Source organism: Lactobacillus sp. UMNPBX1, assembly GCF_002554085.1.
In the GTDB taxonomy this organism is placed as follows: domain Bacteria; phylum Bacillota; class Bacilli; order Lactobacillales; family Lactobacillaceae; genus Lactobacillus; species Lactobacillus crispatus.
Window position 1 is genome coordinate 1 of record NZ_PCZI01000002.1, and the last position, 115,343, is coordinate 115,343.

The 115,343-nt window shown below is 37.1% G+C and carries 101 protein-coding genes, 1 tRNA gene, 7 pseudogenes and 2 other annotated features (1 of these 111 running past the window's edge); of the genes and pseudogenes, 13 read left to right on the forward strand and 96 right to left on the reverse strand.

The genetic code is table 11. From position 1 onward, the window contains the following. Nucleotides 1-415: 415 nt before the first annotated feature. Nucleotides 416-1,414, reverse strand: coding sequence for a LacI family DNA-binding transcriptional regulator (locus CP352_RS02045; RefSeq protein ID WP_089142871.1), 999 nt, complete (start codon nt 1,412-1,414; stop codon nt 416-418). A gap of 221 nt (nt 1,415-1,635) precedes the next feature. Further along, nucleotides 1,636-1,881: a binding site (T-box leader), on the forward strand. Nucleotides 1,882-1,949: 68 nt separating this feature from the next. Between CP352_RS02045 and CP352_RS02050 the strand changes: the two are divergent. Next, nucleotides 1,950-3,700, forward strand: a pseudogene (locus tag CP352_RS02050) (oligopeptide ABC transporter substrate-binding protein). Between the two features lie 93 nt (nt 3,701-3,793). Here the strand turns inward: CP352_RS02050 and CP352_RS02055 are convergent. The 4 genes from CP352_RS02055 to lepA form a co-directional block, all read right to left on the reverse strand. Beyond that, complete coding sequence (locus tag CP352_RS02055; protein WP_023488773.1) at nt 3,794-4,321, reverse strand: adenine phosphoribosyltransferase; 528 nt, start codon at nt 4,319-4,321, stop codon at nt 3,794-3,796. A gap of 104 nt (nt 4,322-4,425) precedes the next feature. After that, complete coding sequence (gene recJ, locus CP352_RS02060) at nt 4,426-6,699, reverse strand: single-stranded-DNA-specific exonuclease RecJ (RefSeq protein WP_089142872.1); 2,274 nt, start codon at nt 6,697-6,699, stop codon at nt 4,426-4,428. Between the two features lie 123 nt (nt 6,700-6,822). After that, on the reverse strand, nt 6,823-7,509 hold the full coding sequence (locus CP352_RS02065; protein ID WP_005722136.1) for a class A sortase: 687 nt from the start codon (nt 7,507-7,509) through the stop codon (nt 6,823-6,825). A gap of 2 nt (nt 7,510-7,511) precedes the next feature. Continuing rightward, nucleotides 7,512-9,350: a translation elongation factor 4 gene (gene lepA, locus CP352_RS02070; protein WP_013086486.1), complete on the reverse strand. Its 1,839-nt coding sequence runs from the start codon at nt 9,348-9,350 to the stop codon at nt 7,512-7,514. Nucleotides 9,351-9,457: 107 nt separating this feature from the next. Here lepA and CP352_RS02075 point away from each other — a divergent pair, with 107 nt between their 5' ends. Beyond that, nucleotides 9,458-9,913, forward strand: a complete 456-nt coding sequence (locus tag CP352_RS02075; RefSeq protein ID WP_013086487.1) for a bis(5'-nucleosyl)-tetraphosphatase — start codon at nt 9,458-9,460, stop codon at nt 9,911-9,913. Nucleotides 9,914-9,972: 59 nt separating this feature from the next. Here the strand turns inward: CP352_RS02075 and dnaJ are convergent, their stop codons facing one another. The 22 genes from dnaJ to CP352_RS02185 form a co-directional block, all read right to left on the reverse strand. Further along, nucleotides 9,973-11,124 carry a molecular chaperone DnaJ gene (gene dnaJ / locus CP352_RS02080; RefSeq protein ID WP_089142873.1) on the reverse strand — a complete coding sequence of 384 codons (1,152 nt, stop codon included), beginning with the start codon at nt 11,122-11,124 and terminating at the stop codon, nt 9,973-9,975. Between the two features lie 82 nt (nt 11,125-11,206). After that, nucleotides 11,207-13,060, reverse strand: a complete 1,854-nt coding sequence (gene dnaK, locus CP352_RS02085; RefSeq protein ID WP_013086488.1) for a molecular chaperone DnaK — start codon at nt 13,058-13,060, stop codon at nt 11,207-11,209. 16 nt (nt 13,061-13,076) lie between these two features. Further along, on the reverse strand, nt 13,077-13,661 hold the full coding sequence (gene grpE, locus CP352_RS02090; protein WP_057726509.1) for a nucleotide exchange factor GrpE: 585 nt from the start codon (nt 13,659-13,661) through the stop codon (nt 13,077-13,079). A 12-nt stretch (nt 13,662-13,673) separates the two neighbouring features. Further along, on the reverse strand, nt 13,674-14,723 hold the full coding sequence (hrcA, locus tag CP352_RS02095; RefSeq protein WP_005719259.1) for a heat-inducible transcriptional repressor HrcA: 1,050 nt from the start codon (nt 14,721-14,723) through the stop codon (nt 13,674-13,676). Nucleotides 14,724-14,860: 137 nt separating this feature from the next. After that, complete coding sequence (gene ribF, locus CP352_RS02100; RefSeq protein ID WP_023488778.1) at nt 14,861-15,811, reverse strand: riboflavin biosynthesis protein RibF; 951 nt, start codon at nt 15,809-15,811, stop codon at nt 14,861-14,863. A gap of 5 nt (nt 15,812-15,816) precedes the next feature. Next, nucleotides 15,817-16,710 carry a tRNA pseudouridine(55) synthase TruB gene (gene truB, locus CP352_RS02105; protein WP_023488779.1) on the reverse strand — a complete coding sequence of 298 codons (894 nt, stop codon included), beginning with the start codon at nt 16,708-16,710 and terminating at the stop codon, nt 15,817-15,819. Nucleotides 16,711-16,765: 55 nt separating this feature from the next. Next, nucleotides 16,766-17,131: a ribosome-binding factor A gene (locus tag CP352_RS02110; RefSeq protein ID WP_013086491.1), complete on the reverse strand. Its 366-nt coding sequence runs from the start codon at nt 17,129-17,131 to the stop codon at nt 16,766-16,768. A 19-nt stretch (nt 17,132-17,150) separates the two neighbouring features. Beyond that, on the reverse strand, nt 17,151-19,754 hold the full coding sequence (gene infB, locus CP352_RS02115; RefSeq protein WP_061204775.1) for a translation initiation factor IF-2: 2,604 nt from the start codon (nt 19,752-19,754) through the stop codon (nt 17,151-17,153). Between the two features lie 4 nt (nt 19,755-19,758). Continuing rightward, the gene (locus CP352_RS02120; protein WP_005719268.1) at nt 19,759-20,070 is read right to left on the reverse strand and encodes a ribosomal L7Ae/L30e/S12e/Gadd45 family protein; all 312 of its coding nucleotides are present in this window, start codon (nt 20,068-20,070) and stop codon (nt 19,759-19,761) included. A 2-nt stretch (nt 20,071-20,072) separates the two neighbouring features. Beyond that, on the reverse strand, nt 20,073-20,369 hold the full coding sequence (gene rnpM, locus CP352_RS02125) for an RNase P modulator RnpM (protein ID WP_005719270.1): 297 nt from the start codon (nt 20,367-20,369) through the stop codon (nt 20,073-20,075). Nucleotides 20,370-20,378: 9 nt separating this feature from the next. Beyond that, a complete protein-coding gene (gene nusA / locus CP352_RS02130) occupies nt 20,379-21,572 on the reverse strand; it encodes a transcription termination factor NusA (RefSeq protein WP_013086493.1) in 1,194 nt (397 codons plus the stop codon). Nucleotides 21,573-21,591: 19 nt separating this feature from the next. Next, nucleotides 21,592-22,068, reverse strand: coding sequence for a ribosome maturation factor RimP (gene rimP / locus CP352_RS02135; RefSeq protein ID WP_005722018.1), 477 nt, complete (start codon nt 22,066-22,068; stop codon nt 21,592-21,594). 110 nt (nt 22,069-22,178) lie between these two features. After that, nucleotides 22,179-26,489 carry a PolC-type DNA polymerase III gene (locus CP352_RS02140; RefSeq protein ID WP_089142875.1) on the reverse strand — a complete coding sequence of 1,437 codons (4,311 nt, stop codon included), beginning with the start codon at nt 26,487-26,489 and terminating at the stop codon, nt 22,179-22,181. Nucleotides 26,490-26,494: 5 nt separating this feature from the next. Next, nucleotides 26,495-28,192, reverse strand: a complete 1,698-nt coding sequence (locus tag CP352_RS02145) for a proline--tRNA ligase (protein ID WP_089142876.1) — start codon at nt 28,190-28,192, stop codon at nt 26,495-26,497. A gap of 27 nt (nt 28,193-28,219) precedes the next feature. Beyond that, complete coding sequence (rseP, locus tag CP352_RS02150) at nt 28,220-29,476, reverse strand: RIP metalloprotease RseP (RefSeq protein ID WP_089142877.1); 1,257 nt, start codon at nt 29,474-29,476, stop codon at nt 28,220-28,222. Between the two features lie 12 nt (nt 29,477-29,488). Beyond that, nucleotides 29,489-30,304, reverse strand: coding sequence for a phosphatidate cytidylyltransferase (locus tag CP352_RS02155; RefSeq protein WP_023488787.1), 816 nt, complete (start codon nt 30,302-30,304; stop codon nt 29,489-29,491). A 2-nt stretch (nt 30,305-30,306) separates the two neighbouring features. Beyond that, entirely contained in the window at nt 30,307-31,041 is a 735-nt protein-coding gene (locus tag CP352_RS02160) for an isoprenyl transferase (RefSeq protein ID WP_005719282.1), read from the reverse strand. 2 nt (nt 31,042-31,043) lie between these two features. Next, the gene (gene frr / locus CP352_RS02165; RefSeq protein WP_005719284.1) at nt 31,044-31,601 is read right to left on the reverse strand and encodes a ribosome recycling factor; all 558 of its coding nucleotides are present in this window, start codon (nt 31,599-31,601) and stop codon (nt 31,044-31,046) included. After that, nucleotides 31,601-32,326, reverse strand: a complete 726-nt coding sequence (gene pyrH / locus CP352_RS02170) for a UMP kinase (RefSeq protein WP_005719286.1) — start codon at nt 32,324-32,326, stop codon at nt 31,601-31,603. The genes frr and pyrH overlap by 1 nt, the downstream gene beginning before the upstream one ends. A 144-nt stretch (nt 32,327-32,470) precedes the next feature. Beyond that, complete coding sequence (gene tsf, locus CP352_RS02175) at nt 32,471-33,496, reverse strand: translation elongation factor Ts (protein WP_013086499.1); 1,026 nt, start codon at nt 33,494-33,496, stop codon at nt 32,471-32,473. A 33-nt stretch (nt 33,497-33,529) separates the two neighbouring features. After that, nucleotides 33,530-34,303: a 30S ribosomal protein S2 gene (gene rpsB / locus CP352_RS02180; protein WP_005719291.1), complete on the reverse strand. Its 774-nt coding sequence runs from the start codon at nt 34,301-34,303 to the stop codon at nt 33,530-33,532. Nucleotides 34,304-34,465: 162 nt separating this feature from the next. Next, complete coding sequence (locus CP352_RS02185; protein ID WP_089147405.1) at nt 34,466-35,497, reverse strand: GIY-YIG nuclease family protein; 1,032 nt, start codon at nt 35,495-35,497, stop codon at nt 34,466-34,468. Between the two features lie 64 nt (nt 35,498-35,561). Here CP352_RS02185 and CP352_RS02190 point away from each other — a divergent pair, with 64 nt between their 5' ends. Continuing rightward, nucleotides 35,562-36,176, forward strand: coding sequence for a 1-acyl-sn-glycerol-3-phosphate acyltransferase (locus CP352_RS02190; RefSeq protein WP_057726517.1), 615 nt, complete (start codon nt 35,562-35,564; stop codon nt 36,174-36,176). 123 nt (nt 36,177-36,299) lie between these two features. Further along, nucleotides 36,300-37,475, forward strand: a complete 1,176-nt coding sequence (locus tag CP352_RS02195; RefSeq protein ID WP_089142879.1) for a cyclopropane-fatty-acyl-phospholipid synthase family protein — start codon at nt 36,300-36,302, stop codon at nt 37,473-37,475. Between the two features lie 101 nt (nt 37,476-37,576). Here the strand turns inward: CP352_RS02195 and CP352_RS02200 are convergent. Beyond that, nucleotides 37,577-38,435 (reverse strand): annotated as a pseudogene (locus CP352_RS02200) (IS982 family transposase). A 245-nt stretch (nt 38,436-38,680) separates the two neighbouring features. On the opposite strand from CP352_RS02200, the gene CP352_RS02205 reads away from it, so the two are divergent. The 3 genes from CP352_RS02205 (at nt 38,681) to CP352_RS02215 (ending at nt 41,461) form a co-directional block, all read left to right on the forward strand. Beyond that, the gene (locus tag CP352_RS02205; protein WP_089142911.1) at nt 38,681-39,301 is read left to right on the forward strand and encodes an IS607 family transposase; all 621 of its coding nucleotides are present in this window, start codon (nt 38,681-38,683) and stop codon (nt 39,299-39,301) included. Further along, the gene (locus CP352_RS02210) at nt 39,276-40,436 is read left to right on the forward strand and encodes an RNA-guided endonuclease TnpB family protein (RefSeq protein ID WP_089142880.1); all 1,161 of its coding nucleotides are present in this window, start codon (nt 39,276-39,278) and stop codon (nt 40,434-40,436) included. The genes CP352_RS02205 and CP352_RS02210 overlap by 26 nt, the downstream gene beginning before the upstream one ends. Nucleotides 40,437-40,618: 182 nt before the next feature. Next, the gene (locus CP352_RS02215) at nt 40,619-41,461 is read left to right on the forward strand and encodes an SLAP domain-containing protein (protein WP_089142881.1); all 843 of its coding nucleotides are present in this window, start codon (nt 40,619-40,621) and stop codon (nt 41,459-41,461) included. Between the two features lie 223 nt (nt 41,462-41,684). On the opposite strand, the pseudogene CP352_RS11240 reads toward CP352_RS02215, so the two are convergent. Next, a pseudogene (locus CP352_RS11240) lies at nt 41,685-41,826 on the reverse strand (IS982 family transposase); the annotation flags it as partial. A gap of 262 nt (nt 41,827-42,088) precedes the next feature. Here CP352_RS11240 and CP352_RS02220 point away from each other — a divergent pair. Beyond that, a pseudogene (locus CP352_RS02220) lies at nt 42,089-43,848 on the forward strand (oligopeptide ABC transporter substrate-binding protein). Between the two features lie 447 nt (nt 43,849-44,295). Here the strand turns inward: CP352_RS02220 and CP352_RS02225 are convergent. The 7 genes and pseudogenes from CP352_RS02225 to CP352_RS02255 all read right to left on the reverse strand — a co-directional run bounded on the left by CP352_RS02225 (nt 44,296) and on the right by CP352_RS02255 (nt 51,295). Then, entirely contained in the window at nt 44,296-44,763 is a 468-nt protein-coding gene (locus CP352_RS02225; protein ID WP_025006478.1) for a DNA starvation/stationary phase protection protein, read from the reverse strand. A gap of 22 nt (nt 44,764-44,785) precedes the next feature. After that, nucleotides 44,786-45,034 (reverse strand): annotated as a pseudogene (locus CP352_RS02230) (FAD-dependent oxidoreductase); the annotation flags it as partial. Between the two features lie 35 nt (nt 45,035-45,069). Next, entirely contained in the window at nt 45,070-47,013 is a 1,944-nt protein-coding gene (locus tag CP352_RS02235) for a M13 family metallopeptidase (protein WP_089142882.1), read from the reverse strand. A gap of 89 nt (nt 47,014-47,102) precedes the next feature. Further along, a complete protein-coding gene (locus CP352_RS02240; protein ID WP_165518598.1) occupies nt 47,103-48,902 on the reverse strand; it encodes an ABC transporter ATP-binding protein in 1,800 nt (599 codons plus the stop codon). Continuing rightward, complete coding sequence (locus tag CP352_RS02245; RefSeq protein WP_089142883.1) at nt 48,895-50,661, reverse strand: ABC transporter ATP-binding protein; 1,767 nt, start codon at nt 50,659-50,661, stop codon at nt 48,895-48,897. Before CP352_RS02245 ends, CP352_RS02240 begins: the two co-directional genes overlap by 8 nt. Before the next feature lie 79 nt (nt 50,662-50,740). After that, nucleotides 50,741-50,959 (reverse strand): YneF family protein, encoded by a 219-nt coding sequence (locus CP352_RS02250; protein ID WP_057726609.1) that lies wholly within the window; start codon nt 50,957-50,959, stop codon nt 50,741-50,743. Between the two features lie 69 nt (nt 50,960-51,028). After that, nucleotides 51,029-51,295 (reverse strand): DUF896 domain-containing protein, encoded by a 267-nt coding sequence (locus CP352_RS02255; protein WP_005719306.1) that lies wholly within the window; start codon nt 51,293-51,295, stop codon nt 51,029-51,031. Between the two features lie 155 nt (nt 51,296-51,450). Here CP352_RS02255 and lexA point away from each other — a divergent pair, with 155 nt between their 5' ends. Beyond that, nucleotides 51,451-52,077 carry a transcriptional repressor LexA gene (gene lexA, locus CP352_RS02260; protein WP_005719307.1) on the forward strand — a complete coding sequence of 209 codons (627 nt, stop codon included), beginning with the start codon at nt 51,451-51,453 and terminating at the stop codon, nt 52,075-52,077. 38 nt (nt 52,078-52,115) lie between these two features. Here the strand turns inward: lexA and CP352_RS02265 are convergent, their stop codons facing one another. The 9 genes from CP352_RS02265 to ylxM all read right to left on the reverse strand — a co-directional run bounded on the left by CP352_RS02265 (nt 52,116) and on the right by ylxM (nt 59,021). Further along, entirely contained in the window at nt 52,116-52,895 is a 780-nt protein-coding gene (locus tag CP352_RS02265; RefSeq protein WP_013086507.1) for an SGNH/GDSL hydrolase family protein, read from the reverse strand. Next, on the reverse strand, nt 52,888-53,547 hold the full coding sequence (locus CP352_RS02270) for a uracil-DNA glycosylase (RefSeq protein ID WP_023488729.1): 660 nt from the start codon (nt 53,545-53,547) through the stop codon (nt 52,888-52,890). The genes CP352_RS02265 and CP352_RS02270 overlap by 8 nt, the downstream gene beginning before the upstream one ends. 350 nt (nt 53,548-53,897) lie before the next feature. Beyond that, nucleotides 53,898-55,022 (reverse strand): SLAP domain-containing protein, encoded by a 1,125-nt coding sequence (locus tag CP352_RS02275; protein WP_013086509.1) that lies wholly within the window; start codon nt 55,020-55,022, stop codon nt 53,898-53,900. Nucleotides 55,023-55,133: 111 nt separating this feature from the next. Then, on the reverse strand, nt 55,134-55,481 hold the full coding sequence (gene rplS / locus CP352_RS02280) for a 50S ribosomal protein L19 (RefSeq protein WP_005722007.1): 348 nt from the start codon (nt 55,479-55,481) through the stop codon (nt 55,134-55,136). A gap of 113 nt (nt 55,482-55,594) precedes the next feature. Continuing rightward, nucleotides 55,595-56,314, reverse strand: a complete 720-nt coding sequence (gene trmD / locus CP352_RS02285; protein WP_005719317.1) for a tRNA (guanosine(37)-N1)-methyltransferase TrmD — start codon at nt 56,312-56,314, stop codon at nt 55,595-55,597. After that, on the reverse strand, nt 56,304-56,819 hold the full coding sequence (rimM, locus tag CP352_RS02290; RefSeq protein ID WP_013086510.1) for a ribosome maturation factor RimM: 516 nt from the start codon (nt 56,817-56,819) through the stop codon (nt 56,304-56,306). The genes trmD and rimM overlap by 11 nt, the downstream gene beginning before the upstream one ends. A gap of 66 nt (nt 56,820-56,885) precedes the next feature. Then, nucleotides 56,886-57,158, reverse strand: coding sequence for a 30S ribosomal protein S16 (rpsP, locus tag CP352_RS02295; RefSeq protein WP_003547870.1), 273 nt, complete (start codon nt 57,156-57,158; stop codon nt 56,886-56,888). A gap of 87 nt (nt 57,159-57,245) precedes the next feature. Continuing rightward, nucleotides 57,246-58,676, reverse strand: a complete 1,431-nt coding sequence (ffh, locus tag CP352_RS02300; protein WP_089142884.1) for a signal recognition particle protein — start codon at nt 58,674-58,676, stop codon at nt 57,246-57,248. A 3-nt stretch (nt 58,677-58,679) separates the two neighbouring features. Beyond that, nucleotides 58,680-59,021, reverse strand: a complete 342-nt coding sequence (ylxM, locus tag CP352_RS02305) for a YlxM family DNA-binding protein (RefSeq protein ID WP_013086512.1) — start codon at nt 59,019-59,021, stop codon at nt 58,680-58,682. Between the two features lie 172 nt (nt 59,022-59,193). On the opposite strand from ylxM, the gene CP352_RS02310 reads away from it, so the two are divergent. Continuing rightward, nucleotides 59,194-60,624, forward strand: coding sequence for an APC family permease (locus CP352_RS02310; RefSeq protein WP_089142885.1), 1,431 nt, complete (start codon nt 59,194-59,196; stop codon nt 60,622-60,624). A gap of 56 nt (nt 60,625-60,680) precedes the next feature. Here CP352_RS02310 and CP352_RS02315 read toward each other — a convergent pair whose 3' ends face one another. The 18 genes and pseudogenes from CP352_RS02315 to CP352_RS02400 form a co-directional block, all read right to left on the reverse strand. Further along, nucleotides 60,681-62,507: an FtsX-like permease family protein gene (locus tag CP352_RS02315; RefSeq protein ID WP_089145369.1), complete on the reverse strand. Its 1,827-nt coding sequence runs from the start codon at nt 62,505-62,507 to the stop codon at nt 60,681-60,683. 14 nt (nt 62,508-62,521) lie between these two features. Beyond that, the gene (locus CP352_RS02320) at nt 62,522-63,268 is read right to left on the reverse strand and encodes an ABC transporter ATP-binding protein (RefSeq protein WP_013086514.1); all 747 of its coding nucleotides are present in this window, start codon (nt 63,266-63,268) and stop codon (nt 62,522-62,524) included. Nucleotides 63,269-63,399: 131 nt separating this feature from the next. Further along, nucleotides 63,400-63,749: pseudogene (locus tag CP352_RS11525) on the reverse strand (MarR family transcriptional regulator). Between the two features lie 65 nt (nt 63,750-63,814). After that, nucleotides 63,815-65,236, reverse strand: coding sequence for a C69 family dipeptidase (locus CP352_RS02330; RefSeq protein ID WP_089142887.1), 1,422 nt, complete (start codon nt 65,234-65,236; stop codon nt 63,815-63,817). Between the two features lie 44 nt (nt 65,237-65,280). Further along, nucleotides 65,281-66,579, reverse strand: coding sequence for a signal recognition particle-docking protein FtsY (gene ftsY / locus CP352_RS02335; RefSeq protein WP_089142888.1), 1,299 nt, complete (start codon nt 66,577-66,579; stop codon nt 65,281-65,283). Further along, nucleotides 66,580-70,149, reverse strand: a complete 3,570-nt coding sequence (smc, locus tag CP352_RS02340) for a chromosome segregation protein SMC (RefSeq protein WP_089142889.1) — start codon at nt 70,147-70,149, stop codon at nt 66,580-66,582. It lies immediately after the preceding gene. Between the two features lie 12 nt (nt 70,150-70,161). Next, the gene (gene rnc / locus CP352_RS02345) at nt 70,162-70,851 is read right to left on the reverse strand and encodes a ribonuclease III (protein ID WP_005728467.1); all 690 of its coding nucleotides are present in this window, start codon (nt 70,849-70,851) and stop codon (nt 70,162-70,164) included. A 106-nt stretch (nt 70,852-70,957) separates the two neighbouring features. Continuing rightward, nucleotides 70,958-72,727: an oligopeptide ABC transporter substrate-binding protein gene (locus CP352_RS02350; protein WP_065989478.1), complete on the reverse strand. Its 1,770-nt coding sequence runs from the start codon at nt 72,725-72,727 to the stop codon at nt 70,958-70,960. A gap of 198 nt (nt 72,728-72,925) precedes the next feature. Next, on the reverse strand, nt 72,926-74,710 hold the full coding sequence (locus tag CP352_RS02355; protein ID WP_098034848.1) for an oligopeptide ABC transporter substrate-binding protein: 1,785 nt from the start codon (nt 74,708-74,710) through the stop codon (nt 72,926-72,928). Nucleotides 74,711-74,906: 196 nt separating this feature from the next. After that, on the reverse strand, nt 74,907-75,836 hold the full coding sequence (locus CP352_RS02360) for an ABC transporter permease (protein WP_023488743.1): 930 nt from the start codon (nt 75,834-75,836) through the stop codon (nt 74,907-74,909). A 14-nt stretch (nt 75,837-75,850) separates the two neighbouring features. After that, nucleotides 75,851-76,810, reverse strand: coding sequence for an oligopeptide ABC transporter permease (gene opp4B / locus CP352_RS02365; RefSeq protein ID WP_065989480.1), 960 nt, complete (start codon nt 76,808-76,810; stop codon nt 75,851-75,853). Between the two features lie 2 nt (nt 76,811-76,812). Further along, nucleotides 76,813-77,799, reverse strand: a complete 987-nt coding sequence (locus tag CP352_RS02370; protein ID WP_023488745.1) for an ATP-binding cassette domain-containing protein — start codon at nt 77,797-77,799, stop codon at nt 76,813-76,815. 3 nt (nt 77,800-77,802) lie between these two features. After that, the gene (locus CP352_RS02375; protein WP_005723130.1) at nt 77,803-78,819 is read right to left on the reverse strand and encodes an ABC transporter ATP-binding protein; all 1,017 of its coding nucleotides are present in this window, start codon (nt 78,817-78,819) and stop codon (nt 77,803-77,805) included. A gap of 118 nt (nt 78,820-78,937) precedes the next feature. Next, a complete protein-coding gene (acpP, locus tag CP352_RS02380; protein ID WP_005719363.1) occupies nt 78,938-79,180 on the reverse strand; it encodes an acyl carrier protein in 243 nt (80 codons plus the stop codon). A 30-nt stretch (nt 79,181-79,210) separates the two neighbouring features. Next, a complete protein-coding gene (gene plsX, locus CP352_RS02385) occupies nt 79,211-80,212 on the reverse strand; it encodes a phosphate acyltransferase PlsX (protein WP_005719364.1) in 1,002 nt (333 codons plus the stop codon). A gap of 19 nt (nt 80,213-80,231) precedes the next feature. Then, entirely contained in the window at nt 80,232-82,268 is a 2,037-nt protein-coding gene (gene recG, locus CP352_RS02390; protein ID WP_089142891.1) for an ATP-dependent DNA helicase RecG, read from the reverse strand. A 2-nt stretch (nt 82,269-82,270) separates the two neighbouring features. Then, nucleotides 82,271-83,932: a DAK2 domain-containing protein gene (locus tag CP352_RS02395; RefSeq protein ID WP_005719368.1), complete on the reverse strand. Its 1,662-nt coding sequence runs from the start codon at nt 83,930-83,932 to the stop codon at nt 82,271-82,273. A gap of 21 nt (nt 83,933-83,953) precedes the next feature. Beyond that, entirely contained in the window at nt 83,954-84,316 is a 363-nt protein-coding gene (locus CP352_RS02400) for an Asp23/Gls24 family envelope stress response protein (protein WP_005719370.1), read from the reverse strand. Between the two features lie 167 nt (nt 84,317-84,483). On the opposite strand from CP352_RS02400, the gene rpmB reads away from it, so the two are divergent. Next, entirely contained in the window at nt 84,484-84,669 is a 186-nt protein-coding gene (gene rpmB / locus CP352_RS02405; RefSeq protein WP_005719372.1) for a 50S ribosomal protein L28, read from the forward strand. Between the two features lie 116 nt (nt 84,670-84,785). Here the strand turns inward: rpmB and CP352_RS11530 are convergent. The 32 genes and pseudogenes from CP352_RS11530 to CP352_RS02570 all read right to left on the reverse strand — a co-directional run bounded on the left by CP352_RS11530 (nt 84,786) and on the right by CP352_RS02570 (nt 113,211). Continuing rightward, nucleotides 84,786-85,089: pseudogene (locus tag CP352_RS11530) on the reverse strand (hypothetical protein). Between the two features lie 39 nt (nt 85,090-85,128). Next, complete coding sequence (locus CP352_RS02415) at nt 85,129-85,803, reverse strand: thiamine diphosphokinase (RefSeq protein WP_065989486.1); 675 nt, start codon at nt 85,801-85,803, stop codon at nt 85,129-85,131. Beyond that, nucleotides 85,803-86,453 carry a ribulose-phosphate 3-epimerase gene (rpe, locus tag CP352_RS02420; protein ID WP_005719376.1) on the reverse strand — a complete coding sequence of 217 codons (651 nt, stop codon included), beginning with the start codon at nt 86,451-86,453 and terminating at the stop codon, nt 85,803-85,805. Before rpe ends, CP352_RS02415 begins: the two co-directional genes overlap by 1 nt. Nucleotides 86,454-86,465: 12 nt before the next feature. Beyond that, nucleotides 86,466-87,356 carry a ribosome small subunit-dependent GTPase A gene (rsgA, locus tag CP352_RS02425; protein ID WP_089142892.1) on the reverse strand — a complete coding sequence of 297 codons (891 nt, stop codon included), beginning with the start codon at nt 87,354-87,356 and terminating at the stop codon, nt 86,466-86,468. Then, nucleotides 87,357-89,387, reverse strand: a complete 2,031-nt coding sequence (pknB, locus tag CP352_RS02430; RefSeq protein ID WP_089142893.1) for a Stk1 family PASTA domain-containing Ser/Thr kinase — start codon at nt 89,385-89,387, stop codon at nt 87,357-87,359. After that, nucleotides 89,377-90,132, reverse strand: coding sequence for a Stp1/IreP family PP2C-type Ser/Thr phosphatase (locus tag CP352_RS02435; protein WP_005719381.1), 756 nt, complete (start codon nt 90,130-90,132; stop codon nt 89,377-89,379). Before CP352_RS02435 ends, pknB begins: the two co-directional genes overlap by 11 nt. Nucleotides 90,133-90,136: 4 nt before the next feature. Then, entirely contained in the window at nt 90,137-91,498 is a 1,362-nt protein-coding gene (gene rsmB, locus CP352_RS02440) for a 16S rRNA (cytosine(967)-C(5))-methyltransferase RsmB (RefSeq protein ID WP_005721985.1), read from the reverse strand. Continuing rightward, nucleotides 91,449-92,393 carry a methionyl-tRNA formyltransferase gene (gene fmt / locus CP352_RS02445; protein WP_060461964.1) on the reverse strand — a complete coding sequence of 315 codons (945 nt, stop codon included), beginning with the start codon at nt 92,391-92,393 and terminating at the stop codon, nt 91,449-91,451. The genes rsmB and fmt overlap by 50 nt, the downstream gene beginning before the upstream one ends. A gap of 12 nt (nt 92,394-92,405) precedes the next feature. Further along, nucleotides 92,406-94,805 carry a primosomal protein N' gene (gene priA / locus CP352_RS02450; RefSeq protein ID WP_089142894.1) on the reverse strand — a complete coding sequence of 800 codons (2,400 nt, stop codon included), beginning with the start codon at nt 94,803-94,805 and terminating at the stop codon, nt 92,406-92,408. 50 nt (nt 94,806-94,855) lie between these two features. Then, nucleotides 94,856-95,080 carry a DNA-directed RNA polymerase subunit omega gene (gene rpoZ, locus CP352_RS02455; protein WP_003547927.1) on the reverse strand — a complete coding sequence of 75 codons (225 nt, stop codon included), beginning with the start codon at nt 95,078-95,080 and terminating at the stop codon, nt 94,856-94,858. A 5-nt stretch (nt 95,081-95,085) separates the two neighbouring features. Then, entirely contained in the window at nt 95,086-95,700 is a 615-nt protein-coding gene (gmk, locus tag CP352_RS02460) for a guanylate kinase (RefSeq protein WP_005719389.1), read from the reverse strand. Between the two features lie 107 nt (nt 95,701-95,807). Continuing rightward, nucleotides 95,808-96,245, reverse strand: a complete 438-nt coding sequence (locus tag CP352_RS02465; RefSeq protein ID WP_005719391.1) for an ASCH domain-containing protein — start codon at nt 96,243-96,245, stop codon at nt 95,808-95,810. Beyond that, a complete protein-coding gene (gene recN, locus CP352_RS02470) occupies nt 96,238-97,920 on the reverse strand; it encodes a DNA repair protein RecN (RefSeq protein WP_089146951.1) in 1,683 nt (560 codons plus the stop codon). The genes CP352_RS02465 and recN overlap by 8 nt, the downstream gene beginning before the upstream one ends. Nucleotides 97,921-97,930: 10 nt before the next feature. Beyond that, on the reverse strand, nt 97,931-98,743 hold the full coding sequence (locus tag CP352_RS02475; RefSeq protein ID WP_005723149.1) for a TlyA family RNA methyltransferase: 813 nt from the start codon (nt 98,741-98,743) through the stop codon (nt 97,931-97,933). After that, nucleotides 98,744-99,613, reverse strand: a complete 870-nt coding sequence (locus tag CP352_RS02480; RefSeq protein ID WP_089147468.1) for a polyprenyl synthetase family protein — start codon at nt 99,611-99,613, stop codon at nt 98,744-98,746. Between the two features lie 2 nt (nt 99,614-99,615). Beyond that, entirely contained in the window at nt 99,616-99,858 is a 243-nt protein-coding gene (locus CP352_RS02485) for an exodeoxyribonuclease VII small subunit (RefSeq protein WP_005723152.1), read from the reverse strand. Beyond that, nucleotides 99,839-101,206, reverse strand: a complete 1,368-nt coding sequence (xseA, locus tag CP352_RS02490; RefSeq protein ID WP_060461967.1) for an exodeoxyribonuclease VII large subunit — start codon at nt 101,204-101,206, stop codon at nt 99,839-99,841. The genes CP352_RS02485 and xseA overlap by 20 nt, the downstream gene beginning before the upstream one ends. Continuing rightward, nucleotides 101,193-102,044, reverse strand: a complete 852-nt coding sequence (locus CP352_RS02495) for a bifunctional methylenetetrahydrofolate dehydrogenase/methenyltetrahydrofolate cyclohydrolase (protein WP_005723155.1) — start codon at nt 102,042-102,044, stop codon at nt 101,193-101,195. Before CP352_RS02495 ends, xseA begins: the two co-directional genes overlap by 14 nt. Before the next feature lie 55 nt (nt 102,045-102,099). Beyond that, the gene (gene nusB / locus CP352_RS02500; protein ID WP_005719403.1) at nt 102,100-102,495 is read right to left on the reverse strand and encodes a transcription antitermination factor NusB; all 396 of its coding nucleotides are present in this window, start codon (nt 102,493-102,495) and stop codon (nt 102,100-102,102) included. Next, a complete protein-coding gene (locus tag CP352_RS02505) occupies nt 102,495-102,926 on the reverse strand; it encodes an Asp23/Gls24 family envelope stress response protein (protein WP_005719405.1) in 432 nt (143 codons plus the stop codon). Before CP352_RS02505 ends, nusB begins: the two co-directional genes overlap by 1 nt. Nucleotides 102,927-102,944: 18 nt before the next feature. Continuing rightward, nucleotides 102,945-103,514, reverse strand: a complete 570-nt coding sequence (gene efp / locus CP352_RS02510; RefSeq protein WP_098034849.1) for an elongation factor P — start codon at nt 103,512-103,514, stop codon at nt 102,945-102,947. Between the two features lie 80 nt (nt 103,515-103,594). Continuing rightward, nucleotides 103,595-104,704, reverse strand: a complete 1,110-nt coding sequence (locus CP352_RS02515) for a Xaa-Pro peptidase family protein (protein WP_005719409.1) — start codon at nt 104,702-104,704, stop codon at nt 103,595-103,597. Nucleotides 104,705-104,820: 116 nt separating this feature from the next. Next, nucleotides 104,821-105,111: a 50S ribosomal protein L27 gene (gene rpmA / locus CP352_RS02520; RefSeq protein WP_005721978.1), complete on the reverse strand. Its 291-nt coding sequence runs from the start codon at nt 105,109-105,111 to the stop codon at nt 104,821-104,823. 18 nt (nt 105,112-105,129) lie between these two features. Next, nucleotides 105,130-105,441, reverse strand: a complete 312-nt coding sequence (gene rplU, locus CP352_RS02525) for a 50S ribosomal protein L21 (RefSeq protein ID WP_003627604.1) — start codon at nt 105,439-105,441, stop codon at nt 105,130-105,132. A gap of 15 nt (nt 105,442-105,456) precedes the next feature. Next, nucleotides 105,457-105,537, reverse strand: a sequence feature (ribosomal protein L21 leader region). A gap of 62 nt (nt 105,538-105,599) precedes the next feature. Then, nucleotides 105,600-106,436, reverse strand: coding sequence for a YitT family protein (locus CP352_RS02530; RefSeq protein WP_023488793.1), 837 nt, complete (start codon nt 106,434-106,436; stop codon nt 105,600-105,602). A gap of 83 nt (nt 106,437-106,519) precedes the next feature. Continuing rightward, nucleotides 106,520-107,896: a DUF2325 domain-containing protein gene (locus CP352_RS02535; RefSeq protein ID WP_089145372.1), complete on the reverse strand. Its 1,377-nt coding sequence runs from the start codon at nt 107,894-107,896 to the stop codon at nt 106,520-106,522. 157 nt (nt 107,897-108,053) lie between these two features. Beyond that, the gene (locus tag CP352_RS11245; RefSeq protein WP_233186897.1) at nt 108,054-108,446 is read right to left on the reverse strand and encodes a hypothetical protein; all 393 of its coding nucleotides are present in this window, start codon (nt 108,444-108,446) and stop codon (nt 108,054-108,056) included. 143 nt (nt 108,447-108,589) lie between these two features. Beyond that, nucleotides 108,590-108,769, reverse strand: a complete 180-nt coding sequence (locus CP352_RS02550) for a 2-hydroxymuconate tautomerase (protein WP_005719430.1) — start codon at nt 108,767-108,769, stop codon at nt 108,590-108,592. 47 nt (nt 108,770-108,816) lie between these two features. Further along, nucleotides 108,817-110,610, reverse strand: a complete 1,794-nt coding sequence (locus tag CP352_RS02555; protein ID WP_089142899.1) for a DUF2207 domain-containing protein — start codon at nt 110,608-110,610, stop codon at nt 108,817-108,819. Nucleotides 110,611-110,613: 3 nt separating this feature from the next. Further along, complete coding sequence (locus tag CP352_RS02560) at nt 110,614-111,489, reverse strand: alpha/beta hydrolase (protein ID WP_089145373.1); 876 nt, start codon at nt 111,487-111,489, stop codon at nt 110,614-110,616. Between the two features lie 159 nt (nt 111,490-111,648). Beyond that, nucleotides 111,649-112,875 carry a GH25 family lysozyme gene (locus tag CP352_RS02565; protein ID WP_098034850.1) on the reverse strand — a complete coding sequence of 409 codons (1,227 nt, stop codon included), beginning with the start codon at nt 112,873-112,875 and terminating at the stop codon, nt 111,649-111,651. Nucleotides 112,876-113,137: 262 nt separating this feature from the next. Continuing rightward, nucleotides 113,138-113,211 (reverse strand) — tRNA-Arg (locus CP352_RS02570). Between the two features lie 156 nt (nt 113,212-113,367). Here CP352_RS02570 and CP352_RS02575 point away from each other — a divergent pair. Together CP352_RS02575 and CP352_RS02580 are read left to right on the forward strand one after the other, a co-directional pair. Further along, nucleotides 113,368-114,264, forward strand: coding sequence for an alpha/beta hydrolase (locus tag CP352_RS02575; RefSeq protein ID WP_089142902.1), 897 nt, complete (start codon nt 113,368-113,370; stop codon nt 114,262-114,264). Nucleotides 114,265-114,276: 12 nt separating this feature from the next. Then, a complete protein-coding gene (locus CP352_RS02580; RefSeq protein WP_005721969.1) occupies nt 114,277-114,633 on the forward strand; it encodes an arsenate reductase family protein in 357 nt (118 codons plus the stop codon). A 45-nt stretch (nt 114,634-114,678) separates the two neighbouring features. Here CP352_RS02580 and CP352_RS02585 read toward each other — a convergent pair whose 3' ends face one another. Further along, nucleotides 114,679-115,343 carry the final stretch of an ABC transporter ATP-binding protein gene (locus CP352_RS02585; RefSeq protein ID WP_089145374.1) on the reverse strand. It continues 916 nt past the right edge of the window, so 665 of the gene's 1,581 nt are visible here — the last part of the coding sequence; its start codon lies beyond the right edge, outside the window; the stop codon is at nt 114,679-114,681.

Consider the following 115,343-nt stretch of genomic DNA (forward strand, 5'->3'; position numbering starts at 1 on the left):
GGCAGAAAATCTGTCAGCCGTATGGTTTGAGTTGTAAAATCCTGGGAAATTAGCAATTACTCTCCTAGATTCATTGGCATCGATAGCAAAGAAAGAAGTGATAATTCTTGCCTGCTGAATATTATCAAGATAAGTCTCATCAATATATACATTCCAAACGCTCATTTCACTTCTTTCCCAACCTGTTAATCAATAACTTTCAATAATTGCTAAAACTGTTCCATGATTAAAAAACATGAATATGTCATTATATTATTAGCGCACATCTGTTTGATGCTTTTAATTATATAAACATACGTTCTAAGTGTCAATAAAAAACTGAACAAAAGTTTTTATTCGAAAAAATGAAAATCTATGCAACAAATAAAAAAGATCGATTTATCTTAATTTCAAAATCTGATAAATCAATCTTCTTTTAATTCAAACTGCTTTCACGCAAAATTAAAGTCGTCTTAAAAACGACCTTATATGGCGTCATTTGATCACTATTCAATATTTGTTGCAAAACCTGCATCCCCATCGCGCCCATCGCATGAGTATCAACATGTACACTACTTAAAGCTGGATTAGCAAACTTTGCTGCAGTCGTGTCATTGAAGGAAATAACACTCACATCGTTTGGTACTGAAAGATTTGCTTCACGCAGTGCCTTTAAAGCACCTATAGCCATGGCATCATTAGCCACAATCAAACCAGCAGGCATCTTTTTACCTAAATCAATAGCTTTCTTGACAACATCATACCCTGATTCAGGAGTAAATTTGCCTACGAAAATTTTGCTCAAGTCAAATAAACCCAGTTTTCTAGCATAAAACTCAAAATCTTGGAACCGAAAATCAATCAAATTCTCCTTGTCGTAATCATCATTAAGGTCACCAACCAGCATCCCAATGTCTTTCTGACCCATTTTAATAAAGTGATCCACAATGTCTTTGATTGATAAATGAAAGTCTGAATAAACACAGCAATATCCTTCTGCTAAAGTATTGCGTCCTACAAAAACTAGTGGTCGTCTAAACGACTTAATTTCTTTCAGCTGTATAGCTGTAAGTTGATTGGAACCAATAACTATTATGCCCTCTGCCTTGACTAGATCTGTCCAAGCATCCCCTTGATAAAAAACTCTTGTCGTATAGCCATAAATTCTAGCTTGCTCATTAATTCCCAGACGAATCGAATAGTAATATGTATCCTTTATTTCTTGTTCAGGTCGATACCATAGCACAACCGCAATAAATTTATTTTTACTACGCTTTTTTCGTGTACCTTTTTGATAATTCAACTTTTCTGCTACTGCAAAAATTTTTCGCTTAGTTGTATTATTAACTGCTAAAGTCTGATCATAGTTTAATACGCGTGAAACAGTTGCAGCTGACACACCGGCTTGTTCAGCAATATCTTTAATTGTAGCCAAGAGTACAACCTCCTTTTTATTAATAATTAATATTTTAGCATTTTTGCTTTAAAAATATCCAGACTTGTTTTTACTAAAATTTATTTTATTTACTAAATAATATTTTAAATAAGGCAACCTAAAGTCTACCAAGGTTTTAACTCATTTTAACTACTCCTTTTTAATATTTTTAAGTTGACTATTTAAATTAGCCGCGTATTATTAGGCATACAAAACAATAATTTGCAGCTTTGATAAGGACATTTAGCAAAGTGAAAATAATTTCAGAGAGTCTTTGGTTGGTGAAAAAAGACAATTATTTTTTACTAAATATCACCTTTGAGCTAAAATTGTGAACATTTAGCAATTTTAGGGACCGCCCTCTATCGCGGTAGCATATCGTCGTTTTAAAATGACTGTATGTGAATTAAGATTCAATACTTTTATTGAAAATTTAGGTGGTACCGTGTTAAATCAACGCCCTATTAGATCAACTTGGTCTATAGGGCGTTTTAATTTTATCTAGCTGCTTTGGTTTTTCAGAGGAGGTAAAAATATGCATTCAAAAACCAAAGTTTTGTCATTTATGTTATTGTCGTCATCCTTCGTATTATCTGCTTGTGGCAATTCAGCCCACAGAAAACCAGTTTAGCGGACGAGCATTTTAAAGAGTCTGTGCCCAAGAGGCATATCAAAAAAGGTGGAACTTTAACCTACGCACTAGAAGTAGATTCTCCATTTACTGGAATCTTTTTAGCTGAATTATCTGATACTGGTCCCGATCAGACCGTCAGCGATCCAGGTGAAGAAAGTTTATTTGCCCATGATAAAAATCGACAATATAACAATCTAGGTGCCGCTACACTAAAGTTAAATCAACAATCTAAAACTGCAACAATTGTAGTCAAGAAAAATGTTCGTTGGTCTGACGGTAAACCCGTTACTGCTAAAGATGTTGAATATGCTTATGAAATTCTGGCAAATTCTAAAGTTAATACTACTATGTACAATTCTAACTTAGAAGATTTAAAAGGAGTGTCTGAATATCATCATGGAAAAACTAATAAAATTTCAGGGATTGAATTACCAGACGGACCTAACGGAAAGAAAGTGGTCCTACACTTTAAGGAAATGGTTCCGGCTATGTTAGAAGTCGGCAATAGCTATATCTGGAATTACGCTGCACCTTATCACTATTTAAAAAATGTTCCGTTTGATAAACTAATTTCTAGTGACAAAGTACGTAAAAAACCGTTATTTTTTGCCCATTTAAACTAGATAAATTGGTACTCGGCCAATCGACTACATGGTCGCGCAATCCTTATTATTGGCGCGGTAAGCCTAATTTTGAACACGTCAACATTTCCGTTATCAGTAAAAATAATGTTTCTCAAGCAATCAAGAGTCATAAATTTGACGTAGCTGATGTCATCAATTCTGAATACGATCAAGTCAAAAATACTAAAGGGGTCAATTTTATTGGTAAAAAAGATCTAGGTTATGGTTATCTTGCTTTTCGCGTAGGCCGTTGGGATAGTAAACTTGGTAAAAATGTTGAGGACAAGCATAGCAAGATGAATAATATAGCCTTAAGAAAAGCAATGTTATATGCCATGAACATTGATACGATTAATCGCCGCTTTTATCATGATCTTAGTTTTCGTGTTAATACTACGATTCCCGAGCAATATGGGCAATTTCATGACAGTAGCATTCCTGGTTATCCTTATAATCTCAGTAAAGCTAAACACTTACTTGATAAGGCGGGTTATAAATATCAAAAAGGTGTTAAATTCAGACGGCAACCTAATGGTAAACCACTAACAATTAATTTGGCAGTTCGTGCCTCCTCTAGTAATGCAGGATCTGTATGGACTAATTATATTCAACAATGGAAAAAGATCGGCTTGAATGTACGATTACTTGACGGTAGACCAATGGAGTTTAATTCATGGGTTCAAGCCATCAAGGCTGCAGATCCAAGGATCGATGTCTTTGAAGGTGGCTAGGGCTTAGAGGATGCTTCACCAAGCAGTCTCTATGGTCAAAACTCACAATTAAATTTTGCGCGTTTTGTTTCTAAAACTAACAACAAATTACTAGACGAAATTGACAGCAAAAAATCCTTTTTATACTGCCTATAGGATTACTGCATTTAGAAAATGGCAAAGATGGATGTATGATAAAGCTTACCTTGTTCCAACTTCTAATAGCTATACTTTAACCGCTGTTAATGCAAATGTAACTGGTTGGTCAGTTAAATATAACAGCAACGTCTGGTTTGATGCTGGTTTTGTCAAAAAATAATGCATAATTAAAAATCAACTTGCTCTAATAATAAAAAAATAGGGAACTAAATCTATCTGATCTAGTTCCCTATTTTGATAAGTTTATTCTATTTTAAGCACCATGATATTGAACAAGTGAATAAATATCAACATCAGGTAATTTATCTCTACCGTGTAAATCTGGCAATTCGATGTAGAATGCGGCACCGACTAACTTACCACCAAGGTTTTCAATTAGCTCTTTAGAAGCTCTTAAAGTACCTGCGGTAGCCATCAAGTCATCACAGACAACCACTCTTTGTCCAGGTTTAATCGCATCCTTGTGCATTTCCAAACTGTTTGAACCATATTCCAAATCATAGGAAGCACGTTCAACTTCTCTTGGTAACTTATGTGGCTTTCTTGCAGGTACAAAACCTAAACCTAACTCAGTAGCTACTGGACAACCTACAATAAAACCACGTGCTTCAGGCCCAACAATTACATCTGCTTTTTTACTCTTTGCATATTCTGCTAATTCGTGAGTAGCGGCACGATACAATTCACCATCTTGCAAAATTGGTGTAATATCGCGAAAAATGATGCCTTTGTTAGGAAAATCCTTAACACTTGCAATATATTTACTAAAATCAACTGCCATAAGAAGCATAACCTCCAAAATTCTCTGTGTTTGTGTTCAAACGCTTTTGACCAGTATATTTTAACAAATTTTAACGATAAAAGCACTGAAAACAGAATAGTTATCTATTTATTTGTCAAATTATTAACATATGTAATCAAACGTTGACTAGGCATAGTTCTTAGTTGATTAACAAATTTAATCTGAGAAGAAGTTCCCATTAAATATTTAGAAGCTGTCAGCGGCTGTTTTTTAGGAGAAGGCTCTCCTACCAATTTACCTTCATCCAATTTTACAAAGCCTAATTCAAAGAAAACTCGTAAAATGAAAAGCACACTATCATAATCTAGTCCCAAATAAGGTGCAACTGTACGGTAATCTGCTGGCTTTAACGTAGGGTGGCTATAAATATATTTTAAAACAGCTCCAAAATAATTTTTAGCGGGAATTTGTTCAACAGGCAATTGATCAAGCAAAAAGCGTAAATAGATTTGTTGATAATCTTTCTCCAATGCAGCATTTAATTCAATCTGATTGCGTGGCACATCTAATAATGCAACTGTTTCACCAGTTTGATCATAATCTTTAACTAAAGAGATCTTGTCTTCATCGATCTGTAGTCGGTTGCGAACAATCGGAATATTTTTTTGATCAAATAACAGGTAGCGGTCCGCGAAGCCCATAACATATTTCTCTTGGCGTAAGTCAACAACTGGCGTTGGCACTGCCAATTTTGGTGAAGCAAAAGCTAGTCCGGTCATGATTCCTTGTAAAGAAACTTGATTTCGATAAGTATTTAATGATAATTGAACAAAAATTTGAGAAATAAACGGCAAAAGATTATTATTCAAAAAGCCTTTATTAAATCCAACAACTGATAAGTTACCGCCTTTTTTAGCAACCGTAAATTTGACATGATTCTTATCTTTACCCATTTTAAAGAAATGAGTGATTGTTGGATTAGAGATACTAAAGATTGGCTGCGTGTCACCTGTCCCAAATGGACCTACTTGATTGATTTGTGCTAGTGTCTGCGGAGTTAAGCCCTGCATAGGCAATTCCATGTCATATTTTTTAGTCTCAAGACCACCTTCAACATGAAAGTCATCTTCAAATTTTTCCCGTAATGGCGCAATCTGATTTTCTTCTAATGATAAACCACAGGCAAAATCATGGCCACCAAATTTGGTTAAATATTGATCCTTGATCGGATTTAAAGCATCAAACAAGTTGAAACCAGCAAATGACCTACCTGAGCCTTTAACCTCACCTGCATCATTTTTAGTCAAAACAATCGTGGGTTTATGTGTCTTTTCAACGATCTTATTAGCTACTAAACCTAACACACCTTCGTGAAATTCAGGGTCATATAAAACCAAAGTATTTTGTTTTTGCCAGCTATTTTTATGAATTAACGTCATACATTTGTCATAGACTTCGGTGGTTAATTCTTTCCGTTTATTGTTTAATTCTTCGATCTTATCTGCAATTTTTTGGGCCTCAAGGTCATCATCACTTAGCAAAAGCTCAACTGCCAAGTTGGCATTATCTAATCGTCCTACAGCATTTAATCGAGGAGCAATATTAAAGCCGACATCAGTTTCATTAATACTGCCTAAAGTCAAACCAGCATTTTTGACTAAAGCGCGCAAGCCAGGACGATCTGTCTGATTAAGCATCTCTAAACCACGCTTAACGATAATATGCCCCTCTCCGGTCACCTTAACCATATCGCCAATAGTTCCGATCATAGCCAAATCTAGCAGCTCAGGCATAGTATCCTGCATTAGACCACGACAAATCGTGTAAGCTACTCCGGCACCACAATAATCATCAAAAGGATATTTTTGGCCAGGATAATTACAATGAACAGTAGCATAAGCTGCCGGTTTCTTTTCTTGAAAAGTATGATGATCTGTAATGATTACATCAACATTATGTTCTTGAGCATATTTGACTTCCTCGACCCCAGTAACACCATTATCAACAGTGATAATCAATCTGGTTCCATCAGCTACAATATCTTGATAGCGGTCCATATTAGGACCATACCCATCATTGAAGCGATTAGGAATAAAATAATGAACATCAGCGCCCAAAATGCTTAGGGTTTCAGTCATAATAGTCGTTGCAGTAATTCCATCAGCATCATAATCGCCATAAATTGTAATCTTTTCGCCGCTATCAATTGCTTGATTAATTCGGTTAATTGCCTTATCCATGTCATGCATTAACGCTGGATCAGCCAGATTTTCTTCTGTTGCATTAAACCAAAAATCAAGTTTTTCGTCTGTATTAATACCCCGCAATGCAAAAAGTTTGGCTGCAATGGGACCTAGTTGATATTTCTCAATCAAGTCTGGTGCTAATTCATCAGCTATTCTTTCTTGCCATTTCATTAATTATCAAACACCTTATGTTCTCTCATCAAAACGAAAAGGCACTCATTGTTGAGTGTCTTTATTACAAAATCTATTTATAATTTTATCGCAAATCTAAATCTGATTAAAGATTGTAAATTTTTATTTTAATTTAAAAACCTTAAGATTATTGTTGTTAGCCTTTTCAGTTTTAATCAGATTACCCCGAATTGCCCAACGATTCTTACCGCCATCAGCACAAGTAATCAAAGTTACAATATTCTTCTTAGTATTATCGACTAGCCAAACCGCAGTTGGATCAACAATCTTTTTCATATAAATTCGATAGACATATACTTTGTTAAGATTAGTTAAATAAACTAACTCACCTTTTTTAACATCTTCAAGTGGTGAGAAAAGAATACCTTTTGCTGTCATGTAGTGACCTGCAAGAGGATAATTTCCCTTACCCATTACTTGGTCGGCTCGCATCGTGCCGCCACCAGTCGACATTGCATCATCACTCATCCCCAACATAATCGGTAAATACATATTAACATCGGGAATAGCTAACGCACCAATCGCACCAGAAGTCTTTTTCACTTGTGATCTTGCTGCTTGTGCAATGCCTAAAGACTTAACTTTACTAAAATCATACATTCCTTTTTTCTTTTTGTTTTCCTCAATCGTCTTTCTATTTATTCCACTTAAAGTAGATTGTTGATTATGATGAATTAATTGATCACTGATCTGTTTGTTAAATATCAAAGCAATACCAACAAGCAATAAAATAATAGCAGCAACTCTAAGTAAAATTGTACTTACACTATTTTTTTTATTTTTAGCCATTTTTATTTACCTTTGATATCATCATCGTTCATCTTCAACACTGCCATAAAGGCATCTTGAGGCACTTCTACCCGCCCAACAGCCTTCATGCGTTTCTTACCACGTTTCTGCTTTTCTAGCAATTTAGCACGACGATCTGGGTCACCAGTATGAATCTTCCAAGTAACATCCTTACGATATGGCTTAATGGTTGCACGAGAAATAATCTTAGCACCAATTGCACCTTGAATATCTACTTCAAAGTTTTGCCGTGGAATTAGTTTCTTCAGCATTGAAGTCATTTGTCGAGCCCGGTCTTGAGCTTCCGATCTGTGAGCAATAAAGCTCAAGGCATCAATTGGCTCCTTGTTAAGCAAAATATCAATCTTAACTAAATCAGTTGCGCGGTAACCTGTAATTTCATAGTCTAATGAAGCATAACCCTTAGTCGATGACTTTAAATCATCAAAGAAGTCAAAAATAATTTCAGCTAATGGCATGTTGTAAATAACATTCACACGATACTTATCAAGATAATCCATAGTGACAAATTCGCCACGCTTACGTTGACAAAGTTCCATTACCGGACCAACAAAGTCATTTGGCACCATAATCTCTGCCTTAACATAAGGCTCTTGCACTTCTTTGTATTCCCCTGCATCAGGTAAATCAGACGGGTTATCGATAACCTTAGTTGAACCATCGTTCATAATTGCATGATAATCAACCGATGGCGCTGTCATGATCAAGTCAAGATCAAATTCTTGCTCTAATCTTTCTTGAACTACATCCATGTGAAGCAAGCCTAAGAAGCCACAACGGAAACCAAAGCCCAAGGCCGTTGAAGTTTCTGGTTCGAATTCCAAGGCAGCATCATTCAGTTGTAGTTTTTGCAAGGCTTCCTTTAAATCTTCATAGTCTCGATTATCAACAGGATACATACCTGAATATACCATTGGTGGAATTTGACGATAGCCTGGCAGAGCTTCTGCAGTAGGATTATCTGCTTGAGTAATCGTATCACCAACCCGAGTTTCACGAACTGACTTGATATTAGCAGTAATGTAGCCTACATCCCCGGCGATCAGGACATCCTTCTTAATTGGATGAGGACTTGAAACACCAACCTCGGTAACTTCATATTCCTTACCGGTATTCATAATTTGAATCCGATCGCCTGCCTTAACCATGCCATCTTCAATTTTAACGGACATTACCACACCACGATAATCATCATACTTTGAATCAAAAATTAAGGCTTTCAGTGGTGCTTCAATATCACCAGCTGGCGCCGGGATGTCCTTAACCACTTTTTCCAACATATCCTTGATGCCTTGACCAGTTTTACCTGAAACTTCAGCAGCTTCAGAAGCATCTAAGCCGAGCATCTCTTCAATTTCTTCCTTTGTTTTAGGAACATCAGCTGATGGCAAGTCAATCTTATTGATAACTGGCAAAATTGCCAAATCATCATCAATTGCTAGATAGGTGTTAGCTAAAGTTTGAGCTTGTACACCTTGAGAAGCATCAACTACCATCAAAGCCCCTTCACAAGCAGCCAAAGAGCGTGATACTTCATAAGAGAAGTCTACGTGCCCTGGTGTGTCGATTAAGTGGAAAATATAGTCTTCACCATCTTCAGCATGGTATTTAACTTCAACAGAGTTCATCTTGATAGTAATTCCCCGTTGGCGTTCGAGCGGCATATCATCTAACATTTGATTCTTAAGTTGACGCTGACTAACAGTATCAGTTAATTCCAAAATTCTGTCAGCAATAGTTGATTTACCGTGATCAATGTGTGCCACGATCGCAAAATTTCGAATATGTTTTTGATAGTCTTTTAATTTTTCTAAATCCATAAAATCGTTCACCCTTTACTATGTAATAATTATTATAGCAAAGCTAGATAAAATCACGAAATTGTAGCATAATAATTTCCAAATTTAATAATACAAGGAGTTTAATGATGATAACTGAAAAATCAGCCGGTGCTATCATCTGGCGCAAACAGAAATCACAACTAGAATATCTAATGATTCAAAGTCAACCTTATAAACAATTTCCAAGTGCTTGGGGATTTACTAAAGGACATTTAGAAGGAACAGAATCTAATGAGGACGCTGCACAAAGAGAAGTTTATGAGGAAGTGGGTCTTAACCCTAAATTTGACTTTACGTTTCATCAAGTTGATACATACCATTTAACAAAAAATCGCCAAAAAGAGGTTACTTTCTTTTTAGCAGAATTTATTGAAGGACAACAAATTAAACTACAAGAAAGCGAAATTCGTCAAAGTGCCTGGTTAAGTTATGATGAAGCTCAAAAATGTCTGGCTGCACAAAATTACAAAGAATTCAGCTACAAAGAACTTCAATTAATCTTAAAAAAAGCAAACAGTTATCTTCTAAACAAAACAAAATAAAATAATATTTTTTCATAGAAAAAGATTTCTACCGACAAAGTAGAAACCTTTTTTAGCATTTACATATTAAACTTATCTTTTAAGCGTTCAAAAAATCCTTTTTCTTGTGGTGTAATATTGCCACCACCATCATGAACAAAGTTGGTCAAATCTTTCTTTTGCTTATCATTAATGTGCTTTGGAATAACAATATTAACTATAGTAATTTGATCACCATTGCCATTACCACGAAGATATGGCACACCCTGTCCACGCAAAGTAAACTTCTTATTAGGTTGCGTACCAGCTGGAATAGTTAGCTTTACATCACCATGCACAGTCTTAACGTTAATTTCATCTCCTAAAGTAGCCTGAGCAAATGAGATTGGTACTTCTGTATAAATAGTCTGGCCACGACGCTCAAAATCTTTAGATGGTTTAATTCGATAGTTAATATATAAATCACCATATGGTCCGCCATTTATACCTGCTTCGCCTTGGCCTTGATATCTAAGTTGTTGACCATTGTCGATTCCCGCTGGAATATCCACTTCAATAGTATTCTTACGGTCAACTGTTCCTTTACCGCCACAGGTTTTACATGGATGCTCAATAATCACGCCACGACCATGACATTTGTCACAAGTGGTTTGACGACGGATCATGCCCAACATTGATTGTTGAGTAATTGTCATATAACCAGTTCCATGACATTTATCACAGGTAATTGGATGTGTACCTTTTTCACAACCATTACCGCCACAAGTCTCACAAGTTTCGCTTCGAGTATAGCTGACCTGGGTCTTTTTGCCCTTAATGGCATCCATAAAATCAATTGTCAATTGATAATCCAAATCTTGGCCACGTTGTGGTGCAGTTGGATCAACCCTCTGTTGACGGCCTTGACCAAAAATATCGCCAAAGATATCGCCAAAATCACCAAAGCCAGAAGTATCAAATCCGGCACCGCCAAAGCCTTGACCAGCTCCACCACCAAAGCCACCTTGACCATTTACACCAGCAGAACCAAATTGATCATATTGCGCACGTTTTTGCTTATCGTGCAAAACCTCATAGGCTTCGTTAACCTGCTTATACTTTTCTTCAGCTCCAGGTTCATGGTTTAAATCTGGGTGATATTTTTTGGCTAATTTACGATATGCCCTACTTATTTCCTGATCACTGGCGTCACGATCTACGCCAAGTACTTTATAGTAATCTTCTTGTGCCATCTATTTGAACTCCTTGTATTCTCAAAAGAAAAGAACTACTCAATGGGTAGTTCTTTTCTCCTTTTGTTTAATTATAAACCCATTACTTATTTGGATCTACTTTGTGGAATTCACCATCTTGGGCATCACCGTTGTTGCCATTATTTGAATTACCACCTTGTGGGCCTTGAGGACCTGCTTGTGGACCAGCTTGACCAGCAGCACCACCATTTTGTTGATACAACTTAACAGCTAAGTCTTGAGCAGCCTTGGATAAAGCATCTTTCTTTTCTTTCATTTCATCCAAGTTGTTATCCTTTTGAGCTTTCTTCAAAGCTTCAAGAGCATCTTCAACTGGCTTACGATCGCTATCAGAGAGCTTATCCTTAGTATCTTTCAAAGTCTTATCTGTAGTAAAGATTAATTGATCTACTTCGTTTCTAAGGTCTGCTTCTTCCTTACGCTTCTTATCTTCATCAGCGTGTTCTTCAGCATCCTTTTGCATACGTTTAATTTCTTCATCTGATAAACCGGATGAACTCTTAATAGTAATCTTTTGTTCCTTGCCAGTACCCATATCCTTAGCAGATACATTTACAATACCGTTCTTATCGATATCGAAGGTAACTTGAATTTGAGGAACACCACGTGGTGCTGGTGGAATATCAGTTAATTCAAAGCGGCCAAGAGTCTTGTCGTCTGCAGCCATTGGACGTTCACCTTGCAATACGTGAACATCTACAGCTGGTTGATTATCTGCTGCAGTTGAGAAGATTTGACTCTTTGAAGTTGGAATAGTAGTGTTTCTGTCGATTAACTTAGTGAAGACACCACCCATGGTCTCAATACCAAGTGACAATGGGGTAACATCAAGTAAAACAATATCCTTAACATCGCCTGAGATAACACCACCTTGAATTGCTGCACCCATAGCTACAGCTTCATCAGGGTTAATTGAATGGTCAGGTTCCTTACCAGCCCATTCCTTAACTGCCTTTTGAACAGCTGGAATACGAGTAGAACCACCATTTAAAATAACCTTGTCAATGTCATTAACAGTAAGACCTGCATCCTTCAATGCATTGTCAAATGGTACCTTAGTCTTTTCTACCAAGTCAGCAGTTAATTCATCAAACTTAGCACGAGTTAAATCTGCTTCAAGGTGTAATGGACCAGCTTCGCCAGCAGAAATGAATGGAAGTGAGATATGAGTACTTGATACACCTGACAAGTCCTTCTTTGCTTTTTCTGCAGCATCCTTTAAGCGTTGCATTGCCATCTTGTCCTTCGACAAATCAACACCATTTTCATCCTTAAAGTTCTTAATTAACCAATCCATGATACGGTGATCAAAGTCATCACCACCAAGATGAGTATCACCATTAGTTGACAATACTTGAAAGACACCATCACCTAATTGCAATACAGAAACATCAAAAGTACCACCACCAAGGTCGTATACTAAGACTTTTTCATCTTGGTCTTTATTTAAACCGAAGGCTAATGCTGAAGCAGTTGGTTCGTTAATAATTCTTTGCACATTCAAACCAGCAATCTTACCAGCGTCCTTAGTAGCTTGGCGTTGAGCATCATTGAAGTAAGCAGGAACAGTAATAACAGCATCCTTAACTTCTTCACCCAAGTAATCTTCTGAGAATTTCTTAATATATTGTAAAATAAATGCTGAAATTTCTTGTGGTGTATATTCCTTATCACCAACTTTAACCTTATAATCAGCTTCACCCATGTGACGCTTAATTGAAACAATGGTATTAGGGTTGGTAATAGCTTGACGCTTTGCTACCTCACCGACTTGAATTTCACCATCTTTAAATGCAACTACTGAAGGAGTAGTCCGGTTACCTTCTGGATTAGTGATAATCTTTGGTTCTTTACCTTCAAGAACTGCAACTGCTGAGTTAGTAGTCCCAAGGTCAATCCCAATAACTTTTGACATATATTAGCTTCCTCTCTTATTGAGCAACTACAACCATTGCTGGTCTTAGTGTTCTATCCTTATATTGATATCCTTTTTGTAAAACCTGAACAACGTGATCTTTTTGATCATCATTCTCAGCTGCTACTGTTTGAACAGCTTGATGTAATGTCGGATCAAATTTAACGCCATCAGCCTCAATCTCAACTACACCGTGATCTTTCATTGCCTTCACAAGTGCATCCAGGGTCATTTTCACGCCCTTCTTTAACTGCTTAGACACATCATCATCGGCCTCAACGCTTAGGGCTCTTTCCAAATTGTCCATTGCTGGCAAAATGTCCTTCGCTAAGCTTTGAGATTCGTACTTAATTAATTGAGCACGTTCTTTAGTGTAGCGATTTTGCATATTTTGAATTTCTGCTTCACTACGCAAATACTTATCTTCAAGATCCTTGTTCTTATCTTTTAAATCAGCTAATTCTTTAGCTAATTTTTGATCTTGTTTATTTTTTTCTTGCTTCTTTTCTTCACCTTTATCGGCTTCTTTTTTAGCCTTAGGCTCAGAAGTCTTTTCTTTTTGCTCTAGATTTTTTTCACTTGGAAATTCTTCTTTACTCACGGCTAACCTCCTTTATTGAAACTTGCCGTAATAATCAAGCAACTTTTTAGCTAGTTCATTTCTAAAATATTCAAGCAACCCAATCATTTGTGAATATGGCATATTCGTTGGTCCAAGTAAAGCAATAGTTCCTTTACCATGGGAGCCAACGCTGTACTCAGCTGTCAGCAAACTATAATTTTTTAATAAATCATTGGGTAATTCAGATCCCAACTTTACCTTTACTGGATAATTTCCAGACTTTGGATCCACCTTTGCATCCATTAAATTAGTGAACAGATTATTATGATCAATCAACTCGTACAAAGAACGAATGTCATTTACATCATGTTCAGAAGTATTATTGAGCAAATTAATCTGTCCATCCACATACATCTGCTCACTAGCTGCATCTTTTACGACATCTTCAACTAAACTAAGCAATTCAGTCACATGTTCGCCGCCTAATTCGTTTTTAGCTAATTCACTTAGCAACGAAACGTTGATTTCATTTAGGCTCTTTCCGACTAACTGATCATTAATCATGCGGACAGCCTTTTCAATTTCTTCGCCGTGAATATTATGTGGCAAAGCATATACCTGATTTTGAATGTTACCATCACTTGTAACCAAAATTGCCATAATCTGTCGTTGAGACAGCGGTACAATTCTAAATCCTGTGACTCTAACATCATGACTCTCAGGTCCTTCCGCAAATGCGGTATAGTTAGTTAAATCTGACAGAATTCGTGCAGCTTCTTGTACAATTTCATTTACTTGATGAAAAGGTCGATCTAATTGACTTCCTATTGTATTATAAACAGACTCTGGTAATTGCAACGGCTCAACTAAATTATCAAGATAATAACGATAGCCCTCGCTTGAAGGAATTCGACCACTTGAAGAGTGAGTTTTTTCAATTAACCCCTGCTCTTCCAACACGGCCATTTCATTTCTAATCGTTGCACTTGAAACTTTAATTGGCAACTGCTTCATTACGGTCTTTGAACCTACTGGCTCATGACTTTGTGTAAAGTCTGTAATTATTGTTTTTAAAATAAGCTCTTGACGCTCGGTCAACATATTATATCGCCCTCACTTTTAGCACTCACATCTCTCAGGTGCTAACAGTTAATATGATACCAGAAATTAGCACTAAATCAAGTAGATTGCTAATTTTATTCAAAAAAATACGCACTTTTTTCAAAGTACGTAGCTTCTTAACCCTTTTGCTTAAAATAAGCCCTAATTTCTTGCTCATCTCGTTCAAGTTGCTCTTTCAGTTCAGGTAATCCGGCAAATTTTTTCTCACCTCTGGTATATTTATACCATTTGATCTTCATTGGCTTACCATAGATATCTTCATTAAAATCAAAAATATTAGATTCAATATATATCTTCTTGTCCTGATTAATGGTTACATTATAGCCAACGCTAGTCATGGAGTTATACCACTTACCATTTACTTTAGTCTTGGTAGCATAAACTCCAATTTTAGGAATCACCTTATGGTCTGCCCAAATCAAATTAGCTGTTGGATAGCCTAGCTTATGACCATTTCGTTTACCATGCCCAATGATACCACTCATTACATAATGGTGCCCCATTAATTCAGTGGCTAATTCCATCTGACCATCCTTAATTGCTTGACGAATTTCAGTTGAGCCAATTTTTCTACCGTTAAAAGTTTGCTTTGGCATCACTACAATATTAAAACGCCCTTTGGAAAATTGGGGTAAATTAGCCATATTTGCAATATTCTTAGGACCATAAGTGTAATCAAAGCCAGCAACAACGGTATCAGCATTTAATCTGACAATTACATTATCGACAAATTCTTGTGCAGAAATTTGACTGAAATTTTTAGTAAATGGTAAAACAGCCAAATAATCTACTCCTAATTCCGCCATTTTGTTAGCTTTTTCTTCCAAAGTTTCTAAGTATTTAAAATCTCGTTTCGACTCATAAACTTCCTTAGGATGTCGATCAAAGGTCAACACAACTAATGACAATTTCTTCTGTAATGCAATTTCTTTAGCCTGATTAATTAAGCGCTGATGTCCCAAATGAACCCCATCAAAAAAGCCAAGGGCAAGCACAATTCTAGTAGATAAAATATTTTCCTTAACAGGATATGTTAAATGAACGATTTTCACAGCTAATTCCTTCATTTCATTTATTCATTTTGCAACAGCATTAAGCTTGGGCGATAAAGCTTTCCTTTTTTTTCATAAATTGCTTTCACCTTTTTATTGTATCGTAGTGCAACTTTTTTCGCATTAGTTTCAAGCGAAATACCTGCTCCATTTTTAACTTTAAGCCACTTTTCTTCAGTTAAATCAACCTGAGTGTATTCCTTAAAAAATGCATCAATCGGCTGTATAAGTTCAGTGGCCTTTTCCGGATTCTCTTCAATCTCCTTTAATTTTACTGCTTGTGTAATATCAAAGCCAGAACTAGCTGTTCTTCTCAAATAAGTCATCGTTGCGGGGCAATCTAATTTTTCACCTAGATCATTAACTAACGATCTAACATAAGTGCCTTTGCTGCATTTAATCTTAAAATCAAAGCTTTCTTGTCCAGTATTTATATCAAAAACTGGTTCTTTAGTTAGATCATATTGTTTGACTTCAACCCTTCTCTGAGGCCGTTCAACTTCAATTCCTTCACGCGCATATTCATAAAGATGTTTACCATTCACTTTAACAGCAGAATAAATTGGAGGCACTTGAACAATTTCTCCTACAAATTTATTCATATTTTCTTGAATTTCTGCACCAGAAAAAGGCTGAATCAACTTTTTTTCTTTTAAAACAGTTCCAGTTGCATCATAACTATCTGTGCTATAACCAAATAGTCCCGTGCCAATATATTCTTTTGGCCTAGTATGCATCATTTCAATTAATTTAGTAGCCTGACCAATAGCAATTGGTAAAACGCCTGTCACCTCAGGATCAAGCGTACCAGCATGTCCTATTTTTCTAATATTTAATACGCGGCGCAAATGATAAACTACATCTGCACTAGTCATCCCTTTATCTTTATCAATAACTAAAATTCCGTTTAACATAATTATTCCCTATTCCTTTCAACAAAAAAAGGGCACCATCACGGCGCCCTCTTTTTTATTTGTTTTCCCGCTTAGCATCTTGTTTCTTAACTTCTGCAATCAAACGGTCAATCTTACTACCATACAAAACTGAATTATCACGTTTAAAAATTAATTCAGGAACCTTATAAACAGTTAATGTTTGACCAAGCAAATGACGCATCATGCCTTTTGCCTTTTCAAAACCTGCCTGAACCTCTTCTTCCTTATGCTCATCTTCAGTTAGCAGGCTGTAATAAACAGTTGCATATGAAAGATCATTCGTACATTCAACTGCGGTAATAGTTACACCACTTAAGCGCGGATCACGAATATTCTTTTGTAAAATCTTGGTTAATTCGCGTAGAATTTCACCTTCAACACGACCAATTCTATGCTTCATGTTTTCCTCCTAATAGTAATTACTTAGGCTCAACTTGTTGCATTTCGTAAACTTCGAATTCGTCGCCAACTTTAATGTCGTTGTAGTCCTTAATCGTTAAACCACAATCGTTACCTTGCTTAACTTCCTTAACATCATCTTTAAATCTCTTAAGTGAAGCAATTTCACCATCATACTTAACGATACCATCACGAATAACTCTAATCTTAGAATCATTCTTAACCAAGCCCTTATCAACGAAGGAACCAGCAATTGTACCAACCTTAGAAACCTTCCAAGTTTCACGAACAGTAAGATTACCGATAACCTTTTCTTCATAAGTTGGTTCAAGCATACCCTTCATGGCAGCAGTAACATCATCAATAGCCTTGTAAATAATGCTGTAAAGACGAATATCTACGCCATCGGTTTCAGCTTGGCTCTTAGCAGTAGCAGTTGGACGAACGTTGAACCCAATAATAAATGCATTTGATGCACCAGCCAAAGTTACATCTGATTCATTAATGGCACCTACACCTGAGTGAATGATATTTACACGTACGCCTTCAACTTCAATCTTTTCAAGCGATTGTTGTAAAGCTTCTACAGAACCTTGAACATCAGCCTTCAAGACAATGTCAACTTCCTTCATGTTTTCCTTCTTCATAGTATCGAAGAGGTTATCAAGAGTTACGTGTTGAACATTTTCACGAGACTTTTGTAAAGCTTGTTGTGCTCTAGCTTCACCAACACTTCTAGCGGTCTTTTCATCCTTAAATTCAACTAACTTATCAGCAGATTCAGGCACATCGTTCAAACCAGTAATTTCAACAGGTTCTGATGGTGTAGCCTTCTTAACTTGACGTCCACGATCATTAGTCATAGTACGAACACGACCAAAAGTGTTACCAACAACAATCGGGTCACCAACATTAAGTGTACCTTGTTGGATTAAAACGTCTGCTACAGGTCCACGACCACGTGACAAACGAGCTTCAATCACAGTACCAATTGCCATTTCAGTTGGATTAGCCTTAAGTTCCATCACATCAGATTGCAACAAGATCATTTGTAATAAGTCATCAACATTTTGACCTGTCTTAGCTGAAATATTAACGAAGATAGTATCACCACCGTAATCTTCAGGAATCAAATTGTATTTCATTAATTCCTCAGTTACGTGTTGTGGATTTGCACCTGGCTTATCCATCTTGTTAATTGCTACAATTATTGGAACATTAGCACTCTTTGCATGGTCAATTGCTTCTACAGTTTGTGGCATTACACCATCATCTGCAGCAACAACCAGTACAACAATATCAGTAATTTCAGCACCACGTGCACGCATGTTAGAAAATGCTGCGTGTCCTGGTGTATCCAAGAATGTAATTAAGCGATCATCTAATCTAACTTGGTAAGCACCAATCTTTTGAGTAATACCACCAGCTTCATGAGCTGAAACATGAGTATGACGAAGACGATCAAGTAAAGTGGTCTTACCATGGTCAACGTGTCCCATGATTGTAACAACTGGTGGGCGTTTAACCTGGTTTTTAGATTCCTTTGACTCTTCCATTCTCTTGTCATAGATATTATCAATATCAGAGATGTCTTCATGAACTTTTTGCTCAGCATTGATACCATATTCAGCAGCTAAAAGTTCAATTGTATCTTTATCCAAAGATTGGTTTTGGTTAGTCATCACGCCAAGCATGAAGAGTTTCTTAACAATTTCAGCTGGTTCACGGTGAATTAACTTACCAATATCTTGAGCGTTCATACCTTCTTCGTAAACTAATATTTCTGGTAATGGACGTTCCTTACGCTTAGTAAGTGTTTTCTTTGGTTTTTGCTCTTGTTGACGTTTTTTATTCTTACGCCGCTTTCTCTCTGAACGATCTGAATGGTCACTACGACCATTGCCAAATTGATTTTTACCCTTGCGTCCTGGCTTTCCCATGTTGCGACCACGATTATTGCCGCGTTTTTCTTCCTTAGGAGCCTCAGGAATAGTAACTTGAACTCGTTCTTTAGTCGCTTCAGGCTGTTGCTTCTTCAAACGAGCTGGAGAAGGCTTTAAAATCTTAGGACCAATAACTTTCTTTTCTACTGGTTCTGCTTTCTTCTTGTTATCTTTGTGGTTGGTTGTTTTCTTATTATCTTTCACTGGCTGTTCTTGTTTTGGATGTCTTAATTGCTCATGATATTCTTTTCTGGCTTTTTGGGCTTCACGATTAAGTTGCCCTTCTTCTGCCCGTTGCTTTTGTTTAAATTGTTGTAACAAAGCAGCTGCCTTTGGCTTACCTGTATTATTTCTACGATCATTTTTATTCTCATGACCGTGATTATTTGAACGACGTTTATTATTGCGTTTCTTAGAATTCTTAGAACTATTATTATCTTCTTGCTTCTTTTCATTTTTGCGAATAGAAGAAACAGATATTTTTATTTTATTCTTTTTATTAGAAGATTTTGCAGCAGGAGCGGAGTTTTGGAAACTATTCTTTAACTTTGCAACCTGTGAATCATCTACTGATGACATGTGATTCTTTACATCTAAGCCTAAATCCTTTGCTTTTTGGACTACAACTTTGTTATCAACGCCGACTTCTTTTGCGATTTCATAAATTCTTTTCTTTGCCATCCAATCACACTCCTTCATTTATTTTTTTAACTAACGCCTTAGCAAAACCAGCATCAGTTAATCCTAAAACTTTGCGTTTTTTGCCAATTGCCTTTGACAATTCAATGGCAGTAAACATAGTTATCATAGGAATATTGTCTTTTCTGGCAGCGCGGTTTACTTTTTCTGCCGTGTTGTCTTGAACATCACTAGCCATAATAACCGCTTTGATTTTATGCTTATTAAGTTCATTAATGACTGTCTCTGTACCGGTAGTTAACTTACCAGCACGCTCAGCTAAACCTAACAAATTAATTGCTTTTTGTCTATTTTGCAATCTTATTTATCACCAAATAATTCTTTTCTTGCCTTTTGATGATCAACATAAGAGTAAAGCTCATCGTAAAAAGTATCTGGAACTTTCGCACCTAAACTACGTTCTAATACATTCTTCTCTTTAGCAGCTTCAATCTTACTTGGATCAAGGGAAACATATGCGCCGCGACCAGCCTTTTTACCTGTTGGATCAACTGACACATTTTTTTCTTTATCGATAACAATACGTACTAATTCCTTCTTGGGCTGCATTGTATCGGTTAATAAATCCTTCCGCATTGGGATTTTTCTTTTTTTCAAAAAAATCACCTATTCTTCAGTTTTATCTTCTTTACTTGAATCTTCTACAGTAGTTGTATCATCTGAGCTTTCAACGTCAGCAGCGTCATCTGTACTTTCAACATTTTCAGAAGTTTCGCTACTATCTGCAGCATCAGCTGTATCATTTGTTTTTTCATCTACAAATTCTACTTCAGATTCAGGACGAATATCAATCTTATAGCCTGTCAAACGAGCAGCTAAGCGAACGTTCTGACCTTTCTTACCAATTGCAAGTGATAACTGGTAATCTGGTACGATAACTAAAGCACTTTTTTCTTCTTCATCATCACCAAATTGAACCGCAATCACTTCTGCTGGATTTAATGCATTAGCAATAAAGTCAGATGGATCTTCTTCATACTTAACGATATCAATATTTTCACCGCCAAGTTCGTTAACTACATTTTGTACACGAGCACCCTTTTGGCCTACACAGGTACCTACCGGATCGATGTTAGGATCATTTGACTTAACAGCCATTTTAGTTCTGTCACCTGCTTCACGTGCGATTGAAACAATTTCAACGGTTCCATCATAAATTTCTGGAACTTCTTGTTCAAACAATCGTTTAACCATGTCAGGAGCAGTTCTTGAGACTGTAATTTGTGCACCCTTGCTATCGGAGCCAACATGAGTTACTAGTACACGAATCTGGTCTTGGGGATTGTAAACCTCATTTGGCATTTGATCACGGTGAGGCATAACAGCTTCAACATTACCAATCTTTACATAAACGAAACGATTGTCGCGTCTTTCCACGGTACCAGTAACCAATTCATCTTCATATTGTGAATATTCATCAATAATATGGTTTCTTTCGGCTTCACGTAGACGTTGCATGATAACTTGCTTAGCAGTTTGGGCGGCAATTCTACCAAAATTTTTAGGTGTTACTTCAAAACGAATTTCGTCGCCTACCTCATAAGCACGATTAATTGTTAAAGCATCCTTTAAACTAACTTCAAGACGGTCATCTTGCACTTCGTCAACAACAGTTTTAACTGCCATTACCTTGAAGTTACCTTTTCTTTCATCAAAATCAACTTCAACGTTTTGTGCTTGATTATAATTCTTTTTGTATGCAGCTACCAAAGCGGCTTTAATTGCATCAACAATAACATCTTGCTTAATGCCCTTGGTATTTTCCAAAGTAGCAAACGCTTCTAGCATTTCTTTAGACATAAGTTTTTGATCAACCTTTCTAAAATTCAATTGCAAAACGAATATTTGCAATTAACTTACGGGGAACAGTTAATGTTTTTCGTCTTGTCTTATCTTTTATTTCTAATACAACTTCGTCATCATTATAAGACTTGAGTGTACCTTCATACATTTTTTTATTCTCAATCTTTTGATAAAGACCGACATGAATGTAATCATTCAGAGCTTTTTCCCAATCAGCTTTTGTTTTGATTGGTCGTTCTGCCCCTGGAGATGATAATTCCAAAACATAGGGATCTGGAAGCGGATCGGGATCAAGAGCATCCAGCTTTTCGGAAACAAGTTCACTTAAAGCTGCAATCTCATCAATGTCAATACCGTTTGGTTGGCGATCAACATAAATGCGTAAATAATTTTGCCCTTTTTCTTTAACGTATTCCATATCAACCAACATGTCACCATGTTCATCAATAATTGTTTCGACAACTGGACGAACAGAATCTATAACTTTAGACAAAAATTTTCCTCCGTAATAAAAAGAGTGAGCATCACTGCTCACTCGAATTTACCTATTCGAACTTCATACGTAGTATACCATGTTTTACCTGATCTTGTAAAATTTAACTATCAGAAAAGTGATAATTGATTTTCATCTGGCATCCCTTCCAAGACACCATTTTCTTCAAAATAATTCATAATTGTTTGTGATACTTTACCGCGCTTAGCTAAATCTTCTTTAGACAAAAACTTCTTTTCTGCACGAGCAGCTACAATCTGCTTAGCTGCATTATCCCCTAAACCAGGAACAGCATTGAACGGTGCTAAAATTGTATGCTTATCTAAGATCTTAAAGTCAGTTGCTTCAGATTGATCAATATCAACCATTTTGATCTTAATCCCTCGTTCTAGACATTCATTAGCTATTTCTAGCACGGTCATCAAACTCTTATCCTTAGCTGATGCATCGTTTCCTTTATCCTGAATTTCCTTCATTGCAGCCTTAACAGTATTCTTACCATGACTCATTGCAACCAAATCAAATAGATCGGCACGAACTGAAAAGTAAGCTGTGTAATAGATTTCAGGATAATATACTTTAAACCAAGCAATTCGTAGAGCCATTAAAATGTAAGCCGTAGCGTGAGCCTTAGGGAACATGTACTTGATCTTCAGACAAGAAGGAATATACCAATCTGGAATATTCTTATTTTTCTTTAAAATAGCCATATTTTCATCGCTGATACCACGACCATGACGAACGGATTCCATTGTTGAAAAGGCAACTTCTGGCTTAACGCCCCAGTGAATTAAGTCCATCATGATGTTGTCACGACAACCAATTACATTTTTCAGTTTGCAAATTCCTTGATTGATTAAGTCCTCAGCATTTCCTAGCCATACATCAGTCCCATGGGACAAACCTGAAATCTGTAATAATTCAGAAAATGTCGTTGGCTTAGTCTCCTCAAGCATTCCTCTAACAAAACGGGTACCAAATTCTGGAACACCCAAAGTTCCAGTTTCTGATTGAATCTGCTCTGGAGTAACACCTAAAATATCAGGACTAGAAAATAATGACATGACTCCAGGGTCATCGGGTGGAATAGTCAATGGATCAATCCCAGACAAATCCTGCAAGTGACGAATCATAGTTGGATCATCATGTCCCAGAATATCAAACTTCAAAATATTATCATGAATAGAGTGGAAGTCATAGTGAGTAATCAACCAAGCGGCATTTACATCATCGGCTGGATACGATACCGGCGTAAAATCGTAAATGTCCATATCATCGGGCACTACAACAATTCCTGCAGGGTGTTGACCAGTAGTTCTTTTGACACCACGGACACCAGCGGCCAAACGGTCTAATTCCGCATTTCTTAGCTTTAAATCATGCTCTTCATCGTAGTGTTTAGCATAACCGTAAGCAGTCTTATCCGCGACAGTCGCAATCGTTCCAGCACGATACGAATTATCTGGTCCAAACATTACTCGAATAAAATTATGGGCTACTGGTTGATAGTCACCTGAGAAGTTCAAATCGATATCAGGAACCTTATCGCCGTGAAATCCTAAGAAAGTCGCAAATGGAATATCTTGTCCATCTTTAACTAATGGAGTTCCACATTTTGGACAATCTTTATCAGGCAAGTCAAAACCAGAACCATATTCCCCATTTTCAAAGAATTGTGAATACTTACAGTTAGGACAACGATAGTGTGGAGCTAACGGATTAACTTCAGTAATTCCTGACATCGTTGCTACTAGACTAGAGCCAACAGAACCACGAGAACCTACCAAATAGCCATCTTTATTTGACTTAGCTACTAAACGCTGAGAAATCAAGTAAATAACCGCATAACCATTCGAAATAATGGAATTTAATTCCAAATCTATTCGATCCTTAACAATCTTCGGTAATGGCTTACCATATAATTCATAAGCCTTATCATAGGTCAACTTCTTCATTTCTTCATCGGCATGTTCAATATGTGGTGGGTATAACCCATCTTTAATTGGCTGAATTTCTGACAATTCATCAGCAATTTTATTGGTATTGTCAATAACAATTTCCTTAGCCACATCTTCGCCTAAGAATGAAAATGCATCTAGCATTTCCTGTGTTGAATAGAAATGCAAATCTGGCTGCGGCTTATTTCGACTAGGGTTTGATCTCTGAGCCGCAATCAAGATTTTACGATAAATAGCGTCCTTTTGGTCAACGTAGTGGGCATCGCTAGTTGCAACTACAGGCTTATTTAATTCTTTCCCTAATTTAATAATATTTTCAATAATTTCATGTAATTGATCTTCATCCTTAATCAAACCATCAGCAATTAATTGCGAATAGGTTGCTGGAGGTTGAACTTCAAGATAATCATAAAATTTAGCTTTTTCTCTTGCTTCGTCGTAACCTTTTTGCATCATTGCGATAAAGACATCGCCTTGCCAACAACCGGAACCATAAAGTAAACCATCATGCAAACGAGCCAAATCTGACTTCGGCGTACGAGGAATACGGAAAAAGTCCTTCGTGCTGGCAATTGATACTAATTTGTAAAGATTCTTTAATCCAGCTTGATCCTTTGCCAAAACTGTCATATGGGAAGGACGGGCTCGTTTATAAACTTCACCATATGCTGCATAGCCATTCAAATTATTCAAATTATTTTCATGATACTTTTTATTAAAAGCATCTAACAATTTAAACATTAAATAGCCAGTTGCTTCAGCATCCTGATTTGCCCGGTGATGGTGTTCCAAAGAAACATTATACTTCTTAGCTAATGAATCTAAAGTATGACGACTCTGCTCTGGATGTAGTAAACGCGATACTTCAAGTGTATCAACTACTGGCTGAGTAATTTCTTTTAGCCCTGCACGTCTTAATGCTGCATTAACAAACCCAACATCAAATTGAACGTTATGTCCACACAGTGGTCGATCGCCATAAAAGTCTTGGAATTGCTTAATGACAACTGCTTCATCATCGGCTGCGCCAACCATTTCATCTGTAATTGAAGTCAAATTAATAGTTTGCTCACTTAAAGGATGGTGCGGATTAATGAACTTATCAAAGCGTTCAAGCACTTCTCCATTCTTCATCTTAACCGCACCAATCTCGATAATTGTGTCGTAAACAGATGACAACCCCGTAGTTTCAACGTCAAAAATTACAAACTCGCGGTCTTCATAGGTCATCGGTGCAGGATTCAAAACTAGTAAAGCATGATCATCAATCATATTAGCTTCTACACCATACAATATTTTCATGTCCAGTGCTTTACCACTGCTATATGCTTCAGGGAATGATTGAACATCACCATGATCGGTAATCGCAATTGCCTTTTGTCCAAACTTCTTAGCAGTTTTAATAAAGTCCGTCGGAGTATTAGTTGCGTCAACCTGACTCATATTAGTATGAACATGTAGTTCAACTCGTTTAGGCTCACCTTCGTATTTTTCAGTTCGCCCAACATGCTCGACAGTCTCTAAGCTACTAATATTAAAAACTACATCATGTATATATTGATCATCAGCAACTGACCCCTGCATTTTAGCCCAAGTTCCTGGTTTAATTGCAGATAGCTCTTCAATTTCATCTTTATTAGAAACAAATTTCTTAAATGCAATTGAATCACTATAATCCGTAATTTCGCCAGAAAAAATGATTGCACCAGATTTAAGCTCACGAGTTTCAACATTAAAAATATTTCCCTCAATTACTACATTACGTACGCCATCTTCCAGCTCTTTAATTTGTGTAATTGGAGCATTTTCATCTAATTTACGTTTACCATAATTAGTACGTCTAGTTGGATACTGTTTAGGTTGTTGCGGTTTAGGTTTGTCTGGCGTCTTCTCAAAGACTTCCTGCATGCTTTTTTCATGCTCTTGTTGCAACTCCTGCAAACTTTCTAAATTGTTTTTAGAACTTGTCTGATCCAGCTGAGTTATAAATTTCAAATTAAAGAAGCCATAATCACGCATCTCTTCAGCTAAATCATCTAAAGCCTTCTGCTCAATTAAACCATCAATCACATTATTATCAACTGGAATAACCCAGCGGCCATCGACTTTTTTAGGTTTTTGGCCAGCCAAAAATTCACGAGCCACAGGTTGCAAAATATTTGAATTTTGAACTACATAATGCCAATAATCTGGTAAATATTGATCAGAACCATCAGCTGTTCCAACATAAAATCTTACATTTACAAAAGAAGAAAAAGTTTCTTCTACAGCTTTTCTTAATGCTACATAGGTGTCATACATCAAGGGAGTATCAAAAAAAACGTGGATATCCCACCTGTGTTCTTTAGCGTAAACATCCACGTTTTCAATTTTCCCTTTTTGTAGAAGCGCATTGTCTTCAAAACTATCAGGAAATTGAACCTGTTTGAGCAATTTTAAGAAAAGATCGTTTTTATTTGCCACAAAAATTATCCTAACTCTTGATTTACAAACTTATCTAATTCATCAATTGACATTTCGGTTGCTTTGTCATCAGTTGGTCGCTTAACTTCAACAATGCCATCAGCAGCCTTCTTACCAATCGTAATTCTAATTGGTGCACCGACTAAATCTGCATCAGCAAACTTAACACCAGCACGCTCTTTACGATCATCGTATAAAACATCATACTTTTCACTGAATTTCTTTTCAAGTTTTTCAGCTAATTCAGTTTGATCTTCTTTATTCATCTTCATTTGAACAATATGTATTGCAAATGGAGCGATTTCCTTTGGCCATGCAACACCACGTTCAGTTAAGTGTTGTTCAACAGCTGCTGATAACATTCTAGTAACGCCAATACCGTATGAACCCATGATGACAGGCTTTGCTTTACCATTTTGATCTAAGAAATCTGCACCCATGGTCTTAGTGTAATAAGTACCCAACTTGAAAATGTGACCAACTTCAATTGAAGTAGTGAACTTAAGCGGTAAATGATCAACAGGATCTGGTTCACCTTCGTTAGCAGTCCGAATATCAGCAAATTCATCCACCCTGAAATCACGGTCTAAGTTAGCATTTTCAAATTGATAATCGGTTTCACCTGCACCAACTACAACGTTGTAAAGATTCTTAACAGTTTCATCTGCAATAATCTTATCAGCCCAATCTGCATTAACAGGACCAACGCCACCCTTTTCACTACCAGTGATTTCCTTTAAATCAGCAGTATTTGCTTCATGAACCTCATCAGCGTCAAGGATATGACCCAACTTAACCTCATTGATTTGCTTGTCACCACGGATTAATACTAAAACTTTTTGGTCATCAGCAATGTATAAAATACTTTTAACAATTCTAGTAGCTGGTACATCGAGGAATTTAGCTAATTTTTCAATTGTATCGCAGCCTGGCGTAGCTACCTTAGTTAATTGCTTAGCATCTTCTGGTTCTTGCTTGAAAGTATCAATACTCTTAGCCATTTCAAGGTTGGCAGCATATGTTCCTTTTTCATTAGTAGCAATTGTATCCTCACCGATAGCAGCAGGGGCTTGAAATTCAGTAGAGTTTTTACCTCCCATTGTACCTGAGTCAGCAATTACAGGGTGAACAGTAACACCGGCACGTTTAAAGATACGCTTATATGCATTTTTTTGATCATCAAATTGTTCATCCAATTGATCACGAGTTGCAGCAAAACTGTAACCATCAAGCATTACAAATTCACGCCCACGAAGAAGACCAAAACGAGGTCTATTCTCATCACGAAACTTAGTCTGAATTTGATACAAAGCAAGTGGCATTTGTTTGTAACTCTTTAAGTTCTTAGCAATAATTTCGGTAAAAGTTTCTTCATGTGTAGGTCCAAGCAAGCTTTCACGTCCATGACGATCTTTTAACTTGAACATTTCTGCACCATATTTCTTGTAACGGCCACTTTCTTGCCACAAAGTTGCAGGAAGTAAATGAGGCATAATCATTTCTGGAACATTAATTTTATCCATTTCTTGTTCAATGATTCCCTCAGCCTTGCGTAAAACACGGTAGCCTAATGGAAGATAAGCATAAACTCCAGCTGTGACTTGGCGAATATACCCACCTCTAATCATCAGCTTATGACTTTCAGCCACTGCATCTGATGGTGCTTCCTTCAAAGTTGGCATAAAAAATTTTGATTGACGCATTCTTATCTCCTAAAGTAAAAAATATAATTATTTAATAAAATAGCGATAGATATCGTTACCTGTAACTGCAATAATTAAAACTAATAATAAGCCGAAACCAATTAATTCAACAATTGCCTCATGTTCTTCGGAAATCGGTTTACCGCGAACTAATTCAATTAAGTTCAATAAAAGTTTACCACCATCAAGCCCAGGAATTGGAATTAAATTGACAATTCCCAAATTAATCGAAATCATTCCTAAAAAGGCTAATACATAAGTAAAGCCCATTTGTGAAACTTGTGAAGTTTGAGAATAAATTCCAACTGGACCTGATAATTTATTCAAACTAAAGTGGCTAAATAAGTTACCCACGGCTCTGAAAATCAGACCGGTAGTTGAAACAGCTGTATCCCAGCCACGTTTTAATTTAACAACTGCATTCTCATTGCTCTTAGCTACAATACCAATTTGATAAACTGTTTGTTTTTGAATTTTATGAGCTTTTGGCTTAACTGTAACTTTCCTAATTTGACCATTTTTCTTTAATTCAAAGTGTAAGGCCTTGCCTTTACTTTGATTAATCTGCTGTGACACTTGATCAAAATTATTAATCTTTTGTCCATTAATTGCCACAATCTGATCACCAGTCACAATTTTTGCATCACGCGCTGGTGAATTAGCCTGAGTTGATCCAACTGTAGTTGTTGCTGGACCTGGAACTGTAAATGTCCAGATTAAAAATACTACAAACCCAAGAAGAATGTTCATAAAAGGTCCAGCAAAATTAGTTGCCAACTTTTGCCAAACATTAGCTTGATTAAATTGTGTATCTCGAGGCGCAATAATTAATTCAGTTCCGTTTTTTTCAATAATAGTTGCATCATGAGCTACGTGATAAGTTACTGGATCATTTTCATCGCCATTTTCGTAACCCTTAATTATTAAATCGTCTACTAGATCAGCCTTTGTTACTTGAACGGGAATTCCTTCAATTGGTATTTCGCTTTCTGAAGCATCAATTCTCACTACTTCATTTTGTTCATTCAATTGTAAAACAACCGTCATACCAGGATCCAGCTTGCTTTCATCGTCAGCGCCTGCTAAACGAACATACCCACCAAGTGGTAACCAACGAATGGTATAAGTGGTGGGGGTACGTCTAATTTGAAAAAGCTTTGGACCCATTCCAATTGAGAATTCTCTAACCAAAATACCTGACTTTTTGGCTACGATAAAATGCCCAAATTCATGGACAAATACCAATATACCAAAGACGACGATAAAGATTAGTATACCCTTCAATAAAAAATTCTCCTAATGAACAATACCTAAAATTGTAGCCACTACTGGCAATACAAACAGCATACTATCAAAGCGATCCAGGATACCACCATGACCCGGCAAAATCTTTCCGGAATCTTTCACACCATAGAAACGCTTGTAAGCTGATTCAACTAAATCACCCATTTGACCAACAATTGATAAGAAAAAGGCCAGAATAATCATCGTTAATTCAGATACACCAAAGTTAATACCAAAGCTGCCAAGAATCGCCATGTAGATGGCACTACAAATTAAGGCACAAATAACTGCACCGATCGAGCCCTCCCATGTTTTATTAGGACTAATAACTGGCCACAATTTATGTTTTCCAATCTTACGTCCAATCATGTAGGCACCGATATCAGTGGACCAAACAACAACAAAAACATAACCCAGCAATGCTAAACCGTTTTGTGGGTATGCTCTAATGGCTGCCATATAGTGAAAACCTATTCCAATGTAAAGTGCAGCCAAAATATATACACCTACATCATCAAAAGTGGTTTTATTCTTTGAAAGAACAGTCCAAGTCAAGAACAACATAATAATTCCATAAAACACACCTAATTTAGTGATATTTGAAGGAAATACTTTAAAGAATGAGTCTGGAACTGTCCAGGTTAAAGTTGCAAGTAAGGCTAACAAGAAATTAAAAGAAACTAAGATTTGTTTCTTCATTAAAAAGATTTCGCTAATGCCAACTGCTGCGAATAATACAGTCAGCCAATCCATCCAAAGGCCACCTGCGAGCACAATTGGAATAAAAAGACATAAGGCAATAATTGCCGTAATTGTACGTTGTTTCATATTTAACTATCCGATTCGTCTACTTTACCAAAGCGCCGGTTACGGTGCTTATAATCTTCTACAAATTTTTTTAAATCATTTTCATCAAAATCTGGCCAATTTTTTTCGCTAAAGGCAAGTTCTGAATATGCTAATTGCCATAACAAGAAATTAGAAATTCGCTGTTCACCGGACGTTCTAATTAATAAATCCGGATCTTGATATGGACCAAAGTTTTTAGTCATCAAATGGTCTGAAATCATTTTTTCAGTAATTTCTTCGCTTTTCAGTGAACCAGCTTCAATCATTCCACCAAGCTCCTGCATAGCAGACGTAATTTCTCTTCTTGACCCGTAGTTAAAAGCAAAATTCAGAATTAAGCCTGTATTATTGGCCGTCTCTGACATTGCACGTTGAACAATGCGATAAGTCTTTTCAGGCAATTCATCCAAATAGCCCATGATATTTACCTTAACATTATTTTCCATCAATGTTGGCATGTATTTATCAAAAAAGCGAACAGGGAGGTTCATTAAGTAAGCTACTTCTTCTTTAGGACGAGCCCAATTCTCAGTAGAAAAAGCATAAAGTGTCAAAACTTTAATTCCTAATTTATCAGCAGCTAAAGTAATCCGCTCAACATTATCCATTCCCTCTCGATGGCCAACAAAACGAGGTCTATGCCTCTTTTTTGCCCAACGTCCATTACCATCCATAATAATGGCTAAATGATTTAATTCATTATCCTTATTACTCATCTTTAACCTTGAGTAATTTCCTTACGCTTTTCATCAGCAAGTTGGTCAATCTGCTTAGCAGCATCATCAGTTACTTTTTGTACTTGCTTTTCTAAGTTACGTTGTTCGTCTTCAGTAATATCACCATTCTTTTCATCTTTTTTCAAAGTATTCATGGCATCACGGCGAACATTTCTCACAGCAATTTTAGCTTCTTCCGCAAATTTTCCAACTTCTTTGGCAATTTCTTCTCTTCTTTCACCAGTGAGTTGAGGGATTACTAATCTAATTACCTTACCATCATTTGCCGGAGTTAATCCTAAGTTTGAAGCCAACAATGCATGTTCAATATCATCTAATGAATTTTGATCATATGGAGTAATAAGCAATACACGTGGTTCAGGAATGGTAATACTAGACATTTGAGTCAATGGAGTTGGTGCCCCATAGTATTCTACTTGGACATTATCAAGAAGAGCAGCGTTAGCAACACCTGCACGGATAGAAGCTAATCTCTTTTGATAAACCTTAATAGAATCCGTCATTTTAGTTTTTGCTTTTTCAATAGTTTCGTTATTCATTATTTATCACCTCTAATAACAGTACCAATATTTTCACCCAATACAACCTTCTTGATATTGCCTGGAGTATTAACGTTAAAGACAATTAATGGAATTTCAGTATCCATTGAAAGTGAACTTGCAGTTCTATCCATGACCTTCAAGTCCTTTGAAATTAAATCAAGTTGAGTTAATTCTGAGAACTTAGTTGCTGAAGGATCAGTCTTTGGATCAGCTGAGTAAACACCGTCAACACCGTTTTTAGCCATCAAAATTACATCAGCACCAATTTCAGCTGCACGAAGGGCTGCAGTAGTATCAGTTGAGAAGTATGGATTACCAGTACCACCACCAAAAATGACTACACGACCCTTTTCAAGGTGACGCAAAGCTCTTCTTCTAATGTAAGGCTCCGCAATCTGTCTCATTTCAATTGAAGTTTGCATTCTAGTAGGAACACCTATTTTTTCAAGACCATCTTGCAAAGCTAAACCATTCATGATAGTTGCTAACATACCCATGTAATCTGCTTGAGCACGTTCCATACCCAACTTAGCGCCAGTTTCACCACGCCACATGTTACCGCCACCACAGACGATACCAATTTCAACACCTAAATCATGAACTGATTTGATTTCTTTAGCTAAGTGACCAATTACAGTAGGATTAATACCCGTACCCTTGTCACCTGCTAAAGCTTCACCTGATATTTTTAAAATGACACGTTTATATTTAACTTGACTCATAATGACCTCCTCTAATAGCTTTAATTATTCTACCATATCTAATGCTGCAATGTCTTTTAACACTTAAAACACTACAAAATTTTTAGAAAAAAAGAAGGAGCACACGGTGTACTCCTCCTTTCTATGATAATTATGTAATAATGACTACTTCATTTGTTCACGAACTTCAGCAGCGAAGTCTTCTTGCTTCTTTTCGATACCTTCGCCAACTTCGTAACGTTGGAAAGCAACTAACTTAGCGCCTTTTTCCTTCAAAAATTCGCCAACAGTCTTGCTATCGTCCATAATGTAGTCTTGTGATAACACTGCAAATTGCTTATCAACTTGAGTATTATCATCAATAAAGCGTTGCATCTTACCAGGAATAATTCTGTCCCAAATCTTTTCTGGCTTACCTTCTTCTTTAAGTTCAGCCTTGATGTCTTCCTTAGCCTTAGCCAAAACATCATCAGTTAATTGCTTAGCTGAACCGTAAACAAGGTGAGGTAATGGTTTCTTATGTACCAATGCACGACTTTCATTGTCTTGGTCAATCTTGTGGTTCATCACAGCTAATTGATCAGTGATAAATTGATCATCTAATTCGTCTGGTGAAATAACCTTAGGGCTCATAGCAGCGATGTGCATAGCCAAGTGCTTAGCAGTTGCAGCATCTGCACCTTCTAAAACAGTGATAACACCAATTTGACCACCATTGTGTTGGTAAGCACCAAATTCTTGGTCGTCATTCTTTTCTTCTAAAGCAAAACGACGTAAAACAATCTTTTCACCAATTGTAGCAGTTGCGTTAACGAATGATTGGTCTAAAGTAGTACCATCAGTCATCTTCAATTCCTTAGCTGCTTCCATATCAGCTGGCTTACCTTCAGCAATAGTCTTAGTAGCTTCATTTACCAAGTTAACAAACTTGTCGTTTTGAGAAACAAAGTCAGTTTCTGAGTTAACTTCAGTAATAGCTGCCACATTACCATTAACGTAAACGCCAGTTAAACCTTCAGCTGCAACACGGTCAGCCTTCTTAGCTGCCTTAGCCATACCTTTATCACGAAGGTATTGAACAGCCTTATCCATGTCACCGTCAACTTCTACTAATGCCTTCTTAGCGTCCATAACGCCAGCACCAGTACGTTCACGTAATTCTTTAACTAATTTTGCAGTAATTTGTGCCATTAATAGATCCTCCTACGGAACTAATAGTAAAATCTAGTCTTCTGGGTTTTCTTCAGCGCTAACGATTTCTTCTGAACCGTCTGCATTTTCCTTGAAGTCAACTTCAACTGATTCATCATCTTGACCTTGTTGACCTTCAACAACAGCATCAGCCATAGCACCAGCAATCAAACGAATAGCACGAATAGCGTCATCGTTTGATGGAATAACTACGTCGATTGGGTCTGGATCAGTGTTGGTATCAACCATAGCTACAACTGGGATACCCAAAATGTTAGCTTCGTGAACAGCAATCTTTTCTTTCTTAGGGTCTACTACGAACAATACATCTGGAATTCTTGGCATATCTTCAATACCACCAAAGAATTTTTCAAGCTTGTCCATTTCCTTAGTTAAGAGAGCAACTTCCTTCTTTGGAAGAACATCAAAAGTACCATCTTCTGACATTTGCTTTAATTGCTTTAATCTCTTAATACGGCTTTGCATAGTTGACCAGTTAGTCAAAGTACCACCCAACCAACGTTGGTTTACGTAGTATTGACCTGCACGAGTTGCTTCTTCAGCAATTGAATCTTGAGCTTGCTTCTTAGTACCTACAAATAAGAAAACGCCACCGTCTTGGGCAACAGCCTTCATGAAGTTGTAAGCATCATCTAACATCTTGATAGTCTTTTGCAAATCAATGATGTAGATACCATTTCTTTGAGTGAAAATGTAAGGAGCCATCTTTGGGTTCCATCTTCTAGTTTGGTGACCAAAGTGGACACCTGCTTCAAGCAATTGCTTCATTGTAACAACGTCTGCCATATTAAATTCCTCCTATGGTTTTATATCCTCTCAAGCGTTCATTTCATCATCTAACCACTACCCAGGGCACCACAATGATGATCGCTCTTGATGTGTTTTAAAATTTATATGCTGACACAGCATACTCGAATATTTTACAAGAAAAAATTCAGACTTGCAAGGCTAAAACTTAATATTATGCTCGTGCAAAAATTTCTCTTTCCAAGCTCGTGAATGATGCTTAAACCAGTATTCTCGTTTCAAAGCTAAGCGTTTATCGTCAAACTGTTCATGATAAATCATTCGTACAGGCCGCCGCGTTTTGGTATACTTAGCACCCTTCCCAGAATTATGCATTTTTAAGCGATGCTCTAAGTCATTGGTAAAGCCACCATAAAAACTGCCATCATTGCACAATAATACATAAAAATAGTATTTGCCTTGTGCTTCATGTTTAGCTTTGTCATCTGCAGTTTCTCGTGAGATTCGCTGTACTAATGGAGTGAAGTCGCCATTTGATTCATGAACTTCAACAGCATCTTTCAAAACAGTTCCATCAGTTCCAGTATGCTTGACGGCTTCTACAATAATTAAATTAGCATCTTCACCGCGATGTGGCACAAAAGGCTGCACCATTTTAATACTCAAATCATGCTTTATACAGTAGTAAGCAATCTCACCTAGTCGCTCTGGTCGATGTACCATGAACATCTTGCCCTTCATCTTAAGCAAGCCACTAGCCACTTCAATTATTTGCTCTAAATTAATCAAAAGTTCATGGCGAGCGATTGCCTTTTTGCGATCTGGATTAACTTCATGACCTTCTGGAGCTTTAAAATACGGTGGATTTACCGTCACCACATCATAACTATCTTTACGCAAAAAATGCGGAGCATTTAGCACATTATCTTGATAAACTGAAATTCGATTCTCCATATCGTTTAATTCAATCGAACGCACCGCTTGAGAATAAATTTCATCTTGAATTTCAATTGCATCGTAATGTGCTCGGTTAAAATATGCCATATAAATAGTTGCGGCACAGTTACCCGCACATAAATCTGCTACTTTATCCTTATCGCGAATTAATCCTTTAGCCCAATATGCCAAAAATAAAGTATCCATTGAAAAACTAAAAGCCGTTTTATCCTGAATAATCCGTAGATTATCACTATACATATAATCGATTCGTTCATTATCTTTAAGCTCAACCATAAAAATATTTGCCTTTCTCGTCTATCTATTTTTATAATATTACAACAATTGGAGGAACAAAAAGATGTTTTATAAAATAATTCGTCCGATTGCCCGCTTTATCGTATGGGTACTAAATGGACACTTACATATTCATCACAAGAATCGTTTACCTAAAGGTAACTATATCTTAGTTGCACCTCACCGTACCTGGTGGGAACCTATCTTGTTTGCCTTAGGTGCTAGTCCAATGGAATTTATGTTCATGGCTAAAATCGAACTATTCAAAAATCCGGTTTTACGTTTTATTTTAGATCATGCCCATGCCTTTCCTGTCGATCGAAAAAATCCAGGACCATCTGCATTAAAAATCCCAGTAAAAGGATTAAGAAAAGGGGAATTATCATTAATCATTTTTCCATCGGGCACAAGACACTCTGCTGAATTAAAAGGTGGTGCACTTTTAATTTCTAAAATGTCGCAAAAGCCAATGGTTCCAGTAGTTTACCAGGGCCCATTAACTTTTAAAGGTTTATTGAAAAGAAAGCCAATGGAAGTTAACTTCGGCAATCCAATTACGATTGATAAAAAGACTAAGTTAACTCACGAAAATGAACAAATTATTTATAAGCAATTAGAAGATGCTTGGAATAAATTGGATGATGAACTAGACCCTAATTTCCACTATGTAGCTAAATAACATCAATGCTCAGTTAATGGTTAAATTTTTAAACTATGATCATTAGCTGAGTATTTTTTATTGCATAAATTTTTTAGTGTTAAAATAAATAATTAGGTTTAATAATTATTGGAGGAAAGATAATTGTTAGAAAAAACATTTTACAAAATGATGCTTAGCAAGTCCTTCCCTTTTCCCGTTAAAGTAACCTACTGGGACGGTAAAAGCGAAGTCTACGGTAATGGTACTCCTGAAATCGAAATTGCCTTTAACGGAAAGATCCCTATGGGCGATATTACTAGAAATGCTTCACTCGCACTTGGTGAAGGATACATGGATAAAAAGATTGAAATCTATGGGGATATTCAAAAATTAATTTTTGGTGCTTACGAAAGTGCCGACAGTTTCATGCGTTCTTCAAAGTTCCGCAAATTCTTGCCAAAACAAAAGCACACTGAAAAGCAAAGTGAAGAAGACGTGCAAAGTCACTATGACATTGGTAACGACTTCTACAAGTTATGGCTTGATCCTACTATGACTTATTCTTGTGCTTATTTTGAAAATGGCAACGAAAACGATCTTGAACAAGCACAAATTGCTAAAGTTCACCACATTTTAAATAAATTAGACCCACAAAAAGGCAAGACTTTACTCGATATCGGTTGTGGTTGGGGTACATTGATGCTCACCGCTGCTAAGGAATACGGTCTCAAAGTTACTGGCGTTACACTTAGTGAAGAACAATATAAACTAGTTCAAAAGCGTATTTACGATGAAGGCTTAGAAGATGTAGCAGAAGTTAGACTTGAAGACTACCGTGAACTTGGTGATCAAACCTGGGATTACGTAACTTCAGTTGGTATGTTTGAACACGTTGGTTCAGAAAACTTACCTAAGTACTTCACAGATGTTTACAAGTACTTAAACAAAGATGGTATTGCTTTGATCCACGGTATTACTCGTCAACAAGGCGGTGCTACTAACGCTTGGATCAACAAATACATCTTCCCAGGCGGCTACATTCCAGGTTTGCAAGAAATTGTCGGCGACATCGTTGACAGTGGCTTGCAAATCACTGATATGGAAGCTCTTCGTCGTCACTACCAAAGAACTCTTGAAATTTGGGACAAGAACTTCAATGCCGTTCGTGATCAAGTTGAAGATAAAATGGGCGAACGTTTCACTCGTATGTGGGACATGTACTTGAATGCTTGTGCTGCTTCATTTGAATCAGGCAACATTGATGTCATCCAATACTTGCTTACCAAAGGTCCTTCTGGCAAGAACTTACCAATGACTAGAGATTACATGCTTAAGTAATTAAAACAGAAAAGTAAGCGTCAAAAACTGAAGTATCTTAAACCCCCATCCAGTTCATGCTAAGATGGGGTTGTTTTATATATATTCAAATACGCGTGGTGCTAGTTAAATCGTTCTAGACAATATGCCATATTATAAGCTAAAATGGCAACTTCTAGTCTCTCTTGAAAACCTGCTAAACTTCTAGCTCGATTATTTTCAGCGTTGTAGTAAGACAAAAGCGAAAAATCACTCTCGATGGTCCTTCTGAGTGCCATTAAATAGTGCTTATTGTGCTTTTGAGCATTCTTCATGTTTTTACGATATGGTGTCCAAAGCGTATAACCCATTTGCTCTAAGCGTTGAGGCAGGCTTTTGCCCAAATATCCTTCATCGCCCAAAAGGTAACGATTGTCAGGATGAGCATTAGTAATCAGTTCTACTGTTTCCTTAGCATCATGAACTGAGGCCTTGGTTACGATATAATCTAGCAAGTAGCCGTCGTCGCTAACAATAGCGTGAACCTTAAAACCATAATAATAGATTTTTTTGGTTGCCTTATAGCCAATATCGGCATAGCCGCGAAAGATCTTTGCTCGACGATTGCGAATTGGCTGACAGACTGGCACAGGAAAGCTACCAATAATCAAGATGTCGCCTGACAGATCTACTTCCTCATTAAAGCCATGTCGAATTAAATAGATCAATGGCAAAAGCATGCGTGCTCTGCGATTAAAGCGAGAGTGAGATACATTAACAAGCTTTTCACAAAATCTTCTTTGAGATTCAACGCCCAATGAAGCCTGCCAAATAAGCAAGGCCAGAATAGAACTGTCAAATATTTTACATCGATTGATATTTCGTCTTTGCTTTAATGCATCTGGGGCATGAAGTTTGTACAAACAGCGACAAATTATATTTAAACGACTAAAACTAACTTGTGTTAGGATGAGAAAAACGCTTAAGCTTAGGGTAGTTCAATCTAGTCAGACTCTTTTCTATTAATATGTTTACAAGTCGAGTCTAACAAGATTGGACTTTTTTTGTTAACTAAAACAATTTAACTAGCACCACGCGTATAATAATAGCGTATAATAATAGCAAATAAAATATTGATATTTTCAAGGGAGCTGATTAACTGTTAACAAAAATATGGAAATTTGTAGAAAATTATAGAAATATTTACCATAATATTCATTAGAAAGTTAAACATGGAAGTGAATATTATGACAATTTTAAAACCTAAAGATGTCGCTGATCGTTTAGGAATGACCACTAGAACCCTCCAAACATGGGATCGAAAGGGTATTCTTAAAGCTAAGCGCTCTCCTACTAATCGCAGATTCTATACAGAAGATCAAATAAATCAATATTTGAGCAAAAATAGTCTAAGCTCAAATAAAAAACAAGTTGCTTATGCCAGAGTATCAACTTATGGTCAAAAAGATGACTTAAAAGATCAATTAAGCTATATTCGACAATACGCTAACGCACAAGGTATCGTATTAGACGAAGAAATAAGCGATATTGGCAGCGGCTTAAACTATAAACGGCAAAAATGGAATAATCTTCTAGACGAAGTAATGAACAACAAAATAGATAAAATTTATATTACTTATAAAGATAGATTTATCCGTTTTGGCTATGATTGGTTTGAAAACCTATGTAAAAAGCATGGGACTGAAATAATTGTTTTGAATAATATTGACACTAGTCCTGATAAAGAACTGGTTGATGATCTGATAAGTATAATTCATGTATTTTCATGCAGACTATATGGCTTAAGAAAGTACAAGAAAAAGATTAGAGGCGAGTACTTAAATGACGATCAAGACACAAGTAGTTAAGCTAAAAGTTAATAAGACCATGCAAAAGCATCTTGATGCTCTATGCGACTATCGTCGATACTGCTGGAATAAAGGTTTAGAAACTTGGCAATTAATGTATGAAGCTCATACACTAAACAAAAAAGATAATCCCAGTCCTAACGAACGCAGAGTCCGTGATGAACTAGTCGCAAATAAAGCCGACTGGCAATATGATTTGTCTGCCAGATGTTTACAATTAGCGATTAAAGACTTAGCTAATGCTTGGAAGAACTTCTTTGATAAGTCACAACCTGATTGGGGAATACCTAGTTTTAAATCTAAGAAAGCTCCCAGACAAGGCTTTAAAACTGATAGAGCTAAGATCGTTAATGGTAAGCTTCGCCTTGATCGCCCAAGAAGCATTTCAAAAGAGTCTTGGTTTGATTTAAAAAGCTATGAAGCTCTAAAGATGGATGAAGTCAAAGTAGTAAGTGTCTTCAAAGAAAAAGATAATTACTATGCGGCTCTTCCTTATGAAGAAGAAATTGAACTAAAAGCTAAAACCCAGCAAAAGACAGCAGTTGATGTCAATGTTGGCCACTTTAACTATACCGAGGGGCAAATCAATATTTTGCCTGCTAAATTGCAAAAGCTTTATAAGCGTATTAAGCATTATCAAAGAATGCTGGCACGCAAAAGAGAAGTTAACGGTAAGTTAGCTACAAAATCAAATAATTACTTTGCAGTGAGAACCAAACTGCAAAGAGATTATCGCAAAGCAGCTAATATTCAAAACGATCTATTACAAAAATTTACTACTAAGCTTGTTAATAATTACGATCAAATTGTAATTGAAGATTTGGCAGTCAAAGAAATGATGATGACGCATGTAGCTTCAAAAGGAATGCAAAGATCACTTTTTAGCAAGTTTAGACGAATACTAACTTATAAGTGTGATTGGTATGGCAAAGAATTAATCTTGGCTGATAAAACATACCCATCAACTCAAAGATGTGCTGCGTGCGGTTATGTCAAAAAAGGCGAGGAAAAGATCACTTTGCAGGGCAATAAAAAGCATGGTACCAAACATAATGAGTATGTCTGTTATGAGTGTGGCTACAAGAATGATCGAGATGAAAATGCGGTTTTAAATCTTTTAGCTTTGGCAAAATAAACAGGGCTGGCTAGGTCCTTAAGCTGTAAGAGCTAGTCAATGTGATTACTCCTATTTGGAATATCAGAATACTAGTGAAGACGATAGTAAATGAAACAAAGAAAGGAAAAATATATCTTTCTGATATGTAGGAAATTCGTATTCTTCTACATATTTCCATGTTTTATATAGCAGGAATATCCATGAAACTCATTAAATCAATCAGCTTAGCTGCTGCCGCATTATCTTTAACAGCACCAGCTATTGCACTTGTAAATCCATCAATCACTACTGCTCAAGCTGCTACTAAAAAGTCAACTGGCACAATTACTGTTGGCGATAACAATAGTAGTGTAATCGGTGTCTACAATGCTGCTGGCAAACAAAAGAATCAAAAGATTAAGAACGGCACTACTTTTAAATACTACGGCGCTCCTAAGTTAATCAACAATGAATATACTTATAAGATCGCTAAAGACAAGTACGTTCCGACTTCCGCAATTTCAACATTAAACGGCAAGAGCGTCTTATATATTGCTAATAATTCATATGTTTACGACAAAAATGGTAAGCGCGTAACTAAGAACTCTAAGCGTGTCTTATTGCGTAGATCTCGAATTGTAAACTACACCGGCTCGATTAAAACAGCTGCTAGTGATGCATACCGCTTCTTAGTAAATGATGGCAAAAAGATGGCTTTATCAACTAAGACTATTAAGGGCCACCAATATTACAACATCGGTAAAAACGCATATATCCGCGTATCTAATGTAAGTTACGTAAATAATGAACCATTATATGCTGCATACCAAACTGTAACTTTAGGTAAGCATAGCAATGAATCTAAAGTCCCTGTTTACGATGCCGAAGGTAAAACAGTTAGCCAAGAATTAACTGCTGGCAGCAAAGTTAGTGTTGACCGCACTAAGACTATTAAAAATGGCAACCAAACTTTGACTTTATACGGCATTAAGGGTCAAAAGTCATACATTGATATGAACGACATTGCAACTATGCCAAACTTGGCTGTTGCATCAGAAGAATAAAATTCAAATAATTAATTTAAATTTAAGGCCAGTCGAATTTGATGCGAACGCCAAATTTGGAACATATTTTAGATCACTCTATTTTAAAACCATATTTCGATATTTTATCGGAGTATGGTTTTTCTAATGTCTTGATACTATCATAATTGTAGTAATAAGATGTACGCTTGGTGCTAATTAAAGCTTGTCCATCAATACACCATTTATGTTAATATTGTCATTTCTAAGCGGTTTGAAATCCTACTAAAATGCGTGTTCTATTTTCCGCATTATAATAAGCTAAAAGTGAAAAAATACTTTCATTTATCCTTCCTAATTTTCATCAACTTACGATCGTTATGCTCCTTAGCACCTTGCATATTCTGCTATATAGAGTTCAGGGCTCTGACTCCTATTTGAAACGATCATGCAAGTTCTAAGATCCCTCATCATCGCATATATTTCGAGTAGTTCAATTGGATCTGACTTATCTCTATTATGTTTTGGGTATCCTAAGATCTAATCTTTTTAATTTTATTTATATTTTTTAACAAAAATAGACAAAATAATTTTTTAATAATAATATAATAAAATTCAAATAAAATTCAAATATAATTTAATAAAATTTCTTTGGAGGTACGCTTTATCATGACTAAAGCAAGAAAATATTTTGGTGCATTAGCACTTATTTCTGGAGCAACTTTAAGTTTAGTTGCATGTGGTAATAACAAACATACAAACAGTAGTAATGCAAATAAAACTAATCATAAGTTTAGCGAAACTGTTCCTGTAAAAAGTATTAAAAAAGGAGGAACTTTAAACTATGCTCTTGAATCAGACAGTCCATTCACTGGTATTTTCTTACCAGAATTATCAGATACTACAATTGATAGTGAGGTACAAAGCCCAGGTCTAGAATCTTTATTTCAACAGATGATCAATATAAGATTAATAATAAAGGAGCTGCTACTTTTAAACTAAATCGGAAAGCTAAGACTATCACAATCGAAGTGAAAAAAGGAGTTAAGTGGTCAGATGGTAAGCAAGTGAATGCTAAAGACGTTGAATTTGCTTATGAAATTATTGCAAATAAAGACTCTAAATCACAAAGATATACTGAATCTTTAGCTGATATTGTTGGCTTAGCTGAATATCATGAAGGCAAAAGCAAGAAAATTTCTGGAATTGAAATGCCTGATGGTGAAAATGGACGCAAAGTCGTACTCCATTTCAAGCAAATGAAGCCTGGTATGCTTCAATCAGGTAATGGATATTTCTGGGAATGTGCTGAACCCTATCATTACTTAAAGGATGTACCTTTTTCAAAGCTTTTATCTAGTGACAAGGTCAGAAAATCCCCACTATTTTTTGGACCATTCCGTGTATCTAATATTGTTCGTGGTCAATCTGTTTCTTGGGAGCGTAATCCTTATTACTGGCGTGGTACACCAAACTTTGAAAAAGTAACTGCATCTGTTATCAGCTCCAGTTCTGCTACCCAAGCCATTAAAAGTCATAAATTTGATATTGCTGATGTGGTTAATACACAATGGGATCAAACTAAGAATGCAACTGATACTAACTTTATTGGTGAAGTTCCACTTAGTTATAACTACTTAGCTTTTAAAGTTGGTAAATGGGATAAGAAGCTAGGAAAGAATGTTGAAAATAAGAATGCCAAGATGAATAATCCAGCATTACGTAAAGCAATGGCCTATGCAATGAATATTGATGCTGTTGCTAAACGCTATTACCAAGGATTAGCATTCCGTGTTAATACTTTGATTCCAGAACAATTTGGTGACTTTTCCGATAGTTCAATTAAAGGTTACCCATATAACTTGAAGAAAGCCAACCAATTACTAGATAAAGCCGGATATAAAAAGAAAGGCGAATTCAGAGTTCAACCTAACGGAAAGAAGCTTACTATTAATTTAGCTGTTAGAAATAATTCTACTACCGCAGAGCCCGTATGGCGTAATTATATCCAACAATGGAAGAAAATCGGTTTGAACGTTAAGTTTGTTGGCGGTCGTCCAATGGAATTTAACAATTGGGTACAAGCAGTTCAATCTGATGATCCAAAAATTGATGTCTTTGAAGGTGGCTGGTCACTTTCAAGTGAACCTTCTCCTAATGATCTTTATAGCGCTGCTGCACCATATAATATGGCACGTTTTGTTTCCCCTGTACAAAGTAAGCTTTTAGCTGATATTGACTCAGAAAAAGCTTTCAACCATAAGTATCGTGTTGACGCATTCAGAAAATGGCAAAAATGGATGTACAATGAGGCCTATGTTGTACCTACCACTAATTCATATTCAATAACCGCTGTTAATAAAAAAGTAACTGGATGGTCACTTAAACCAAGCGCAACTAACTGGTTTAGTGCAGGGTTTGTAAAATAAACATTACCTAACTGTCTTGCTTAATAAATATCTTTTCTAAAATTTACTTTAATTAATCTAAAAAAATGCTACTAAATCTGACTGATTTGGTAGCATTTTTCTTGTGTATCACTAATAGTGACGTTATTAACGAAGGAATTGACTATCAATTTTTTCATGTGCGCGTACAGATGTCTAGTCGGGCCAAATGACGGATAAACCTGCAACACAGACAAAGACCTGAAGGAAAGCGTAAAACTAAAGCAGAAGCTATGAAACAATGACACACCCGCGAACAGAGTTCGCAAGTTTCAGAAATAATTAATGTCTCGTTCAGATAATTTAGACATAACAAAAGCCTCGAAATTATAGTCCAAATTTCAGGTGCTTACGTAAATTGTAATAGAGCTTTTTGCCATAAAAAATAGCGAACCACTACAGATTCGCTATTTTCTCTAAATTTACGACTTATGCATCAATATCTGGAGCTTGACCAAGTTCAGCCGTTAACATCCAAAGCCGCTTTTCAAGATCAGTATGGAAACCAGTCAAAATATCATTAGTCGAGTAATCTCCTTCTTTATCAGAAGCTTCAAGCGCTTCTTCATAGAGCTTATCTAAATAACGATAGCCTGAAATGATCTTTTCAAGTCTTTGTGTATTAGTGAAGTCCCAACTCCCCTTTTCACCAGGAATTTTATTTAATTGAACAACTTCCCTTAAAGTGGCAACAGGTGAACCATCGATGGTAATTAGTCTTTCTGCAAGACCATCAATCTGATCATCTAGTTCATCCATTAAGTCATCAAGATATGGGTGCAACTTCAAGAATTGACTGCCGCGCATATACCAATGGTGACGGCGAACAATCATGTGCATATGCAATAAATTAATGACTAATTCATTTAACTTTTCTTTTGTTTCTGGATACTTCATATTGAGACCTACTTTCATTAAATTAGAATTTAGCCCAGCCTAAGGCATGTTGGGCCGCCAAGTTAAGTAGACTACATTGACGGTCAAAACTTGGCGAGAAGAAGAAATCTTGTTCTGCAAGATCTTCTAAAGTAAGTCTTTGGCTAATAGCTAAACTAAGGACATTTCCTTGACCTGTTAAATCATAAGTAGACATTACTGCCCCACCTAAAATTTGGTGGTTAAGCTTATCAAAGGTCAATGCTACATAACCTAATGGGTTATCTTCATCTTATTCACTTAAGCCAATATAGATTCTTGTTATTTTTACCAGATTGTAATTCTATCTTCTGGGTTAAGCCACATGCCATCTGTCTTCTTAACGCCAAATGCATCATAGAATTCATCTTGGCATTGAACCGGAATATTTACTCTAGTTGGTTGTGGTGCATGGACATCAGTTTGAACTTCAGTCTTAATTGCTTCAGGACGTTGTTTTTGCATCCAGCTACGAGCATAGTTTTCAAAAAGATCCTTTAAATCGGCACCATCATCTTTTCCAGTTTGGACAGCACAGGCAAGTCCAGCTAAATCAGCTATATTTTCACCAACAACTTGCTTACCATTCACTTTAGCTGGACCATATTGCAAACCATCAAAAATATCAACCATTTGGCCAACTCGTTTATTAAATTCAGCGAAGTCTGCATCAGTCCACCAATTGTTCATATTTCCATGTTCGTCGAATTTTGCTCCACTATTATCAAATGCATGTGATACTTCATGCCCAATAGTTGCACCAATACCGCCATAGTTAGCACCGCGCGATTGATTAATATCATAAAACGGTGCCTGCAAGATTCCTGCTGGGAAAGTTAAATCATTTCTTTGTGGATCATAGCAGGCATTATTTAAATTACCTGGCATTAACCATACCGAACGATCAACCAGCTTAGTTAATTTAGCCAGCATATATTTAGTACGCACTGTCGACATTGCTACCTCATTTTCATAGAGGCTCTTTTCAGGATCAACTTGCAGTAAATCAAAGATTTCTTCAATCTTATCTGGATAACCAATCTTTAAGACCAAGGCTTTTAACTTAACTACTGCCTTCTTTTTCGTTTCAGCAGAAAGCCAGGTATTTGATTTGATTCTTTCCTCATAAACCTTGAGCATCTTACGAATCATGTCTTCAACATCCTTTTTGGCCTTAGCTCCAAAATACTTTTGCCCATAAAAAATGCCGACTACTTCATCAAAAGCACTATTTGCTAAACGATAAGCTTGTTTAATTTGAGTTGGCAATTGTGGCGTACCAGTAATTGCCTGATTGAATGGAAATGCTGCTTCTCGAAAAGCTTGAGACAAAAATCTAGCTACATTGTTAATGTATTTAACCAACATCCAGCCTTTAATTTCGGCAAAATTAGCTGCGTTTAATAAACTCTCAGCATGATCAAGAAAACGTGGTTCCATTACAATGATACGCTCTGGTTTAACTGGCAAAACAGCAGCCATAAAGTCAGCCATCTTAAATGACTTAAATTTTGCAATAAATTCAGCATAGTTTACTGGATTATAGATTGCTGCGTAATCTGACCATTCTTCGGTTGATTTAACAATCTTAGCCAATTTTTGATCAAAAGCTAAAGCATCGGCAACATAAGTACGTGCTTCACTCTTACCAACCCCGGCCATCATTAACAAATTAATGCTTTGATCTTGTAAAATATCCAAGAGTTTTTTGGCATCAGCTGTTTTATAGGTCGTAGTATCTGGTAAAAATGTACTTGATCCACCAAAATGAAGCACATTTACATCAGTATTCTTCATGTCAGCATCAACATCAAAGACAAATGGCAAAGTATATGGACCCATAAATAAATCAGCAGCCTTTTGTTCAAAATCACTAAAGCTACTCAAAGCCAATAACTTTTGTAAATCTTTTTGAATTGGATTAGCTTTTTCAGCATCCCTTTTGTCAAAATCTTTGGCAATTTTATATAAAGCAATTGCTTTCCCAAAATCCTTGATATCAGGCATTCTTTCTTTACCCGCTGCAACATCAGCAAAATCTTTCATTACCCGATCTTCAATTCGTTGATCTAGTTCAGAGTTAATCCCAGCAGACGTCTTATCTGCAGGGATTTTAGCTTTAGACAACCATTCTGAATTGACAGCTAAATACAAATTATCTTGTGGTTTGGCATTAAGATCTGGTTGTGCAACATCGCCAGCTCCACCACGAACGGCAAAATATCTTCTCATTTTTTCTCCTTACAAATATTCATAATTATTTAATACTTTTTCATTATTATAGCAAAAAGGACGTCGTTACTAAACAAACGTCCTCAAAATTAATTATCCTTATTTTCATTATTTTGCAAAGTATACAAGTTATAGTAATAGCCTTTTTGCGCTAATAATTCTTCATGAGTACCGCGCTCAATAATTCGTCCTTTATCCAAAACAATGATTTGATCAGCATCGGCAATAGTTGAAAGCCGGTGGGCAATTGCTAGAGTGGTCCGTCCTTTACGTAAACGTTTTAGACCTTGCTGAATTAAAGTTTCAGTTTCGGTATCAACATTAGCAGTTGCTTCATCTAATACTAAAACTTTGGGGTCTGTGACTAAAGTTCTGGCAAAAGAAATTAGTTGCCGTTGCCCTTGACTAAATTCCTCTCCACCTTCAATTACCTTTGCATAGTATTTACCTGGCATTTTTTCAATAAATTGATCAGCTTGAACTGCTTTAGCCGCAGCCTTAATTTGAGCATCAGTAATCTGCTTATTATATAAACGAATATTAGAAGCGATATCGCCATAAAACATAAATGGCTCTTGCAAAACTAATCCAAGTTTTTTGCGTAACTCCTCTTTAGGATATTTACGAATATCAACATCATCGATTAAAACTTCACCTTGACCAAATTCATAAAAGCGCATCATCACATTAATAATTGAGCTTTTTCCTGAACCAGTATGTCCAACAATTCCTAATGTTTCGCCTGGGTTAACCACAAAAGAAATATCATGCAAAATTTCATGCTTGCCATCATATGAAAAACTCACATGCTTAAATTCAATCTTCCCTTTGCTAATTGTTAAGCCGGCTTGTGCATCTTGTTTAGGTTCATATTGCGTATCATCCAAAATATAAAAAATTCTTTTACCAGCAACAATCCCATCTTGGAAGAAAGTCATTTGGTCCATCATAGTTGAAATTGGGTTAAACAGCTGTGAAATATATTGTGAAAAAGCATATACCACACCGGCTGGTACAAAAGTCTCACGTAATGGAAAACCAAAATACATCAATGAAACAGCCAAGGCTAATGAATAAAGCAATGAGGTTAAAGGCGACAATAATAGTGAATTAACCCGAATCATATTAAAACGAGTATTCATTAACCCACCATTTTCGCCTTCAAAATTATGGGTCATCCGTTTTTCCTGATTAAACTCTTGAATAACAGAGACTCCTTCAATTGATTCGTTCAAATTAGCGTTAATTCGACTAAGGCGTTCACGATAATTACGATAAAGTCGCGAACTTCTTTGAGAGTAAAGCCAAATAACAAATAACAGAATTGGCATAAAAAGCAAAATTAACCAGCCAGCAACTACATTAGTAGTAAACATCGCTACTAATGCTGTTACTACAGAGAAAACACCAATTACAAAAGTTGATAGAACAGTCAAAAAATTGCTCAAAGTCATTGTATCATTAGTAACTCTTGAAACAATTGAACCAGCTGGAGTTTGGTCAAAATAACGCATCCCTAATTTATGTAACTTACGGTAAAGCGCTCTTCTGACACTTTCTAATGTTTTCTCTGAGCCTAAGGCAAAGAAATATTGATAAGTAAACTGGATAATTGCCTTTAAAATAGAGCCTAAAGCATACAATAATCCTGCAAAAAGAATCACTTGCACCGTTGTATTTTGGTGTAACAAGAAATGATCTAAGAAATATTGCAAACCCCTTGGTAAAAGAATATTAATTATGCTGACAACAAAAGCTCCAACTAAAGCAATGATCATTTCAAATTTAAATTGCTCCACAAAGCCCATTAGTCGTTTAAAAATGTCAACTTGTTCTTTAAACGGAATTGTCTTCGACCAGACGGATTCATGTTGTTCTTCGTTATTCATCTACATCTTCACCCACCTTTGCTTGTAACTCTTGTCTACGCCACATTTCTGCATACCAACCATCTTCGTCTAAAAGTTGTTGGTGATTGCCTCGTTCAACGATTCGCCCATCTTTTAAAACTAAAATCAGATCCGCATCCATGACAGAAGTTAAGCGGTGAGCTGCAATCATCGTAGTCTTATCTGCTCGCTCTTTTCTTAATGATGATAAAATTTCAGTTTCAGTCTTCGCATCAACTGCTGATAAAGCATCATCCAAAATCAAGATCTGACTATCTTTTAACAACGCACGGGCAATCGACATTCTCTGTCTTTGACCACCTGAAAGCGATAACCCATTTTCACCAACTAATGTTTCATAGCCTTTAGGCATTTGCAAAACATCATCATGCAAATCACTCTTCTTGGCTGCAGCTGCAATATCATCCTTATCTACATTTTCAGAAGAGAAAGCAATATTTTTGCCGATACTAGTTGAAAACAAGAAATTATTTTGAGGAACGTAGGAGATCTGACTGAGTAATACCTTTAGTGGAATATTTCTAATATCTTTGCCATTCAGAGTAATTTGACCATCATACTGATCAAATTCTCGCAAAAGCAGTTGAATAATTGTGGTTTTACCCGCACCAACTCGACCAACTAACCCTAAAGTTTGCCCAGGTTTTAAAGTGAAATTGACTTGCTTTAAAACTGGAATATCTGGCTCATCTGGATATGCGAATGATTTAATGTCATATTTTAATTCACCTTGCAAATCTTGAGAAGTAATATTTGGATCTGCATGTGCATCAGTAATCAAAGGCTTTTCATCAAGTAACTTTTCTACACGGTCATAACTTGCACTACCACGCTCTAGAATATTAAACAAATAACCAATAGCAAACATTGGCCAAACCATGTTAGAAATATACGCGATAAAAGAAACCAACTGGCCAATTGATAAAATCTTGTTAGTTACTAATAGTCCCCCATAAATAATCGTAATCACATACGTAGTACCGATAATTATTGTTCCCAGTGGATCAAATAAGGAATCCCAGACAAAAACTTTTTTATTAATATTGATCGTTTCATCGACCATCTTGTCAAAAGCAGCAGTATCTTCTTTCCCTTGACCAAAAGTTTTGAGCACCTTAATCCCAGATACAGATTCCTGAGTTTTATTATTCAGCTTAGAGAATGCGGCCTGTGACTTATCAAAAGCATCATGTAAGTGATCACCTAATTTCCAAGCTCCCAATGCCAAAAACGGTAATGGTAATAAAGCTACAATAGTTAAACGCCAATCAACAAAAATAATCATTGCGATCATCGTTGACAGCCCCATAACTAAAGAATCAACTAAAGTTAAAACACCGTCTCCAGCTACATTCTGAATAGCGGAAACATCATTAGTGGCATGTGCCATTAAATCACCCGTTCGATGGCGCTGATAAAAAGTTCGGTCCATAATCATAAAATGATCGAATAACTTTGACCGCATCTGCCGTTCCAATTCTGCCGCTCCGCCCCAGATTTGCTTACGCCAGAAATAGCGCAAAATATAAAGAGTGAGCGCTGCGGCTAAAACGGCAATGATCAGCATTCCGTATTGGCCCCAGGAAATATGTCCTTGATCAAGTTGATCAGCCATCAAACCTAATACGCGCGGTGGTACTAAATTGGCTAAGGAAGTCAGCGCTAAGAAAGTGATCCCAATAATGTAGCGCTTTTTTTCAGCCTTAAAAAACCAACCTAGTTTGCTAAATATTCCCATATTTCACCTCATTTTAAAAATTGCACAAAAAAGAGACAAAGAAAATCCTTCGCCTCTTTCCAAAAATAATCTAAATTAATTACCTTTGTTGGTGTTTCATCATGTTCATTACTTGATGTACCTTCTTATTTGAAGGCTTTTGTCCCATTTGAGACATCATAGCAACGATCATATCTTCACTAATAGGAGGATTTTCCTTAAAGTACTTCTTCATGTATGCTCTTGCACCATAGAAACCCGCTGTTGCACCAACCAAGAGCGCAACAATGATCAAAAAAATTGCTAAACCTAAATTCATCTTATTAAATCCTCCATCTAACTAACATTTATATCTTATCATAGTCCTCTAACCTTTTGAAAGAACTAATTAATCTTTTCTAAGTCCTTTTCTTCTTTGTGCTCGCTTGGCACGTTCTGAAGTAACTTCTTTACCATTCTTATCCAAGATAACCATGTTTTCAACATCTTGTTTAAAAGCTGCTCTAAAGTTAGCTAAAAACTTCTTATGCAGTTCTTTTCTTTCTGCTTCTTCTTCAGGAGTTAATCCTTCTTTTTCTTTCTTATGGTAAAGTTCATTAATTCGATCTGTTACCTTTTTTTCTTCTTCTTTACTCATTGCATCTTTATTATCCATAATAGTTCCACCTCACATTAACAATCATTAGTCTACCTTATTTTTTATCATAAAAAAAGTATAACTTCTTAAGAACGCCTGTTTGAGAATATTGACATTATCTGGTAGAATTAGGTTATAATATTAAGTACCATAAATACAAACGGAGAATTAAAATGCCAAGAAAAACAAGCGATAAAAAGCAACTAGAAATTTTGCAATATATTTACGATACAGTTGAGAAACGGAGCATTCCACCTACAGTTAGAGAAATCTGTTCTGCAGTTGGTCTTTCTTCTACTTCCACTGTCCATGGTCATTTAGCTCGCCTTGAAAGAAAGGGCTGGCTAGTAAAAGACGCTACAAAACCTCGTGCTTTGGAAATTACCCGTGAGGGTAAAAAAGAGTTAGGTATCAAGCCAAAGGAAATTCCAGTTATCGGTGTGGTTACTGCAGGACAACCAATTCTGGCAGTTGAAGATATTGATGACTACTTTCCACTCCCACCAGACTTAAAAAGTGATGCTGGTGAACTCTTTATGCTCAAAGTCCACGGTGAAAGTATGATTAACGCTGGCATTTTAAACGGTGATAGCGTAATCGTACGCAAACAATCATCTGCCAACAATGGTGAAATCGTGGTGGCAATGACTGAAGAAAATGAAGCTACAGTTAAGCGTTTCTACAAAGAAAAGGATCACTACCGATTACAGCCAGAAAATGATACAATGGCTCCAATCATTTTACCTAAAGTTACAATTTTGGGTAAGGTAGTTAGCTTGTATCGTAATAACATTGACTAATTTCAATTTTGACCTAGATAATTTATCTAGGTCTTTCTTTATGCCAAAATTTCAGTTATTTTTTCTTCAAATAATGGTAACCATTTCTTTAGATAACCCGCACGAGTTGGATGAATTTCATCAGCCATATACAAAGCGTCTTGATGCTGAAAATCAGGATGATCGTATAAATCTAGAATCTCAACGCGACACTTTTGAGCCAGTTCGTGTACTCGTTCAACCATCTGTTTGTATAACGGATTAGCAAAATAAGGATTAGTATAAATTAAAATTGGACATTTCCACCTTGCTTGAGCCGTTGAAATCATATATTCCAAAGCTCCCGTAATGGTTTTGGTGTCAAAGTTTTGATTAGTAATTTTGCCTAGTTTTTTATTTTGATTTGCATCATTAGTTGAAAGTTGTAAGACAAAAACATCAGGTTGTGATTCGGTCAACTCTTCTCTAAAACGAGCAACATAAGAATCGTTTGGCTTATAAGTATCTTCATCAACTAAGGTCGTACCATTTTCTGCATCTTTAATTGCAGCAACGCCATCACGCTTCCAAAGATAATCAACAAAGCTTTCACCCAAGGCGCCAAAACCAAAAGTAACGGAAGAACCCAAAAATAAAATTTTCTTACCTATCAAAGGGCTCGCAACGGTTTGTACACTATTTAGACTATACTTACGACTATTTCCTGCTAAATAAGCAATATCAGTGTAATAACGTTGATGTAAAGCATGCTCATCTAGATCCATGCGTAATTCATTTAAAGCGATATCCGATAAATCATTATTTTGTCTAATTGGAATCAAAAAAGTTTCATTACTCATTTTCAGATTTTTCCTTTTCTACATACGGCTTGATTTTATCCCAATCTTTAATAATATCATCTGTTAGCTTGCGATTATAAAAAACAGCGGCAGGATGATATTCTGGGAAAATAGTGTATCTTTCTTTTGACCAAATATAGCCGTCTTTAGTTTCATTTAAACGTAAAATTGGTGTATTTTTAATTACTTGACCATGTTCAGCTGAAATCTTATGACCAGACCCCAAAAGACGTTCTAATCCCGTATTACCCAAGGCAACAATTAGTTTTGGTTGAGCATAGTCAATTTCAAAATCTAAGAAAGGCGCATGAGCTAGAATCTCTTTTTTGGTTGGCTTACGATTGGGATATTTGATTACTTCTTTATTTTCACGCTTGCTAAAAACCTTTTTGATTGCAAAAGGTCGACTTCTCACAGCAGATGTAATATATACCTGATCACGTGTCAGACCAATCTGCTTCAATGATTTATCCAATTCCTTACCCGCATCCCCGCTAAAGGGAATATTATTAACAATTTCATTTCGACCAGGAGCTTCACCGACAATCATTAATAAAGGATGTTGGGGACCCGAGCCAGAATTAATTCCTTCTAGCTGCATGCCTTTAGATCGTTCTTTCACTTCGTCAATCAGTTTTTTCGGATAATCCATTTTTCCATCTTCTTTTAAATTTTTGTTTTACTCGACTTTACTGGGGGACATTTACAAATGTGGATAACTATTGGTTCTAACGCTAATTCCACATTTAATATTATTTTTTACAAAAATAGCTTCACAATAACAAATGCCTTTATATCAAGATTAGTAATAGATATCTTCCAGCTTTGTGATTTTTGTTTTAGTTTCACAACCGTTTCACAGTTGAATTTCTTCACAATCTTTTTTCATCATTACTACTATACAGCCATTTTATCATTGTGATCTTTTTAAAATAAAAGGCTATCACCTTCTATTAAGATAATAGTCCTTTATGATATCAGTTTAAAAGTATTACACACAGACTAATTATGCAACAGTGTCTGCAATATTAAATTAGTTGAACCGTGACGATAATCTAATGGTGATGCGCCATAGTCTTTTTCATTACCCCAATAAAGATAGTTTTTGGTACCTTTAACATGTAAATAAAGTTGAGGTGATTTTTCACCTTCTATTTTGGTTCTATCAACCGTTAGTTTAGCGCCAGCACGATAAAGCACCTTTTTATTTTGCTTAAATTTGGCAGTATACGCATATGCATCATTTATTAAAGACACACTCACAGGTCCTTTATCCCACAACGTCTTACCATCTACTAAAGCAACGTCTGCCGCATTGATATATTGTGTTTTACTAATCTGAAAATAAGTATGATCACCTTGTTGAATTGCAGGTAAAGTCATCTTAGTTTTATTTTGATAATAATAAAATTGAGTATTAGCAGCCGCTTTCTTAGGTTTACCATAATAGTTTAAAACCGTGCCTTGCTTTAGATTTTTATTCTTGACTTGCTTGCCTGTTGCATCATAAATAGGTGCATTATTATTTAAAAACACGGTTCCCTTGCCATTCAAAGTAGTTACTTGGCTGGCATCAATATAACCGCCCTTACCAATATTAAATAATTGCTTAGGCGAATTATAGTATGGTACCTCAATTTTTGGTTTTTGTTTATTAGTAAAATAATTCTTGCCACCATTATAGCTAACTAATTTTTTACCATTTTTATCATAAATATAATTTTTCTTGTGCCGAAAATGTAACTTGACCGTATTTGTGTTACCAAGCCAGGTTAACACATCGCTTTCTTTAACATAGCCTCCTTTACCAATCGAATAGTAAAGCTTACCACCAATAATTCGACTAGTTGGCACAGGAATCCCAGCTGCAAAGCGCTGCTGAATAATATAAGTCTTGCCACTATATTTTAAACGAGTACCAGCTTTGATATTTTGATGATATTTCGAATTATAATTACCTGCACGATCATAAATTATTGGTGCTTTATTTACCTGGATTGTATTCTTAGCTGCTTGGGCTTTCTTCGTCGTTGCTTGTACCGTAGTCGTGATATTGGGAAAAGATAATATAGGTGCTACTGTCAATACGGTTGCTGCCACAAGTGCAAATTTGCAATTGAACTTCATTTATTTCACCTCATTCATTCCATAACTCCATCATAGCATTTTATATACAACTTTTGGGTAGAAAAAAAGCCAGTTCCACTGGAACTGACCTTTTTATGATTGACGTTATGATTAACGACGTGCTTCAGCAATTCTTGCTGACTTGCCGTGACGTTCACGTAAGTAGTAAAGCTTAGCACGACGTACACGACCATGACGCTTAACTTCAACCTTAGCAACACGTGGGTCGTTAACTGGGAAGGTTCTTTCAACACCAACACCTGAAGCAATCTTACGAACTGTGTAAGTAGCACCGATGCCAGTACCCTTCTTCTTGATTACAACGCCTTCGAACAACTGAATACGTTCGTGAGTACCTTCAACAACACGTACATGAACAGTAACAGTGTCACCTGCACGGAATGCAGGAATATCGTCACGAAGTTGTTCTTTAGTTAATTCTTGAATTAATGGATCCATAATATACTTTTCTCCTTCTTCGGCATTCATCAACGTACCAACGCCAGCGGAACACCCCTAAACTTATTCATTGTGGTCACGCCACGATGAATAGTATATCAAGTAGAGCTTGCTTAATCAAGCTCTGCTTTAATATCTGCCAACATTTTCTTTTCTTCAGTTGTTAAAACTCGTTCTTTGAGCAAATCAGGTCGATGCAAATATGTTGTTCTAAGAGCCTCTTTATGCCGCCATTGTGCAATTTTTTGATGATTGCCACTAGTCAATATCTCTGGCACCTTTTGCCCTTCAAAATCTGCTGGACGCGTATATTGCGGATATTCTAACAACCCATGTGAAAAGCTTTCTTCAACTGGACTAGCTGCATTGCCCAAAATACCAGGTAAAAGTCTTACTGTAGCATCAATCATACTCATTGTTGGCAATTCACCACCAGTTAAAACATAATCACCGATTGAAACAGTTTCGTCAGCCAAGTCATAAACCCGCTGATCAAAGCCCTCGTAATGTCCGCAAATAAAGGTTAATTCATCTTCTTGGGCCCAGCTTTGCGCCATTTTTTCATTAAAAGTTTTACCTTGTGGTGCAGTAATAATTACCTTACCTGTAGATGGTAACGAGTCAAGTGCTTTTTTAATCGGCATAATTTGCAAAACCATCCCAGCGCCACCACCATAGGGCGTATCATCAACATGATGATGTACATCGGTAGTGAAATTACGAAAATTAACTAAATTAAGCTCCCATTTTTTATCTTCAAGCCCACGTCCCAACATTGAAACTTGCAAAGGAGCAAACATATCAGGAAAAAGTGTCAATACATTAATCTTCATCGCGTAAGCCCTCCAATAACTCAACATAGACTTTTTTATTAGCTACATCTACTTTTTTAACCACCGATGCAATATTAGGAATCCAATACTCTTTACCATTATCTTCATGGACTAGCCAAATATCATTAGCACCAGGCGATTCAATATCAGTGATTTTACCCAAGCGCTTACCGGATTCTTCATCAATGACATCACAGTCAAAGATGTCCTTATAGTAATAAACGCCTTCAGGTAGTTCACCGCGGTCGGCTTCACTAACAACTAGTATTTTTCCTTTTAATTTTTCAGCTTGATCAATATCAGTAATCTCTGCAAATTGAACTAACCAAAATTGCTTAAAAGGTCTACTCTTGGCCACAGTTAAAACTTGAGAAGTTTCACCTTTGATTGCCAAATGCATCCCTATAGCAAAACGATCTTCAGGGAAATCAGTAATTACACTAACTTTAACTTCACCATTCAAACCGTGCGTAGTTAAAATCCGAGCAACATCGTAATATTCCATTTTTTCTCCTTTAGGTATAAAAAAAGCTTGAAGCACACGGCATCAAGCTCTTAATTAATAGCAAAATTACTTGTTGTATTTTGCATCGTGCAACTTAGCCATCAAGCCAGCACCTGAAAGAAGTGATCTAACAGTGTCTGAAGGTTGTGCACCTTTTTGTAACCATTCAAAGATCTTGTCTTCGTCAAGCTTCAATTCCTTTGGTTGTGAAACTGGGTTGTAGTAACCAACTTGTTCGATGAAGCGACCATCACGTGGCATACGTGAGTCTGCAACAACGATTCTGTAAAATGGCTTTCTCTTGGCACCAGCACGGTGCATACGAATTTTAACTGACATAAATTAATTTCCTCCTAAAACTTAACGATTAATAATATACCACCAAACTTAACAGGTGTAAAGTATTTTTCCTTAACAGTTTATTTTTTAAGAATGGAATCTTTTTACCTTGCGTAAACGCTTCTTCTTATTTTTCTTGAAATTCTTATTCATTCGGCGCATTGCCATCTTAGCCATTGGCGAATCCATTCCAGGCAAATTGCTCAAGCCCTTCATATTTCCTTTAGACATTTTACTCATCATGTCGCGCATTTGCTTAAACTGCTTAATCATCCTATTGACTTCAACTACAGGACGACCTGAACCAGCAGCTATTCTTCGGCGACGGCTTGGATTAAGCATATCAGGATTTTCTCGTTCCTCAGGAGTCATTGAATAAACAATTGCTTCAGTATGATCAATTTGCTTTTGATCAACATTTAGATTCTTTAATTGCGGATTATTAGCTAGTCCCGGAATCATCTTCATGATTTGATCAAGAGGCCCCATTTTTTGAATTTGTTGCAATTGATCAACAAAATCATTGAAGTCAAAAGTATTTTCCCGCATCTTTTCAGCGACTTTTTCAGCTTCCTTAGCATCATAATCTTGTTGGGCTTTTTCAATTAAGGAAAGCATGTCACCCATACCTAAAATTCTGGATGCCATTCTATCTGGATGGAAAACATCTAAATCGCTTAATTTTTCACCTTGACCAGTAAATAAGATCGGCTTACCAGTTACCGCACGAATTGAAAGAGCTGCACCACCACGAGTATCACCATCTAACTTAGTCAAAATCACGCCCGTAACATCAAGGCGTTCGTCAAAGCCTTTGGCTACATCTGTTGCCGCCTGACCAGTCATGGCATCAACGACTAAAAGAATGTTATCAGGATGGGCTACTTTCTTTACCCGCTCTAATTCTTCCATTAAAGGTTCATCGATTTCTAAACGACCAGCTGTATCGATCAAAACATAGTCATTCTTGTTCTTTTCAGCCTCTGCAAGTCCATCTTGAACAATTTTAGCTACGTCTTTTTCTCCATCTTCACTATATACTGGAACTTTTAACTGATCACCAATTTGTTTCAATTGATCAACAGCAGCCGGACGATAAATATCGCCAGCTATCAACAGCGGACGGGCCTTTTCGGTCTTTTGCAAATGATAGGCTAATTTACCCACAGTCGTAGTCTTACCAGTACCCTGCAAACCGACCATCATAATGATAGTTGGAATATGCTTAGACTTGTTTAAAGGAACTGCTTCTTCACCCATCATCTTCGTTAACTGTTCATTAACGATCTTAATTACTTGTTGACCTGGGTTTAAACTTTCCTGAACTTCCTTGCCAAGGGCTTCTTTCTTAATGGTTTTAATAAAGTCCTTAACGACCTTAAAGTTAACGTCGGCTTCTAACAAAGCAAGTCGAATTTCACGACTAGCCTTATTAATATCTTCTTCTGAGACCTTACCTTTGCCAGTTAAATTTTTTAATGCTTTTTGAATTCTTTCACTTAAATTTTCAAAAGCCATGGGCTATTCTCCCCTCAATTGATTTAATAAATTGGTTATTTCTTTTTTAGCAGCTTCACTATCACCATTATCTAAAGATAAAAGCGTATCTGCCAAGACATCTTCAACCTGATTGTTGTCGCGCTTCATATGCAATTTCTCTTCATAGTTCTGAAGAATTTTACTTGAGCGCTTGAGATTATCATAGATAGCCTGACGAGATACTTGATGATTAGCAGCGATTTCGCCTAGAGACAAATCATTGTAGTAATAGTCTTCAAAATAAGATTGTTGCCCCCGGGTTAATAAAGAGCCATAGTAGGCATATAAATCGCCTAGCTCCTCGTTTTTAGTTAGTTCATCCATTGATTTTCACCAGTCTTTAGTATAACAAAGGTCATAAGCTAGTGCTAGATTAACCTATCTTAGATAACAATTTCTAAAAAAAGTGGAATTTCAAATATGTAGTAATTGATTTTTTAACGTATTTTTAATTATAATTAGATGGATATATTTTAACATAAGGAGGAGTTGCGTTGTGAATCTTTGGCAGAGAATGAACAGTAAAGAAGATCCACGCGTCTATGAAAATAAAGATGGACACCTGGTTCGCTCATTAAAAGTAAAGGACTTCTTAGCTCTAGGTGTTGGAACAATCGTCTCCGCTTCAATTTTCACTCTACCTGGTGAAGTTGCAGCTAAGCATACCGGCCCTGCAGTAGCGATTTCCTTTATTTTAGCAGCAATCGCTGCTGGTTTAGTGGCTTTTGCCTATGCAGAAATGGCTGCTGCAATGCCATTTGCAGGATCAGCTTATTCATGGATCAACGTAGTTTTAGGAGAATTCTGGGGTTGGGTAGCAGGATGGGCCCTTCTAGCAGAATATTTCATTGCTTTGGCTTTCGTCGGTTCGGGGCTTTCTGCTAACTTTAGAGCTCTAATCGCACCATTAGGTTGGAAACTACCCGCGTCATTATCTAACGCCTTTGGCAATAACGGTGGTATTATTGATATCATTTCTTTAGTTTCAATCTTGTTAGTTGCCTTATTAATTGGTCATGGTGTTTCAAGGGCAGCTCGCGTTGAAAATGCCTTAGTTGTATTAAAGGTGTTAGCCATTCTACTCTTTATTGCCGTTGGCGTTTTTGCAATTAAAAAAATTAACTTCACCCCATTTATACCGAAATACAAGATGACTGCTAACGGTCCATTCGGTGGCTGGCAAGGAATCTATGCTGGTGTTTCAATGATTTTCTTATCTTACATTGGCTTTGATTCAATCGCCGCTAACTCAGCTGAGGCAATTAATCCACAAAAAACTATGCCTCGCGGCATTTTAGGCTCACTTGCTATTGCTGTTACTTTATTTGTCGGAGTTAGTTTAGTTTTAATTGGAATTATGCCTTATCAGAAGTATGCTAATTCCGCTGAACCAGTGGGTTTAGCCTTACGGTTTGCTGGTCATCCAATTGTTGCCATCATTGTTCAAACCATTGCTGTTTTAGGGATGTTCACTGCTTTGATTGGGATGAGTATGGCCGGTTCAAGATTGATCTATTCATTTGGCCGTGACGGGATGCTTCCTAAATGGCTGGGCAAGTTGAATGCAGATCGTCGACCTAATAATGCTTTATGGACATTAACAATCGTAGCAATTTTACTTGGAGCATTTTTCCCCTTCTCCATGTTGTCACAATTGGTTTCAGCTGGTACTTTAATTGCTTTTATGTTTGTTTCTTTAGGTATTTATAAGTTGCGTCCACGTGAAGGAAAAGACATTGATGATCCTTCATTCAAGATGCCATTTTATCCAGTTTTACCTGCTTTAGGTTTCATGGCTGCTTTAATTGTCTTCTTAGGGCTTGACTACCAAGCTAAACTTTGTGCTGGTATTTGGTTTATTTTAGGCTTAATCATTTACTTTAGCTATGGTGTTCGTCATTCAATTTTAAATAAGCAAAATAAATAAAATTAATCTAAATACAGTTAAAAAGATCTGCATTTTGCAGATCTTTTTTCGTACCATTATTTTTTCAATACAATTCCTTCATAGAGTTTTACTGTAATTAAGTAATAAAGCAAATACAATACTAAAAAGATCGTAAATGGAATCCAAATTTTATCGTATGGATTAGCTAAAATCCCTTTGAAAAATTGTAGTCCAAATAATACATCAATCACACCCAAGACAGCCGGTAAAGTGAACAAGGTACCAATCTCCGCTTTAATCGAGCTCTTTAATAACTTACGTCTTGATCCGACCTTCCACAACATTTCATATCGAGGACGATCACTGTTTGCTCCTGATAGCACTTTAAACATTAAGGTTGAAGCTAACATAGCTAAGAAAGCTAAGCCTAAGAAGAAGCCCATAAATTCAAAACCTGACGCAACGCTTGCTACTAAGCGATATTGAGCAGATTTAGAATTATTCAGAGAAACATAAACTCCTTGTGCATCCTTAGTAACTGTCTGGTCAAGTGACATCTTTTGCAATTTTTCAATATTATTAAAATTACTTCTAAAGTTATTGATTAATAGCAAGGTTACTTGTTTGTTTTTTACAGGAATCTTCACATATTCAGCTGGAGTTACAACTTTAACCTCATAATCAGAATAAGGTGTTAAACTAGCAAGTTGGAAATTCATCTCTTGTTTTTTATTCTTTACACCTGCAACTGTAATCGTCTTTGTCTTCCAATTCATTTGGTCGCCGTTCTTTCGACCAGATTGGAATTTGATTTTTTTCTTAGCAATTTCTTGGTCAGTAACATATAGAACAGGAAACTTCTTTTTCCCATTGACCTTATAATTCAAAGTCGTTTGTTTTCTAACGGCAACTTTTTTAAGTTGTTGATTAACTTTAGCATCCCTTTTATACAACACAGCATCATAATATGTTGCCTGAAGAGCAGTCTCTGTCATATTATTAAAGTTTAATCCAACAGTGATCGCACCTAATGCTAGAGCAAAAAGCAAGGAAATAACAGTTAAAACTCTATTGTAATCACCTAACCTAAATTTTAGCTGACCTAAGGTAAAAGAATGCAGTTTACTGTATTTAAACTTTTTATTTTTCCGTAAAGCATTGATAACTGTAGTAAATACAGAATCAAATACAAAATATGAACCAGCCAAAATAGTGACAAAACCAATTTCAACCGATTTAATTTGCAACTGATGGTAATCCCACATTGCCCAGTAGCCAATGGCTAGAAGGGCAAGGCCTAGAATTACTTCAGTTGCTTTCCAGATTCGGTTATTACGTAACTTAACTGGTTTTTGATCCTCATGCAAAAGCTTGATTACACTAGTACTTACCAATTTATGCCGATTCCAAATTGCAGCCAAGAAGAATAAAACTACAAAGAAAACAACTGTCCATAAAATAGCCGGTAAATAAAAGCCTAAGAATTTATGCAGCTGCAAACCCAATTGAGAGATTAATAACTGAGAAACAACTTGAGTCAAGCCGATACCAATTAAAATTCCTAATGCAGTAGCGAGTAAACCAATAACAACCGTCTCTGTAAAAATTAAACGGCCAATTTTACTATTTCTCGCTCCTAGGATCATATAAGTACCATAATCTTTTTTACGCATACTAAGCAAAAAACTATTTGCGTAAACAATATAGACTAGGGTAATAATAGCTAATAGCGCTATCCCAAAAATAAAGACCATCTGGGTAATTGAAAAAGCAATGGCCATTGAACCCTTAAGAAAAGCTGGATTAATTGCAATGGTCATAAACATATAAAAGATTGCAGCAGCTAGAGTTAGCCCCGAAAACAAAACAGCATAATCTTTAAAGCGACTTTTTAGCCCTGTTAGTGATAATTTCCAAAGCACATCTATACCTCCCTCTAACGTCTACCTAATTCAGCAATAATATCTTGATAAAATTCTTCTCTGGTCTTATTTTCTTTTTTAATTTCTTTGCCGATTTTTCCATCTTTGATGAACAAAATTCTTTGAGCGTAAGAAGCTGAATAAGGATCATGCGTTACCATCAGAATCGAAACTTGATCATTCTTATTCAAGTCTGCCATTGTTTTCAATAATTCCGTAGCTGATTGTGAATCTAAAGCTCCTGTAGGTTCATCACCATATAAAATTGCCGGATTATGGACCAATGCTCGAGCTGAAGCAACACGCTGTTTTTGACCACCAGAAATTTCAGCTGGGTATTTGTCCAAGATAGATTCTATTCCCAATCTTTTGGCAATCGCCATTGCTTTTCCGTCAATCTCCTTTGCCTTCACTCCTTGAAGCGATAATGGCAAGGCTATATTCTCGCGATTAGTCAAATTATCTAGCAAGTTGAAATCTTGAAAAATAAAGCCAATTTCTTTTCCGCGAAAATCTGCCATTTGATTGTTCTTAAGTGCAGTAATGTCTTGCTTATTGACTAAAACATGTCCACTAGTTGGCTTATCTAACGTCGACAAGATATTCAATAAAGTTGTCTTTCCTGAACCAGAAGCACCCATAATGCCAACGAATTCACCTTGTTCAATGGCAAAGCTAATTCCTTTTAAAGCTTGGTATTGCTTCTCACCTTTTTTACCATAAGTCTTAGTTACTTGATCCACTCTTAAAATTTCTGACATTTTTATCCTTTCACTAATAATATTACTGTTCTATTTACTTAATACAGTAATATTATATTAAAGATTTGTCAATAATTTTTGCATAAAAAAACTCCAAAAGTAATTAACTTCTGGAGTTCTACTATTTTACATTACTTATTGTCTTCACTCGACTTAAGCATCTTTTTCAGTACATTAACCAAGCCAAGAGTTTCATCTTTACTGAGCATCCCTGTAATAGTTTGGTCAGTTTCTGCACGGTGCTTTTCAACTTTCTTTCACAAATCTTTGGCAGCCAATTTTTTGTCAAAGATTTGACCTTGTCATTAGTTACATGTAATTCTTTAGCCAACTTTTCAAAAGTTTTGCCATGCTGATGATGATTTAATTCAATAACAGTTCATTAGCATTAATACCAAATTTTTTTAAATCGTCATTCATTTGTTTTTCAACTTCATTGTTAATCTTAGTAAAAAAATGAGCCAATAGTACCTTCTGCCATTGTCTATATTCCTTTCATTTCACATATTATAAAAAACAGCCCTTTTTCGAGCTGTTTTGAATTTATTAAAGATTTTCATCCATATTGAAAGTAAGTTTGGACATGTTGATCGATTCAATCATCATTTGACCCCAAAGCTTTTCAGTTTCCTTACGAGTATGGGCAACAGTCTTTTGATTTTCCTTAGTCAAATATTCAGTTAACTCATCACCTGATTTACCTTCTGCACCAGCAATAATTTCTTCAACTCGACCTCTGAAGTAGCGGTTAAGTTCAGTTAAATAAGTAGTATCAAGCTGAACAAATTGTGGGTAATGACTTTCAACGATAGCTGCAAATGACTTGTAATACCACCATGCATCATTCATATTGTAATCCATTGAGGTATTGTTATATGAAGGATCAGTATCATTCATATTAGCAAAGAATGGTACAAATGGAGTGAAAGTTGGACCACCAATACATAACCACATAATAGCCGCACGATCTGCTGGAACATCACTTCTAATTTGCAAAATATGAGCATTTTGCGTACGGTTTAAACCGATTGGACGGTAGCAATGTTTTTCTTCATCCGTACCCTTACCAAATGGATCATACGGGGTATCTTGGTAGTGTGAACCTAAAGCAAATTGAATATCTTCCTTAGTGATCTTCTTAGCTGCCTTACGAATAAATGGAATATCGCCATCTTGTGGGTCTTGTTCAATTTCGGGATTGAACAATTTTTGAATATACCATTGACGGTTGGTGTTGTAGTGACGATCTTGTTCAGTATAGGTACCAAAAATATGACGGAAGTTCCAGCCTTCATGATCTGGGTTCAAATGGTGTTCTTCAACAAATTCTTGAATACCTTCACTCCACATGAAGTAATCAGGATTATCAAAGTCAACTTGTTCAATCGCAACTCGATTACCAGTTGCAGCGTAACAATCATCTGGAATGCGCTCAGCTACCCAGTGGTGACCTGTAACAATTTCCATGTACCAAATTTCATCTTTATCACTGAATAAAACTGAGTTACCAGCTGGTGAACCGTACTTAGCAATTAACTTACCTAAATATTGCACACCATCACGAGCTGAATGAATGTATGGCAAAACAGAAGTCTGCATGCAGTCTTCATCTAATCCATCTTTAACAAGTGGATCAAATGCTAAAGTTCTCTCATTACCATAAGTTGATTCAGTACATGACATTGCAACGTTTTCTTGGTTAATTCCACTTTCATCGTAGTAGCCACGATGCTTGTAATCAACATTAGGAACAGCTGGTACACGTTGCGCATCTTCTGGCAAGTCCATTTCAAACTTGTTTAACCATGACTTAATATGTTTCTTTTCACCATGACGGGCTGGCTCAATAATGAACTTTTGTGGGGTAATTGGACGAAAAGTGTCATCATTACGAGCAATCATAGTGGTGCCATCAATCGAGGCATTTTTACCAACTAAGATAGTAGTACAAGCACTATATTCTTTCATAAAATTCTCCTTATAAAACTATATTTACATCTCTAACTTTATCACTAGACCAAGCCGTGGAAAAGACCGATCGCATAATTTGCAGCATCAAAATCAGCTAAGTCTTCAGCTCTCTCACCTAAGCCAACCAATTTAACCGGCAAATTCATTTCGTTACGGATAGCTAGAACTACCCCACCCTTAGATGAGCCGTCCAACTTAGTTAAAACAAGCCCAGTTAATTTGGTGGTCTTGTCAAAGTCTTTGGCTTGCAAAAGCGCATTTTGCCCGGTTGAACCATCTAACACAAGCAAGGTTTCTGTTGGCTGATCTGGTAAAAGCTTCTTGATTGTTCTTTGAATTTTTTCCAATTCAGCCATTAAATTCTTCTTATTTTGTAAGCGTCCCGCAGTATCGACTAAAAGATAGTCAGCTTTTTCCCTGATTGCCCGTTCAGTTGCATCATAAACAACAGAAGCAGGATCAGCCTTTTTTTTACCAGTAACTACGGGTACGTCAACACGTTTTCCCCATTCAACTAGCTGTTCAACGGCACCCGCTCTAAAGGTATCGGCAGCAGCTAAAATTACTGACTTCCCTTCATTCTTAAAACGTTTGGCTAACTTACCGATTGTAGTAGTTTTACCTGCACCATTAACCCCAACAAATAGATAAACGTTAGGTTTAGCTTCAGCATTATACGTCAATTGCTCATCTTCGCTATTGCCGCCTTTATCATAAAGGTCAACCAACTTTTCAACGATTACTCGCTTCAAGTCATCACGTGACTTAGCATTTTGCAATTTAGCCTCTTCACGCAATTCATCAGTTAATTGTTCAGCAGTTTCATAGCCAACGTCAGATTCAATTAATAAGTCTTCTAGATCATCGAAGAAATCTTCATCAACTGTTCTAAACTTGGCAAAAAAGGCGTTAAGTCTTGCACCAAATCCCTTGTTAGTCTTTTCTAGCCCCTTTTCATAAAGCTGTTCTTGTGATTCTGTTGGCTCCTCATCAGAAACTTCAGTTTCTTCAACTTGTTCTTCTGTTTCAGTCTCAGTAGTCTCTTCTACTTTAACTTCTTCAGGCTGTTGTTTAGAATCTAAATCTACTGCTTTTTCTTCATCACCAGATTCAGCTTCTACCTCAGAGTCTTCTTGTGCTTCTACTGTTTGTTCTTCTTCATCAGTAGTTTCAGTTTTCGATTTAGCTTCATCAACTACTTTTTCAGATTCTTGATCATTATCCTCTGATTCAGGCTTAGCTTCATTTTCTTGCTCAGTCTGTTTTTCTTCTTTTTTGTTTTCATCCTCTTCGTCTTTTTTACCAAAGAGTGATTTTTTTATTCGATCAAATAAACCCAACTATTTCACCTCATTTTTATTCTTCATTTCTTTTAATGATACCGACAATACTTGCGAAACGCCAGATTCTTGCATAACCACACCATATAGTTGGTCAGCCTGCCGCATCGTCCCTCGTCTATGCGTGATCACGATGAATTGGGTTTTCATATCGTATTTAAGCAAAAATTGCGCAAAACGAGTAACGTTTGCATCATCCAGGGCAGCTTCTACTTCATCAAGTACACAAAATGGTACCGGATTAACCTGCAACATGGCAAACAACAAAGTAATTGCGGTTAACGCGCGTTCACCACCAGAAAGCAGACTTAAACGTTGCTGCTTTTTGCCAGGCGGCTGTGCGATAATCTCAATTCCAGTTTCTAGCAAATTATTAGGCTCAGTGAGTTCCAATCTAGCTTTACCGCCACCAAAGACAACTGGAAAAATACTCTTAAAGCTAGATGCTACTTGATTAAAGGTACTCTTGAAGCGCGTCTTAACTTCTTCATCTAACTCGTTCATTGACTTTTCAAGGTCATCACGAGCTTTTAACAGGTCATTTTGCTGACCATTCAAAAAGTCATAGCGCTTTTTCACATCTTCATATTCTTGAATAGAATCAAGATTTACTTGGCCAATATCTTCAATTGACATGCGATGCAACTTCACGCTTTTAGCCAGTTCATTGCGCTTTTCTTCAGTATTTTCGCCTTCTGCTTGCTCTAAAGCAGCTTCAAACGTTAAGGCATACTCTTCACTCAAAGTTGACAAGCGCTGATCAATTGCGGAATTAAACTTCGCAATCTTTACTGAGTAATCTTCTTGTTCAATTGCTGCATCTTTGCGTAAATCATAATTACGACTGGCAACTTGGTCAAGTTGATTAATCTGCGCATCAACTTGTCCTAATTGCGCACTAAGTTCATTCAGCTTCTTTTGCAGAGTTTCATTCTTTTGCTTAATTTCAGCTTTTTGTGTTTGTAAATCAGAATTCTTCTTAACTGATAATTCACCATTTTGACTTAATTCAGTTAATTTCTGCTCTAAGCTATCAGTTTGCTTCTGATTATTAGTGATCTGACTATTTTTTTCTTTTTCCTGACTAGCTAAGTTTTCCAACTTATTAGTATAAACTGCAATTTGAGGATCAAGCTTTGATAATTCCTCTTGTACACGTTGACTTAAGCTATTGAAGTTCTTAATCTTTTCTTGCAAGTCATTCATTTTGCCCTTTTGTACTTCATTTTGCTTAGCCAATTGTTCCTGCTGATCATTAGCCTGAGTGATTTCTTTCTTTAAAGCAGCAATCCGATCTTGTTGTTCTTTTACTCGAGATTTATATAAACTATTAGCATCAGTTAGCCGCTTTACTTCCTTTTCTTGATTTTGGAAAGAAATAGCAACTTCATTAATCGCTTGATTAGTCTCCTGCAAAGTATCACGCAGTTGTTGCAATTTAGCCGCAACTTTTTCACCTTGAGTAACTAGCTCATCTAACCGTTCTTGATCTTCAGCCAAATTTTGTCGTAAAGTCTGTAATTGCTTCTCTAACTGATTAATTTCAGTTGCCGTCTGCAGTGGTGAATTATTACGTTGGTTTCTTTGACCACCAGTCATCGAACCACCTGGGGAAATCACATCGCCATCTAAGGTAACAATCCGATAGCGGTTAACTCGACGTGAAATTGACATTGCACTATCAATCGTATCAACGATAATCACACTACCCAGCAAATAATTAATCGCAGCAGTAATATCTTGATCGGCTTTACTTTCAACTAAATCACTTGCTACGCCCTTAAAGCCACTAAAAGATTGCAAAGTAGTGATAGTTGACTGTGGAATAGTGTATTGACGCAAGCCATCTAATGGTAAAAAAGTAGCTCGTCCACTACGACTACGCTTTAATTGATTAATTGCATCCCTAGCACTAACTCTGCTTTCAGTAATCAAATCCTGTACGCCACCGCCAAGAGCTGTTGTCATTGCAGCTTCTAGCTCAACTGGAAATGTAATCAATTCACCCACAGCCCCGATCACACCAGGGAAATCAGATAGATGATTCAAAACATTACGTACACCGTAGTAATAACCCTCATGCCGCTTTTGAATATTTACTAAAGCTTCATGTCGCGCTTCAACTTTCTCTAATTGACTGCGCTCTGCGTTAACGGCTTGCCGAATCTGATTAATCTGTTTAGTTAAATCATTATTTTGATCATTAACTTGCGCAAATTTTTCTTTTTCCCTTTGCCGCTTAACTGTCAGCTGCTTGCCTTCAGTTCTCAGCTTTTCCAGTTCAGTCCGAGCATCGGTTAGCTGCTTGCTTACATCACTATTTTGATAAGTAGTGTCTGCCTGACTACGTTTTAATTCAGTATTCAGATTAACAATCTGATTATTAGTTGTAGCCTGATCTTGTAAAAGTTGAATATAGTCGTTACGACAATCTTCTAGTCGCTTACTCAATTCTTCTGGATCATCGTGCAATTCACCAGTCAATTGATCATGCTGCTCTTGTAAAGCATCTTGCTCTTGCTTAAGTTGCTTTTTATTCCGCTGCAGTTCAGACAATTCATCCTTTAACTTAACCAAGCTATTTTTCAATTCTTCAACTTGACGTTGAGTTTCTACCCTAGTTGAATTATTAAACTGTTGTGATTGCTGTGCGACCTGCAAGTTAGTATTGATCTGTGATAATTGGTCACTTAGCTTTAATAATTCACTCTGCGTTTGCTCTCGCTCATTTTGAATTTTTTGATATTCTGCCCGTTTTTCAGAAACAGCACTTTGCGAACCTTTTACTTCATTATCCAGTTTTGTTAACAGGATTTGGTTCCTATCTGCTGCTTTTTGGACTTCTTCTTTTTGCCGGTTTAAATCCTCAATTTCAAAAGCTAATAGACTTTTTAATTTCTGATCTAGTCCCTTCTTTTGAAATTGATATTCTTTAGCCAGCGAACTTTGCTCATGCAGCGGCTCCAATCGACCTTCAAGTTCTTTAACCAAGTCATTGATTCTAATTAAATTATCCTTGGTTTTCTCCATTTGCGCCTTGGCAGCTTCTTTTTGTTGTTTAAAATGCAAAACACCAGCAGCTTCTTCAAAGATTACTCTTCTTTGTTCAGGACGAGAATTTAAGATCTGATCAACTCGACCCTGAGAAATAATTGCTAGGCTATTAGGTGAAATTCCAGAATCAAGAAAGAGTGTCCGCACATCTCGCATCCGCACTTGCTGATTATTAATTAAAAAGTCACTGTCACCTGATCGCAGAATTCTTCTAGTAATTGAGACCTGATCTGAATCAAAAGCCAACTCACGCTTTTTATTATCAAAAACTAAAGTAACTTCCGCCTTATTGAGCGGCTTACGAAATTGACTACCGGCAAAGATGACATCCTTCATATTCGTTCCACGTAGTGACTTAGCACTGGATTCACCCATTACCCAACGTACGGCTTCAGTAATGTTACTTTTCCCCGAACCATTAGGACCAACGATTCCCGTAATTCCATCATCAAAATGAATAGTTGTCTTATCAGCGAATGATTTAAAACCATCGAGCACTAATTCTGTTAATGGCACTTTTTCATCCCCTTATTTTTCTAATTTTTGTAAAGCGACCTTAGCAGCTTGTTGTTCAGCTGCTTTCTTATTGTGACCCTCACCTTTTGATTCAACTTTTCCGTTAATTTTTAGTTCAACAACAAAGTGTGAAGGTAATTGAGATTCACTAATAACGGTGTATTCGATATTCACAGGACCATCTTGCTGCAATACTTCCTGCAAGTCTGTCTTATAGTCGCGTGAATCATCGAATTCACCCTTATCAATCAATGGATAAACTGTTAAATGCAAAAAATGTTCAACTGCTGGCATCCCTTGATCAAGGAAAAGTGCCCCATTGAAAGCTTCAAACACGTCTTCCAGTAAAGTTTTGCGGTGTCGTGCTCCAGCTTTTTCTTCACCATTGCCCAAGTGAATCTCATCTTGAAAACCACATTCAATGGCGAATTCTGAAAATCCTTCAGTTCGGACAATATTAGATCTCAAACGAGTTAATTCACCTTCATTCAACTTAGGATAATGAAGATAAACATAATTCGAAACGGCTAATTCTAGCACAGCATCACCAAGAAATTCGAGTTTTTCATAATCGCGAATTCCATCATTGGGATGTTCATTTGAATATGAAGAATGCGTAAATGCTTCTTCTAATAGCTTTTCATTGTTAAATTCGATATTATAATCGTCTTTTAATTTTTTTAAAAACTTTGTACTTACCATAAAAATGCCCCTTTTTATACCTATAAATTATACCAGTTTTCGGGTCACAGAAAAAAGACCGCTTCTAAAATTTAGAAACAGTCTTTTGTAATTTTAAATAATTGCTTTACTTAGCGTAAGCAACATTGTACCAGTTAGGGAAACCATTACCCATTGAATCCGATGGCTTAAGTGAGTAACCAGTAAGCTTCTTGTTAACGGCAGTAATTGAGTAACTATTAGCTATAGGAATTACGTAAGCTTCATCAAACATGTACTTTTGCCATTCATGGAATTTTTCAACTCTGTACTTGTGGTTGAAGGCCTTCTGTGAATCCATTTCGTCAAGTAACTTGGTGTTTTCAGGAGTTACGAAACGTGAGTAGTTCATTGGAGCCTTTTCGCTATACAAGTCATTAGGTGATGGTTCACTTGATAATGACCATGCACCAATAAACATATCTACTGATGGATCATCGTTTTGAACCTTGTCATAGAATGAATTGAATTCGATTAAACGACCACTAGTTAACTTAACGTTCAAGCCCATCTTCTTCCATTGTTGGATGTAGTTTTGAACGATTGGTTCTGCTGTTGAACTACCAGTCATAGCAGCTAAACGAATAGTTAAAGGCTTGCCATTAGGTTGTACACGATAAGTACCCTTCTTCTTGAAGCCAGCCTTATCCAAGATTTCATTACCCTTCTTGATATTGTAAGTGTAACCCTTAATATCCTTGTCAAAGTAATCACCAAATTGTTTTGGAATCAAAGTTGGAACTCTGAATGATAAACCAAATGAGTAACGCTTGTAAACTTGGTTAACGTTCATACCATAACCAATAGCTTGACGTAAGGCCTTGTTATTCATCTTAGAATTCTTGTCCATTACGTTTTCGCCCTTCTTGGCATCCCACTTACCAACCTTAAAGCCTAAGTATGAGTATTGTAGTGGAATTTTAGCGATAAAGTTAACGCCCTTAGTATCCTTGATGTTCTTCCATTGTGAGTTGATTACTTGAGTAACGTCAAATTTTCTTGACTTAATACTTTGAGCAACTGAGTTAGGGTTAATTACTGTAGCAGTAATCTTTGAAAGCTTTGGCTTACCCTTGTAGTAGTATTCGTTAGGAACCCAAGTTACTGATTGACCACGAACAACCTTTTGCAACTTGTAAGCACCAAAGAACAATGGCTTCTTACGGATCTTATCACTTGACATTAAGTCCTTGAATTTAACATCTTTCAAGTAGTGGTAAGGAGCAGCAGCTTCCCAAATGTAACCATTACCTGAAGTGTTCATACCAGGCTTCATCGTCTTAAAGTGAAGAACAGCTTTACGACCGTTTTCACCATCTGGCATTTCAAAGCCTGAGATAGTCTTTGACTTACCTTCATGATATTCTTGCAAGCCTTCCAAATCAGCTAAACTTGAAGTGTAACGTTGTGACTTAGTGTCTTTGTTAGCAATAATTTCATAAGCGTATTCATAGTCCTTGGCAGTTACTTGCTTGCCATCTGACCACTTAACACCCTTCTTAATTTCAACAGTTACGGTCTTAGCTTTTTGGTCAACCTTAATTGTTGCAGCACCTTTATCATTGAAAACATAGTGATCATCAGTACCAAAAAGTGATTCTGCACCATATTGCATAACTTCAGTATCAGTAGCTGAAGTTGAAAGTTCGTCGTTGAAGATACCAGTAAATGGGGTATCAGCTTCAACAGCAACCTTAACAGTACCGCCATTCTTAGTAGCCTTAGTAGGAACAGCTTCCTTAAACTTAGAAGCAGTCTTTGATTCATCAGAATGAGATTCTGACTTACCACAGGCAGCTAAGGTAAGAGCTACACCTGATAACAGTGTAATACCAGCAAAAAGTTTTGCCTTTTTCATTAGTAAAATTCCTCCATTACTTGGAGCAAGTTGATTACTTAATTTTATCACTATTACAAAAAGATAACAATAGCATGAAAAAGACAGGTATTCGAATTAAGATACCTGTCTTTTCTATTAGTTAGTTATTAGAATTTAATATAAGGAATTTGTTTATGTTTAGAATTTTGGAGTTTAGTTTTACTAATGATTAATGAATTACTTAGCGTAACCAACTTGGTACCATAATTGGTGACCGTTGTTATTTTGTGATGGTTTGGTTGAGTAACCAGTAAGTTTGTTATTAACTGCAGAAATACTGTAAGAATTATTAGTTGGAATTACAAATGCTTCATCATACATGTACTTTTGCCATTCATGGAAGACTTTAATACGGTAATTAGTATCAAATGCTTTTTGAGAGTCCATTTCTGCAAGCAACTTGTTGTTTTCAGGAGTTGCAAAACGCTCATAGTTCATTGGTGAGGTTTCACCATACATAGATGCTTGTGATGGCTCAGAAGCTAAGCTCCAACCTGCAGAGAAGAAGTCAATATCTTTAGAGTCGTGTTGCACCTTGTCATAGAATGAGTTGAATTCCATCAAACTGCCACCAGTTAACTTAACATTAAGACCGATCTTATGCCATTGTTGCAAGTAGTTTTGGGTAATAGCTTCTGCGTTTGCAGAGCCTGACATTGAAGCGTAGTGAAGAACTAATGGCTTACCATTTGGTTGTACACGCCACTTACCCTTCTTCTTATAGCCAGCCTTGTCAAGCAATTCATTAGCTTTCTTTAAGTTGTAATTGAAGCCCTTAATACTACTGTCGTGATACTTACCAAAGCCTGAAGGAATCAAAGTATTAATTCTAAAGCTTAAGCCATGAGTATAACGCTTGTTAACAGCATCTAAGTTCATTGCATAGCCGATAGCTTTTCTTAAATTCTTGTTACCAACCTTAGAATTCTTATCCATTACATTCTTGCCAGTCTTGGAATCCCACTTACCGACTTTAAAGCCAAGATAACTATATGCAAGTGGAACCTGAGCAACCCAGTTAACACCTTTAGTATTCTTAACTTGATCCCATTGTGAATTAATTACACCAGCAATGTCGAACTTGTGACTCTTGATAGCTTGAGAAGCTGAGTTAGGGTTTACTACAGAGATGGTAATTTTATCCAACTTTGGTTTACCTCTCCAGTAGTATTTGTTAGGAACCCAAGTTACTGATTGACCACGAACAAGCTTATCAAGCTTAAATGGGCCAAAGTATAATGGCTTCTTTCTGATTTGATCACTTGATTGAAGTTTATTAAATGGAACGTTCTTTAAATAATGATATGGAGCAGCTGATTCCCAGAAGTAACCATTACCTGAGAAGTACATACCAGGCTTTAATTCTTTATAATGAATTACAATAGTGCGACCCTTTTCACCATCTGGCATTTCAATCCCTGAAATAGTTTTTGCCTTACCCTCATGATACTCTTTCATACCTTTAATTTCTTCCAGAGTAGAATCATAACGTTGAGCTGCTGTCTTTTTGTTAGCTAAGATTTCATATGGATATTCAAGATCCTTAGCATTTACTTGTTGACCATCAGACCACTTAACACCCTTCTTAACTGTAATAGTTACAGTTTTGGCTTTCTTGTCAATCTTCATAGTTGCGGCACCTTTGTCATTGATTCTGTAATGATCATCGGTGTCAAATAATGATTCTTCACCTGGAGCTGCAACGCTTGAGTCAATTGCAGAAGTTGCTAATTCATCTGAGAAAATCCCAGTAAACGGAGTATCAGTTTCTAGAGCAACTGATACACTACCACCTTGTTTAGTAGCTTTCTTAGGAGTGGATGCTGGGAATTTTTGTGCATCCTTAGCACCAGCATTATTGCTTTCACTCTTGTTACCACAAGCAACTAACGCTAATGCTGCCGCAGAAACGACTCCTACTGAACCCAATACTTTGATAATTTCATACTTTGTTTCCCCCATCTAGGATACAATTCTTTTTCAATAGTTATTTGAATCAAGTTGATGATTAAATAATACCACCATAAATTATAAATGCAATAGTTTTATGGAATAATTTTTAATATTTATTTTATTTACTTTAAATAAGATTTTAGTTATATAAACAAAAAACAGCTCTACTAAGCGATAGAGCTGTTTTAATTTAATTATTACTTTATTAGTTTTCACGCTGTCTTGCGTCACCAGCACGTTGCAGAGCTTGACCAACATAGTTAATACTTAAGGAAATTACCAAAAGCAAGATAGTAGCAGGCAACCACAACCATGGACGGTTAATAACGTTAACTGGGTCATTGGCAAAACCAATCAAAGTACCAAGTGATGGCGTAGTACTTGGTAAACCATAGTTCAAGAATGACAAACTAGTTTCAATACCAATGTTACCAGCAATACTCAAAACAACGTCAATGATAATCATTGAAGTAATGTTTGGCAAAACTTCACGGAACATAATCTTAAAGTTAGATGAACCTGAAGTCTTAGATGCCAAAACATAGTCACGACCACGCTGCGATAGGACGAACGAACGGAAGTAACGCGCCGTTACCGTCCAACCAAACATCGCAATCAAGAATACCAAAGTTACGGCATTGTAGTTAGGAATAACAGTAGTCAAAACAATGATAATTGGCATTTGTGGCAAAATCTGGATAAAGTCAACTATTCTCATGATAACTGAGTCAATTGCTCCACCAAAGTAACCAGAAACCAAACCGACTACCAAACCAACAATTTCAGTAATTACAGTAACTGAAATACCGATCATGATTGAGTTACGTCCACCCATGATTAGCAGCTTCAAGATGTCACGACCACCGTCATCAGTACCTAACAAGTGGCCTGCTTCACCCCAACCATAATATGAATCCGCAATGTTCATTTCAGTTACTTGAGCACGGTTCAAGAATAATGAACCACCGAATGTAAACAGTAAAATTACGATAATGATAATCAAAGCTGTTAAAGCAGACTTTGAACGCACAATTTCGTGCATTGCCACCTTGAATCCAGAAGGTGGGAGAGTAGCCTTTTGCTTTGCGTCTTCTTTAGTAGCTTTCTTTGTAGCTTTTTCTTTTTTATCAGCCATTTTTTCTCTCCTCCCTATTGAATTCTAATACGTGGGTCAATGATACTCATGATGATATCTGACAACAAGTTACCAATTAAAGTCAAGATACCAAAGATCAAAATCAAAGCAGTCAAAGTAGTGTAGTCACGTTGACCAATTGAGTCAAGGAACAACTTACCCATACCAGGGTAACTAAATACACTTTCAATGATCATTGAACCACTAAGCAAACCGGTAATAGTGTTACCAAGGAAGGCAGCGATTGGCAATAATGAGTTACGTAAAATGTGCTTGTTGAAGACGACATTTTCAGGCACACCTTTACTACGAGCAGTTCTTACGTAGTCTTCAACTTTGTTATCAACAATCCCAGTTCTTAAGTACTGAACAGTACCAGTAGTGGTAATCAAAGCATACAAAATGGCTGGTAGAATCATGTGATAAATCCTACTACCAAGAATTCCCCAGAAGCCAGATGCACTAGCTGAAACTGAACCAGAGATTGGGAACCAGCCTAAAGTAAAGCCGAAGAGCCACAAACCTAAAATATAGAATACGAACCCTGGAGTTGCTAAAGTGATGTAGTTAAAGATTCTAACACTAGTATCTTGCCATTCGTCTTGGTGACGACCTGAAGTAATACCAAGAGGGACAGCAATACTATAAGTCAAAATAGTAGTTAAAAGTGATAACCAGAAGGTGTTATTTGCACGGTCGGCAATCAATGAAGTTACAGGAACGTGCTGGATGTAACTTGTACCAAGATCACCATGGAACAAGTTGCCCACCCATCTAAAGTATTGCACGTACCATGGATCAAACAGACCTGCAGCCCGTTTTAAGGCTTCAATTTGTTTAGGGTCGGTGTTAGGGTTAATTGATCCACTGAATGGGTCACCAGGCATCATTTTAGCCAAAAGGAAGACCAGCAAACTCAAGATAATCAATTGAGGGATCATGATTAACAAACGCCGTAAAATCGTTTTCCACATGCTTAATCACTCTCCTTTTCTTCTAATTCTTCAAGTTTAGCTTCGTGGGCCATATCTTTTGGCAAAGCTACCCAGTGCTTAGGTGCTACTTGTTGTAATGGATATACACGACCATCCTTGTCGTACCACTTGCTTTGATTTTCTTGGAATTCCTTTTCAACTTGTTCGCGATGTTTCTTGTGTTCTTCACGATGTTTAACATCAACTTGAGGAATAGCGGAAAGCAAACGCTTAGTATAGATATGAATTGGGTGCTTGTAAATTTCTTCACGGCTACCTAATTCAACCAAACGACCACGGTGCATTATTGCCAAGTTTTCTGACATGTGCTTAACGACACCCAAGTCGTGAGAAATGAACAAGTAAGCAATGTTATATTGTTGTTGAATGTGCTTCATAAAGTTCAACACCTGTGCTTGAACTGACAAGTCCAAAGCAGAAGTTGGTTCATCAGCTACAATCAACTTGGGATTAGTAGCAACGGCACGAGCAACACCGATTCTCTGACGCTGACCACCTGAGAATTCATGTGGGTACTTGTAGATCGCATCACTAGGCATCCCTACAATATCCAACAATTCTTGAACACGATCACGTTCTTGATCAGTAGTCAGATTTTCAAAGTTTCTAATTGGCTCTGCAATGATATCTTCAATTCTCTTTCTTGGGTTCAAACTTGACATTGAATCCTGGAAGATCATTTGAACATCTTTATTATAATCAAGCTTCTTACGGTTGCTTGCCTTAGTTACGTCCAAACCCTTATACATGATTTGACCACTTGTAACTTTTTCAACCCCAACAATCGCCTTACCGGTAGTAGATTTACCAGAACCAGATTCACCGATTAAACCGTAAGTTTCACCTTCACCAATTGAGAAATTAATCCCATCAACGGCACGGACATAATCAGTAATTCTGTTCCAAAATCCAGAGCGAATTGGGTAATAGACCTTTAAATCTTTGATTTGAATAATTTCTTTTGCCATAAACTACTCCCCACTTGCTGTCTTTTCATCCTCAAAGTGGAATGACTTCCAGCAAGTACATCTTACCCAGTGACCTGGCGCAACTTCATGCACCTTAGGTTCTTCTTCATGTGCGCTAGCAGGAATCCAAGGAATTCTTGCAGCAAATCTATCACCAGTACGTGGCATATTCTTCAAAGATGGCACAGTACCGTGAATTACATGAAGATCTTCATCCGTATCGTCTGATTGAGGCATTGAGTTAAGTAATGATCGAGTATATGGATGAAGTGGGTTTTCAAAAATTGTCTTTACATCAGATTTTTCAACAATTTGACCAGCATACATGACTGCAACTTCATCAGCAGTTTCTGCTACAACACCTAAGTCGTGAGTGATCAAAATGATCCCCGAATGTGATTGCTTTTGAATATCTTCAAGCAAATCCAAAATTTGAGCTTGAATAGTAACATCCAAAGCTGTTGTTGGTTCATCGGCAATAATAACTTCAGGCTTACATGCAATCGCCATCGCAATTACAACACGCTGACGAAGCCCACCAGACAACTCATGTGGGTACATTTCGTACATTTCTTCAGGCTTTGGCATTCCTACTTGATTAAACAATTCAATGACACGTGCGTGACGTGCCTTTTCGTCCATATCAGTGTGGTAATAAAGAGTTTCAGCAACTTGGTCACCAACACGCATCAATGGGTTCAAGCTGGCTAACGGGTCCTGGAAGATCATTCCGATCTTGTCCCCACGAATCTTATTGAAAAGTGATTCATTCAAGCCAACTAGGTTTAATTCATTGTAAAGAATGTCCCCTGTTACTTTAGTATTTTTATGGTCGTACAATCCAATGATACTTGAGGCAATTGTACTCTTACCACAACCAGATTCACCAACGATGGCTAAAATCTCGTCGCGCTTCAGAGTCAGATTAACATCGTCTGCCGCATCATAGAATTTCCCTTGCAAACGGTATGCCGTATGCAGGTGTTGAATATCTAATAAAAGATCACTCTGCTTCTCCAAAGGTCATTCCTCCATCTCGAGCTTTTTTATTAAAAGCATTTAATCTTTTCTATTTATTTTCTAATTATAAACACAAAGCCGGTCATATGCAAATCACGACACGGCCTTTTTTAGAAAATTATCCTTGATGAGACTTAATATATGAAACAGCATCACCAATTGTTTTAATTTTTTCAGCTTCATCGTCAGGAATTTCTGCGCCAAATTCATCTTCCAATTGCAAAATAAATTCAACCAAATCAATTGAATCAGCATCTAAATCGTTCATAAAATTAGTGTCTTCAGTGATCTTATCCTTATCAACATCAAAATTATCAGCGATCATGTCTTTAATTTTATTAAAAATTTCTTCTTCTGACATAAAACTTCTCCTTTTTAATAAAACATTGTACTATTTTTCAGCGAATTCGTCTCTAAAATCTGCAACAAGTTTTTCTTTAACCATTTTATCTACTTGCTTAAGAGTGAAATAAATTGGACGTTCATTTGATCTACCGTGGGTTTTAACTACCGGTGCATTAACGCCTAGTAAAACTGCACCACCATATTTAGCCGTATCAAATTTAGATTTTAAGCTTGATAACGAGCCCTTCACCATTAAGGCACCTAACTTGGTCATTACACCGCCATTTAATAAACTATCTTTTAATAAATGAAGCAAGACGCTAGAGGTTCCTTCAATGTTCTTAAGTACAGCGTTTCCGGTAAAGCCATCGGTTACTACCACATCTGCCTTGCCTAATAGCAATTCATTACCTTCAATATTACCTAAGAAATTCAAATTACTTTCTTTAAGCAATTCATAGGCCTTTTGGTGAACATCATCACCCTTGTCGCTTTCAGCTCCATTATTTAAGAGCATTACTCGCGGATTTTTAATGCCGCGAATCTTCTCAGCATAGTACGAAGCCATTTCGGCCCATTGTAAAAGATATTCTGGCTTACTCTTAGCATTAGCACCAACATCAACCATATTGAAGCCATCGTCACTATTTTGAACAGGTAAAGTAGGCATCAAACCTGGACGAACAATCCCCTTGATTCGACCAATAATAAAAATTCCACAAGCAAGTAATGCACCAGTATTGCCTAAGGAAAGCAACGCATCAGCTTTTCCTTCCTTAACGAAGTTAGCTGCCACAACCATTGAAGAGTCTTTCTTTTTTCTGATTGCCTTAACTGGTTCATCTTCATCAGCAATAACTTCTGTTGTAGGTACAACTCCTAATTGATCATTAATTTGATCTTCAGGGATTAGTTTTCTTAATGCTTCTTTATCACCAAATAATAAAAATTTAGTCTCAGGCATTCCAGTTTTAGCTTGTAAAACCGCCTTAACGATTGCATCTGGGGCATTTTCGCCACCCATCGCATCAATTGCAATTGTTCTCATATATTCACCACAATCTTTTCTAAATTCTGTTTTGCTCTAATTGCTTATATTCTAGCACTTGCTTAAGTGCCTTATGTCCTGGATCTGATAAATCAGGATCAGCCGCAACCAAAGCTCGTGCTTCTTTTTGCGCAACGACCAATGTATTGTAGTTATTTACTACATCACCCACACGAAATTCTGGCAATCCTGACTGAGCCTTACCAAACAAATCACCTTCACCGCGCATCTTTAAATCTTCTTCAGCTAATTTGAAGCCGTCATTGGTCGACGCAATAATTTTCATTCTTGCTTTACCTGAATCGGTCTTAGGATCAGCTAGAAAGACACAATAACTTTGTGTTTGTCCTCGACCAATTCGACCACGCAGTTGGTGCAATTGACTTAAGCCAAAACGATCAGCATTGTAAATTACCATCATATTCGCATTGGCTACATCGACCCCAACTTCAATCACACTAGTAGTCACTAAAATATTAATCTCACCAGCTGCAAATGCAGCCATTATTTCATCTTTTTGTGCACCTGGCATTTGACCATGAAGCAGGACTACCTTGTGATTAGGAAAATCATGGCTTAATTTTTCATGCAATTCTTCTGCATTTTTTAAGTCTAACGTCTCTGACTCGGTAATCAATGGTGTCACAGCGTAAATCTGAAAGCCTTGATTTAGCTGCTCTTGCATTTGTCGATAGACTTCCTTCATTTGACTACTTGTTTTCCATGTGGAAATAATTGGCTTTCTTCCGACTGGTAAATGATGTATTTCAGAGACTGTCATATCACCATAAACTGTCAAAGCCAGCGTCCGCGGGATTGGCGTAGCAGTCATTGCCAAAATATCTGGTTGATCGCCTTTATTAATCAAAGCTTGTCGTTGTCCTACACCAAAACGGTGCTGCTCATCAATAATGACTAGACCTAATTTTTTAAAGATAACACTATCTTGAATTAAAGCATGAGTGCCAATTACCACATTAATCGTGCCATCAGTTAATTCACGGTAGATCTCACGCCGCTCCAGTGTTTTTGTATTGCCTGTTAAAAGAGCTACTCGCACACCTAAAGGACGCAACAATTCATCGATTTTTTTGAAATGCTGAGTTGCCAGAATTTCTGTTGGCACCATCAAAGCCGCCTGATAGCCAGCTGTAATGGCTGCAAAAATCGCATAAACGGCTACAACAGTTTTTCCAGAACCAACATCACCCTGCAAAAGTCGCCGCATTTGACCATCAGAATGCATATCAACAAAGATTTCATTAACCACATGCTTTTGATCATCTGATAATTCAAATGGCAGAGATTTAGTTAATTGAGCAATTTCTGTCAGATCGTATTTCTTTGCATAACCCATTTGTTTACCATCATTACGGGTCAATAAAGCTAATTGTAATTCAAAAATAAAAAACTCACGAAAAATTGCACTTCTCTTAGCTAGTTCAGCCTCATGACTATTCTTGGGGTGATGCATCTTTTCAATAATCATTTGATCATTGAATAAACGATATTCTTGTCGTAGCTTTTCTGGGACAATGTCCTGTACTTGATCAATAAAATCATCAATGGCTAAATTAATTAGATCAACTAGTTTCTTTTGTTTAACATGTCGATTAACCGGATAGATTGGCGCCATACCACTATCGTTTTCTTTTGCTGCTACAAATTTAAAGGCTGACAAACTTTGCCGAGCAACATTGTATTTACCATAAATAGCTACTTCTTGTCCGATCTCAATTTTATTTTTTAACCACGGCTGATTAAAAAAATTGACCATGATCACATCATGGTCAATTCTCATCTTGAAACTTAAGCGAGATTTCTTATAGCCAAACCGACTAACAAATGCTTCAGTAGCTACTATTCCCTTCAGCATTACTTTTTGACCATCCATGATTTGATCAAGCGGCAACGTTTGTAATTCGTCATAACGAAAAGGAAAGTAAAAGAGCAGGTCATAAATACTATAAATGCCTAAGCTTCCTAGTGCAGCTGCAGTCTTTGTCCCTACACCCTTTAAGTCTGTGACAGGAGCAAATAATGCATTATCAATCATTGTTATTCAACTGATACTAAGAAGTGATATACAGGTTGACCACCATCATGAATTTCAAATTCAAGATCATCATGTTTGGCTTCAAGTTGTTCAACTACTTCTTGTGCTTGCTCTTCACTAGCATCACGGCCAAACATAATTGTGATAATTTCTGAATCTTCATCCAGCATCTTTTCAATCATATCAACAGTAGTCTTAATTAAATCAGCATTGTCAACCTTAATCTTGCCATCAACAATTCCCAAGTAGTCATTCTTATGAATTTCTACTTCATCGATTTCAGTATCACGGGTAGCTTGAGTAACTTCACCTGAAACAACCGTATCTAAGTCCTCTGTCATAGCTTCCACATTTTCATCAACAGATGCATCTGGATTGAATGAAAGCATTGCGGTTAAACCCTGAGAAATAGTCTTAGTTGGTACAATACCAACAGGAATATCACTAACTTCAGCAGCCTGCTTAGCAGCCATAACAATATTACCGTTGTTTGGCAAGACAATAGCTTTCTTCGCACCAGACTTCTTGATTGCATCAATAAAGTCTTGAGTTGATGGGTTCATCGTTTGCCCACCCGAGATAATCCGGTTAACACCTTCACTTTCAAACAACTTACGAATACCGTTACCTGAAGCAACTGCGATCACTGCAAAATCAACTGCTTCTTGTTGTTCTTCATCTTGGTCAACGATGCTTTCGTGTTGGATTCTCATGTTATCAATCTTGATCTTGCCTAATTGACCAAACTGACTACCGTATTGGAAAACATCACCAGGGTGTTCAGTATGAACGTGAACCTTAGCAATTTCACCATCAGAAACAGCTAATAATGAATCGCCCAAGCCAGACAAGTGCTTTCTAAATTCTTCCAAATCAAACTTCTTTTTATTTGGCACATCGGCATCAAGATCAACCATGATTTCAGTACAGTAGCCATTTTTAATATCTTGAGTAGCCAATTGGCTTTGAACTGAAGATTGGTGGTGCATTGCATTGATCATTTCATCCATTTCATTTTCGTCAGGTTGATATTGATCTGCAAAGTTTTCACCCATTAAGCCTTCCAAAAAGCCTTCATAGATAAACAAAAGGCCTTGACCACCTGAGTCAACTACACCAACTTGCTTCAAAACAGGCAATAAATCTGGAGTTGACTTAAGAGCCTTCTTAGCACCTTCAACTACAGCTTTCATTACTTCAGTTACATCGTCGGTGTCATTGGCCTTAGTAGCACCGGCTTGTGCAGCAACACGAGCTACAGTAAGAATAGTACCTTCAACTGGCTTCATTACAGCCTTATAAGCAGTAGCAACACCATTTGAAAAAGCATTTGCTAATTCCTGTGCAGTTAAGGTCTTCATCCCTTGGGTAGCCTTGTAAAAGCCACGGAATAATTGTGAAGTGATAACCCCACTGTTACCACGGGCACCCATTAGCATACCTTTAGCCAAGCTTTCAGTTAAATCACTAACACTAGTACTTGGATTTTCTGAAACAGCCTTAGCACCACTTTCAATGGTTAAGTTCATATTAGTACCAGTATCACCATCAGGAACTGGGAAAACATTCAAAGAGTTAACAAACTCCGCATTTTTACCAATTCGATGAGTGGCAACACGTACCATATCTCTAAATTGCTTACTATCTATCTCATTTAAAACCACTATTTAAAACCTCCGCTTGTGTTATTCGTCAAGTACCTTAACGCTTTGTACAATGACATTAACGGCCTTAGTGTCTATTCCTAATTGATTCTTCAAATTGAACTTAACACTATCTTGAACATTCTTACTTACTTCAGAAATCTTCAAACCATAACCAACAATAATGTACACATCAACCGTAATTTCGTTATCTTCTGACTTGACAACAACACCGCGCTTATAATTGGCACGATTAAGAATCCCGTCAAATCCATCGCGAATGGCATTCTTTGATGCCATACCTACAACGCCATAGTTAGACGTAGCTGCGCCACCAACAACAGTTGCGATTACACCGTTTGAAATATCAATCAAACCATCTTTTGTCTTGATCTTAACAGCCATGTTTCGTCCTCCGTCTTATTATCTATATATACGTTTATTATTTTATCATAGTAACGACATAATCAATAATTAAAATACACCTGAAAAAATCCTTTTAGTATTGAATTGCGCGAAAACATATGATAATCTAATTAAGTATGACATCACAAATAAAGGAGGTTTAGCAAATGGCAAAAGATTACGTAACAGGTAAGAAGACTACATTCGGTAACAAACGTTCACACTCATTGAACTCAACTCGTCGTGCTTGGAAGCCAAACCTTCAAAAAGTTCGCATTCTTGTTGACGGTAAGCCAAAGCGCGTATGGGTTTCAACCAAGGCTTTAAAGTCTGGTAAAGTTACTCGTGCCTAATAGACCAAGAGCTTGTTAGATCACTGATCTTGCAAGCTTATTTTTTTACTTATTTTAATGATTTATATAAAAAACGGTAAGAAGACCATTTTATTTTGTCTTCTTACCGTTTTACTTTACTTCATAATATTGTGATGCTTATCGTCATCAGGAATTTCGTCGGCCATTCTTTCATCAATTGGCGTGTATGCATACTCAGTAATCATTTCACCCAACTTAGTTGGCAAGCCCAAATCTTGATAAGTTACATTTCTAACTAAGCCATTGGATAGTAGCTACTTCCTTCTTCTTTTTATCAAAAATGTGAACGTGGTTCTTATGCATGTAGTCTTCTACATTTTATTTTGCACGGTCAAGTCTTGCTTCGTAGCGACCGTTTTCGAAACCAGCAATATCTTTTTCAAAGTCAATATATTTCATTTGAATTCCCTTGTTTCTTTTCTATAGTTCTATTTTAACCTATAAATCATGAAAACGATTAATATCTTTAGAATAAATTGCTGCAATCATACCATTTTGCAAGCTAATCCTGAATTCATTACTATTAGGCAAAAATTCATTTGATGAAAAAACACGAGGATAGTTTCCAGAATAGTGCTTCAACTCATATCTTGCACCAATAATATTAAAATCTTCGATTGCTGTTAAAGCTGCAAAACCAATATAAGAGTAATTTTTTCTTTTTTCAACAACATGCGTGCCTGCATTAAAAAAGCAAATTAGATTTTGTTGGTCAATCAACGTTACTTTTTTCGCATATAATCTCATTTCAGGATTTAGCAACACTAATAGATTGATCAAAAAATGATCCAATCTTCCACCTGTAGCACCAAAAATCACTAATTCATCCACATGATAATCTTCAAAAGCAATCTGCAACATTAGCTCAGAATCAGTCCAATCCTTGACAGGATTAGAATAACGAATGTCTTGAACATTACTTTCTATTTGGCTTAAGTCATTTTCGTGTAAAGAATCAAAGTCACCTACTGCCACATCAGGGATTATTCCCAGTTCTTCTAAAAACAAGGCACCACGATCAACCCCAATAACTAAATCAGCTTGAGCCAGCTTTTCTTCAATATCTTCAGGCCACAATTCAGTTGGACCGCCCAACAATGCATATGCTTTCATTACTTAATAATCTTTTCTAATTTATGTACTTGACTGCCAACATCACCATTTTCATACAAGTATGAACCAACAACAAATATATTAGCGCCAGCATTTTCAGCTAATTTAATAGTCTGATCATTAATACCGCCGTCGACCTCAATATCAAAATCAGAGCCGACAATCTCTCTAACTGACTTAATTCGACTAACTGATTCAGGAAGAAAACTCTGTCCACCAAATCCCGGCTTGACCGTCATTACTAATACTTGTTTCAGTAATGGCAAATACGGTTCAACCACTTCAACTGGTGTATCTGGACTAATTGCCAAAGCAGCATCAACGCCATTAGAAGCTAAATAATCGAACCAATAATATAACTTAGGCTTGTCCATTGCTTCATAGTGTAGTTCGACCAAATCTGCTCCTGCACTAACAAAAGCTGGTACCAACTTATCTGGGGCATCACTCATTAAGTGAATTTCAGCATCTGTCATCGGAAATTCACGCTTGAAATCTTTGATTAGTTGCGGTCCAAAAGATAAATTAGGCACAAAATGTCCATCCATAATATCAATATGAAAACGGCTAATTCCAGCCTGGACTGCATTTTCAATATCATTTTTAAGATCAATATTATTTGCGTTCAAAATTGAGGGTGCAATCATCATCAGCTATTACCTCTATTTTAAATATTCCGGTATGCGACCTTCACTAATCTCAGTCCGCATAGCCAAATAATCTTCATATCTACTTGCCAGAATTTCTCCGGCTTCAAGTAACTTCTTTACTTCACAGCCTGGCTCCTGCAAATGCTGACATCCGCGGAACTTACAGTGAATACTTTCCTTTTTAAACTCAACAAAGTAATTACATAACTCATTCAACTTGATTGGTGTCAAATCAATTGACGAAAAACCTGGCGTATCTGCTAAAAAGCCCGCGCCTAACTTAAAAAGTTCGACCTTTCTAGTAGTATGTTTCCCACGATTCAAGCTAGTTGAGATCGCACCAGTCGCTTGATTAGCATCTTTTTTTAAATGGTTAAGCAAAGTTGACTTACCAGCACCTGACTGTCCTGCTAAAGTCCAAATTTGATTTTTTTCGATCATTTTAGGAATCTGAATTTGCATTTCATGATAATCGGTGAAAACAGGATAACCTATTTTTTGATAATATGCTAAAGCTTGCTTGATTGTGTTTAACTTTGCTTCTGATAGCAAATCTGCTTTAGACAAGTAAATTGTTACACCAACTTTTTGCCAAGAAAAGAAAGTCAAAAAACGATCTAACAGCTCTACAGAAAAATCCGGTTCTACTGCAGAAATTACTAACAAAACATGACTTACATTAGCAACTGCTGGTCGCCCAATTCGATTAATCCGCGGCAAAATTTTCACCAGATAGCTCATTCCTTTATCATCTATCTGAATTTCCACATGATCGCCAACTGCCGGTTTTTGCTTTTTTTGACGAAAAACGCCGCGAGCACGCGTTCTCACGATACCCGCAGCGGTTTCTACATCATAATAACCAGCAATCAAACCAACGACGGTTCCTTGCGCTAGTTTCATTTATTTAGTCACCTTTTCATTCAAAACTGTATCGCCATTGCGAACAACCTTTAATTGTCCACTACCTTCTCTAATGTTAAATGGAATCGAGAAACTCATATCATGCTTAATATACAAGTCACGATAAATATTGTTCAAGGAATGATCATCATCCTTAATATAGATCTGGACATGATCACCCTTGCCATTAACGGATTCTGACTCAGAGTTATTGCTTCCTTTATCATTATCAGGCTTCTCACTCTTAGAAAGATCATCACCAACATAGTCAACGGTAAAGGTCTTAGTTACAGTAGTTTCCTTGTCTTCCTTTGGACCTTTCGAGACCTTGATGGTAACAGTTGAACCACGCTCAACCTTAGTACCCGGACCTGGCTCCATCGAAATTATTAAGCCCTTCTCAACATCATCAGAATATTCTTGATTGATTTGTAAAGTCAGGCCATGTTCTTTGGCATAGTCTTGAGCACTCTTCAAAGAATAATTACTTAAGTCTTTCAAGGTAACCATATTTGAATGTGATCTAGCCTGCTTGCCACGTGAAACTATCAACGTAATTGTAGTCTGGGTCGGCTTAACCTCTACACCTGCAGCAATGCTTTGAGAAATAACTTGATTTTCGTCAACTTTATTAGAATATTGGTCCTCTCTAACTACATCAAAGCCCATATTTTCTAATTTTTCTGCCGCTTCGGCATAGTTCTTCCCAACCATATCAGGAACTTTAACCATGCTAGAACCGCTGGAAACAATTAAATCAACGCTCTTTCCCCGCTCTAGACTATTGCCTGCAGTTGGTTTTGTCGCAATAACCCGGCCTTTTTTTATATCATCTGATTGTCGCCTAATAATTTTTCCAACCTGTAAGCCTGCTGCTTCAAGTTTACTCTCAGCTGCTTTTTCTGCAATATTAGTTACATCAGGAATATTAACATCCTGTCGTTTATTTCCAGTACCACTTAAAGCGAAAATCATCATAAAAATGATTAAACCCGCGGCAATAATTGAGATCAGCCACCACCATTTGTGACTTTTGACATTCTGTAAAAAAGTCTTTTTCTTTACTGGCTTGCTTGATTCTACTGATTCGGTTTTTGCTGGCTCCACCACTTCTTTTTCTTCCTTTTGTGGCTTAAATCCAGGCAATACAATTGTTTTATCATCGTTATTACCATGATATGGTACAAAAACCGGTTCATCTGCCCGTTCAGGATCCAAGCTACTATCCAAATCTGCTTTCATTTCCTGAGCTGTAGCATATCTATCTCGTGGATCTTTCGCGGTTGCCTTTAAAACAACATTTTCCAGCGCTTGTGGTACACTTGAATCTTTCTTGCGAATTGAAGGAATTGGTTCTTGCGCATGCTTCAGTGCAATTGCCACTGGTGTATCACCGTTAAACGGAACAGTTCCTGTGATCAATTCATATAAAATTATTCCCAAGGAATAGATGTCAGATTGTTTAGTAACCATTCCGCCACGCGTTTGCTCAGGAGACATATAATGAACTGAACCCATTACTGAATTAGTTTGTGTAATCGAGCTTTGATTCAAAGCAACGGCAATTCCGAAATCAGCTATTTTAATATTGCCGCGCTTATCCATCAACATATTCTGTGGTTTTAGATCACGATGAATAACATTGTGCTTATGAGCTAATGCAACTGCACTCAATATCTGATCCATAATTCGAATAATTTCATTTAAATCCAAAGGTGAATTTTTTTGAATATATTCTTTTAGATTAGGACCATCAACATACTCCATTACCATGTATGGCAAACCATGATCGGTACCTACATCAAGTACAGAAACAATATTAGGATGACTTAATTCACTTGTAGCTAATGCCTCTCTTTGAAAACGAGCTTGGGTTTGCGGTTCATTCTGCAAATCAAGGCGTAAAATTTTAACTGCCACCTTACGTTGCAGGATAATATCTTCCGCTAGATAGACATTGGCCATTCCGCCTTCACCTAAGGTATCGATGATGCGGTAACGTTCCCCAAGCAGATAACCTTTATCGATCACTGCTCTCGTCCTCCTTGTTCCAAATTAGGCAGACAGTAATATTATCACCACCACCTAATCGATTGGCCTCACTAATCAATTTATTACAACGTTCTCTTAAGCTAAGCTCCTTAGTTGCCAAAATTTGTTGGATTTGTGGATCGCTAAGTGAATTGGTTAGGCCATCAGTACAGAGCAAAATAATGTCGTTTCCCCCCATCTTGATCTCATCAAATTCAGGATCAATCGTACTTGAGACGCCTAATGCTTGCGTAATAATATTTTTCTGGGGATGGTGTTTAGCTTGTTCTTTAGTAATCTGACCCATCTTAACTAATTCGTTAACCAAAGAATGATCTTCAGTTAATTGGACAAATTTACCTTCAGAATAACTATAAGCCCGAGAATCACCTAAATGAGCAATTAAGGCATTTTTATCAAATGCAAACGCCAATACAATCGTTGTCCCCATTCCATTTAAGTCAGGAAACTTATCAGCAGTCTTTAAAATTGTTTCATTTTCAGAATTTAATTGCACATCAAGCCATTTATGAGCAAGATTAGCATCTGCAAAGTCAGTCATACTAAAATTATGTCCTAAATGGGTGACTGCCATTGTTGAAGCAACGTCACCACCTTGATGGCCGCCCATACCATCACAGACAATTGCTAAGACAATTCCCTTTTGATTTTTAAAAACTTTTACAAAATCTTGATTGCTTTTCCGTACTTTACCAATACTCGAAGCGTATGCTGTTTCAATCAAAAATCTAACCTCGTAACTTAAATTTAGCAATGAAAAATCCATCATTGCCATCTAGATCAGGCATTATTTTCAACATCCCTGTCTTTGATTCAAGTTTAGTTAACTTAAATGGAACTAGTTCAAAGTCAGGATGTGCTTGCAAAAACTTCTTAACTACCTCTTCATTTTCTTCCATTGAAATTGAGCAAGTTGAATAAACCAACTCGCCATTCTTTTTTAAGAGTGAACTTACTGCAGTTAAGATTGCCAATTGAATTTTTTGTAAATTTTGTAAGTCCTGTTGTCTCTTAGTATAGCGAATTTCAGGCTTACGACGCAATAATCCAAGCCCAGAACAAGGGGCATCGACTAAAATTTTGGTAAATTCACCTGCTGCAAAAATCTCTGTAGCCTTACGTGCATCACATGCCTTAGTCTTTACCTTATTTGCAACGTGCATTCTCTGGGCATTATCTCGTACTAAACGTAATTTTTTATCATGAATATCTAAGGCAGTCACATCACCATTAACAATGCTTTCGGCAATTTGCACGGTTTTCCCACCGGGAGCAGAACAAGCATCAAGCACATGCTCATCTTGTTCAAAGTCAAAAGCCTCTACAACTAAACTGGCAGCCTCATCTTGAATTGTTAACTTGCCTTCTTCAAACAAATCACTTTCGCTAATGCCACCGTGACTCAAAATCACATCATCGCTTGATAACTTAGACCATTGTGGTTGATAGTTATCCCGCTCTAACTGGGCAAAAACTTGCTCTTTATCTGCCAACTTTGAAATACGCACACTGTTTTTAGCTGGCTCATTAATACTGTTTAAAACTGATTTTGCTTTGTCTAGGCCCCAGTTATCAATTAAATATTGAACTAACCATTCAGGTACGCTTTCTTTGACACTTAAATATTTAACTGGATTATTTTCAGCTGGTAAAATCACCCCGCGCCTAGTAAACGAACGCAAAATCCCATTTACCAACCGAAAGCCAGCTGAATGTCGCTTGCCATATTGCTTAGCAAGTTTATTAGCCTCATCAAGTACAGCACGATCAGGCACTTTATCCAAAAAAATCAACTGGTAAAGTGACATTAACAATAATGGCTTAATATATTTTTCGGTCAGTTTTGTCCTAACTAAGCCTTTTAACTGATATTCTAAAAACAATCGATACTGAATCGTGCCATAAACAATATTAGTAGCTAAATTTTGGTCTGCAATTGACAAGTTAGAGTGCTTTAAGCTGTTATTCAAACTAATATTAGAATAGGAGCCTTGATCTAAGACCTTGATCAATGTCTCTAAGCTGACTGCACGTGCACTCTTATCGATCGACAATTTCTTCACCTGGGACAAACTTACTACCTTGACCATTTAAAAAGCTCTTGATGTCCATTCTCTTTTTGCCACTTGGTTGAACTTCAAGTAAGTTAAGTACTGAATTATCAGCAAAACTAATGGCAAAACGTCCTTTGTTAGCAACAACAGAGCCGGCATTTAAACTTGATGAATCAGATGCAATTTCTGCCTTCCAGATCTTGAAACGTTTGCCTTCAATCATCAAATAAGCACCAGGATCTGGATTCAAAGCACGAATCATATCGTTGGCCTCTTCTGCTGTCATATCAACATTAAGCTTTTCTTGTTCTTTAGTGATGTTAGGTGAAAAGACGACCTTTTCTGGATCCTGTGGAACCTTTTTAATTGAGCCATCAATAATTGCTGGTAAAGTCTTAAGCAATAAGTCCCGCCCAACAATTGATAATTTACTAAATAAAGTGCCAGCGTTATCATCAGGCTCAATCTTAATTGCTTCTTGAGCATAAATATCACCAGCATCCATCTTCTTAACCATTTCCATAATGGTAATTCCAGTTTCTTTATCACCGTTAATTAGTGAATATTGAATTGGTGCACCGCCACGGTATTTAGGCAAAAGTGAGCCGTGAACATTAACTGCCGCAATTTTAACCGAATTCAAAAACTTAGTTGGTAAAAATTGCCCATATGCTGCAGTTACAATCAAATCTGCATGCATATCAATTAATTTCTGCATTTCGTCTGATCCAGACAACTTAACTGGTTGAAAGATTGGCAAATCATGCTTTTCTGCTGCGATCTTGGCAGGTGACTTAGTAATTTTCTGCTTACGTCCTACCTTTTTATCAGGTTGAGTGACCACGGCTTTAATCTCATAGCCTTCATCAATTAACCCTTCAAGTACTGGAACTGAAAATTCCGGTGTTCCCATAAATATTATTGATGTCATTAAAGCATCCCCTTACATAATTCTCTCTGGTTCATTATCAATAAAAATACTTAAACCATATTTCTTAGCTTCCTGTGCGGAATCTTGAACATGGTGTAATAATTCATTTAAATTTGGTTCTTTTTTATATTTTACCAGTATTTGATAATAATATTGATTTTTTACACGAGAAATTGCACTTGGCGTTGGTCCCAAAATAATCGTTGGCTCATGCAAGTGCTCATTCAAATACCTCTTAATCCTAAAAGCCTCACGAGCTGCATTCTGTTCTTTTTTAGCAGCAATGGAAATCAGCACGGTATAAAAATATGGTGGATAGTTACCAGCATGCCGCATATTCATCTCATAGCCATAAAATCGTTCGTAGTCCTGAGTTTGAGCTAGTTGAATAGCATAATGCTCTGGATTATAAGTTTGAATTAAGACTTCTCCTTCCTTATCAGCACGACCTGCACGGCCAGCTACCTGAGTTAATAATTCAAAAGTCTTTTCAGAAGCATTATAGTCAGAAAGCCATAATCCTGTATCGGCATTGATTACTCCAACTAAAGTTACATTAGGGAAATCTAATCCTTTAGCAATCATTTGCGTACCTAACAAAATATCAGCTTCATGAGCACCAAAGGAATCTAGAATTTTCTTATAGCTACCCTTTCTTCTAGTTGTATCAACGTCCATCCGCAAGATTCGTGCACCAGGCAGAAGCTCTTCTAATTCTTCTTGTACCTTCTGTGTACCTGCACCTAAAAAACGAATTTGCGAGCTTTGGCAATTAGGACAACGTGTGGGCACTGGCTCAGTATGACCACAATAGTGACATTGCATACTGTTAGTATCCTTATGCAAATTTAAAGAAACATCACAGTTAGGACATTTTAATACAAAACCACATTCACGGCAAAGCATAAAATTAGCAAAACCACGTCGATTGAGCATTAAAATAACCTGCTCTTTTTTTGCCAAACGCTTTTTTATTGCATCTACTAGCTCAACAGATAAATCAAATTGACCACCAGCAAATTGCACGTGCTTTAGATCAATCAAATTAACTTTAGGCAATTTCTTTTGATTAGCCCTTTCAGTTAACCGTAAAAGATGATAGACATTTTTTTGGGCGCGTGCACGGCTACCCAACGATGGTGTTGCACTTCCTAAAACCAACGGACAATTATGAAATTTACTACGCCAAATAGCCACATCACGTGCATTATAACGTGGATCGGTTTCTTGCTTATATGAAGACTCATGTTCCTCATCGATCACGATTAAACCAATATTATCTAGTGGAGCAAAAACTGCACTCCGAGCGCCAACGACCACCTTAGTCTCGCCACGACGAATTCGGCGCCACTCATCATATTTTTCTCCCTCAGATAGGGCACTATGTAAAACGGCTACCTCTTGACCAAAACGTGCCTTAACCTGACGAACCATTTGCGGCGTCAAGGAAATTTCTGGCACCAGCATTAATGCATTTCGCCCCTGTTTAAGAGCCTTGCTAATAGCGTGTAAATACACTTCAGTCTTCCCGCTACCAGTAATCCCTTCCAACAAAAAAGTCTCAGCCTGGCGCTGTTCAATTGCTTGGGTGATCTGGTTCAAAGCACCTTGCTGCTCACCATTTAAGGTAACCGCTGTTTTATGTTCTCCGTCATCAAATCCGGATAACGGATCGCGATAAACCTCAACACTTTTTTTATTCAACCAACCTTTGGTAATCGCAGAATTCAAACTCGCCGCCGTCAATCCAAGCTGTTTTTCTAGCTGGCTTTGACTTTTGGGATAGTCCGCTGCATTATCAATGATATCCATCAATAACTTTTTTTGCTTTACCGCATTTTGACGTAAAGTATTGTAAATTTTGGGATATTCCTCTTTTTTTAATGCTAGTTCATATTGATTTTCTTTTTTCTTCTTGGCTCGATTTTCTACCACATACTCAATCTTTGCTTGATCATCTTGCAATAATTTGCGGAATTGCTTAATCTCCGCCAGATCCGTAATTTTATTTAAATCAATTGGATCACCCTGAAACAGCGGCATTTTGGCAGCTCTATCATTAGCTGGCACTAGCAATTTGCGATAATTTGCTCGCATTACCCAAGGTAGCATCGCTTGTAAAATTTTAATTCGGTAAGAAAAAATATTTTTTGCTAAATCAGCAGATAACTTTACCAACTCTGGCGTAAGCGGTGGCATCTCATCTACCACAACTAGCAAATCCTTAAGTTTACCTTTAAATTCACTTTGATCAGTGATCCCCACCACAAAACCTTGCACTTTACGAGGACCAAACGGAACAACTACTCTTGATCCAATCGCAATATCCTTTTCTAATTCTGTTGGAATATGATATTCAAAAATACGGTCTGTTTGCCGTGCAGCTACATCAACAATAACCTGAGCAATCATTTAATCACCTGTAAAAAAGACCTTCACCCCAAAGGATGAAGGTCAATAAATTAATCTTCGAGGTTAACCTCGGCATGAGCTGGGTCAACAGTAACTTTACCAGCAGCAATTTCTTCAAGTGCCTTACCAACAGCCTTATCACACTTAAAATGTTCCAAAGTTGGTGGATCACCAGCTTCAAGTTCATGTGCTCTCTTAGCGGCAAGAACAGATAATGAATAGCGTGAATCAACACGTGACAATAATTTATCAATTGATGGGTAAGTAATTCTCATAATAATTAATCCTCCTTGACCATCTTACGATAGTCATCAATTACACGTTTAACACTGACATGTTCTGCATCGACGATCGCTTTAATATGATCAACTGCATTAGCTACTGTATCATTAACTACTGCATAATCATAGTCTTCCATCTCCAAAATTTCATTGCGCGCTTGCTTAATTCGACCACGAATTACATCTTCTGACTCGGTGCCACGGTGTTCCAAACGCAAATGTAACGTATGTAGATCTGGGGGGGTTAAAAAGATAAACACGCCATCGGGCATCTTTTCACGTACTTTTTGTGCCCCATTAACATCAATCTCAAGTAAAACATCTTTGCCATCATGAAGCATCTTCTTCACTGGTGCAAGAGGTGTACCATAATAGTGACCGACATATTTATTATATTCTAACAACTCACCATTTTTAATAGCCTCTTGAAAGCGATCTTCACTAACAAAAAAATAATCTTGGCCATTAACCTCACCTGGTCGCGGTTGACGCGTAGTCATTGAAACTGAATATTCAAATGGAAAGACTTTGTTTTCAACAATCGCGCTTTTAACAGTTCCTTTACCAACGCCGGAAGGACCAGAAAGCACAAGTAATAAACCTTTATCTGCCATGCTGAACTCCTCTTAACTTGTAATATATCTAGTTTGCACTAAAATTGTTTCTTTTTCAAGTTTTCTCTTTGCATACAAAAAAACAGACAAAATCGTCTGCTCCTTTACTAAATTATTTTCTCGAATGTCTCACACACTACTTCAGTTTCATCTGTGAACTCTCGTCCCAGTTCTTGACATTCGCGCGCAAAAAATTTCTCGTGTACTTTACGCCAAGATTCATATGAGCGATCGCCCTCGCCTTCTAAATAGGCATGCTCAGCTGAGACATTTTTAAATGGCATAATCTCAACAGTCTTATTTTGAATCACACAAACTGGTTCATTTCGTCCATTTAAAACAATTGCGTACATCCCTACAACCGGTACATCTTCTTGCGCAGAATACAGGCTAGTCGTTGCCGTCTTAATTCCACTTTTGACCAAATCACTAAGAATATCTGCATCCCGGCTATTAGCTCCAAAAGCAAAAGCACCTTCTAATGCTGTAGGACTTACTTGATGTTCTACACAAAAATCACGCCAAAATTTACTAATACTAGTCATCTTTAATACTCTTAATCAAATCTGCAGCATTCTTCTTTGCTGCATCGGTTACATCTTGTCCAGCCATCATCTGTGCAATCGCTGTAATGGTTTCTTCCTTGCTAAGTGGGCCTATTTGAGTAAAGGTTGAACCATCTTTTACTTGCTTAGCTACCAAGTAGCGTTGATCACCCGCGGCAGCCACTTGCGGTGAGTGCGTAATTGCAATTACCTGCTTGTTGCGACCGATTGAGTGCATCTTTTTCCCGATAGCAGCCGATACTCGGCCAGAAACTCCCGTATCAATTTCGTCAAAAATCATGGTACCCACTGGTTCAACTCGGCTGAAGATTGCCTTCAAAGCTAAGATCAATCTTGATTGTTCACCACCAGAAACAATTTTAACTAATGGCATTAAATCTTCACCTGGATTAGGTGCAATTAAGAAAACAATCGCATCAGTTCCCTTATCGGTAAATGTCTTTGTTTCATCAAAATTAATAGAAAAGCGAGCTTTTTCCATGTAGAGATCAGCTAACTCTTGCTTAATCTGCTCTTCCAGCAAATGAGCCACTTTTTCGCGTATTAAATGCAGATTTCTAGCTTCTTGGGTCATTCTTTCTTCAATCTTGGCAACTTCTGCTTGCAATTTTTCCTCATCAAGGCCGCCTGTTTCAAATTGACTGAGTTCTTTTTGTACTTTTTGATAAAAAGCAAACACATCAGCCAAGGTCGGACCATATTTTTTCTTCAATGAATTTAGAGTATCTAACCGATTAGTTACATATTGGAAACGTTCCTCATCGAAGTCCATCGCATCCATCAAGTTAGACAATTCACTACGGGCATCATTTAAAGCATAAACTCCATCATCAACTGTCTTAGCAAAATCCTTAAATTTTGAACCAAATTCAGTTAAATCAGTTGCAGCATTCTGGGCATCCCCCAATAAAGTCGCAATTCCATGCTCATCGTCATCATACAATTGCATGAAGTAATTCGCCGTATCCGCAATTTTTTGATAATTATTTAGTTCGTTATATTCTTCCTCAAGTTTCTCATCTTCTTGTGGATCCTCAAGGTCGGCTGCTTCCAATTCATTATTCTGAAACTGCAGAATATCTTGCTTCTGAGCTAATTCTTGGGCATCTTGACGCAGGTGCCGCAATTGACTGGTTAGCTTTTGCCATTGAGCATAATCAGTTTGATAAGTGGCTAAATCTGCCTTAAAAGAAGCAGGGGCATAATTATCAACTAGGTCAATCTGCCGGTCCTGATCCATCAAAATTTGCTGATCATGCTGGCCGTGAATATCAACCAAATAGCTACCAATCTCGCGCAAAACATTAATCGTCGTCAATTGCCCGTTAATCCGGACTACATTTCTGCCCTTGACAGCTAATTCACGACTAATCACCAGCTGATCGTCATCGTGCGGCAAACCATATTGATCACACAATTCCGCGATCTTTTCTTTTTGATCATCCAATTCAAACAAGCCAGTAATAATCGCCTTGGACTCACCCGAACGAATCATTTCTTTTTGACCGCGACCACCCATCAGTAATGAAACAGCATCAATAATAATTGACTTACCAGCACCAGTTTCACCGATGATTACCGTCATTTTTTCTTGAAAACGAACCTTTAAGCTTTTAATAATTGCAAAGTTTTTGATATCTAGCTCAACTAGCATAGCTTCACTCCTATAGACCACTTACGGCGCGCTCAACCACTTCAGCTGGGCTCCCTTGCCATAAGTTGCGGCCACCATTTGCTTCGTCTTTTTGTAAATGAATCAAAAATTCAATATTGCCTTTGCCACCTTTAATGGGTGAATAATCAACGCCTAAAACATTGAAGCCGATCTCCAATGCCTTTTGCATGGTGTGCTCGATTACCGCCTTGTGCACTTCATGATCATGAACAATACCGTGTTTACCGACATTCTCAGGGCCAGCTTCAAATTGTGGTTTAATCAAACAAACGGCATCACATTGATTCTTCAAAATTGCATACATCGGTGCCATGATCAAATCTAACGAGATAAAGGACACATCGGTCATTGCAAAATCTGGCAGTCCTTGATCAAAATCTTCCGGCTTCGAATAGCGGAAATTCTGCTTTTCCATCACCACTACACGCGGGTCGTCCCGCAATTGCCAAGCTAACTGGTTGTAGCCAACATCCAAGGCATAGACCATCTGAGCACCGTTTTGTAAAGCAACATCAGTAAAACCGCCAGTTGATGCACCAATATCTAAACAAATTTTATTTGTTAAATCAATGTCAAAGACCTTAAGAGCTTTTTCCAGTTTAAAGCCGCCACGCGAAACATATTTCTTACCATCATCTTTCACGTAAAACTTTTCCCCTTCAGGAAACTTAGTCCCGCTCTTATCAATTCGTTGATGATTGTGATCAGAAACCAGCCCCGCCATAATCGCTCTTTGGGCAGCTGAACGAGAATGAAAAATTCCTTGTTCTGCTAATAAAATATCTGCTCTTTGTTTTGCCATTTATAACACCTTTTGATAAAGATCTAAGAAGCCAGCAAGTACTTCGCCTTTGAGCCCATGCAAATCATCTTGTGCCTGCTTGATCAAATCAGTTAATTCTTTGCGGCTTTGGTCAATTCCCAATAAAGTCAAAGTATTGTTTTTACCTTCAGCTTGATCTTTGTGGGTTGCCTTACCAGCTTCTGCACTAGTTTCAACGACATCAACCAAGTCGTCATAGATTTGGTATGAACGACCAAAAATTTTGGCAAAATCGACTAATTTTACCTGTTTAATATCACTAGCTCCTGCATAAACTGCAGCCATCTCAACGCTAGCCTGAATTAAGCAACCGGTCTTCAGCCATTCCATCTTATTGATAAACTTGGCATCACCCGCAACACTAGCATTGTTAGTTGAATCAATATCCAAATATTGACCGCCAACCATCCCATTAGGGCCAACTGCTTTGGTAATTAAATCTACCAATTTCGCCGACTTACTGCCTTCCGCAATCCATTGAATTCCCATCGGCAAGAGCGCATCCCCAGCTAAAATTGCCTCAGCCTCGCCCCATTTTTTGTGGCTAGTCAGCTTACCGCGCCGATAGTCATCGTTATCCATGGCAGGCAGGTCATCATGAATCAAGGAATAAGTGTGAATCAGTTCAATCCCGCAGGCAATCCTAATTTCAGGTTCTTCAATCTTTCTGCCTAAAGCATTTAACGTAGCTAAAAACAATAACGGACGCAAGCGCTTGCCGCCAGCCATCACTGAGTAGGCCATAATCTGACTGATCTTTTGATCTTCAACCTCACTAGCCAAATGCTTAGCCAGATAATCATCAATTACTGGGGTCCATTCATCTTTAAAATAAGTAAATGCTGTCATATTTATTCCTCTGGTGCTGATGCGTTATTTGGATCTAATTTGTGTTCTGTGCCGTCACTATCAATCAACTTAGCCACAGTTTCTTCAGCACTGTTGAGCTTCTTTTCTAAATCACGGCTAATCTTTACGCCCTCCTGAAATTCTTTTAGGGCATCTTCCAACGGAACATTTCCGTTTTCCAAATTTTGCACGATTTGTTCCAAATTAGTTAATTGTTCTTCAAAATTATTTTTCTTCACTGCCATTTTGTTCTTCCTTTACCTTTGTAACCACTGCGTCAACTTGTCCATCTTTAAAATGCAATCGCAAATGATCATCCTTTTGAACTTGTTTCACAGAACTAATGGTTTTCCCTTGTTCATCAGTTGAATAAACAAAACCTCGCTCTAGCGTCTTCAAAGGGCTATAGTCATCCAACTGCTGCATTACTTGGGTAAAACTATTGCGTTTATTTTTCAAATAGTGCTGCATATTATCAATCAGTCGTTGCTGCAAAAAATGCTCTTGTTGCTGCATCTGGCCGATTCTCTTATCTGGACTAACGCTAAACAAACGCTGCTTCAACAGTTGATAACCTTGGACAGAATGGGTCAACCGATTTTGCATACTATTTTGCAGCCTTTGTTTTAATTGATCAACTTGTTGAATCTGCTGATCATACAGTCTAGTCGGCTCGCGCAGGATGACAGAATTCTGCACCCGACTTAAGCGCTCACGTTTCGAACGAATAATATTTTGCATGCTAGCTACCAACTGGCTGGTTAATTGCTTAATATGCGCAATTTCGTCCAATGTATTAGGCGTAGCATATTCTGCTGCAGCAGTTGGTGTTGCTGCACGCGCATCGGCCACCAAATCACACAAGGTAGTATCCGTTTCATGACCAACTGAAGAAATTACTGGCATCTGCATTGCGTAAACTTGCCGCACAACCTCTTCTTCATTGAATGGCCACAAATCTTCTAGTGAGCCACCACCACGACCGATGATCATGACATCATACTTGTCGCCTTGAGCGGCAATCTGGCGCATTGCTCTCACTAATGAATCCGCTGCAGTATCACCCTGGACTTGCGCAGGATACAAATCAATCTCAGCATGCGGGAAACGCCGATTAGCTGTAACCATAATATCGTGAATAACTGCCCCAGAAGCACTAGTAACTACTGCAATTCGATCAGGAAAATGAGGCAACTTCTTCTTATGCTCTGGATCAAACAGACCTTCTTTGGCTAATTTGGCCTGCAACTGCTTCAATTGCTCATATAAGGCACCTAATCCTGCCGGTTCCATTTGTTCAGCATAGAACTGATATGATCCTTGTGGGCCATACACGCTGACATACCCAACCACATAAACCTTCATTCCTTCTTCTGGTTTAAATTTCACCTTATCAAAGAAGGAACGGAACATCACCACATTAATTTTAGATTTTTCATCTTTTAGTGAAAAATACTGGTGCGAATTACGCCGATAACGGAAGTTGGACAATTCACCTTGTAAGAAGACCTTATGCAGGTAAGGATCATTCTTAAATTTTTGCGTAATATAATAATTTAAATCAGTAACCGTTAAATATTTATTCTCGGCCATTTTGTCTCCTAGTCAATTTAACTACTGCTTCCATTAAGAATTGTACTGTAAGAGGACCTACACCGCCAGGAACCGGAGTAATATAGCTGGCTTTTTCTTTAACATTATCAAAGTCAACGTCTCCGACTAATTTGCCATTAACATGATTCATGCCCACATCAACGACCACTGCCCCATCTTTAACCATATCTGCAGTTACCAAAAATGCTTGTCCTGTTGCTGAAACTACTATATCGGCTTGTCGTGTAATTTCAGCCAGATTTTTAGTATACAAATGGCAAACAGTAACAGTAGCATTTTCCTCTAACATTAATGCCGCTACTGGTTTGCCTACGATATTGCTTCGACCAATAACTACAACTCTCTTACCAGCCAGCGTAATTTGATAATGTTTCAATAAAGCAATAATGCCTTCTGCAGTAGCCGGTTCAACAAAGTGATTTTCCATCCAAAGTTGACCAATATTCGCAGGCGTTAAGGCGTCGACATCCTTATTAGGGTCAATCCTTTTTAACAAGGCATCTGCATCAATCTGTTCAGGTGCTGGCAACTGTACCATCAAGCCGTTAATCTCAGGATCAGCATTTAGCTTATCAATTAATGCTAAAACTTCTTCCTGTTTAGTATCAGCGGGCATTTGATAAATATCCTGGATAATTCCCATCTTTTCAGCCCGCCGCTTTTTTGTTCGAACATAAATCTTGCTAGCAGGATCATCCCCAATATTTATTACGCAAAAATGTGGCGTTATTCCCTCTTCTTTTAATTTCTTAACTTTTTCTTTAAGATTTTGCCCTAATTCATTTGCAAATGCTTTACCATCAAGAATCTTTCCCATAAAGCCCGTTCTCCTTTATAAAAAAATAACCGGCAAAACTGCCGGCTATTCATCGCTATTTAACAAAGTTTGCTAACATTCCATTAATAAATGGCTTTTCTTTAGGCTCAGCAAATTCGTCACATAAATTTAAAGCTTCGTTAACTGCTGCCTTAGCATCAATCTCATCACTATGATTGATTTCAAACAAAGCGACTTCCATGATAGCTACCACAGTTTGACTTACACGTTCAAGACGCCAGCCCTTTTTCAAATGACTAGTTAGTTCAGACTGTAAATTTTTGCGATCTTCTAGTACGCCTTCGATTAACTTCTTAGAATAGGCAGAAAGCTGTTTTAAATTAAGCGTTGCAACGACTTTTGCTTCAACTTCTTCGGCAGTTAAATCTGGCTCCTGATTAGCCAAATAAACGGCTTGCATAGCAACTTTTCGACTTTCGTGTTGGTTCATTATTTTTCTTCTTCGTCCTCCGGAAACAGCTCTGATGTAGTCTGGTCAGTATTTTCATCTTCTGGGAAAACTAAACCGACAACATGAACGTTGATTGCCTTCAGCTCAAGATCAGTCATTTGCAATAATTGTGCCTTCAACTTCTTTTGCAACGTCATTGCAACCTTAGGAACGTTAACGCCGCTTTCAAGATAAACATAAATATCAGCAATTAGCTTATTATCGTCATCAACACTAATATTTACGCCCTTACCATGATCTTCACGACCGAAAACCCAGTTTAAGCCTGATTTCAAACTGCCGCGCATTCCGGCAACACCATCAACTTTTTCTGCAGCAATACCCAAAATAACTTCTAGAACACTTGGATCAATTTTAATTTGCTCGCTGTTTTCTTCACCACTTAAAAGAATTTTTGAACTATCTGCCATTTTGTTACCTCAAATAAACTACTTATTTGCACGTGATACGTAAGTACCATCAGCAGTGTTAATAGTTAAAACGTTACCTTCGTTAATGAAGAATGGTACGTTAACTACTAAACCAGTTTCCATAGTAGCTGGCTTACCACCACCTGATGAAGTATCACCCTTGATGTTAGGTTCAGTCTTAGCAACCTTCAAATCAACCGTGTTAGGCAATTGGATACCTAAAGTTTCACCTTCGTGCATAACTACGTTAACAATCATGTTTTCCAATAAGTAATTAGCTTCATCGCCAATTTGTTCATTTGGAATTGCTAATTGATCGTAAGTAGAAGTATCCATGAATACATAACTTGAGCCATCATTGTACAAGTATTGCATTGATTTAGTTTGAATGTCTGCAGTTTCAACCTTAGCAGTTGAACGGAAAGTATATTCTTGTACAGCACCAGTTCTCAAACTCTTAAGCTTTGAACGTACAAAGGCACTACCCTTACCTGGTTTTACGTGTTGGAATTCAACAATGCGCCATAAATCGTTGTTGTATTGAATAGTCAAGCCATTCTTGAATTCGTTTACTGAAATCATTGTCATATTAAGTCCCTCATTTCTACAATTATTATCTTACCAATCTTGAAGCGTTTTTACCATAAATACGATAAATTAAATAGCTATTATAGGGAAATCAATTCATCCTTTGGCAAAGTGGATAAAGTTTCAGGCGTTTGATCATGGACCAAAATATCGTCTTCGATTCTAACACCGCCCTTGTCTGGCAAGTAGATTCCTGGTTCTACGGTATGAACCATATTATTGACCAATTTAGTAGTTCTAAAAGGTAAAGCTGGTTGACACAATTCGTGAATTTCAAGACCAATGCCGTGACCGATACCGTGTCCAAAATACTGACCGTAACCTTGTTCTGTAATATAATCACGTGCTGCTTTATCAACATCATATCCAGTATTACCTGCAACTGCCGCGGCAATGCCACGGCGTTGTGCTTCATGTACAATATCATAGATTTTATGCATTTCAGCATCAACTTCACCTAATGAAACAGTTCTAGTAATATCTGCCGCATAACCGTGATAAAAACTACCAAAGTCAATGACAATCATATCGCCTTCGGATAATTCTTTGTCACTAGCAACGCCATGAGCCCAAGCCGAACGCACACCGGAAGCTACAATTGTATCAAAATCAGGGCCATCGCCGCCATTAACTTTAAATAGGTAGTCCAATTTAGCACCAATTGCACGTTCTTTAACGCCAGGCTTAATCATCGGCAAAATACCTTTAAAGCTTTCCATTGAAATATCAATTGCTTTGCGCAATGCCGCAATTTCAAGATCATCTTTAATATTACGTACTCGTTCAACCAATTCTTCAACCATCACAAATTCAAGTTCTGGATTTAGTTGCTTAAGTTTTTCATATTCACTCGCTGAAACGAATTCACCTTCAACTAAGACCCTCTTGACGTCCATTTTTTTCAAGGCCTTAGTAAGTTCTTCATAATCACTAGAATGTTTCATTACAACATCCATTTCGCCAGGTGCTTGTGCTTTAATCTGTCCAGCAAAACGAGAATCTGATAAAAGTACTCGTTCGCCACTAGCAGTCAAAATTAATTGTGCTTCTTCCCCTGTAAAATTGGTTAGATATCGATAATTAGCTTGATTAAAAATAATCAATGCATCTGCATTTGCTTCTTTAATTAAATCAGTTACATGCTCAATTCGCTGGTTAATTAAGGATAATAATTCTTGCCTATTTTCCATCTCAGAGACCCTCTTTTTGTATGATATTGGTTTAATTATACATGTTTCTGGGCGGAAAAAGCCATAAAAAAAGACGGGTGGCTTATGCTACTCGCCTTTTCATGTTAATCTCTGAATTACTTAGCTTCTTCAGCTGGGTATACAGAAACTTGCTTCTTGTACTTGCCAAGACGTTCAAATTTAACAACGCCGTTAACAAGTGCAAATAAAGTGTCGTCTCCACCTTGACCTACGTTCTTGCCTGGGTGAATTTTAGTACCACGTTGACGGTAAATAATAGTACCTGCGTGGATAGTTTGACCGTCACCAGCCTTGGCGCCTAAACGACGACCAGCTGAGTTACGACCGTTGGCAGTAGAACCACCACCCTTGTGGTGAGCGTATAATTTCATACCTAAAATGTTCATATTCATTTCACCTCTGAATTAAGCTTCAATCTTTTCAACTGTAACCTTAGTGTAAGGTTGACGGTGACCATACTTGCTGTGTGAGTGCTTCTTAGGCTTGTACTTGAAAGTTACAACTTTCTTTTCCTTGCCTTGCTTTTCAACTTTAGCAGTTACCTTAGCACCATCTACTAATGGAGTACCAACCTTAACGTCGTCGCCATTAGCAACAAGGATAACTTCGTCAAAAGTTACTGAGCTACCTTCTTCAGCATCAAGCTTTTCTACAAATACGCTATCGCCTTCTGCAACTTTGTATTGCTTACCACCGGTCTTAATAATTGCGTACATTTGTACACCTCCGAAAAAAATACTTAGACTCGCCGAACTGGGGTGCTTCTTACATAAGAAGACTTCTAACCTCAAGCCGTGCGGTTGCAGATGTGGAGGTCTCCACAAATACAACTCTTATATCATACAACGCTTTTAGACTAAGATCAATTATTTTTTTACATTCGCCATTGACCGCCATGCACTTTTGCAACATTTTCGGTAATGATAAACGCATCCTGATCGATCTCATGTACTTTAGAAATAAGTGGCCCATATTCACGTGGATCAACTACGATTAATAATTGACGCTTGCTTTCGTCGCTATATCCACCTATAACATCATAAATCGTCAGGCCTTGATAATCTTCTTTAAGCATATCTTGAATTCGGTTTAAATCTGAATTACTCATAATTCTGACTTGATACTTTTTATCAAAACCGGTCTCCGCGTAGCGCATCGTAATGGCAGTTACCACTTGAGAAAATGCTGCTAAGAAGAAAGCATTCCAACCATCGACAAAAATGTTCAAGAAAATAATTACCATATCAATGCATAAAAGTGTAGTTGCAGGATTTAAATAAAAATATTTCTTCAGAATCATCGGCGGAATTGTTGTCCCACCACTTGAGGCATTAACGCGATAAAGTAGCGAAACTCCAAGTCCCATTAATGCACCACCATAAATTACGGCTAGTAGGTCATTATTCACTGCTTTAAAGCTAGGCGTAACTTCCATCAAAACTGGTAAGAGCAAACTACCTAATGCAATATTTTGGGTAGTCTTTTTGCCTAAAAAGATTGCCGCCAAAATCAGCATCAAGCCATTCACTACAAACACTGTAATTGATCGATTAATTCCCCATACTGCATCGACTAGAATAGAAATACCCGTTGAGCCACCAGCTGCAATATTAATTGGTCCATAAAAAAGATTGATTGATATTGCAATAATTTCAAGTCCTGCTAAGAATACCAACCATCTCATCCAGGAACGTTGTTTAATGTTTTTCATTATTAAGCGTCCTTTCTTTTAGTTAGTACTATTTTAACGAAAAATCATCTGTCAGCTCAAGCAAACAAAATAATATTAACAAATTATTTATTTTTAACTTCTTTATAATCGATTGATTGCGTTCCTTCATAAGCAGGTAAACCATTTTCAGCTCGATATAATGCTCGCTCAAAAGAACGGTAACCTTTAGATGAAGAAACGGCAAATTTAACACCATACTTTGAAGCGAATTCCTGAATATTCCAAGTAGCATCATGAGCAGCATAAGCTGTCATCAAGATTACAATATCTAAGTCTTTGATTTGCCGTTCCATTACCTTCTTCTTGCCTTCAAAAGCATCTATTGGAATTGGGATCCCATTATAGCGCGAAACAATCCCTTCTAATATTCCTTCATTTTGATTATCACCAATCGCAATTCCTACCCGTTGATAGTGCAAGTTCATATCGAGTTTAGTTAACTCTTCTGTTTCTTCTTTCTTTGACTTATTTTTCTTTTGATACGACAGATCTGATTTCTTAGGCGGATCAACTTGATAAATCCAACGAATCTGTACTGCCTCAGCAGGATTTTTCTTAATGCGAACATCACCCGTATACCAAGCTAGATCTACAATTGAACCATCTTCAAGATGAATATTTTCACCTTGATAATAACTTGAATCAACCGGAATCGTGATATCCTTACCGCGAATTCGCAACTTTTCGCCCTTAATATTTCTAGTGATAGCTAATTGATTGGCCTTGCCGCGGACCACAGCATACCGGAATTCTTCGATTGGGTCATAATCACGCATGCGCAATTTGCGATAACCCACCACGCGCAAGACTTCTGCTTCATAATTTGGATTATCTCGATTTTCAATAGCTTCAACTATGTCACCGCTCTTTAAATTCAAAGAGTGAATTTGTGATTCTTTAATACGGTAAACAATTTGACCACTATCATTAATCAAATTACAGCCTGATAAAGCCCGAATAACAGTATAGCGACGTCCTTTACGATAATCGCGCTTAGGTTGCTCTTTGGGCTTCATTGCTTCTTCAAAAATTTTCTTGTTAACAGCTTCTTTAGTTGTCTTAGATTTTTGAATTGCCTGATCCAATTTACCCAAAACATTGCCATAGCGCTTGCCAACGCCTGGAACAAACGTCAACTTGTGTAAAGCATCAAGTGAACTCTTTTTAGCTTTTTCATCACCTGGAGTCTCAATTAAGGCTGTCAGCCCAATCAATAATTGCTTAAATTGCTTTAAATCTGCATTTCTTTGTGCAATTGATTGTGTATTTGCAATTTTATTCTTAGGTTGAGTTACTGATTTAGTCTCAGATTTTTCAGCTGTATTATCTTCGGCCATATTTAGGATAGCTTTAATCGCACTTAAACTATTTTCGAGACTTTTATCATCAGCCTCAGTTTTATTTAAAATTATTTTGATATTATTTCGATAATCATACATTATTCTCACCACTTTTATTGTATAACTTACTAATAGTAACGAACATAATTATACTAATTTTTATGAAGTAGTGTTAATTGATTGATCGTTTTAGTGATTAAATTTTTTACGCAAAAAGCAGACAATCTTTATATTGCCTGCTTCCTAATTTTTCTATTTATCGAGTTCTAAGCCAATTGAACCAATTAGCGAAATTTTCACCTGCTGTACTTATATGCTTTTTAGGAATTCTATAGGGTTCTGTCCCACTCTTTGGGAAGAACAATCCTTTACCAAAGTAATAGTACTTTTTACCCTTAATGGTATAAAGGCCTTTTGGTCGACGCAAGATTGTGCCCATTGGAACCCAACCTGACTTTTTATTCAAAATTTGGCCACGTTTGTTATAGATAAAAACGGCACCTGGTTTTGTTCGTAACAAATGCATTTTATTAATCTTATTCGCACGACGATTATATTGTGCGGCATCCATTTCATCAGCTCGCTGCATAAAGTTCAATAGCTTTGCAGCTCCAGCTAGGGCAAATCCTCCTCGTAAATATCTAGACATCAACATCATTATATTATGTGGGATTCTAAATAAATAATTCATTTATGCACACATAGCTTTAAGGCTCTAATACAAGTTTATCTATTTAACTATATAAAAAGGCGACTCACAATCGAGTCGTCTTTTACTACAATTCCTAATTATTAAGCTCTCCACTCGCCGCCTTGGCCATAAGTATGCTTACCTAATTCGTTAATAATTACATGAATGTGTTCCTTAGGCGCACCAGTATTCTTGTGCACTGCTTCAGTAACATCCTTCATTAAGTTAGTAATCTGCTCATCTGAGCGACCTTTAATTAATTCAATATGTACAAATGGCATAATTTAGCCCTCCTTTTTTAGTTTAATTATAGTATAAAAATTTCTCACTAAAAAGCACCACCGCCGCTGCCACCACCAAAGCCGCCAGACGATCCACCTGAAAATCCACCTGAGCTTCCAGAAACTGAAGATGAACCAGTAGACACGGCTGAAGAGAAGCTACGTTCAAAACTATGCTCAAAACTGTCACTACTGCTACTATAGAATCCACTATAAAACAGAACTGGTGCAGCATCTAATTCATCTGCAAATTCAATCTTAAGCTGCTTCAATACCTTTTTGGATAGACCAAACGCTACAGCATACGGCATAATGTCTTCCCATAAAATCAGATCACCGACGTCTTTCATCTTGAATTGACCAATATCGTCTAGCATTTTCTTAAAACCGCGAACTTGATCTGTCTCAAGTGCACCTTTTTGGGTATAAATACTTAAACGAGAATTGCCCACTATGAATGCAACAACTTCTAAGACGATCATCATGATTCCAATTATTATCACAAAACTGGGTATATTATTTGCCATCATTAAGCTAATTACCCAGATCGCAAAGCTAGCAATCATTCCCATGAGCATCCCCGTTCGGAAGTTGCTACGCTGCTTTTTATATTTTTTATCAAGCAAGTCCTTATCCTCAACTTGCTTATATTGCCCGTCACACCATTTATCAAAACGCCTACCCAATTTTTTAGAAGTATAATCCCGCAAATCTTTCGTTGTAAATGACTTACCATCACCAACTTTGTTAAAAATAAAGTCTAACAGGTCATCAGTCAAAACACTATCATCTACTAAAGTAATTCGATAATTAGTCCGCTTTAAATGTTTAGTTTGATATTTTTCGATCTTAATTTTATTTTTACCAGCTAATTGCATCAAATAAGCTGCAAATGCTTTAACATTTGGTTTATCAGCTTTATCCAAAATTTGCGCAGTAGTAGGTGATATATCTGGAATTTCATAATTATGTACTAAATCGCGCTCTATTTTTGGCTTAACCCCAACTTTTTTAATAAAAAAGCCTCTAATTACCACCACAAAACCGACAACTACTGAAATGATCATCAATCCTATACTAAGCATCTGCTTACGCTGACGCTTCTGATTAGCTTCTTTTGCTAATGCTGCTTCTTGTTTTTCAATTGCTCTTTTCTTATTTTCTTTAACAATATTCTGATTAGCACTAGTTACCGTAGTTGGAAAAATCGCATGTACTTCGACACCACTATCTCCTGCAACATCATCAGCAGTCATAATAATTTTGCCCTCTTTTGGCAAAACCTGAGTGTAACCACTTAGTGGCCCATGAGCCCAAGCTTTTAGCCCCTTAACTGCCCCAGGAAAAATCACTTCAGCACGCACATGATCTAAGTCAGTATCCCAACCATTACCAACTATTTTAAAGTTCAGCTCAGCTGTATCAAGATAATTAGTAATTGCCCGGTGAATTAGATAGGAATACTCAACTTTAACCTTATCATTTTCCTTAATTCGATGATAAACCTTAAAATTATAAGAATTGCCCTGCTTTTGCAATTTATACGTATTATTTTTGCCCGTTGTTGCGGCCTTTATATTTTGTTCATCGACCTTAACCTGAATGTTGCTCAACTTCTGTTTTACAGCCAGATTTTGCTTATAATAAACGCCGCGAGCATCACTATCAAATGAATACTTAATTGTTCGATGCATTGTCAGTGAACCATCTTTATTAACTCTTGCTATGGCTCTAACATTATCAATATCATAATCAACATCAGCTCTAACGCTTTGACCCCAAATAGCAAAAACGCTCAATAGGCTTAATAAAGCCACTAAACCAAGGTATTTCTTCTTCATTATTTATTTCCCATTTTTCTGCAAAAATTTATCAATTAAAGTATCTGCTCGACTATGATATTTACCTTTAAAATCATGACCTACACCCTTAAATAAGCATAATTTCGAGTGCTTAAATTTTTTATTAGACTTAATTGAATAAGAATCTGGAATAATCATGTCACTTGTACCATGCATTATTAAAACTGGACCATGATACTTAGTTGCTTCTTTTAACAAGTTATACTTGAACAAGTTTTCAAAATAGGCCTTACCAATTGTGAAGCCAAATAGGTTGAGCTTGTCTGGCACTTGTTTTTCTGATTTAAAAGCCGCTTGCGCATAATCAGTGATCGAAAAGGCAGGGTAAAGCAAAATCAATGACTTTACTTCTTGCGGATATTTACTTGCGAGCATTGCGGCAACTGCTCCACCTTGACTCTCGCCTAGCAAAGACACTTGTTTACGGTCAACATCAGTCCTATTTTTAATTGTATTTAATACCAGCTGTAGATTCTTTTCTTCTGTAAAAATTGACATCTTTAATTGATCTACACCACTACTTTGACCATTCTTAGCTCCACCAGGAAAATCAAAAGTATAGGCAACATAGCCACGACTAGCTAAATATTTAGCATAACTGGTTAGATCACGGTAATTTCCTGCCAATCCGTGAGCCAAAATTACTGCTTTCTTCTTACCAGCTAAACCCTGTGGTAGATATATATGACCATAAATATCAACGCCATCTTGTTGAATTCGCCAAACTTGGTCTATCACTTGATACTTAGCCTGTTTTTCCTTAGATTGCTGTTTATCGACTTTAACCGTTTTAACTGACGACTTAGCCTTCTTAGGCGTAGTACTTTTCATAGTACAACCCGTTAAAGTCAGTAGCATCAATATTATTGCTATAACTCTTTTTCTCAAGTTTATTTCATCCCTATCAGTTAATTAATTCAGGCGTTTCCTGAATACTTTTAATTATACAAAAAACGGCATGAAAAAAGGAATTAAACCTTTAAGCTTAATTCCTTCTTGATAAATTCAATTTTTTAATTAAAAGTTAGCCGCCTTAACGTACATGTTACGTCCGATTCGGTAACAGCTTTTACCATTAACGCGCATCCGTGAACCATAGGTCTTAATTGGCGTACCTTTTCTAAGCACTCTCCAGTTAGCGCGGTTTCCCTTGTTATTATATACATAAGCATTGTGCTTAAGTACACGTGAATTACCTAAAACATTACTTGCCATAATGTAACGACCATTTCCCATGTTTAAGGCAGTCTTACCATTATCAAGAGTCACTACACCATAATGAGTAATATTAGTATAAGCTGCATAGTAGCCGCTTTGACGCTCACCCTTTTTATTATAGATATATGATTTCTTCATCACATAGCCAGCAGTTGCTGAACCCTTATCATCATCTGATGAAGTACTCTTATTCGAAGTATTTGATGAGCTAGCAGAATTGGTGTTGCTGGTAGCTGGAGCTTGTGAAATTGCGCCATTGTTGGAAGTTACATTACCGTCAATTGATAATGGTAAAACAGCAATATTTCCATCAACGCTTAATCCCTTCCAATTATCAGTAAATTGCCAAATTGAAACGCCATTCATTGATGGGAAGTAATTGAAGTTTGGACTATCAATTCTACCTGAAATAGCGTATGAAGCGACCCACAATGAGTTAGGATACTTGGCAATTACACTATTAGTATCAATATTATTTTGTAAAACTGATGAACTAGCATAAAGAAGTGGCTTATAGCCTGCATTTTTTATAGTGTCCATAAAAGCAATAATTGCATTAGCCGTTGGCGTTTTACCACCATAAATGTTATTGCCTGAGCCCGTTTCATAGTCACAAGCAATATATGAGCCCTTAGGTAGTCCAAATGCTTGTGCAGTTTGAATTGCATAATTTGCTTCTGCAGCAGCAGCACTTGCATTTGAACTAAAAGTAGCAAAGTGATATGCCATTGGCATCATATTATTTGATAAAGCCGTTGAAATTTGACTTGATGCCTTAGGGTTACGATAGGAAGTACCTTCGCTAACTTTAACAATTGCAAATTGTGCTCCAGCTTGCGCATGACTTGACAAGTCAGCGTTTTGATAACTAGCAACATCAACTCCAAGTGCGCGGGCTGCAACAGAGGTAGTTGCAGCGTTCACAACTGCAGTTTGTGGTCTATTTACTTGTGTCAGCGCTACCCCTGCCGTACCAAGAACAGTCGCGCATGCCAATCTAACAATGATTTTTTTGGTTGTAGTCAATCTTAATTCCTCCGATAATGTTAAAAATAGTTGTCGTTCACACTTGTCGATCCTATTTTTTGGAAATCAATTTTAGGATAAGCTCGTTCCAAACTTTAGTCAACTGATTCACTAATAATGTAAGATTAAGTTAATAATTGTCATACATTTGTATCATACAATATCAAATGTAAAAAAATATTGTCTTTGTAGTAAAATTTAGCACATAGATACCTAAGGTATGTAAAAAGCCTGTAAGACCAATGCTTACAGGCTTAATTTATGATCCGGGTGAGATTCGAACCCACGACCCACAGTTTAGAAGACTGTTGCTCTATCCAGCTGAGCTACCAGACCATCTTGTATGTTTGTATGTCCTCAACAGAACATAAACTATTATAGGGAAACGTTAATTAAAATGCAAGAGGATTTTTCAAAAAAGTTTTTATTTTTTCAAATTCAATTAAAGTATAATTGAGTTAACATAGATAATTACTAGAAAAGAGAACAATTATGGAACTTAAAGATAAAATCAAAAAGTTTGTTACTGACTTTAGAGATGGTGCATATCAGCATGACACCAAACGTGACAGTGGCTTGCCTCACGACATCCCTGAAGTTGAACGTCTTGATAATCTGCCTTATGGTCCAGATGAAAAGTGGCATACTTTAGATGTTTATTTACCCAAAAAGCACGAAGCTCCCTTCCCTGTCATCATCAATATTCACGGCGGTGGTTGGGTTTATGGTACTAAAGAAATCTACCAATATTATGGAATGGGTTTAGCTAAGCGCGGTTTTGCTTTCATCAATCCCAACTATCGTCTTGCACCAGAAAACGCGGAATTCCCTGATGAATTAGACGATGTTGATCGCTACATGCATTGGGTTAATGAGCACGCTGAAGAATATCGTCTAGATCGCAACAACGTTTTTATCGTTGGCGACAGCGCCGGTGGTCAAATGGCTGAGCAGTATGTCACTATTTTGACTAATCCAGATTATGCCAAGTTATTTTCTTACAAACCATTGAACTTAAAATTTAGGGCTGTCGGCTTGAATTGTGCTGCTTCCTTCATGTTAACCCCAAGCAATTTAGATGGCATGGCTAGCGCCTACTTCACTAAAAATGCAGTTAACAAGTATCATGAACAACTCGACGTTGAAAAATATATCAATCACAATTTCTTGCCGACTTTTTTAATCACGGCTAACAAAGATTTTTTGCATGACATGCAATTTACCCTCTTTGGCTTCTTGCTCGGTCGCGGTGTTCACGCCATCTGCAAGTCCTATGGTGATGAAGACAATCCTCGCGGTCATGTGTTCTTTGTTGATCAAAAAGACGAGCTAGCTGATATCGCAAATGATGAAGAAATTGAATTTTTTAGAAAATTTTTACAAAAATAAGGACGGAAAATAATGATTAAATTTTATGGTTATAAACGTTGCTCTACCTCACGTAAAGCACGCAAGTGGATGGATGACCATCAGGTCAACTACGAATTTCAAGATTTAGTTGAACAGCCACCGAAAAAAGAAGACTTGGTAAAATGGATGACCAAATATCAAGATCGTGGTCTAAAATATTTCTTCAATACACACGGTCAAGATTACCGCAGAGAAAATTTGAAAGAAAAAGTGCCAACAATGACGATTGAAGAAGCTGCAGATATGATGTCAAAAAATGGCAAATTAATCAAGCGGCCATTAGTCGTTGATGACAGTAATTTAACTTGCGGTTTTAAAGAAGATATTTTCGAACAAATTTGGCTATAATAAAACAAGCCCATAACCTGTAACTTTGAGGTTATGAGCTTGTTTTTATTTCTTTAAATGAATTTCACGATCAAACAATTGATGCATTTCTTGATTAAAGTTGTGAGCAATGAATACAATCGTTGCATCCGTCTTAGTCAACTGACGCAAAATTTTCATCGTAGCCGCCTGATCAATTGCACTTGTCGCCTCATCAATCAAAATCAACTTGCTCTGGTGCACCATGCTTCTAGCTAAAACAATTTTCTGCCTCTGACCACCAGAAACATTCAATTGATCAAGGTCAATCTTAGTCTCAATGCCAGCCGAAAACTTAGCAATATCTCCTGCAAATTGAACTTTTTCAATAGCTGATTTAACTCGATTTAGCAGTTTTGAATTGAACATCGTAATATTTTCAACAATCGTTACTGGGAATAACACTGGATCTTGCGGCAAATAGCCAATTTCAGCTAAATCAGGTTGAATCTTTTCACCCTTTTGATTAAAGTATTGAATCTTGCCGCGACTGGCTTGCAATTCACCTAAAATCAATTTGAGTAAAGTTGATTTTCCTGTACCTGAATCACCTGTTAGTAAAATTTTCTCTCCAGCTTTAACTTGGAAATCTGGGAAAGTCACGGCCTCACCGTTTCTAAAATCGATAGCTAAATTATGGATTGAAAAACTAACCGCTTGTTCTAAATTACTTTTCTGTTCAGACTGAATTT

Excerpts from the sequence above, each read along its gene's own strand:
- recN (WP_089146951.1), bottom strand. The coding sequence starts at position 97,920 with ATGCTAGTTGAGCTAGATATCAAAAACTTTGCAATTATTAAAAGCTTA.
- CP352_RS02225 (WP_025006478.1), bottom strand. The coding sequence starts at position 44,763 with ATGAAGTATCCAGAAACAAAAGAAAAGTTAAATGAATTAGTCATTAAT.
- truB (WP_023488779.1), bottom strand. The coding sequence starts at position 16,710 with ATGTTAAACGGAATTTTAGTTATTGATAAAGATAAAGGGATGACTAGT.
- CP352_RS02190 (WP_057726517.1), top strand. The coding sequence starts at position 35,562 with ATGTTTTATAAAATAATTCGTCCGATTGCCCGCTTTATCGTATGGGTA.
- pyrH (WP_005719286.1), bottom strand. The coding sequence starts at position 32,326 with ATGAGTCAAGTTAAATATAAACGTGTCATTTTAAAAATATCAGGTGAA.
- gmk (WP_005719389.1), bottom strand. The coding sequence starts at position 95,700 with ATGGCAGATAAAGGTTTATTACTTGTGCTTTCTGGTCCTTCCGGCGTT.
- CP352_RS02360 (WP_023488743.1), bottom strand. The coding sequence starts at position 75,836 with ATGGCTGATAAAAAAGAAAAAGCTACAAAGAAAGCTACTAAAGAAGAC.
- rpe (WP_005719376.1), bottom strand. The coding sequence starts at position 86,453 with ATGATGATTGCACCCTCAATTTTGAACGCAAATAATATTGATCTTAAA.
- CP352_RS02270 (WP_023488729.1), bottom strand. The coding sequence starts at position 53,547 with ATGGATTATCCGAAAAAACTGATTGACGAAGTGAAAGAACGATCTAAA.
- rsgA (WP_089142892.1), bottom strand. The coding sequence starts at position 87,356 with ATGAAACTAGCGCAAGGAACCGTCGTTGGTTTGATTGCTGGTTATTAT.
- lepA (WP_013086486.1), bottom strand. The coding sequence starts at position 9,350 with ATGGATTTAGAAAAATTAAAAGACTATCAAAAACATATTCGAAATTTT.
- CP352_RS02355 (WP_098034848.1), bottom strand. The coding sequence starts at position 74,710 with ATGGGGGAAACAAAGTATGAAATTATCAAAGTATTGGGTTCAGTAGGA.
- CP352_RS02155 (WP_023488787.1), bottom strand. The coding sequence starts at position 30,304 with ATGAAACAACGTACAATTACGGCAATTATTGCCTTATGTCTTTTTATT.
- rpsB (WP_005719291.1), bottom strand. The coding sequence starts at position 34,303 with ATGGCAGACGTTGTTACAATGAAGCAATTGCTTGAAGCAGGTGTCCAC.
- CP352_RS02210 (WP_089142880.1), top strand. The coding sequence starts at position 39,276 with ATGACGATCAAGACACAAGTAGTTAAGCTAAAAGTTAATAAGACCATG.
- ylxM (WP_013086512.1), bottom strand. The coding sequence starts at position 59,021 with ATGGATGAACTAACTAAAAACGAGGAGCTAGGCGATTTATATGCCTAC.
- CP352_RS02205 (WP_089142911.1), top strand. The coding sequence starts at position 38,681 with ATGACAATTTTAAAACCTAAAGATGTCGCTGATCGTTTAGGAATGACC.
- acpP (WP_005719363.1), bottom strand. The coding sequence starts at position 79,180 with ATGTCAGAAGAAGAAATTTTTAATAAAATTAAAGACATGATCGCTGAT.
- CP352_RS02275 (WP_013086509.1), bottom strand. The coding sequence starts at position 55,022 with ATGAAGTTCAATTGCAAATTTGCACTTGTGGCAGCAACCGTATTGACA.
- nusA (WP_013086493.1), bottom strand. The coding sequence starts at position 21,572 with ATGTCTAAAGAAATGCTAGAAGCGTTTGCTACTTTGGAAAATACCAAG.
- CP352_RS02515 (WP_005719409.1), bottom strand. The coding sequence starts at position 104,704 with ATGGAAAATAGGCAAGAATTATTATCCTTAATTAACCAGCGAATTGAG.
- CP352_RS11245 (WP_233186897.1), bottom strand. The coding sequence starts at position 108,446 with ATGTCTAGATATTTACGAGGAGGATTTGCCCTAGCTGGAGCTGCAAAG.
- CP352_RS02110 (WP_013086491.1), bottom strand. The coding sequence starts at position 17,131 with ATGAAGCATAGAATTGGTCGTGTTGAAGGTGAAATTCTACGCGAATTA.
- frr (WP_005719284.1), bottom strand. The coding sequence starts at position 31,601 with ATGAATAACGAAACTATTGAAAAAGCAAAAACTAAAATGACGGATTCT.
- CP352_RS02160 (WP_005719282.1), bottom strand. The coding sequence starts at position 31,041 with ATGAGTAATAAGGATAATGAATTAAATCATTTAGCCATTATTATGGAT.
- ffh (WP_089142884.1), bottom strand. The coding sequence starts at position 58,676 with ATGGCTTTTGAAAATTTAAGTGAAAGAATTCAAAAAGCATTAAAAAAT.
- CP352_RS02075 (WP_013086487.1), top strand. The coding sequence starts at position 9,458 with ATGATAACTGAAAAATCAGCCGGTGCTATCATCTGGCGCAAACAGAAA.
- CP352_RS02330 (WP_089142887.1), bottom strand. The coding sequence starts at position 65,236 with ATGAAAGAATATAGTGCTTGTACTACTATCTTAGTTGGTAAAAATGCC.
- priA (WP_089142894.1), bottom strand. The coding sequence starts at position 94,805 with ATGATTGCTCAGGTTATTGTTGATGTAGCTGCACGGCAAACAGACCGT.
- CP352_RS02575 (WP_089142902.1), top strand. The coding sequence starts at position 113,368 with ATGGAACTTAAAGATAAAATCAAAAAGTTTGTTACTGACTTTAGAGAT.
- efp (WP_098034849.1), bottom strand. The coding sequence starts at position 103,514 with ATGACAATGATTTCAGTAAACGAATTCAAGAATGGCTTGACTATTCAA.
- rsmB (WP_005721985.1), bottom strand. The coding sequence starts at position 91,498 with ATGGTCAAGGTAGTAAGTTTGTCCCAGGTGAAGAAATTGTCGATCGAT.
- trmD (WP_005719317.1), bottom strand. The coding sequence starts at position 56,314 with ATGAAGATTAATGTATTGACACTTTTTCCTGATATGTTTGCTCCTTTG.
- recG (WP_089142891.1), bottom strand. The coding sequence starts at position 82,268 with ATGATTGATAATGCATTATTTGCTCCTGTCACAGACTTAAAGGGTGTA.
- CP352_RS02145 (WP_089142876.1), bottom strand. The coding sequence starts at position 28,192 with ATGCGTCAATCAAAATTTTTTATGCCAACTTTGAAGGAAGCACCATCA.
- CP352_RS02350 (WP_065989478.1), bottom strand. The coding sequence starts at position 72,727 with ATGAAAAAGGCAAAACTTTTTGCTGGTATTACACTGTTATCAGGTGTA.
- CP352_RS02415 (WP_065989486.1), bottom strand. The coding sequence starts at position 85,803 with ATGAAAGCATATGCATTGTTGGGCGGTCCAACTGAATTGTGGCCTGAA.
- CP352_RS02555 (WP_089142899.1), bottom strand. The coding sequence starts at position 110,610 with ATGAAGAAGAAATACCTTGGTTTAGTGGCTTTATTAAGCCTATTGAGC.
- CP352_RS02465 (WP_005719391.1), bottom strand. The coding sequence starts at position 96,245 with ATGACTAGTATTAGTAAATTTTGGCGTGATTTTTGTGTAGAACATCAA.
- CP352_RS02370 (WP_023488745.1), bottom strand. The coding sequence starts at position 77,799 with ATGGCAAAAGAAATTATTCAAATCAAAGATTTAAAGGTCTATTACCCA.
- CP352_RS02535 (WP_089145372.1), bottom strand. The coding sequence starts at position 107,896 with ATGTATGATTATCGAAATAATATCAAAATAATTTTAAATAAAACTGAG.
- rpmB (WP_005719372.1), top strand. The coding sequence starts at position 84,484 with ATGGCAAAAGATTACGTAACAGGTAAGAAGACTACATTCGGTAACAAA.
- dnaK (WP_013086488.1), bottom strand. The coding sequence starts at position 13,060 with ATGTCAAAAGTTATTGGGATTGACCTTGGGACTACTAACTCAGCAGTT.
- CP352_RS02255 (WP_005719306.1), bottom strand. The coding sequence starts at position 51,295 with ATGGATAATAAAGATGCAATGAGTAAAGAAGAAGAAAAAAAGGTAACA.
- infB (WP_061204775.1), bottom strand. The coding sequence starts at position 19,754 with ATGGCAAAGAAAAGAATTTATGAAATCGCAAAAGAAGTCGGCGTTGAT.
- CP352_RS02215 (WP_089142881.1), top strand. The coding sequence starts at position 40,619 with ATGAAACTCATTAAATCAATCAGCTTAGCTGCTGCCGCATTATCTTTA.
- lexA (WP_005719307.1), top strand. The coding sequence starts at position 51,451 with ATGCCAAGAAAAACAAGCGATAAAAAGCAACTAGAAATTTTGCAATAT.
- CP352_RS02580 (WP_005721969.1), top strand. The coding sequence starts at position 114,277 with ATGATTAAATTTTATGGTTATAAACGTTGCTCTACCTCACGTAAAGCA.
- CP352_RS02530 (WP_023488793.1), bottom strand. The coding sequence starts at position 106,436 with ATGAAAAACATTAAACAACGTTCCTGGATGAGATGGTTGGTATTCTTA.
- rplS (WP_005722007.1), bottom strand. The coding sequence starts at position 55,481 with ATGGATCCATTAATTCAAGAATTAACTAAAGAACAACTTCGTGACGAT.
- rimM (WP_013086510.1), bottom strand. The coding sequence starts at position 56,819 with ATGGAATATTACGATGTTGCTCGGATTTTAACTACGCACGGTTTGAAT.
- CP352_RS02475 (WP_005723149.1), bottom strand. The coding sequence starts at position 98,743 with ATGGCAAAACAAAGAGCAGATATTTTATTAGCAGAACAAGGAATTTTT.
- CP352_RS02400 (WP_005719370.1), bottom strand. The coding sequence starts at position 84,316 with ATGGCTGTTAAGATCAAGACAAAAGATGGTTTGATTGATATTTCAAAC.
- rpoZ (WP_003547927.1), bottom strand. The coding sequence starts at position 95,080 with ATGAGAATTACTTACCCATCAATTGATAAATTATTGTCACGTGTTGAT.
- rplU (WP_003627604.1), bottom strand. The coding sequence starts at position 105,441 with ATGTACGCAATTATTAAGACCGGTGGTAAGCAATACAAAGTTGCAGAA.
- nusB (WP_005719403.1), bottom strand. The coding sequence starts at position 102,495 with ATGAACCAACACGAAAGTCGAAAAGTTGCTATGCAAGCCGTTTATTTG.
- tsf (WP_013086499.1), bottom strand. The coding sequence starts at position 33,496 with ATGGCACAAATTACTGCAAAATTAGTTAAAGAATTACGTGAACGTACT.
- CP352_RS02245 (WP_089142883.1), bottom strand. The coding sequence starts at position 50,661 with ATGGGAATATTTAGCAAACTAGGTTGGTTTTTTAAGGCTGAAAAAAAG.
- CP352_RS02265 (WP_013086507.1), bottom strand. The coding sequence starts at position 52,895 with ATGAGTAATGAAACTTTTTTGATTCCAATTAGACAAAATAATGATTTA.
- CP352_RS02055 (WP_023488773.1), bottom strand. The coding sequence starts at position 4,321 with ATGGCAGTTGATTTTAGTAAATATATTGCAAGTGTTAAGGATTTTCCT.
- rpmA (WP_005721978.1), bottom strand. The coding sequence starts at position 105,111 with ATGAACATTTTAGGTATGAAATTATACGCTCACCACAAGGGTGGTGGT.
- hrcA (WP_005719259.1), bottom strand. The coding sequence starts at position 14,723 with ATGTTGACCGAGCGTCAAGAGCTTATTTTAAAAACAATAATTACAGAC.
- CP352_RS02485 (WP_005723152.1), bottom strand. The coding sequence starts at position 99,858 with ATGGCAGTGAAGAAAAATAATTTTGAAGAACAATTAACTAATTTGGAA.
- CP352_RS02320 (WP_013086514.1), bottom strand. The coding sequence starts at position 63,268 with ATGTCAGAAATTTTAAGAGTGGATCAAGTAACTAAGACTTATGGTAAA.
- recJ (WP_089142872.1), bottom strand. The coding sequence starts at position 6,699 with ATGAAATGGCAAGAAAGAATAGCTGATGAATTAGCACCAGACTTGATT.
- CP352_RS02235 (WP_089142882.1), bottom strand. The coding sequence starts at position 47,013 with ATGAGAAGATATTTTGCCGTTCGTGGTGGAGCTGGCGATGTTGCACAA.
- CP352_RS02185 (WP_089147405.1), bottom strand. The coding sequence starts at position 35,497 with ATGGTTGAGCTTAAAGATAATGAACGAATCGATTATATGTATAGTGAT.
- dnaJ (WP_089142873.1), bottom strand. The coding sequence starts at position 11,124 with ATGGCACAAGAAGATTACTATAAAGTACTTGGCGTAGATCGTGACGCC.
- rnc (WP_005728467.1), bottom strand. The coding sequence starts at position 70,851 with ATGGTAAGTACAAAGTTTTTAAAAAAATTAAAAGACGATTATAATATC.
- CP352_RS02240 (WP_165518598.1), bottom strand. The coding sequence starts at position 48,902 with ATGAATAACGAAGAACAACATGAATCCGTCTGGTCGAAGACAATTCCG.
- CP352_RS02250 (WP_057726609.1), bottom strand. The coding sequence starts at position 50,959 with ATGAATTTAGGTTTAGCAATTTTTTTGATCATTGTTGCGCTCTTGGTT.
- CP352_RS02065 (WP_005722136.1), bottom strand. The coding sequence starts at position 7,509 with ATGGCTAAAAATAAAAAAAATAGTGTAAGTACAATTTTACTTAGAGTT.
- xseA (WP_060461967.1), bottom strand. The coding sequence starts at position 101,206 with ATGGCCGAGAATAAATATTTAACGGTTACTGATTTAAATTATTATATT.
- CP352_RS02505 (WP_005719405.1), bottom strand. The coding sequence starts at position 102,926 with ATGGCAGATAGTTCAAAAATTCTTTTAAGTGGTGAAGAAAACAGCGAG.
- fmt (WP_060461964.1), bottom strand. The coding sequence starts at position 92,393 with ATGACATCAATAATATTTATGGGAACACCGGAATTTTCAGTTCCAGTA.
- CP352_RS02550 (WP_005719430.1), bottom strand. The coding sequence starts at position 108,769 with ATGCCATTTGTACATATTGAATTAATTAAAGGTCGCTCAGATGAGCAG.
- CP352_RS02560 (WP_089145373.1), bottom strand. The coding sequence starts at position 111,489 with ATGCTACTGACTTTAACGGGTTGTACTATGAAAAGTACTACGCCTAAG.
- CP352_RS02495 (WP_005723155.1), bottom strand. The coding sequence starts at position 102,044 with ATGGGAAAGATTCTTGATGGTAAAGCATTTGCAAATGAATTAGGGCAA.
- opp4B (WP_065989480.1), bottom strand. The coding sequence starts at position 76,810 with ATGTGGAAAACGATTTTACGGCGTTTGTTAATCATGATCCCTCAATTG.
- CP352_RS02480 (WP_089147468.1), bottom strand. The coding sequence starts at position 99,613 with ATGACAGCATTTACTTATTTTAAAGATGAATGGACCCCAGTAATTGAT.
- plsX (WP_005719364.1), bottom strand. The coding sequence starts at position 80,212 with ATGAGAACAATTGCAATTGATGCGATGGGTGGCGAAAATGCCCCAGAT.
- rpsP (WP_003547870.1), bottom strand. The coding sequence starts at position 57,158 with ATGTCAGTTAAAATTCGTATGCACCGTGCTGGTGCCAAGAGAAAGCCA.
- ribF (WP_023488778.1), bottom strand. The coding sequence starts at position 15,811 with ATGAAGGAATTAGCTGTGAAAATCGTTCATTTAACATATCCTGTTAAG.